Genomic DNA, 112,488 nt, shown 5'->3' on the forward strand with positions numbered 1-112,488 from the left:
GAAAAACGGAGAAAACCAACGCGCCAGTTCCAACTATGAACCAAAATTCTCGAGCACCGCTAGCAAAGTACAAAACGACACTTAGAATCAGGGCGATCCACCCAACAAGCGAAATGATCTTTGATAGCCTGCTGCTCCCCTCTTGGAAACTCATTTTGATCCCTTCTTCTAATAAGGCACGTGAAAGCGTGAGTCAGAAGCGCAGCTATCCTCGCATGCGCTATTACTGATTAGTGTTGACGGCTGCGATTATAGGCCAGTCAGGCCTATACATTATTTATCGTTGGTATTTTGGAATTTAGATTTTGAACCCGCACCAGAATGCTCTGCCAATAATCCTGTCATCAATACCTATGTCTATGTCAATAAGCTCATTCGCTTTGCTATTGTTTCGTGATCTAGCGACCCATTTCCCAGAAACTTGAGCTAGTTCTTTTAGCATCAACTCATTATCAATTGATAAGACGTAAATGCGTTTTGGGGTTGGCTCTGTGAGTTTGGTATTGACAAGAACAACAGAACCATCGGGTATATGAGCATCCACCATGGAATCCCCCTCCACAGGAAACGCCAGCACATCCTCGGGCTTGGCTCCATTCTTGGAAAGCCAGCTCCTTTGGAACATCAACTCTCTATTGTCGTCGGCATAGAAAATCAGCTTTCCTTTTCCGGCGGAGGCTTTTGCGTCTACCAATCTGACTGGCACGTGACCGCCGTTTGTTGCTGCCTTAGTTGCGCTCTCTAGGGTTCCATTCATAAGAAAATCAACGGTTACTCCTAAGGCTGAGGCAACTCGCTCCAGGCGTTTTCGTTGGGGTGCAGTAGCTCCATTTTCCCATTGCTGAATAGATTGCCATGAGCGTAGGCCGACTAGCTCGGCCAGCCCTTCCATTGAAAGGCCTTTGTCCAGTCTTGCTTGTTTGATGCGGTCGTGAATCGTAGTCATAGCAGAAATGTATCCACTAGAAAACCTTGCAGCAATGCTAGAATTTCTTGCATCACTAGATTTTCTAGCATAGAATCGGATGCATGGAAAAGAACCCAAACATCTCTATTGCTGTTTCTCAGGTTGGCGGGCTTACAGAGGCTGCCAGGGTTACGGGCGCCAAAAGTTATCAGACGGTCCAGCAGTGGATTGCCTCTGGTCAGGTTCCTGCGCGATTTTGCGCTGCTCTTGAAGCAGCCAGTGGTGTCTCCCGGTTTCTTTTGAGGCCGGTAGATGCTTCGCAAATTTGGCCAGAGCTTGCCAAGAAAGAGAGGGATACCGCTTCAGTGCAATGAACATGCTTCTTCCAGCGCTTCGAACGCTCGGTTGTCCTGCTCATCACACAGACGCGCAAACAGTTGCATGACGGTTTGCTGCGTAGGTTCTTCAAAGGTACGCCGGGCGATGTCTTCAGCCTGGGTCAAGATTTTCTCGGTTTCGGTCATCACAACTCCTTGTTCAGTTTCACCAGTTTGATCGAAGCCACTTTCAATAGCATTCAACTCTTTTTGAATAGGACTGACTCCCAATGAATGCCACCACAGCAGCACGGGTGGACAACCGCCCACAACGTCCGAGCATGGACCGCGCCTTCCGCCAGGCACTTACTGATCCGCGTATTAAGGCGGCGGTTAAAGATCGTTTGGGCTGGGATGAAAGTCAGGTGAGCCGATTCTTGTCGGGCCAGATGGGTCTGACCATCGACAAGATAGACCAAGCCATTGAGCTTTTGGGCATGGTTGTGACAACTCCGTCCTATATAGATTTTCTGGCTTATGGAGCGCGTATCGGTGCGAATTGCCACTGTGTGCGCCAGGGCCTGGGTGAATGCGGGAGGTAGCCGTGGATAAACAGGTCTTCAACTTGATCAGCCCGTTGGTGCGCCGTAATGCGGCACATGCTATTGCGAGCGCCCCGGAGGGCTACCGCGTAGAGATTCGTCCCCGCACACGCTCACTGGACCAGAACGCAATGATGTGGTCGATCCTGGCCGATCTGTCCAAGCAGGTTGATTGGATGGTCAACGGGGTGGCCACCAAGCTAGAAGCCGAAGAATGGAAGGATGTTCTATCGGCCAGTTTGAACCAAGAGACGCGCATGTCTCAGGGCATCAGGGGCGGGATCGTGATGTTGGGCCAGCGCACAAGCAAGATGACCGTGCGCCAGATGTCCGAGCTGATTGAGCTGGCCCTGTCGTTCGGTACTGAAAAGGGCGTTCGCTGGTCGCTTACGTCCTTGGGAAGCGGGTCATGAAGTACTGGCAAATGTGGCTGATCATTTTTTATGTGTGCATCGCACAACTGGCCAGTGACGATGGCCTGATAGGAATGGCCGTGGGCGCGTTCCTGGCGGTTGTCGGTTTTGGGGTAGCACGACGATGAGAGCCTGGAACAGCACATTCAAAGCCCCGGCAAAGCCCATGGCACGCAGCGCCTGGAAGAGGTCCGCACCCAAGAAGCGGGTGTGGCATGACAAATCCTACCTGGACCTGTGCCGTGGTCAGCCCTGTTATCTGCTTGTTCCAGGCGTTTGTATGGGCGCAAGCGGCATCGACTCGGTAGTTCCTTGCCACTCCAACCAGGCCAAGCATGGCAAGGGTATGGGCATCAAAGCAAACGACAAATTCACTGTGCCGGGCTGTATGGCCTGCCACCGTTTCATTGATCAATCTGGCGCACCCAAAGCAGAGAAGTTCGCGCTTTGGGATTCCGCCTATGCCCGCTGGGCGCCTATTCGAGATGGAGAGACGGCATGAGCACGATCATCATGTCCGAGTGCTGGCCATTGCAGGGGATGACGCCTGCGCAGAAGGCCGTGCTTATATCCCTGGCAGACAACGCGAACGACCAGGGCGTGTGCTGGCCATCTGTTGAGAGTATTGCTGCGCGCACCTGCTTATCTGAGCGCTCTGTACAGAACGCCATCAAGTGGCTGATTGACGCTGGGGCATTGCAAGCCCAACAGCGCCAAGGCCGGTCCACTGTGTACACCGTTACCCCCGCAGCATTTGCGCCCCCGCAGGAAATGCGGGGCGCAAATAAAGACGAAACCCCCGCAAATAACGACAGAACCCCCGCAGCATTTGCACCCACCCCCGCAGCAGCTGCACCCAGAACCGTAAAGGAACCATCAAGGAACCGTAAGGAACCGCAAAAGAAGATAAGCGTGGAGGTGCCCGGTTGGCTGGATGCTGATGCGTGGTCGATGTGGGATGAGTTCCGAAAGCAGAAATCCGGTAAGGCATGGACGGATGCTGCCAAACGCCTTTCTCTGCGGACCCTGGAGAAGCTGCACGCTGATGGCCACGACCCAGCGTCTGCCATCGAGCAGAGCATTGAACGCGGCTGGACTGGAATTTTTCCTGTGAAGGACTCAGTGCAGGCCGGGCATAGCAGCGGCGGATTCGACCCGCTGGCCTACGTGAACCGCAATCGAAAACGCCCAGGAGACGACGATGTTATCGACGTGTGAAGCGCCAAACCAATGGCTGATGGCCCACGCCAAGCTGGAAGGTATCAGCCTGATGGATCACCTGTACAACCGCTTGAACGGCATTTACCCGAACAAGTTCCGCTCTAACTTCAAGGATATTCAGGCCATCCAAGACTGGAAAGATGCCTGGGCTGAAGCGTTTGACGAAGAGGGCATTGTTCCGCAGGACGTAGCCTTGGGCATCAAAAACTGCCGCCGCATGTTCGACTGGCCGCCAAGCCTGCCTGAGTTTTTGCGTGCATGCCGGCCGCATCTGGAGGCTGATGTGGCGTTCTTTGAGGCGGTGCGTGGCATGCAGGCCCGGGCAAAGGGAGAAGTAGGCACCTGGTCACATCCGGCGATCTTTCACGCTGCCATTGCTGTCGGGCAGTACGACATGATGAACCAAGCCTATCAGCAGCTGGAAAACCGCTGGAACAAAGCGCTGGCCAGTCAGCTTGCCTTGGGCGCATGGGCAGACATTCCTGCCCCGGCCCTTGCCTTGCCATCGCCCGTGGATTCCAAAGAAGTGCGTGCAGAGGGGCAGAAGAAAGTACGAGAGCTGGCGCATCAAGCGTTCAATCAGAAGGGGAAGGATCAGAAGGGCTGGGCTCGGAAGATTCTGGACAACCAGAAAGGCCGCTCCCCAGCTGTTCTTGCCATGGCCCGTGCTGCATTGTCGGAGGCCGCATGAAACGCAAGTACGGAAACCGCAAGGTAGTGCTGAACGGCATCAAGTTTGACAGCCTGCGTGAAGCGGAGCGATACGGCCAACTCCAACTGTTGGAGCGGGCAGGGCAGATCACCGACCTGGAACTGCAGCCGCGTTTCGAGCTGATCCCCAAGCAGCGCCGTGCAGATGGGAAAGCTGAACGTGCCTGTGAGTACGTGGCCGACTTCCGGTATACGGACACCGCCACTGGACAGACCGTGATTGAAGATGCAAAAGGCGTTCGCACTGATACCTACATCATCAAGCGGAAATTGCTGCTCCAGGTCCACGGCATTTCGGTGAGGGAGGTCTGATCTGTGGTGATGCGCGGAGTTCTCGTTGACTTCGATTGGTCAGAGATCATCTTTGATCTGCGCCGGGCTGGCGTGGGTCAGGTCGAGATTGCGCGTCAGCTTGGATCGATAGACGAAAAGATGGTCAGAAAGTACATGAGTGGTTCGTCCCCATCGCATTGGAGGGGGGAGCTACTTCTTGGTCTCTGGGAGAAGCATACAGGGCTGGATAGGCAAAGTGCACCAAGATGCCCAGCGGCGTTGCCGCGCTCAACAGCCCCAACAAGGAAGCGTCAGAGGGAGGTGTCACATATGCCTACAGAGCACCTGCCAGCCGTGGCCCAAGCATATGGCATCACCGTCCCTGCTCTGATTCAGATGCTATCGAAAAAGAAACCTCAAGGACAGATTAACCAGTGCAGCGGGACGCTGACATTGCCAGGATTTGAAGAATGAAACTGCCACCGAAACAAGTGCGCTTCGCCGAAGAGTACATAAAGGATCTGAACGGGACGCAGGCAGCGACTCGGGCAGGATACAGCCAGCGCACTGCCAATGAGCAAGCGGCTCGGCTGTTAGCAAACGTTAGTGTTCAGCAATATGTAAGAAAGCTGCTGGAAGAGCGCTCCCAAGAGGTGAAGATTGACGCTGCTTATGTGCTGACCCGCCTAGGTGAGATAGACCAGATGGACGCCTTGGACATCCTTGCTGACGACGGTTCAGTCAAGCCCATTGCTGATTGGCCTAAGATCTGGCGGCAGATGATTAGCGGCTTGGATGTGATGGAGATTGCCCAGGGCGATGAAGAGGCGCGTATCGCTGTTGTGAAGAAGATCAAATGGCCGGACAAGATCAGAAACCTTGAGTTGATAGGTCGCCACGTTGGCGTCCAGGCATTCAAGGATCGCGTTGAGCATTCCGGAAGCATCAAGGGCATGGCCGATCGCATGCGCCGTCGCAGGAAGACTGAGGCATGAGCGAGATCACAGACGACGACCTGGACTACCTGCTGAGTTTTGCTCATAAACCTCGGGAGTATGTTGAGCAGGTGTACCCGTGGGGTGAGGACGGTACAGAACTTGCGCGACATGCTGGACCCAGAGAGTGGCAAGGCCAAGTGCTCGACGCGATTGGCGAGCATCTGAGCAACCCTGAGACCCGGTTTACGCCGCTGCGGATTGCCGTCGCGTCAGGTCACGGTATCGGTAAATCGGCTGGTATCAGCATGATCCTCAAGTGGGCGCTGGATACTTGCGTAGATACGCGTGTGGTTGTGACTGCCAACACCGAAACACAGCTACGGACGAAGACTTGGCCGGAGATTTCCAAGTGGCAGCGCCTGGCAGAAACCAGCGACCTGTTTAAAACCACAGCAACGGCAGTTTCCAGTGCGGACCCCGAAGCAGAGAAGTCTTGGCGGGCCGACGCAATCCCATGGAGCGAGAACAATACCGAGGCATTCGCTGGCTTGCATAACGAAGGCAAACGAATCATCCTAATTTTTGATGAAGCGTCCGCTATTGCTGACAAGGTATGGGAGGTGGCCGAGGGCGCACTGACTGACGACGAGACAGAAATTATATGGATAGCTTTCGGGAACCCTACGCGTAACAGTGGGCGCTTCCGTGAGTGTTTCCGCAAGCACCGTAAGCTGTGGAAGACGTTCCAGATCGACAGCCGCACGGTAGAAGGCACAAATAAATCCTATTTGCAGGAAATGGTGGACACCTACGGAGAAGATAGCGACATCGTGAAAGTCCGTATTCGTGGCATTTTCCCATCAATGTCGCTTAAGCAATTCATCAGCTCCGCGGATGCGGAGGCGGCGCAAGGTCGCCATTTGGACGAAAGCCAATACAAGTTTGCTCCAGTGATCCTGACTTGCGACCCCGCTTGGGAGGGGGATGACGACATTGCGATCGGCAAGCGCCAAGGCTTGAAATTCGATGTTCTGGCGGCTCTACCCAAGAACGACAACGATATTGAAGTTGCGCAGTTGCTCGCGCGACTGGAGGATGAGCACAAGGCTGATGCAGTTTTTGTTGATGCTGGGTACGGAACCGGGATTGTGTCAGCAGGCAAAACGCTTGGCCGTAGTTGGCGGCTGGTTTGGTTCTCTGGTGAATCCAATGACCCTGGCTGCCTCAACAAGCGTGCCGAAATGTGGAAATCGATGCGCGATTGGCTGAAAGAAGGTGGTGCCATTCCAGATGACCAGGTCCTGGTGGATGAAATTACCGGACCAGAAACCGTAGCCAGACTGGATGGAAAAATTCAGATCGAATCGAAGAAAGACATGAAAAAGCGCGGATTGCCCAGTCCAAACCGGGCCGATGCGCTCTGCCTGTCTTTTGCGTTTCCCGTATCTACAGCAAGACGCAGAGCGGGGCGGTCAACGTTTGCTCGGATGGATTAACCATTAAGTTAGGCCAAGACTCTTGGAAATGAGCGCCAAAATATAAGCGGTGCCAAACGCAAAGGTGCCTAACCAAAGACAAGAGAGTTGCTGTTGATAGCTTTTTAATGATTTCTGTGCCTTAGCGTTTGAGTATTGAGTTAAATGCTTGCGCTCGCTCTCGGTGGCAGATTGTGCGTGAAATTCGGAAAAATATAGGTCTGCAGTTTGCTGCAGATAAACACAACCGCTGCGGATACCCCATGCCCAGCATGCGAGGGCTAGGCTGTATAGAACCGCATAGCCCCAATGGTGGAAGCCTAGTGGCTTTGCTATGGCATAGCCAATACAGAGGCCGGTAACAGATAGAAGGTAATAAGTGTGTTTACGCCTGATTTCATGGGCCTGTAGCCACAAGCTTAAGTCGCTCATTTAGCAATCCTAAAAATTCGGACAAAAGTCCGCGTGCGTAGTTTGAAACTAATGGCATCTTCCCTAACGGATGTCGTTATGTCCAGCTTCTTCAGCAAACCCAGCACACCAAAAATTCCAGACCCTCCTGCCCCAGCAGCGCCGCCAAGCACAACTGACGCGGCTGCCGCAGGCTCTGCCGAGGCTGAACGCCTGCGCCGTCGTCGTGGGACTGCAAGTACGGTCCTGGCCGGTGACGCTACCGCCACGCCCGGCTCTGTGGCGACCAAGACTCTGCTGGGTTCGTAATGCAGAACACCGACGTCGATCTGGTGCGCGAGATCCTGGCCGATCACGAAGCCATGAAACAGGCGCGTCGGTCGTTTGAGTCTCAATGGGACGAGGTGATATCCACCGTTCTGCCACGCTATCGCAAGTTCAAGCAGGACAGCAATATCAATCCTGGCGAGAAGCGCACCCAAGAAATCTACGACTCCACGCCCATGCTGGCGTTGCGCCACTTTGCGGCTGCCATGGATTCGATGATCACGCCACGTACGCAGCGCTGGCACAAGCTCACGGTCTCTGATGAGAGCCTGCGCGAGTCCCCTGCCGTGCGCCAGTATCTGGAACAGGTCACCAATATTCTGTTTGCTCAGCGCTACCAGTGGCGGGCGAACTTCGCGTCCCAATCCGGCGAGTCCTACATCAGCCATGGCTCGTTCGGTGCCGGTGGCCTGATGATTGACGACGTACTAGGTCAGGGCATCCGGTACCGCAATCTGCGCCTGAACAGGCTCTGGTTCTCCGAGGATGCCTATGGCGTCGTTGATAAGGCTCATATCGCCTGGACGTTGACGGCTCGGCAGGCCGCTCAGCGCTGGGGGGCAAAAGATCTGCCATTGGCCATCCGGAATGCCATTGACCGCAATGACATGGAGCGCAAGTTCGAGTTCTTGCATGCCATTCGCCCACGGCGCGACCGTGAATCTGGCCTTGTTGGCAGCAGGAACATGCCGATCCAATCCGTCTGGATTGCGTTGGATGCTGGAAGCGAGATCGTGGAGCACAGCGGCTACCGCGTGTTTCCGCTTGCTATTGGCCGCTTCTATGCTGCTGACGACTCAGCATATGGCTATTCTCCTGCGATGGAAGCGTTGCCTGACGTGCTCATGCTTAATCGCATTGAGAAGACCAATATCAAAGGCGCACAGAAGGCCGTTGATCCACCGCTAATCCTTGCTGATGACGGCGCTCTTGAGTCGTTTGATCTACGCTCTGGCGCGTTGAACTTTGGTTACCTGAACGAGCGCGGTGAGCAGCTTATCAAGCCTCTCGATTTGGGCAAGAACGTGCCCATGGGCATCAACTATGCCGACCAGAAGCGAGAGGCCATCAATCTGGCGTTCTATGTGAGCCTGTTCCAGATCCTGGTCGATAACCACCAGATGACCGCCACAGAGGTGCTGCAACGCGCCCAAGAAAAAGGGATCTTGCTCGGCCCTACGATGGGCCGTGTCCAGTCTGAGCAGTTGGGGCCACAGATCACCCGCGAGATCGACATTCTTTCAAATGCCGGTGCTCTGCCTCCTATGCCCCCGGAGCTGGAGGAAATTGGTGGGGAAATCGAGATCGAGTATGACAGCCCGCTTAATCAAGCAATGCGTGCCGAAGAGGGTGCAAACGTATTGCGCTGGGCCGAAGCCGCCTCCCCATTCATTCAAGCCGACCCGAACGCAGCACGCGTCATGAACTCCCCGGAAATTGTCCGTGGGCTTGGACGTGTGTTCAGCGTCCCTGAGAAATACATGGTGGACGAAGAGGATGTGCAGGCAGCCGATGAAGCAGCAGCTCAACAGGAACAAGCCGCCCAGATCCTTGAGGCTGCCCCCGTCGCTGCTGGCGCGGCCAAAGACATTGCACAAGCTCAACAAATTGCAGGGAGCGCACAGATATGAGCCTTAGCGAACGCATTGCGCGCCGAGTTCGCATGTTGTTTGGACTACGGAATGCGTACCGCCGCACGTTTTCTGGCCGAGACGGTGAGACAGTTCTGGCCGATCTGGCCAAGTTTTGCCGGGTTGGGTCTTCATCTGTCGCGACATCTCGGGTTACCGGGACGGTAGACACCCACGCCACGATGTTGGTCGAGGGGCGCCGGGAAGCCTTCTTTCACATTGCCAAGGTCTTACACATGACCGACGAGCAGATCAATCAAATCATGGAGCGTGAGAATGAGCGTACTGAATAAACGTGGGCTTTTCGCCCGTTTGCTGCGTCAACAGGCAGGTGAAGGTGGTGCCGAGGGTGGTTCCGGTGGTGAACAGACGCCGCCCCCAACAGACGTTACACCGCCAGCAGACCAGGAAGGCGCTGCACCGCCCGCATGGCACGACAGCATCCAGGACGAAGGTCTGAAAGCCTTTATCTCCGGCAAAGGCTTCAAGGATGCAGGCGAGGCCGCCAAGGCGCTGCAGGACCTGGAAGGCAAAACGGCTGTTCCCGAATCGCCCGAAGCCTATCAGTTGCCCGTACCCGAAGGCCAGGACGCTGCCTTTGCAACCGAGGCGGCCAAGTGGATGCACGAAGCCGGTGTACCAGCCGAACAGGCCCAGGCCCTGGCCACCAGATGGAACGAGTACGCCGCAGCCCAACAGCAAGCCGCTGACCTGGCTCGTGAGCAACAGGGCGAGGCTGACCTTGCCACGCTGCGTAAAGAGTGGGGCCAACAGTTTGACGCCAATGCCGAGCTGGGCCGCCGCGCTGTTCGCACATTCGGAGTGGAGGCCGACGCCATCGAGAAAATCTCCAGCGCCCTGGGCGATGCCGAAACGCTGCGCTTGTTCTCCCGAATCGGCAAACACTTGGGCGAAGGGACGTTGGCTCCCACTACGGCTGGCTCTGGCCAAGGTGGAGCGGACAAGTCCATCGAAGAAGTTTTCTATCCCAGCATGATCAAGAAATAGGGCCATGGCCCACAACCCGCCGCAAGGCATTTGTTAAACGGCCAACTCTAAGGAGCACATATGGCTACCCTTTCTATCCAAAATCCGACAATGGCCGATGTGGCCAAGCGCCTGGACCCTAACGGCCAGATCGCCAAGATTGTCGAACTGCTGAGCCAGAACAACGGCATCCTCGAAGACATGACCGCCATCGAGGGGAACCTGCCTACTGGTCACCGCACCACTGTGCGTACGGGCTTGCCTCAGCCGACCTGGCGCAAGCTGTACGGTGGCGTCCAGCCTACCCGCAGCACTACCGCCCAAGTGACCGACAACTGCGGCATGCTGGAAGCTTATGCCGAAGTTGATAAAGCTCTGGCAGATCTGAACGGCAATACCGCTTCGTTCCGTCTCTCTGAGGATTCCGCCCACATCGAGGGCATGAATCAGGAAATGGCTCGTACCTTGATTTACGGTAATGAAGGCACGGACCCAGCGAAGTTCACCGGCCTGGCCGCTCGTTACAACGATCTCAGCGCCCCCAGCGGCGAAAACATTATTACTGGTGGCGGTGCAGGCAACGACAACACATCTATCTGGTTGGTTGTCTGGGGACCGAACACCATCCACGGTATCTATCCAAAGGGTTCGAAAGCAGGCCTGTCGATGGAAGACAAAGGCCAAGTTACCGTCGAGAACGTGGATGGCCAAGGCGGTCGCATGGAAGCCTATCGCTCTCACTACAAATGGGATCTGGGCGCTACTGTCCGCGATTGGCGCTATGGCGCTCGTATCGCAAACATTGACGTCTCGGCGCTCAATGATCCATCCACTGCTAAAGACGCGACCATGGCTTTGATCGAATTGATGATTCAGGCCTCCGAGCGTATCCCCAACTTTGGCCAAGGCCGTGCGGCTTGGTACATCAATCGCACCATCCGCGAAAAACTGCGCCTGGGCATCCTTAACAAGATCGCCAACAACCTGACCTGGGAAAGCGTGGCTGGCAAGCGCGTGATGATGTTTGACGACATCCCTGTGCGTCGCACCGACGCGATCTTGAACACGGAAGCTGCCGTTTCTTAATTCTTTAAGGGGCCTTGCGCCCCTCCCTGGAGACCAATATGTATATCGATTCCCGCCTGGAACTGTCCGTCAAACAAGTTGTGGCTGCCGCTGGCCCGTCCACAAACGTCATTGACGTCGGCAGCTCCCCCCGACACATTGGCCCCGGTCAGCCTATGTACGTTGTCGTGCAGACCGATGCGGTTGTTGCGGCTGACGTGACTGTGACCGTTCAAACAGCAGATGCTGCCGGTTTTGCTGGTGCCGTAGCAATTGCATCCGTGCTGATTCCCGCCAACACACCTGCTGGCGCCCGCTTTGTGATCGGCTTCCCGTACTCGAACAAGCGTTACTTGCGCTTGAACTACGATGCCGCTATCACAGCATCAGCATGGCTGACCTCTCAAGAACCTCAATCCTGGGAATCCTACCCAGCCCAGGTTTAAGGGGAATGTCATGAAAGTGCGTGCAATTAAGCCAGGGTTCTATGGCTCTGATTACAAAAATGTCGGCGACACCTTTGAGGTTCCAGACGGCACCAAGTCTAAATGGTTTGTGAAGGATGTCACCGACACGACAGAGCAAGCTAGCGCCAAGGGGGCGGCCACCCAGGGAAACCCTCGTGGCGGTGGCTTTCGCCAGAAGTCCGACACGACAGAGCCAGGCACCAGCACAAGCTCGCAATAATGGAGTAACGCCATGGCTGTTTCCAAAGTAGCCATCGCAAACCGCGCGCTCACCAAACTCGGTGCAGCGCGCATTATTGCGCTGGATGATGACTCTCAGGCCTCCAACACACTGGATAGCATGTTTGACACTGTCCGCGATGCTGAGCTGCGTGCCAGCCTATGGCATTTCTCTAAGGCTCGCGCTGTATTGCCTCGATTATCTGAGGCCCCAGCATTTGGCTACAGTAGCCAATTTCAGCTTCCCGCTGATTGTCTTCGGCTGATACAGGTCGGAAGTCGGCCCGCGCAGCGCAATCCAACTCTCGATGGCTGGTACAGCATTGAGGGTGGCAGGCTGCTGGTTGATGACCCAGGTCCACTCCGTCTGCGCTACGTGAAGCGTATTGAAGACCCAACTCTTTTTGATGCCTTGTTCGTTGAAGTATTGGCATGCCGGTTGGCCGCTGAGTCGTGCGAGACACTGACACAGTCAAACACAAAAAAGCAAGCAGCATGGTCTGAGTATGAGCAGGCTTTGAGCGTTGCGCGTCGTGCCAATGCTATCGAGCGGCCTGCCTTGTCCATGTCTGATGATACGTGGCTGGAGGCGCGGAACTGATGGCAAAAGAAACCCCGATCCTGCAAACTTTCGATGGGGGCGAAATGTCCCCGTTGATGGCCGGCCGCACCGACTTGGCCAAGTACTTCAACAGCTGCAGCGTTTTGCAGAACTTCCTGCCACTCGTACAGGGTCCGCTTGTGCGCCGTGGCGGAACCCAGTTTATTAATCCAGTGAAGGCTGGTCGGGCTTGGCTGCTGCGGTTCCAAGTATCAGAGCGTGTCTCCTACATGCTGGAAATTGGCCCGTATTACATCCGTTTCTATACAGGACGGGGTCTGCTTGCGCCTGGTGGCGTTCCGGTGGAGGTGGCCACGCCGTACTCTGCCGAGGACCTGACAGATGGGAATGGCCTATTTACTCTACGTGCTGTGCAATCTGCTGACACGATGTACCTGTTTCACCCTCGACACCGGCCGCGTAAATTGCTGCGCACTACGTCTGAACAGTTTCAGTTGCAGGACGTGGACTTTCAAGGCGGGCCATACCAAGACTTAAATACTGAGAAAACTTCTACTGTCTTGGCCAGCGGAACGACTGGAACAGTAACGCTGACCTCTTCTTGGGGTATCTTCACGCAGTCCATGGTGGGCAATATCTTCTACCTTGAATCCATGGACTTCTCCGCAGTCAGGCCATGGGCGGTATACCAGCGTGTGAACATTGGTGAGCTACGCCGAGTCGATATGCGTGTGTACCAATGCACCGCTGTTGGCGAAGGAAACGAGCCAGTCACGGGGAATAACACTCCGATTCATACCGAAGGCAAGGCCTGGGACGGGGACGGCATTGATGTGCCTGACGACCAGCGCGGCCCTATTGGTGTGGAGTGGGAGTACCTACACGACAGTTCAGGCGAGGTTCGGATTACCTCTGTGCAAAGCAGCACGCAGGCAACTGCTGAGGTCATTCGGCGGCTACCCAATGACCTTGTGCCTGTCTCCGAGATAATTACCCGTGAGGTACGCATTGCGTCTGGTCAGATCGTTTCGAGCTTACCAATGCGTTACGCCGAGTTCACGACAGACGGTCCTCACTTCCTGTCAAACGGTGACACGGTGCGCTTACTTGGGACCGTCGTTCTGGCAAATCCAGGCCCGCCCCCGGTCATGTCTACGATTGACGGCACGTATGAAGTGCACCAAGCAACACCGACGACATTTCGGGTGGTGCTGACTCTAACCCAGCCTGCGCTCTCCTATGAGCCAGGCTCGATTGCCAAGGTTGAGCATGTCGTAACAGTCCCTGCTGGGGGCGCGACATATAAGTGGGCCAAGAGCCTCTACAACCAAGATGATGGCTGGCCTGAGCACGGAGCCTTCTGGCGGCAGCGCCTGGTGCTGGTACGCGGTCGGAAGGTTGCCATGTCAGTCACAGGTGACTTTGAAAACTTTGCATCCAAAATCGGTGGGGAAGTCGAAACCGATTCGGCAATCGTTCAGACGTTGAATGCTCGCCAAATTAACCGAGCAGTGTGGGTAGCGGAGTCGGACGAGCTCATTATCGGTACCGACGGCGACGAGTGGCTGATTGGGCCGATTCAACCCAACCAAGCCGTGGGCCCGGTGAACGTGCGAGCTGAGCGCCGTACCGCTTACGGCTCGCGTGCCATCGTTCCGGTCGAAGTGGGCGGCCGCGTGCTGTTTGTCCAGGCGTCTGGTCAGAAGCTGCGTGATTATGTCTTTAATTACGACACCAACAACTACGCATCGAACGACACAACAAAACTGGCTGAGCATGTACTGCGTGCTGGTGCAATTGATCTGACCTACCAGCAGGAGCCTGATTCAATTATTTGGGTGGCCCGAGCCGATGGCGTGCTTGTTGGCTGCACATATGACCAAGAGCCTGGCCGCAGTGACGTATATGCCTGGCACCCACATCCAATGATCAATGGCTGGGTGGAGTCGATTGAGACTATGCCCGCCCCCAATGGTGAAGGCAGCGATCTGTGGCTGATTGTACGGCGCGAGATCAACGGCCAGACCGTCAGGTATGTGGAACTCCTGCGCAATCCACTGGGAAGCACTGAGAACCCTAGCGAAGCCTTTTATGTCGATTGTGGGCTGACGTATCGCGGCCCTGAGGTGACAGTCATTTCAGGTCTTGATCACCTTGAAGGGCAAACAGTGCAGGCGCTGGTGGACGGCGCGGCTTCGCCTGATCGTGTCGTTACCAATGGTGCCATAGAGCTTCAGTACGCCGGTGAGGTTGTCCATGTTGGGCTTCCAGCTCCCTGCGCGATGGCGACCATGGGGGTTGAGGCAGGCGCTACAAACGGCACAGCGCAGGGAAAGACCAAACGCTTAACCAATGTCATTGTTCGCATGCACCGCAGCCTGGGCGGCAACCTCGGCCCGTCTCCTGACAATCTTGAGACATTGAACTTTCGTAGACCCAGCCAGCGCATGAACAACCCACCGCCTCTTTACTCCGGTGACAGTGAGCCAATCCCATGGCGTGGTGGCTACGAGCGCTCGGCCAAGATTTGGTACACGAATGAGCAGCCCTTGCCGGTCACGTTGCTGGCTCTGATGCCGGTCGTTTCTACGAGTGATGACCGATGAAGATCGTAGCCCTTACCTCCGATCACCTGCTGGCTGTCCAGTTGCAACAGGCTCAGGCCTATGCCATTCCAACGGTGACACCCGAACACGCCCAAGCCTTGGTATCAGCGAATGGCGTGGGCTGGGCTGCACTGGACGATGACGGCACCGCTATAGCCTGCGCTGGGATTGTTGAAATGCACCCTCAGCGCGGCATGGCCTGGGCGTTGCTCTCTGATGCCGCACTCAGCCAGTTCAAAACCATTCATCGGGTGGTTTCCCGCGTTGTCGAATCTGCGCCTTGGCGTCGGCTGGAAATGACGGTGGATAGCCAGCACACAGCTGGAATCGCTTGGGCTGAACGCCTGGGTTTTAAATGCGAAGGCCTCATGGTCGCTTATACCCCGGATGGACGGGACTGTTTTCTTTTTGCGAAGGTGAAGTGATATGGATCCATTTACCGCCGCCATCATTGGCTCTACAGCGCTGCAGGCTGGTGGGGCCATCATGCAGGGCAACCAGCAGGCTGCAGCCTACGGACAACAAGCGAACGCTGCTGAGCGCAATGCCAAGATGTCTGATATTCAGGCGCGCCAAGCCTACGATGCCGGTTTACAGAATGAATTGGCCCAGCGCCGTAGCGCCTCCCAACAACAAGCCGATGTCCGCGCATCGGTCGCCGAATCTGGCTTTGAGTCGGGCAGCGGTACCGCGCTGGCCATCCAAGGGCAGTCTGCTCGCGACTTGGAAATGGACGCCCTCCAGACCAGATACCAAGCTCTGCTGCAGGGGCAAGGCTTTGAACAACAGGCAGTGATGGATCGGTATGCTGCCAAAACTTTACGCCAGTCAGGCAAGAGCGCCCGCCGAGCCGGATACCTCAGTGCGGCAACGAGCGTACTTTCTGGTGCAGCCGGGTATGGTCTGGCTACCAAGGCTGGCGCAGCAAGTGCAGCTACGCGCGGGGGCGGTCTTTCGCCCGGCGGCGGTGTCGGGCTACGCGTCGGCAACGTGAATCAATACTGGGGGTAAGACAATGGCAACTCGTATTCCAATACCTCTTGGTCAGCAGCGTCAGTCTACGCCGCTGGGCATGCCTGCCGCCCGTGCGCCGATGATGGCTGTTGAAGATCCAACAGGTCGAGTTGTTGCTGGGCTGGGCCAAGCAGTTGGTCAGATCGGTGATGCGGTTAAACGACAGCAGAAAGAAGACGCAATCGCTTGGGTTTCCAAGGCCAGCAGTGACGACCAGATCAAATGGATGCAGCGCATGATCGAGCTGCAAGAAACCGCAGAGGCTGGTGCTCCCGACTTCACGCCGCGCTTTATCAAAGAATTTGATGACTACGCTGCCCAGGCTGTAGAGAACGCCCCCGAGTTTGCGCGTGCCGCTTACCGCGAAAGCCTTACCCGTCAACGCACTCAGTTTGGCGGCAACGCCATCAACTTTGAGGCAACAAAGCGCAGTGAGCACATCGTGTCTCAGTACGGCACAGGCCTGGACTCCGACGCACGCTCCATCGCGCTGGAGCCATCTCTATATGACGAACGCCGGGCATTACGACTGGCTGCCCTGAATGAGTCGACCCTGCCCGCATCAGTCAAAACAAAGTTGATCGGGGATGCCGAAGCCACCATGGCCTATGCCGCTGGCGCAGCGATGATCGACCGGGACCCGCACGGAGCCGTAGCAGCAATGGAAGCCGCTTCCCGTGGCGAGGCCGTTGATGGGTTCCGCTGGATCAACCGCTTGGACTCTGACCGTATCCAGCAGCTTCGCACCCGCGCTCAGACCCAGGCCGACCGCATCGACAATAAGGCCCGGATTGAGCAAGACAAGGCGGATGCTCGGGGCCAGCGTGCTATTGGTGAAATTGACCGCCAGATCTCGACTGGTGTACCTGCTACTGCTGATGACATGCTGCGCTGGGCGAACATGGTTGCTGGTACCGACTACGAGCAATCTCTCCGGGACATGCTCAAAGGTCAGCAGGAAGTGCAGGACGTTCTGCGCATGCCCATTGCAGAGCAACAGGCATACGTATTGCAGCGCCGGATGCAGCAACAAACTGCTGGCGCAAACCCTACGGCTATTGCCAACCTTGACCGAGTAGAGCGTGCAATCGAATCGAACAGCAAACTGCTTCAGGAAAACCCGCTGGCTTGGGTGGAGCAAAGAGCTGCACAGCCTGTGGCACCGCTCGACTTAACTATGTTGGCCAACCAGGACGGCATTGCCGTGGTGGGCCAGCAGCTTCGTGACCGCTCGGATGTCATCCGTGGCATGCAGTCGCAAAACCCTCCTGGCGTTGTAAGCATGCGCCCATTGTTGGATGCGGAAGCCCAAGCCCTGACTAATGCTTTCAAGGAAGGGAGTGCCCGGCAGAAGCGTGAAGTACTTGGGGCGCTGTATTGGGCTGCCGGTGAGCCTGATACCTTTCAAGGAATCGTGGAGCAAGTGGATGGGATAAACCCGTTCATGGCTCGCATGGGGCGGCTGGCCAGCAGTTTTGAGCAATCCAAGCTGACAAACTATTGGTTCAGTGAAGATGTGGTGCAGTCTGCCGGTGATGCTGCTGCTACCGCAATCCATGGAGACGAGATCCTGCTCGCTGGTGGTAAGGCTGGAACAATCAGCTATCCAGTCCCGAAAGACAATGAATTTATGGAGGCTCTTGCGAGCAAGGCCCAGAATCTCTATCGCGGCTCGGCCGATGGAAGTAGTGCGGCGGATGAAATGATGCGGGATGCGTATGCCATTAAAGCGTATTACGTCGGCAAGGCCGCCCAGGACGGTAGTCTGTCTGCCGATATGGATACAGATCGTCTTGACCAAGCGATTTCAGCTGTGCTCGGTGAACCTGTTGATTTCAATGGCCAAGGCAATGTTCTTGCTCCTTGGGGAATGGATCCCGACTCTTTCACCGCTAGGGCCAATTCTGCAATTAGCCGCCAACTCCAAGAGCGCCAGCTAGGTGCTGACGTTATCCAATCTGTGGATAACGTTGGGCTGATTGCTTTTGGACCAGGGGCGTATGTGGCTACCTTAGGGGGGGTGCCGTTGCTGGATCCTGCTACTAACGACTTGATCATCATCGAGATGTCTCCGGACGCAGACTCTGGGCGTGATTCGTTTGGTGTATCCGCCTCGGATCTGATCCCACGCCAACCGAGCAACATTACGGGGGCGACAGAATGATGCGAGCTGATCAGAAGCGACTGCAAGCCCTTCGTGACGCGGCCAAAACTCCATCTGAGATTCTGGGCAGGTCTGAGCCTGGGGTGTTCTCTGGCGCGGCTTCGGCAATTCCACAAGGGGTTGTGACCGGCGTTGCGCAGGTGGAGGGGCTTGTGGCTGGGGTGGCTGAACGTGCGTATCAGCCGGTGCTGAACGCTCTTGGAAGCGCCACGGGCATTGAGCCTTGGAACCCATTCACAAGTTTGCGCGGCCAAGCTGATGTATGGGCACAGCAGTACAAGCCAGATCCAATGACCACGGGCATGGTCGGTCAGATCATGTTTGATGTGTCCCGCGTCTTAACCCAGGTGGGTGTGGGCACTGCTGCCAGCTTGGCCACGGGTGGTACAGCTACCACCGCAATGCTGACGGGGGCGGCGACAACCGGGACTGCCACTGGTCGAGCTACCTTCCAAGACATGACAGGCAAAGGCGTCGACCCTGGTACCGCCGCGAACATCGGGTTCATTGACGCCCTTACTGTTGGCGCTGGTGTTGCTATGCCAGCCTCAATTGGCTTTCGGGCACTAGCCACACCCTTGAGCCAGGCTGGGGTGGGGTTAAGTCGCGGCGCATATTACGGCGCGAACGTAGCCTATGGCGCGGCTGCCAACGTCGCAATGGGGGCTGCGCAGCGTGGCGCTACGCATGAGCTCCTGCAAGCGGGCGGTTATACGGCCATGGCCCAACAGTACTCCCCACTGGATACAGCATCAGTGGCTGCCGAGGCGATTCTGGGTGCTGCATTTGGTGCGGTCGGCGCACGGGCTGGGCTGCCCAACGCCGGAGAGCAGGCCGCCATTGATGCAGCCCTGACTGCTCGTGATGCCAAGCACGCGGCCATCGACACCGCCCCAGGCGTACCGTCTGACCCAGCATCGGCTGCGGCACACAGTCGCTCAATGGGAACCGCCACACAGCAGCTATTGAGCGGCCAGCGTGTCGATGTGGGGCAGACTGGCATTGAGGATGGCTCCTTTGTCACCCGCCCACGATCCCCTGAGATCTCGGATGCGGCACGCACTGAGTATCTGATGGATCTGCCGCCAGCCACCCGATACTCACCCAGCGACCGCCTCACGGCTATGCCTGTGGTCAGCCGTACACGTTTGCGGTTTGATGCCCCTGAGCTCAATGAGTACGCAGCCCAGGTCGAACAGCAATACAACCTACCGCCCGGCCTGATTAATGCGCTGAAAAACGTAGGGGAGCGCAGCAACAGCAATCAGGTAAGCCCGCGCGGTGCCCGTGGCGTAATGCAGTTTATGCCGGAGAACCTGCGCAAGTATGGGGTTGCTGACGCCTCAGATCCTGTTCAGATGATCGACGCCGCCGGGCGTTACCTGCGTGACACCATGCGCCAGTACGGTGGCCACGTTGACGCGGTGATTGCCGACTACAACGGCGGGCCACGGCAAGCCAGAGAAGTCTTGGCAGGACGGCAACCAAAGGCAAAAGAGACACAGGACTATCTGCGACGGGTTCGCCAGTGGCTGGGTCGGGAGGGATCTGGTCGCGGTCAAGATTCGGGCATGCCTCGGCAAGCCGCCGAGTCTGGCGCCATCGTTGAGCCGATGCCTGTTATCCGGCCAGAACAGGCCAGAGCAGCCCGCGCGATCGATGTCGAGTTGGCGACTCTGGACACTGAGCGCGCACAAGTCCTGGCTACTGCCGGAAACGAAGCAGAGCTTGGACAGGTAGTGCAGATCCGCTCAGAGCTGCTGGACCTGCATGCACAGCGCAGCACTTTGGATGAAACCGACGTGCGGCCTCTTGCAAAGGAGATTCAAGCTAGCACTCCACGCACCAGCTACAAGGAAGCTTTGAGCATGGCCCGTCGCCAACGGGCATCTGAGGCAATGGAGCTGGAATCACGCATAAATCGGCTGGAAGGCGTACTACGAGAGAATGCCCAAGCAAACCAAGCAGCACAGCAGTTAGCCCGCATTGATGAGCAGGCCGCCGTATTGCGCGACAACCGGGCCATGATTGAAACGCCGCCATTGGTTGAGCAGCAGTTACCTGGCGCTGTACGGAGCGCTTTGTCTGAAATGGCTTCTGCTGAGTCCGGCGTTGCGCCACCTCCAGCAGGTCAGGCCCCAGGCGCTCCCCGGCCTCCTACTTCTGGTCAACCGGGTGCAGGACAGGCCCAGCTCGGCCAGACCCGTGCTCCCACACTTCCACAAGAGCCTTCCCAAGCGGTCGATGCTACCGGCGCGACAGATGGTGCACCACCTGTACGCCAGCAGACACAGGGCGACAGCCGCATCATCAATACAGCCGATGACGCCGAGACTCAGGCCGGGCTTGCTCTGCTGGACGAGCAAGGCGACATCGTTGTCCCGATGGAACTGGAAAACGGTGAAGTCGTAAATGTGTCTCTGCGCCAAGCCCTGGCCGAAGCGGATGCCGAACTCAAATACAGCACACCCGAAGCATTCAATGCTGCCGTGGTGTGCGCCATGACCAAAGGTGAATAACAATGCGCGCTGAATGTATTGATGCAGTTTCCCGTGCCCTGGGTCGCCAGATTACCCAGGCCGAAGCGACGAATATTGAAGCCCGTATCATGCAGGCAATGCGCAAGCTGGCCAGCCAGGACAGGGCTAACTGGTTGGGCATGACAGAAGGCGACCGCTTTATGGCCGCTGCTGACATGGCCGCCCGCGATGTTGCGGCCGATGCGGCACTGAAACGACGCCGGGTGGCACTAACCGCCTTGCGGCACGATGCCGTCAAGAGCTATTTGCAGAACTCCACTCACAATGAAATGGACTCCCTCAAACGGATGCTGGCGTTTTATAGCGACGGGAAGAGCGGGAATATTTCTGTCGAGAGTGCAGCAAAGGCTATCCGTGACGATGCGCTCGGGTCTGTGCTGGATGCGTTGGAGACAACCAAGGGCGACCTGCTTGGGGTGTTCACCAATAAGCAGGGCGTACTGGATCTGGTGACTGAGCTGCGAGGGGGCGACTCTGGCAACCCATTGGCCAAGGCTGGGGCAAAACAGTATGCCGAGACAGCCGAGCGCCTGCGTCAACGATTCAACCGGGCAGGAGGGAACATTGGTCGGCTGGAGGATTGGGGTATGCCGCAGTCACATAGCCAGCACTTGGTGGCAAAGGCTGGGCAAGATCGCTGGATTGCGGACGTTGTTGGGAAGGTTGATCGGGAGCGCTACACAAATCCGAACGGAACCTTGATGGACGACACCCAGCTTACAGAGTTTCTGAAAGAGGCCTGGAACACCATTGCTACCAACGGTGCGAGCAAGATTGAGCCAGGCAAGCCCACCGGCAACGGTATGCGCGGAAACCGTGGCAGCACTGAGCGACAGATTCACTTCAAGGACGCTGAGTCTTATATCGAGTATCAGCGACAATACAGTGAAACTCCCATGCTTCAGTCCATGCTGAACCACATCGACATGATGGCGCGGGACATTGCCTTGGTCGAAGCACTTGGGCCAAACCCAAACAATATGATGCGGTACTGGATAGACAATGCTCGCAAGTCTATGGCTGATCAAGATCCAGTATCAGCTAACAAGATTGAGAACGAGGCGACCCGGCTGGAAACCTTGTACAACGAGATCTCGGGAGCAAGAAGTCTGGCGGTCTCTGATTCGTTGGCGTCAGCCTTCGATACTTACCGTGCACTGAATGTGGCAAGCCGTCTTGGCTCTGCCGCTTTGACGGCCATATCGGATATTGGTACCCAGACGATGACGGCTATCTATAACGGTATTCCGGTAACCCGCCTTTTCATGAATGAGCTGCGCAGTCTCAATCCTGCCAATAAAACGGATCAACGCACAGCGCTGCGCGCAGGTCTTGGAATTGACCAGTTCATTGGCTCAATTAACCGCTGGGGCGTTGATGGCCTTCAACAGGATGCGTTTGTTTCTGGACGAATGGCTCGGTATGCCCAAGGAGCAGCTGCCGGACTTATGAAATTCTCTGGGCTGAACGCTTTATCACGTGCTGGGCAGCAGGCCTACTCTTCTGTGATGATGGACAGCCTGGGCGAAATGTCTCGCACCTTTAGCCAAATCGGTGATGCAAAGACGGGTAAGTTCCGTGAGTTGGCTGAGCGTGCCAAAGAATACGGGATCACTGATACCGATTTCGCTATTTGGAAACTCGCCCAGCCAGAGGACTGGCGCGGCATGGGGGATACGGTACTGACAGCACAAAGCATTTACCGGGTGCCGGATACGACATTGGACCCGCTGGCCAGTCAGTTGGGTGTCACGACTCAAGCGCTACGCGATCAAGCTGCCACCCGCATGATGGCATTTGTTAATGGCGAGACGAGCATGGCTGTGATCGAAACTCCCACAGCGCGTGAGCGTGTCGCCATCTATGGCCGATTTGGTAAAGAGCGCGGTAGCTTGCCTACAGAGCTGTACCGCTCTGCTATGCAGTTCAAGAGCTTCCCGATTGCCATCATGATGCGGCATGGCCAGCGTGCTATGGGACAGGCGACCGGGGTCGGCAAGGCCTCGTATGTTGCTGGGCTTGTCGCGCTTACGTCGGTCTTTGGTGGCCTGGCTGTGCAGGTTAATGAGGTTGCGTCAGGGCGTGATCCCCTCGATATGACAGATCCACGGTTCGCAGGAAAGGCATTCCTAAAAGGCGGTGCTCTCGGCCTGTACGCTGACTTCCTTTTCTCTGATCAGACACAGTACGGGTCCTCGCTGGCGGGAACGCTTGGTGGCCCGATCCTTAGTGATGCTGATGACTTCCTTAAGTTGACGATGGGTAACATCCAGCGCACAGCAGAAGGCAAGGACACTGATACCGGCGCACGGGCGGTGCGTATGCTGAAAGGCAAAGCCCCCTTCGCCAACCTCTGGTACACAAAGGCTGCAACTGATCGGATGATCTTCAACCAGTTACAGGAGATGGCCTCGCCTGGCTATCTGCGGCGCATGGAGCGTCGCGCCCGAAAGGAGTTTAAGCAGGAGTACTTTGCATCGCCCGATGGCCGCAGGTTGCGTGCGCCGGATCTGAGTAGGGCTGTAGGGCAGTAACTAACCCTATACGATTCGGACAAAAGTCCGCGCCCACAATCAGACCATGACAGGCATTATCCCCCCAGATTGTGCCTGCCATGACAGTTTCCTCAGAACAGTCCCGTGTTCAGTACGCCACCGATGGTGTGGCTACGTCCTTTCCTGTGCCGTTTCGATTTCTGAGCGCACAACATTTGCGCGTGTCTTTCGCCCAAGGTGATGGCGATGCGGTTGAGCTAGTGCTTGGTCGGGACTTCGACGCAGTTGGCGTAGGCAACCCGTCGGGCGGTACCGTCACAACCTATACGGCCTATCCCGCTGGTGGATCAATTGCGATTGAGCGAGTTGTTCCGATCACGCAGGAGACCGCTTATCAACGGAATGACCCTTTCCCAGAGCGTGCGCACGAGCAGGCCCTAGACAAACTGACGATGATCTGTCAGATGCTCGGGGGCTACTTCGGTTTAACCCCTGGATCAATACAACGTGCTTTAACGCTGGGCAAGCACGATCGAGACGGTCGCGGCGCATACCGTGCTCGCAACAATCGGATTACTGATTTAGGCGATCCACAAACAGACACCGATGCTGTAAACCGACGATCAATGTTCTCGTTTGTTGTTGAGTACGTAGACCGTGCGATTGCGGGTGTCAGTGGTGGATTTGGATGGTTTTTACAAAAAGGTCTTGGTGCCATCTATCGCCCCTTCCAAGACAAGATGCGTGATGTCGTGAGCGTCCGTGACTACATAGCGACACCCGTTGACGGGGAAACTAGCAACCAAGAGGGGATTGTCGCTGCCGTGGCGGCAGCGGAACAGCTTGGGGCCGATCTTAATTGGCCGGCTGCAGATGGTGATTACATTAGTACGGGCAATATCCCCGGCTTTCATCGTGTGCGGCATACCGGCTGCGGTGTTATCCGTCGTGGGTTGAACCGCTGGCATATCACGCCTCGTTTAGACGCAGACGTAAACACAGTGTTTATTGCTGATGAGTCAGCGCAGGGCGATGAAAACAATGATGGCCTGTCTGACGACTTCCCTCGCCGGTATGTCGACATTCCGGCAACAGTGCTGTCATTTGCAGGGAAAGAATCCGCGGGAACTTGGCGGTTCCAGTTCGCACCTGGAGTTATTCAAACAACAGGGATTCGTCCGATTAATTGGCCTGTTTTCAAAAATCGGCTCGAGTTTATCGGTGCTCAGGTTCCCTGGAACACGAAGCCGACAAGCATTATTGATGGCACCAACTCCGCAGAGGCCTATGCATTCCGAGCTGAAAACTCTAGCTCACTGCTGAACTTGTTATTCCGTGACTTACTGGTTCGCAAGTTCGATAACGGCACCGCAAACTCGGGTGGCATCATCTTGTGGAATGACTGCCGCGTATTGACAGAAAACCTATGGATTGATGATTGCCCTTTTGGTATCTCCACAAGGTACGGTTACCTGCGCGTGCTGGGCGGGAAAGTCTCAAACTGTCTTACGCTGGGCATTGCTGTCACATACACGGCCACTGGAAATATTGGCAGCTTGTCTACCGAGCGCGATGAAGGCGTGACGATCGAAAACTGCAATCATGGTGTCGATGTTGGGCGTCATGGTATCTGCTATATGCAGAAGAACACCTTCATAGGTAATAACTACAACATTTACGCTTCCCGCTACTCGCGGTTCCGCAATCAAGCGAACCGACATGTCTCATGGAAGCGTGCGGCAATCTACAGCGCCTGGAGCTTGCATACTCCAGCCAACGGGGTTCAGCCAGACACGTACGAGCAAACGCCTACAGCCGATGCGCCTATGTATGAGCACTTCCGAGCCGAACACTTGGATATGCATACAGGCCCTATGCTTGCCCGACACCACATGTCAGACGGTGCACTTATCAATATCGATAACTCCGCAGGGCAGATGATCCCCCTGGCTAGCCGGAATGGAACCTGGGTTCCCTACCGACTCCCAGGCGGCACCTTGTATGCGAACAACTGGCGCTTGAGACTTGAGTTTATGGTGACTTTTTCAAGCGGGGCAGGCGGCGAACTGTCTTTTTCTGGGGCTGGAACAACTGAATCGGCAAGGCTGGCATTAATCAATATCGCACCAGTAGACGGCTCGAAAGTCGCAAAAGTGACATTTGATTTATACCCAACAACAGCGGCCGCAGGGACGTGTCGCTACCGGGTGGAGGTTGTGGGGTCGAGCATAAGTCTTGAGGCGAGAGGCACAAATTCCCTGAATCATTCTACGATCCGCTCCCCAGATGAATTGCTCAGACTGTTTCGTTTGAACTGGACGCCGTCCACAAATGCATTGGCCACGTTCTACAACCTGTTCACCTATATCGAGGCATAGCCATCATGTACACGATCATTGAAACAAAGGAAATTGCGCAGTCATTGAGCGTTACGCTGCTCGACTACATAAAAGAGCGCGGCTACATGTTGTGCAGGGGCAACTTTGATTTAGCAGACGAGGAGTTTTCTCAGGCTCCATCTTATGAGGATGTGGTTCAGGCCTACGAAGAGGTTAGAAGCTTCCTTTATGTCGCGCAGGCAGATCCTATGGGATTTAAGACTTTGCGGGATGAGGCATCCAAAGAAGAATATCTGGAATTGATAGGCAGAATCAAAAATGAATGGGCAACACCCAGTGAGAACGACCTTCGGAGACGCCTGGCGTTGATCTCCACGTTGAAAAAAGATGATTCGCAGAAATAGATCTCGGAGGCCCTTATGCCCCAAAGGAATTTACGAATGAATAACGATGGCCTGAATTTCGCGATCAGCACTGGCGGTGGGCTTTTTGCATGGTGGCTCGCCGCCTTCAGCGCAATATTGCCGATTCTGTGGGTGGCCTATGTTGTGATCCTGATCGCCATAAAGCTGCCCGAGCTGTATCAAAAAAATCCAATCTTCCGCCGTGTATGTGATTGGCTTGTTAACCGTTTCCGTCGGGGGCGTCATGGATAAAGGAAAGATAGCCGCTGGCGTGGTTGCGTCTGCAGTAGCGCTGGTAGCCGCCTGGGAAGGGCGCTCGCTGGTGGCTTATGTGGACCCAGTGGGTATCCCGACCATTTGCGAAGGCTACACACACGGCGTCAAGCTGGGCGATGTGGCTACGCCGGAGCGGTGCGATGCGTTGACTGAGCAGGAGGTGCGTAAGGCTCTTTCGGTGGTAGACCGCTCTGTGCCACAGTCTTTGCCGGATGGTGTGCGCGTTGCGCTGGCCAGCTTTGTCTACAACGTGGGGCCAGGCGCATATGGCAGCTCCACGCTGCTGCGCAAGCTGCGGGCTGGTGATCTAGCCGGAGCCTGTAATCAGTTGCCGCGCTGGGTGTATGCGGGCAGTAAGAAGCTGCGCGGCTTGGAGCGGCGGCGCGAAGCGGAGCGACAGATATGCCTATCAAGTCTGCAATAGTGGGAGCTGCTGTTTTGGCAGCCCTTATCTTTGGGGCCTTTGTGTATGGCAAAGGTCAGTACCGAAATGGCTACGCCGACGCCCAGCAACACGCTCAAGCGCAAGTCAAACGTATTGAACAAGGAATGCAATATGAGAAAGAGAAAGCCGATGTCCGGCTTCGGGCTGCGATCCTGGCCCGTGAGGCGGCAGAACGTGACGTGGCTGCTGCTCGCAGCCGCCTTGACGGGCTGCTCAGCGCCCATGGCCGTGATCCCGCGAATCCCACCGCCAGCGCCCGAACTGATGGAGCCGACCCCGACTGGATCGGAGGTTTTGCAACGTGCTACGCAGAATATTCAGCACTGGCATCAGATTCTGCTGTCTGGGCAGACCGAGTGAATGGGCTGCAGGATTGGGCTAGAGTAGTGCAAAGGAAAGCCAATGAAACTCCGTGACGCTATCTACTTCAGTATGCGCTGTGTGACGGCTTTAGCACTGTTCGGTCTTCTATTGAAGGATCCACTACGTGCGATAGCCGCCTGTGCCGTAATCTTGGTTCTTCCTTTCATCCTGCAGATCCCTGAGTAAACGATTAGAGGGAGAAGATTCGTCCCTGCCGCAGCAATGCTTATGCTTGTTCTCGCTTCCTCAGCAGCATGGTTGGTATAACCAACATTGCCAGCTAATGTGGCGATCTAGTTGTTGCACTGGCTTTGGGATTTTAGCTCTAGATGAACAAGCTATCATTTTGGCGCGTTTGTTATCCAATTAACATGAGGAGGAAGTGATGCCGCTGCATTTTTAGGTAAAAGAAAGGTGACCCCCGTTACAACTCCACCAGTGATAGTTAGGTTTTCAAAAGAAATAGCATTGAAAATTTGAGCGTGGTCGTTCAGTACCACATAGTCACAGTTGATGTACTGGCCATTAGTGAGAGTCAGAGTGTCCAGGCAAACTATATTTGCGGGGCCTATCAAGAAACATTCGTTAAATATTTTATGTTTATGCGGGGTTGGAATTGGCAAGCTAAAATCGCTCAGTTTAATCATTTGCCGGTTGAAACTATTTTCAAGAATATTTATACGATCACTATCTTCGGCTGCTTTTTTTAATAGTGCTGCATATCCAAGCTTTTGTTTTGCGGCCGCCCATATCCAAACTAATATGACACCTAAGATCGCCCCGAGAATTGCAGCTGCAATCCATGAGAAAGGTGCAAATTTCGTAAACGGTTCGGAAAGAGCTACGCTCCAAGCACTAACCGATGAAGACCCGATCACTGTGATCAGCATGGGCCCCCATCGGTATGCGGCTTCTAATAGGGATAAAACGCCTCCGCTTGTGGAGACAGCGTTTTTAAATCTGTGCATGTGTTTCCTCGGTTATTACTAGATTGCTAGCAACGTGGCATCTTAGTAGCCTGCATGTCTGTGGATAAGGCGTGCATTGTAAGCGTTATGTTACCGCCGGACTGCGCAACGCGGTCGGAATGTGCACAGCAAGATATACAGAGCTGGCAGGAGTCGCTGACCGCTACCGGGGCGATCTGATGGCACTGCAGGGGTATGCCCGGTCAGTTGTCAGCGGCCCGTAGCTGCTCAACAGTGCGCTGCTTCTTGCGCCATTCCTTGACTGCCTTGTGCTGACGCACGGTAATCGCAAGGTCCCCATATTTTCGTTCTTTGCGCTCGTTGTGCCAGGGCGTGCCTTCAATCAGAACAAGGAACTCATCGGTCTCGCGCAAGATGCAGCGCATGTATGAAATCTCATGCAGTAGCATGTTGATTTCTGGGTCTCTGCCGCGTCGCGCTAATATGTCTTTGAGCTGTTCCGCGCTCATGCCTGGTTTCTTTTGCCTGAACATAGATTTGCTGTATAAAAAAACAGTAATTTAGCACTTGGTGGCGTGGCAGGTGTTTCAGATTGTGGACGCAAAAAAGCCCGCTCTATGGCAGGCATGTTGAGACATTTATGGTCTTTTTTAGGGTATTGGTATTTCAAGTTATTGATTATTAACTTATTGTGGATTCCACCCTGTCCGCCACCTGGAATTTTGAAAGCCCTTGATTATTCAAGGGCTTTTTTGTTTTCTGTTGCTTTGATCGTCCTGCTCTCTGAGCATGGTTTATTTGCTGTTTTGTCACATAAGAACGTTAAGGTAAAAGTGTCAGTAGCGGCCGATGTTCGGAAAACTCATCCGCAACATTTTGTATGGCCGCCTTTTCCCAGCGCAGGCCGAAGTTTTAGGGGGTAATGCGCTAATACGTGCTCCGATGGTGTTTGGCCTTGTTTTGCAAGCCTTGATGATTCCGGACAAAACGAGCCCATTGCATCTCCCGGCAGTGCGAGGCGACGAGTACACTTGGGGTTTCAGTTCTCTGTTGTCCATACTCACGAGGTATCTATGCTGAAAGGTAAAAAAGCGGTCGTAACAGGATCGACCAGTGGTATCGGTCTGGCCATGGCCACCGAGTTGGCCAAAGCTGGTGCAGATGTGGTGATCAATGGTTTTGGTCAGCCTGAAGACATCGAGCGCGAGCGCAGCACGCTGGAGTCCAAGTTTGGTGTCAAAGCCTATTATCTGAATGCAGACCTGAGCGATGCACAGGCCACGCGTGACTTTATTGCCAAGGCGGCAGAGGCCCTGGGTGGTCTGGATATTCTGGTCAATAATGCCGGTATTCAGCACACCGCGCCTATTGAAGAGTTCCCGGTTGATAAATGGAACGCCATCATTGCCTTGAACCTGTCGGCCGTATTCCACGGCACCGCGGCGGCCTTGCCCATCATGCAAAAGCAGGGCTGGGGACGCATCATCAATATCGCCTCGGCCCACGGTCTGGTGGCCTCGGTGAATAAGTCCGCTTATGTGGCTGCCAAGCATGGTGTGGTGGGTCTGACCAAAGTGACCGCGCTGGAAAATGCCGGCAAGGGGATTACGTGCAACGCAATCTGCCCAGGCTGGGTACGTACTCCCTTGGTGGAAAAACAGATTGAAGCTATCAGCCAGCAAAAAGGGATTGATATTGAAGCCGCCGCTCGCGAGTTGCTGGCTGAAAAACAGCCCTCCCTGCAATTCGTGACTCCCGAGCAATTGGGTGGTGCTGCTGTGTTCCTGTCCTCTGCCGCTGCAGATCAAATGACAGGTACGACGCTAAGCCTGGATGGTGGCTGGACAGCACGCTAATCGCTGTCAGAGCGTATTGTGTAGATAACAGATAAAGAGCTTGGCCCTTTATCTGTTTGGATTGAAAGGATATAGGCGCATGTTGTTATTGCTCTCGCCAGCGAAAAAGCTGGATTACGATTCCCTTGTACGCACGGAGCTGGAGACTCAGCCGCTGTTTGTGGAGCAGGCGCAAGGCTTGATTGATATTTTGCGCACTCAGTCCGAAGAGGATATTGCTGGCTTGATGAAGCTGAGCGACGATCTGGCGCGTTTGAATGTGCAGCGTTACCAGGAGTGGGAGCCCAAGTTTGACCGTTCCAATGCGCGTCAGGCCATTCTGGCGTTCAATGGCGATGTGTATGAAGGCATGGCTGCCACGGATCTGTCGGACAAGGAATTGAAGTGGGCCCAGGATCACATTGTGATTCTTAGTGGCTTGTATGGAGCGTTGCGGCCTTTGGATTTGATGCGTCCCTACCGTCTGGAAATGGGGACTCGCTTGAAGAACCCCGGTGGTGCGAATTTGTATGCGTACTGGGGCAGTCGTATTGCCAATTACCTGAACGAGCGTCAGGAAGGCGAAACCAAGCCCGTTGTCTTGAACCTGGCCTCCGAAGAGTATTTCAAGGCGGTGGATCAGAAAGCCCTGCGCGCCCGTGTGGTGCAGTGTGTATTCCAGGACGAGAAAAACGGTGTGTGGAAGATCATCAGTTTCTACGCCAAGAAAGCCCGTGGCTTGATGGCCCGCTTTGTTATCGACAAGCGGGTTCAAACGGTGGAGGGCTTGAAGGCGTTTGATCGCGAAGGCTATGTGTTTCAGCCCGAGCTGTCCAGCAAGGACAAGCTGGTGTTCCGTCGTTCAGAACAGGATGCCAAGGCTAAATAAGCATTTAGCGGTATTGCTTGCGCCGTAGGGCAGCTTTTTTAGCTGATCTGCGGTCTTGCAGATAGGAAAAGGAAAGGCAAGGCCATGTATTGCGCCTTGCCTTTTTGTTTTTGGTGCTGCGACCAGATGCGGGCTTGGCGCCCTATGTTCTTGTGCCTTGTGCTTTTGTTTATTTGGCCCTGACAGCGAGTTCCCTGTGTAAGCGGGACATGGTCATCAAGCCCCTTGCTGTTTTAGCTCCTGCTTACGCTCCGGTGGCAACTGCGGGCCAGCGCTGTATTCCAGCCCTCTCATATCCTGGCGAATCAACTGGGCTGCCTTGCTCATTTGACGGATTGGATAGGCCAGCATCGCCAGTTCGCCTTCCGTTTCGATGGAGGCGGGCGGGTCTGCATCCTGATCGTTGATCAGTGCGCCAATCGCATCCAGAGAGTTCTGTATGCCTGGTGGAATCTGGCTCAAATTAGCCAGAAGCGGGGCCGCGGCGCTGATCTGCGAGGCCAGCACATGGTTCTGAATCAGCAGATTGTTCAGCAGGGACACATTGGCTTGTCGGCTGACAGGTTCATCCATCATGCGATAAAAGGCCGAGGCAAAGTTGCTGAAGGCAATGTGCACGTTCTTGTTCGCCACCTGCCAGGCGGTATCGGCTTCCATCAAGTCCAGATCCACTTGTTCTTTCTGGGCCTCTGTCATCGTGGACTCGCCATCTTGACCGCTCTTGAGGCTCTGGTTGTGCAGACGACTTAAACGAGCGAACTCCAGACCGGCACGCCAGAACTCTTTGTTGGCGGCCAAGGCGGCACGAGCCAGGCCTGTCATGGCGCTGGACTCCCAGTTGGGCAGCAGGTAACTGGCGGCCATGGCGATGCCGCAACCAATCAGCGTATCTACCAACCGCTCTCCAATAATGAAGGAGCCGCCTGTGGACAGGAACTGGAAGGACAGGATCACAAAGATCGTGTTGAACAGGGCCGATAGCAGGAAGTTCAGCTGAACCAGGCTGTTGCCCAGGAGGTAGGCCAGCAGCATGGCAATCAGATACAGCTCGCGGTTGTCCGTCAGCTTCAGGAGCAGGAAGGCCGCCCCGCAGCCCAGTACCGTGCCAAAAAGACGCCAGCCATTGCGTTGGCGGGTGATGGCAAAGCCCGGTTTCATGATCACCAGAATTGTCAGGATGATCCAGTAACTGTGAGCTGTCAGGGCACTGACCAGACCCAGTTCGCTTTGGAAGTGAGCGCTAAGTGCACCAACTCCCAGGGCCACGATGGAGGCGATGCTGACGCGTGCTGCATAGCGGAAGTGCGAGGACTTCAGCTTGAGATTACTGGTCAGCATGCCCAGACGCAGCTCTTCGCGCGACAGCATGCGGCTGAGTGATTTGTTCAGGTACTGATCGACTGGAAGATTCTGGCTGGCTCGGTGTGACAGGCTGGCCATGCTGTCGACGATCCGGTTCAGGTTGCGCATGCGGCGCAGCACCTGGACTAACAGGGCGTACGTTTCCGGGTCGGATTGAGACATGCCCTGACGTTTGTACTTCTCCAGCTCGTATTCCATGGCGCGGATTTCCGCTTTGACACTGGAGCGACGGGTTGTGCGAGCGCTGCGCGAAACATTCATGGCGATGCGGCCAATATCCAGCGACAGCTTGTGCAAGCCGTCACGCGCAAAAACCATGAAATCGCTGTCGGAAAGCTGGCGGCGCAGTACGGTGTAGTCGGTGTAGGTGGCCACCAGCGAGTCCAGAATGCTGACCATGTTCAGAAAGATGGTCAGCAACGCCTTGCGGTGATGATCTCCCCGCCCATAACCGCGCGGCAGTTCGCGTAGCACCACGTCGCGAGCGGCCTGGTGCTTTTCGGTCATATTGGATTGAAGATTGATCAGCCGTCGATAGCAGGCGTCCAGGTCCGAGGTGGAGTCATAAAACTGTGAGCGCGCCTCCATGTACTCCGCTGTGGCAAACAAAGCCACCGCCAGTGTCTGGCGCTCTTCCCGATACCAGAACAGGCGTCGGAACAGGGTGCTGAACAAGTAGTAGGACAGGCCACCGGCAAAGGAATATAGCGTGTGCGCCAGTACCTCGTGAGGCTCCATGGGAAAGCGCATCGTCAAGGTCATCAGCAGCAGGGCGGCAAAGCCGATCAGCCCGCCACGACGGCCAAAGACGGAGAACATGCTGTACAGAAAGCACAGAAACGGCACGCACAGGACCAGCAGCAGGGGAGAGCTGGAGGCCAGACCTGTCAGACCGACGGTGACGGTGCCAAGGGCAATACCGCCCAGCATTTCATTGTTGCGGTAGCGGCGTGGGCCGCCGGGCTGGTCAATGATGGCAACACAGGTAGCCCCCATGGACGCGATGACGCCAATGTCATAGTGACCGAAGAAGCGGCCCAAAATAATGACCGGCAACAGCACGCCGATGGACTGGCGCAGTCCACCGAAAAAATAGTGGCTATACAGGAATTGTTTTAATTGTGGGATGGGCGATGCCATAAAATACCCGGACAGCTCTTCATAGGTAGACAGTATATCGTTTTACGTATGCAAGCTTTAAGCCTGTTTTTTTGCACTTTACCAACAATCACAGTTGCTCGCTTTGAGCAGTCAAGGTAAAGTAACCAGGTGTTTTTGCTCCTTATCCGAGCAAATTGTAGCGAGGCACTGTTAACCGGGCCATCCGCCCGGTTTTTTGCGCCTATAAACTTTGTTGCTGGCCGCGTCACAAGCGTGGGATGCCAGGACTTCCGTTTCAAGCTAACGCATACGTTTTTGTATGCACGCACTGAGTGTCGAAGAGTGCAGGCCGGACGGTAATGTGTCTGGGTGGTGTGGTCCTGTGGGCCATGAAGCGCCAGATCATGTTGCTGACATCGGTTCAAGCTCGGACCGTCGTGGTCAGTCGATATTGCAGGGCAAGACTGAAAGGAAAACTCATGTCTGAATTAAATGGCGCAGATATTGTCGTGCGCACGCTCGCGGACGAAGGCGTGGAACACGTTTTCGGTTACCCGGGTGGTGCTGTTCTCTATATCTACGACGCAATCTTCAAGCAGGACCGCTTTCAGCACATTCTTGTGCGTCATGAACAGGCCGCTGTTCATGCTGCGGATGCCTACTCCCGTTCGTCCCAGAAAGTTGGCGTGGCACTGGTAACCAGTGGCCCGGGCGTCACCAATGCCGTTACCGGTATTGCGACCGCTTACCTGGACTCCATTCCGATGGTCATCATCAGTGGGCAGGTCAGCACCCAGGCAATTGGCGAAGATGCTTTCCAGGAATGTGATGCCATCGGTATCACCCGTCCCTGCGTCAAGCACAACTTCCTGGTGCGCGATGTTCGTGATTTGGCCGATACCATTCGCAAGGCATTTTTCATTGCCACGACAGGCCGTCCCGGTCCCGTGCTGATTGATATCCCCAAAGATATTACGACTGCAACGTGCAAATACACGCCCAAGCGTGGCGAGGTCAAGATGCGCTCCTACGCGCCTGTGACCAAAGGCCACCAGGGGCAGATCAAGAAAGCCGTCCAGATTCTCAATAGCGCCGAGCGCCCACTGATTTACGTTGGTGGTGGCGTGGTGCTGGGTAATGCAGAAAACGAGCTCAACGAGCTGGTCAAGTTAAGTGGTGCTCCTTGTACTACCACCTTGATGGGCCTGGGTGCGTATCCTGGTACCGCTGATCAATATATCGGCATGCCCGGCATGCACGGTACCTACGAAGCCAATATGACCATGCAAAACTGCGATGTCCTGATCGCAGTTGGCGCACGCTTTGACGATCGTGTGATCGGTAACACCCGTCATTTCAGCCAGAACCCACGCAAGATCATCCATATTGATATTGATCCTTCCGTGATTTCCAAGCGCGTGAAAGTTGATGTGCCCATCGTGGGCTGCGTCAAGGACGTGCTGGTCGAGTTCAATGAGCTGTATGCGCAAAGCCGTCAGGAATCGCAGAACCAGCCTTCCTTGAACGACTGGTGGAAACAGATCAATGTCTGGCGTGGCAAGAACTCCTTGGCCTACGCCAAGTCGGACGAACTGATCAAGCCGCAATTTGTGGTGGAATCCCTGTGGGAAGTGACAGGCGGCAACGCTTTCGTGACGTCCGACGTGGGTCAGCACCAGATGTGGGCGGCTCAGTACTACAAATTCAATAAGCCTCGTCGCTGGATCAATTCCGGTGGCCTGGGCACGATGGGCGTGGGCTTGCCTTACGCAATGGGTGTGCAAATGGCCAACCCTGGCCAGGATGTTGCCGTCATCACTGGCGAAGGCTCCATTCAGATGAACATCCAGGAACTGTCTACGTGTAAACAGTACCGCTTGAGCCCCAAGGTTCTTTGCCTGAACAATCGTTATTTGGGCATGGTGCGCCAGTGGCAGCAAATCGACTACGGCTCGCGTTATTCCGAGTCCTACGTGGATGCACTGCCTGACTTTGTCAAACTGGTGGAAAGCTATGGTCACGTGGGCCTGGAGATCGACAAGCCAGCCGATGTGGTCCCCGCTATTCGCGAAGCCTTCACCACGCACAAAGACCGCCTGGTATTTCTGAACTTCATCACGGACCAAACCGAAAACGTGTTCCCGATGGTGAAAGCAGGCCGCGGCCTGACAGAAATGCTCTTGGGCCCGGACGATCTGTAAGGAGAGAATCATGAAACACGTCATTTCTATCCTTCTGGAAAACGAGCCCGGCGCACTGTCCCGTGTGGTCGGCCTGTTTTCGGCCCGTGGCTATAACATCGAGACCTTGACGGTTGCTCCAACCGAGGACGACACCCTGTCTCGCATGACTATCGTTACCCGAGGGGCGGACGACGTCATCGAGCAGATCACCAAGCACTTGAACCGTCTGGTTGACGTGGTCAAGGTGGTGGATCTGTCCGAAGGCCCTCACATCGAGCGTGAACTCATGCTGATCAAAGTGCGGGCGGTGGGCAAGGAACGTGAAGAGATGAAGCGCATGGCGGATATTTTCCGTGGTCGCATCATTGATGTTACGGACAAGACATACACCATCGAACTGACCGGTGTTCAAGACAAAATTGCTGCTTTCATCAATGCGCTGGATCGTACGGCCATTCTTGAAACAGTGCGCACCGGGGTCTCTGGTGTCAGCCGTGGCGAACGTGTCTTAAAGCTGTAAGCCAAGGCTTTTTCAGGACATAATTACCGCTTTTATTCAAGGAGCTGCTTTTCAAGGCGGCTCCTTATAAAGGGTAAACACGGCCTGACGCTGTGTAGACCGCGGTGGCCCTGTTCTGGAAGTAATGAGTCAAGGTCTTTTTTGTGCCGCTGCTGCATGAGCGGCCATTCTCGAATTGCTGTTTAAGCGAAATTATTAAATTTGGAGCACCTGAAATGAAAGTTTTCTACGACAAGGATTGTGATCTTTCCCTGATCAAAGGCAAGACTGTTGCCATCATCGGTTACGGCTCGCAAGGCCACGCCCACGCCCTGAACCTGCACGAGTCCGGCGTGAACGTGGTTGTTGGTCTGCGCAAAGGCGGCGCCTCCTGGAGCAAAGCCGAGAACGCTGGCCTGAAAGTTCAGGAAGTGGCTGAAGCCGTCAAGAGCGCTGATGTCGTCATGATCTTGTTGCCTGACGAAAACATTGCTGAGGTTTACCGCAACCAGGTTGCTGAAAACATCAAGCCCGGCGCCGCTCTGGCATTTGCCCACGGCTTTAACGTTCACTACGGCCAAGTTGTGCCACGTGACGATATCGACGTCATCATGATTGCTCCTAAGGCTCCTGGTCACACTGTGCGTGGCACCTACAGCCAGGGTGGCGGCGTTCCTCACCTGATCGCTGTTTACCAGGACAAGACCGGCGCTGCTCGCGACGTGGCCCTGTCTTACGCATCCGCTAACGGCGGTGGCCGTGCCGGTATCATCGAAACCAACTTCCGCGAAGAAACCGAAACCGACTTGTTCGGCGAACAGGCTGTTCTGTGCGGTGGTGCCGTTGAGCTGATCAAGGCTGGTTTCGACACGCTGGTTGAAGCTGGTTACGCTCCTGAAATGGCTTACTTCGAGTGCTTGCACGAACTGAAGCTGATCGTGGACCTGATCTACGAAGGCGGTATCGCTAACATGAACTACTCGATCTCCAACAACGCCGAATACGGCGAATACGAGACCGGTCCGAAGATTGTTACCGATGAAACCCGCAAAGCCATGCGTCAGTGCCTGGAAGACATCCAGACTGGTGTGTACGCCAAGAACTTCATCCTGGAAAACGCCGCTGGCGCTCCTACTCTGATCTCGCGTCGTCGTATCAACGCTGAATCGCAGATCGAGCAAGTGGGTAGCAAGCTGCGCTCCATGATGCCTTGGATCGCCGCTAACAAGCTGGTCGACAAGTCCAAGAACTAAGTTTGATATCGGGACGGTTCCATAAGCTGTCCTGGTCTTGAACCTGAACCGGCTGACGTCTTGCGGCGTCAGCCGGTTTTTTATTGCTGCAAGAATTTGGCCTTCAGCGCCGCCTCTGCTTGGGCTAAAGAAAAGCTTGGAAGCGCCTTCTACTCGTCTTATAGCCGTATTGGTGAGGGCGCGATAAAATGCAGTGCTTGATTTGACCATCGTGCCCCTGTCGGGGTGGTGCGCAAGCGAGTTCGATAAAATCCACTATTTATCCGCGAACTCCCTGGCCGCAGGCCCCTTGGCCGTTTCTGTTCGCTCTGGCTTATATTTGCTGGAATTATTCGCACTCTGTAGCCTTGTGGACAATGCTACATTTGAGTGTTCAGTCCTTAGCAACAACTCTTAAAGCATAAATTATGCCCAATTTGCTCAATGATGAAACCCGTCGTCGGCGTAGCATCTATCTTCTGCCCAACGCCTTTACGACCGCCAATCTGTTCGCGGGGTTTTATGCCGTTGTGCAGGCCATGAATGGCCGTTTTGAAGCGGCAGCCATCGCCATTTTCCTGGCACTGGTATTTGACGGTATGGACGGGCGGGTGGCTCGTTTGACCAATACCCAGTCTGCTTTTGGCGAGCAGTATGACTCCATGGCAGACATGATTTCCTTTGGCGCGGCGCCTGCGCTGGTCATGTACGTCTGGGCCATGCAGGGGCTGGGGCGTTGGGGCTGGTTGGCCTCCTTTATCTACGTAGCGGGTGGGGCACTGCGCCTGGCTCGTTTCAATACCAATATTGAAGTGGTCGACAAGCGCTTTTTCCAGGGCTTGCCCAGTCCGGCAGCCGCTGCGCTGGTGGCCGGCTTTGTCTGGCTGGCGGTGGACAACAAGTTGTCCTTGCAAGTGAACGTGATTCCCTGGGTTGCCTTCGGTTTGACCATTTATGCCGGCCTGGCCATGGTCTCCAATGCACCGTTCTATAGCGGCAAGTCCTTTGCGATCAGCCGTAGCGTGCCGTTCTGGGCCATGCTGCTCTTCGTGCTGGTCTTTGTGTTTGTATCTACCGATCCACCTGTTTTCCTGTTTGGGCTGTTCTGCCTGTACGGTTTGTCGGGCTGGTTCGTCATGGCCTGGCGCTGGCGTCGTGCCCGTGCCTTGGCGCGACTTCGGCGTGGAAACAACTAAAATACCCGGCTTGGGCGGGCTTTCAGGCCGAAATGCTTAACGCCTCGCCCGGTTTTTCGTTATAATCGTTTGCTTGCACTTGGCCCAGTGGGCCCAGTGCACTCAATCTCATTTTCAACACGTTAGGGCACCTCGGTCCTAACGCAAGTCTTAGAGGCTAAATAAAATGGCAGTTGCAGATATCAAAAAAGTCGATATCGTTTCCGAGTTTCAGCGTAAACAAGGCGATACAGGCTCCCCAGAAGTGCAAGTGGCTTTGCTGACCGCTCGCATCAACGAATTGACCGGCCACTTCAAGGCTCACAACAAGGATCACCACTCCCGTCGTGGTCTGTTGCGCATGGTTAGCCGTCGTCGCAAATTGCTGGATTACCTGAAAGGTCGTAATCCAGACGCTTACCGTGCTTTGATCGAAAAACTCGGTCTGCGTAAGTGATACCGGGGCTGGCTCCCCGCTAAACAACCGTGCATTCGGCGAACTGGTTTCGCTGTGTGCACGGTTTTTTTATTGTAAGGATTCTCCTAATGTTCAATAAAGTCACCAAGTCTTTCCAGTACGGCGAACATACCGTCGTTCTGGAAACCGGCGAAATCGCACGTCAGGCGTCAGGTGCCGTGCTGGTTTCGATTGAAGACACTGTTGTGTTGGCCACTGTTGTTGGCAAAAGCGAAGCGAAAGCAGGTCAGGACTTCTTCCCTCTGACCGTTGATTACGTCGAAAAAACCTACTCCGCTGGCAAGATCCCTGGTGGTTTCTTCAAGCGTGAAGGCCGCCAGTCCGAGCGCGAGATCCTGATCTCCCGCCTGATCGACCGTCCACTGCGTCCTCTGTTCCCTGAAGGCTTCTACAACGAAGTTCAGGTCATCATTCACACGGTATCGGTCAATCCTGAAATTGATCCTGATATCGCTGCCATGATCGGCGCTTCGGCTGCTCTGGCTATCTCCGGCATTCCTTTCAATGGTCCTGTGGGCGCTGCTCGCGTGGGTTACGTTGATGGCCAGTACGTACTGAACCCATCCGCTACTCAGCTGAAATCTTCGGCTCTGGATCTGGTTGTGGCCGGTACCGAACAAGCAGTGCTGATGGTTGAGTCCGAAGCCAAGCAATTGTCTGAAGAAGTCATGCTGGGTGGTGTGGTGTTTGCTCACGAGCAAATGCAAGCGGCCATCAACTGCATTCACGAACTGGTTGAAGAAGCCGGCAAGCCCGAGTGGAACTGGCAGCCTGCCGCTGTTAACGAAAGCTTGCTGGCTGCGGTAACCGCCGCTGCTGAGGAAGGTCTGACTCAGGCCTACCAGACTCGCGAAAAACAGGCTCGTACCGAACAGGTGCGTGCTGTCTATGCTCAAGTTAAAGAAACGGTCAAGGCTCAAGCAGAGGCCGCCGGTCAGGATCAGCCTGATATGGTTGCCGTTGAAAACATGATGTTCGACCTGGAAAGCAAGATTGTGCGTTCGCGCATCTTGAGCGGCGAATCCCGTATTGACGGTCGCGATACCCGCACCGTGCGTCCTATCAGCATTCGTCTGGGCGTTCTGCCCCGTGCTCACGGTAGCGCCTTGTTCACACGTGGCGAAACTCAGGCTTTGGTGGTGACCACCCTGGGTACCAAGCAAGACGAGCAGATCATTGACTCGATCATGGGCGAGTACCGCGATCGCTTCATGATGCACTACAACATGCCTCCGTTCGCCACAGGCGAAGCCGGCCGTTTCGGCGCTCCCAAGCGTCGTGAAATCGGTCACGGTCGTCTGGCCAAGCGTGCTTTGACTCCTTTGCTGCCTGCCGCTGAAGATTTCCAGTACTCCATCCGTGTGGTGTCCGAGATCACTGAGTCCAACGGTTCCTCCTCCATGGCATCGGTGTGCGGTGGCTCGCTGTCCATGATGGACGCTGGTGTGCCTGTGCAAGATCACGTGGCCGGTGTGGCCATGGGTCTGATCAAGGAAGGCAACAAGTTTGCTGTGCTGACCGACATTCTGGGTGACGAAGATCACCTGGGCGATATGGACTTCAAGGTTGCCGGTACCGAGAAAGGTATCACTGCCTTGCAGATGGATATCAAGATCCAGGGCATCACCAAGGAAATCATGCAGGTTGCATTGGCCCAGGCTCACGAAGGCCGTATGCACATCCTGGGCAAGATGAAAGAATCCATCGACGGTTCCCGTACCGAGATGTCCGAATTTGCGCCTCGCATGCTGACCGTGAAGATCAACCCCGAGAAGATTCGTGACGTGATTGGTAAGGGTGGTGCAACCATCCGCGCCCTGACCGAAGAAACCGGTACACAGATCGATATTTCGGATGATGGCACCATCACGATCGCCAGCGCCGATCTGGACAAGGCTCGCGAAGCCGAGCGTCGTATTAAAGAACTGACCGCTGAAGTGGAAGTGGGTCAGGAATACGAAGGCCCAGTGATGCGTTTGCTGGACTTTGGCGCGATTGTGCAAGTGCTGCCAGGACGTGACGGCTTGCTGCATATCTCCGAGATTGCTAACTACCGTATCGCCAACATCAATGACGTGCTGAAAGTAGGTCAGGTTGTTAAGGTCAAGGTCATTGAAGCTGACGAGAAAGGTCGTCTGCGTCTGTCGATCAAGGCTATTGGTGGTATCGAAGCTCAAGGCGGCCCAGCTGCTCCTGCTGCTTCCTGATAGCGCTTGTAGTCTGCTTGAAGAAAAACCCGCTGCAAGGCGGGTTTTTTGCGTTTGGCATTGCCCGGGGTTGGAGGGGACTGGTTTGAATGCGCCTTGTTTAAACGTTGTACATTCTGACTAAAGCCTTGGTCTTCCGTGCTTTAGAGGAAATCTGTCATGGGCTCTGGTAGCGCTTGTCTTGGGTTTGCAGGGCTTTATTAAGCGCTGTCTGGATGTCGAAATCATAAAATCTATAAACAGAGAGTGATGCGATGTCATGCTGATCCAAGTTTGAGTTGTCGCTTGGGTGGGTACTGGCCGAGGATGATCAAAAGCTGATGCAGGAGACAGTCAATGATGGGGATAAACAGGCTATTCAGGTGCTTGTGTGCTGTGATGCTAGTGGGGTCTACGGGGAGCGTTGGAGCTAATGAAGTCGCGGATATGATCTTTCTGGACGCGAAGATCTATACCGCTAATACCAATTCCCCTGATGCCGAGGCGATGGCCGTGAGCCAGGGCCGAATTCTGGCCGTAGGCAAGAGCGAACAGATCTTGCACTATCAGGGACCGAGCACTCGCATGCTAAGCCTTGAGGGTCGACGCGTTATGCCTGGCCTGATTGATGCGCACTCCCACGCTATTTTTGCGGGCCTGGCTGCCTTGGCGCCAAACCTGGAGGATCAAGAGCTCAGTCCGCTTGAGCTCGCTCAGCAATTGCAAACCTGGCTGGCGGAAAAAGAGTCCGGACCAGATGTGCCTATGGTGGTGTTTGGGGTGAATCCTGCGGTGTGGTCTGCGCCCGAGTCATTGAGCGCTTTGCTGGATGCAGGGGCTTGGCAGCATCAGACTGTGTTGCTGATGGGGGCTGACTATCATACGGCCTGGGCGAATCAGGCAATGCGTGAAAAGGCGGGAATTGACGCTGCTTACGTGCAGTCATTGCCTGCGAAGTCTCGACACACCATCGGTGTGGCCAGTAATGGCCAGCCCGATGGGGTGTTGGTGGATGCTGGACTGGATAAGGTGACGGTGATCTTGCCCAAACCAGCTGAAAAGCAGTTACTGGCAGCTGCAAAAATCGCTGTTGAAACCAATAATCGCTATGGCATTACGGCCTGGATGGACCCGGCGGCCAACGCCGGGCCGGGGGAGGCTTTGTTTTCTCGACCTCTTGGCAGTGTTGGAGAGGGCATATTGCCGGCTTACCGGGTTTTATCAGAAGCGGGTTTATTAACTGCTCATGTTGCTGCCTTGCTGGTGGCCAGTCCGGAGAGTGATGCTGCGGATCTGGAGCGGCTTGATAGTGTCCGAAAGCGCTTTGCGCACATCCCTAACCTGAGTTTGCCAGGTATCAAGGTGTTTGCTGATGGGGTGCTGGAGTATCCGGCTCAAAGCGCAGCCTTGCTGGGCCGTTATGAAAACTCTGGCAAGCAGGGCGAGCTGCTGCTGGAGCAGCGCAAAATGACGCAGCTGGTTGATGCTATTGATCAGCGTGGCTTGCTGGTGCATATCCACGCCTTGGGTGACAGAGCTGTGCGTGTATCTTTGGATGCTATTGAGTCGGCGCGCAAAAAGCGTAGCAGTGGTGTACCGCATTCCATTACGCATCTGCAGTTGGTAAGCCCGGCTGATTATCCCCGCTTTAAACAGCTCGATGTGATGGCTGTCATGCAGTTGCACTGGGCCGAGCTTGATAACTATCTGCTTGATCTGGTCAAGCCTTATATTCCTGATTCGGAGTTTCAGGGTCAGTATCCAGCTCGGTCGCTGCAGCAGCATGGAGCGGTGATTGTGGGTGCCAGTGATTGGCCTATTTCTACGGCGAATCCGTGGGAAGCCATGCATCATGCAATGACACGCTCTGGGCCGGATGGCGGTTTGAATGCAGGCGAGCGTATGGATAAAGACAGTATGTTCAGGGCCTATACCATCAACGCGGCCAGGGCGATCCGAATGGAGAGGGAAATTGGCTCTCTGGAGGTGGGTAAGCAGGCGGACTTTATTGTGCTGGATCGCGATGTGCTGGAGGTAGATGTAGAGGCTTTGAAAGACACTCAGGTTCTGGCGACTTACTTTGCCGGTCGGCAGGTCTACGGCGCAGCTCCGTAGAAGGAGCCTGGCAGTGTTTTTCTGATTGACAGGGTTTGAGCAGGCAGTGTGTATGCCGTATGCAGCTTGTATAGCGGCAGATGGCTACTGCCCCATTCGATGGTTGGGGGAACAAAAAAAGCCCACTACGCATAGTGGGCTTTTTGTCGCCTGATTTTTGCTGCAAAACCAACGCAGGTTTGGGCAAATTCAAGGCTTATGTATCAGTGCAGACCGCTTCAGGTCTATGGTGCATCCAGCCGGAATCGAACCGGCACGATCAAAGATCGAGGGATTTTAAGTCCCTTGCGTCTACCAATTCCGCCATGGATGCAGCGGGAGATGATGGCGGAAGCGGTGAGATTCGAACTCACGGATGGGTTACCCCATCGCCGGTTTTCAAGACCGGTCCATTCAACCGCTCTGGCACGCTTCCTGTCTGTTGGGCTTTTCTTCCTGACAAGTCACATGCGCAAAAAAGCACGGAGGCCAGGAAAGCCTTAAAGTGTAACGTATAAATTTGCCAGCGTCATCGAAATAATCTGTTTTCATGGCTGGAATAGAGCGTTGATGCCAGTGCCTGTGATAGATTGCAGCAGGTAAGGCGGCTGCTTATGGTTTGTGCTTGCAGCCGCGCTGGAAAAATAGTCTAGATATCAGGGAGTAGGTATGCGAGCTGTTGAAATTACCGAGTTTGGAAAGCCGGACGTGTTGCGAGTGGGCGAGCGGCCCATGCCACAAACAGGTCCTGGTGAGGTGCTGGTCAAGGTGCTGGCGGCGGGCGTGAACCGTCCAGACGTCTTGCAACGAGCAGGCGCTTACCCGCCACCGGCTGGTGCCTCTGATATTCCCGGTCTGGAACTGGCCGGTGAAATCGTATCGGGCGATGTGCAGGGCAGTGAGTTCAAGATTGGTGACCAGGTCTGTGCGTTGGTCACTGGGGGGGGCTATGCCGAATATTGTGTGGTGCCAGTACAGCAGTGCTTGCCTATTCCTGCGGGTTTCAGCTTGCTGGAAGCGGCGGGCCTGCCAGAAACCTTCTTCACTGTCTGGAGCAATGTGTTCGACCGTGGTCAGTTGAGCAAGGGTGAAACCCTGCTGGTTCATGGTGGTGCAAGCGGAATTGGAACAACAGCGATTCAGCTGGCGGTGGCTTTAGGGCATACGGTATATGCCACGGCCGGCAGTGATGAGCGCGTGGAGGCCATCAATCGCTTGGGCGGGATTGGCATCAACTACAAAACCGAAGTTTACGAAGACGTCATCAAAAGCAAAACAGACGGTCGTGGGGTTGATGTGATTCTGGATATGGTCTCTGGTGACTATATCAACCGGGATTTGACGTGCCTGGCTGATGACGGTCGTATCGTCATTATTGCTTTGCTGGGTGGGGTGAAGGCCACGATTAATTGTGGTGAGATTCTGCGTCGTCGTCTGACTATTACCGGCTCAACCTTGCGTTCTCGTTCTGTAGAGTTCAAGGCGCAACTGGCGCAGGCGCTGAAAGCGCGAGTCTGGCCTTTGCTGGAAGCAGGGCAGGTGCGTCCCTTGATTCATGCCACTTTCCCTCTGGAAAAAGCCAATGAAGCGCACGCCATGATGGAGGCGGGTGAGCAGGTGGGCAAGATCATTCTTGTTCCTTAAAAACAGCAAGGGGTGGCGTAGCCACCCTTTTTCTTGCGGCACTGAAACGAATTTTCTGCCAAATATGCGCGAAACGGAGTAGCTCGCGCTACAATAGCCGGTTAGCTGCGCCTTGATTGTGGGCGTTGGTGTAATTTTTGACTGGCATCAAGGGAGCAATGAGCGTACATTCTTCGCGTAAACGACTGGTTGCGGGTAATTGGAAATTAAATGGCTCGCTTGATGGCAACAGCCGTCTGCTGCAAGAACTGCTCGTTCAGCCTGAGGCGCAGGCAGATTGTGATGTGCTTGTATGCGTTCCTTATGTGTATTTGCCCCAGGTGGCAGATATCTTGAAAGAGTCGGCCATTGCGGTCGGTGCTCAAGATGTCAGTGTCCACGCCAAGGGTGCATACACTGGGGAAGTCTCGGCTGCAATGCTGGCTGATATCGGCTGTCGCTGGGTGATTGTCGGGCATTCCGAACGCCGTCAGTATCATCAGGAAAGCAGTGCTCAGGTCGCCGCCAAAGTGGTTGCGGCGCTCAATGCAGGCTTGACGCCTATTGTCTGTATTGGCGAGCAGTTGGCCGATCGCGAGGCTGGGCAGGAAGCCTGTGTGGTGCAAGATCAGCTTGAGCCCATCAAGGCTCTTGGGGCGGAAGTGGTATCCAAGCTGGTCCTGGCGTATGAGCCGGTCTGGGCAATTGGTACAGGACTGACGGCAACGCCGGAGCAAGCGCAGCAAATGCATCAGCAGATTCGTGCCTACATGGAATCGGATCAGGTGCGTATTTTGTACGGTGGCAGTGTGAAAGCGGATAATGCCGCAGAGCTGTTTGCCATGCCGGATATTGATGGTGCCTTGGTGGGTGGTGCATCTTTGGATGCGCAAGAATTTTTACGTATTGTGGCCGCTTAAAGGGTCTGGAGTCTTTAAATGCAAGATTGGATGTCTTCCGTTCTGATGGCGGTGCAGGTTATCTCCTCGCTGTTGATTATTGGTCTGGTTCTGCTGCAGCAAGGCAAGGGCGCTGATATGGGCTCGGCCTTTGGTGGCGGCTCGGCAGGGAGTGTGTTTGGTGCGGCAGGTGCGGCAAACTTTTTGTCGCGCATGACCAAGTGGGCGGCAATTGTCTTTTTCGTGTCTACCGGTGGTTTGGCTTGGGTTGCTCACCATCCTGCACAGAAAGTGGATGCGGGCGTGATGCAAGGCTACGAATCTTCCGTGCCTGGCGCAGCTCCATCGGGTGCCGCTTCGGTTCCGGCTCCTGACGCCTCTGTGCCAGCTGCTGTGCCTTCGGCAACTCCAGAGCAAAGCGCTCCAGCGGTTCCTGCTGCTGAGTAAGTTCGATCTGTTTGGGATTTCAATGTTGCTCTATATATAGAAGGCAACAAAGATCACAAGCAGGATTGGAAAGTACGATATCAAAGCCCGCCCCTAATGGCGGGCTTTGTTCATCTTGCGGTGTTTGTGTGGAATATGCCTGAGAACGAGCTTTTTTAGCTGTTTTGGCCTGTTTTGTACTGACAGCCTTACTTTGGTCATGCTAATATCGCTGTCTTGATTGCTTGCCGACGTGGTGGAATTGGTAGACACGCTATCTTGAGGGGGTAGTGGCGAAAGCTGTACGAGTTCGAGTCTCGTCGTCGGCACCAAACAAAAAGCTCTGTGATGGCAGAGCATGGAAACAAAACCTGAACCTGAAAAGGGCAGGTTTTTTTTTCGTCGATTTTTGGCTGTTGTGACTTTTCGCTTTAGGTGCTGGCGCTGCGATCTCCGAGCCTGTTTTTTGCTGGGTTGGGAGACGGATGAATCGGGTCAGTTCATGTTGAATTTGATGTTCGAGTAAATTCTCATAATGTGAGAATCTATTAAGCCATTTGTGTGGTCAATTTAGGCTCTCAATATGAAATGGGCGGCTTTTCTATCGGTTTAAAGCGTAATTTGGCTTTTAGCCTTGTTTGCGGGAAACCAGTATTGGCGACCGATTGCCAGGAATACTTAAAGCAAGTTCTTAAGAAGATTGTGGCTTTAGCCTGCTAATTGTCGTGCTGGCTCAAAGTGGCTTTGAAAGCCGCTGTAAGTGGGTTTTTGTTGTGTATAGCCAACAAGCTGTGCACAAAGATTCACGTTTCCGAAGGGTTTCGTAGTCAAGCGACGGGAATTTTGATGCAATAGCGTTAACTTCCCATCGCGGAGTTAGAAAGAGCAGCAGCACTGTTGTAGTTGGGCTGCTCTGATTTACTCAAATCTACGGAGATTTCTTACATGAAAAAGACTCTGCTCGCTGCTGCTCTGATGGCCGGCTTCGCTGGCGTCGCACACGCAGAAACGTCTGTCACCCTGTACGGTATTCTGGACGGTGGTATCGGTTACCAAAAAGTTAAAGGTTCCGAGGGTTATGTTACCAACGGTACACAAACTGAAATCAACTCCAAGCGCACTGGCCTGATCAGTGGTATCCAATCTGGCAACCGCTGGGGTCTGAAGGGTTCCGAAGATCTGGGTGACGGCCTGCGCGCTGTATTCGTTCTGGAAAGCGGTTTCAACCTGGCTGACGGTAAGTCGGCTCAAGGTGGTCGTTTGTTCGGTCGTCAAGCTACCCTGGGTCTGGCTGGTGACAGCTGGGGTCAACTGGACTTCGGTCGTCAAACAAACATCGCTTCCAAGTACCTGAGCGCTGTTGCTGATCCTTTCGGCGGTGGCTTTGACCAAGCTAACATCGGTGGCGCTTTCACGGCTGCTAACACCGTTCGTTACGACAACATGGTCATGTATCAAACCCCTAACTTCTCCGGCTTCCAGTTCGGCGTCGGTTACTCGTTCAATGCTAACGGTAGCCAATACTGGGACAAGGATCTGCCAGCTGCTAACGGCGGTACAGTTAACGCTAAAGACCTGAACAAGCAAGCTATCACTACTGGTCTGCGTTATGCTAACGGTCCTATCGGCGTTGCTCTGACTTATGACCAAGTCCGTGACCGTGGTGTGCGTGATGCTGGCAACGGCCTCTACGCTCAAGGCGAAGACACCACCATCAAATCCTGGAACATCGGTGGTAGCTACGACTTCGAAGTTGTGAAAGCTTACTTGGCTTTCGGTCAGACTCGTAACGGCCTGTTTGAAGGTCAAACCTTCGGCGAGCTGAACCAGCAAGCTTTGCTGGGTAAAGGTCTGAAAGTTAACTCCTACCTGGTCGGTCTGTCCGCTCCTGTTGGTGCTGGCACCGTGATGGGTTCTTGGACTATGGCTGATCCAACAAGCCCACCAGATTCGTTCTACCGCTCCTACGCGAACGACTCTTGGGAGTTGAAGAAGCAGCACACTTTCAGCCTGGGTTACAGCCACCCACTGAGCAAGCGCACGAACGTGTACGCAATTGGCTCTTACGTCAAGAACGTATACTTCATGCCTGACGCTAAGTCGACTCTGATCGGCGTTGGTCTGCGTCACCAGTTCTAATCGTTTTGCGTAGCATGTCTACGCATCGCGATAAGCGGGTCTTTGGACTTGCTTGAGCTGAAGAGAAAAAGCCATCCTTCGGGATGGCTTTTTTATTACTTGTTGTTTGGGGTGCTCAAGCTCAAGTCAGTCTGTTCGGATTGTGGGTCTTGTGCTGTTTTGTTGCTGTTGTTTATGGAATTGTTGGTATGTGCTCGCTGGTGCTCTAAATGATTGCGCGGGTTTCTTGAGTGTCGTCTGTGGTGCTTGTCCTGCTGCGCTGTAGAACCCGGATCGGTTGTGTGCTGTGCCTGTCTATCTACTGTTCCGACTGCTCGGTCTTGTTTGTCTTGCTTACAAAATAAGCACGAAAAATCGTTTTCCTGGCTTCCCTGGCTGACATTTTCCTTACAAAAGCGGGTAAGATAAGTAATTGATGCCTGAAATCGCAACCCTTAATAAAGTAAATAATCAATAGTTGAAGGGTTTTTGGTCAGGTAGCTGACAGTTTTTGCGGCATGGGTGCAACACCCGTGCATAGATGTAATGGTTTGGGGTTATCCCCCAAAACTGTGCTCTCAAAATGCTACAATCCAAGAGTTTATTTACTGCGATTGGATGCTTTGCATGAACCTGCAAGAGTACTTTCCCGTTTTGCTATTTATCATCGTCGCCACTGGGATTGGCCTGGCTCTACTTTTAGTCGGTCGAGTGCTTGGTCCAAACCGACCCGATGCTGAAAAGCTCTCTCCTTACGAATGCGGTTTTGAGGCATTCGGCGATTCGCGCATGAAGGTGGACATTCGTTACTACCTGATCGCGATTCTGTTCATCATGTTCGATCTGGAAATCGCCTTCCTGTTTCCCTGGGCCATGGCCAATGGAACTGTAGGTCTGGTTGGTTTCTGGACCGTTATGGCGTTCCTGGCCGTTTTGACGGTCGGTTTTATCTACGAATGGAAAAAAGGCGCTCTGGACTGGGAGTAACCCATCCATAGAGAACCCTGCCAGGGGTTTTCGCGTCTGCTGCTGGGCATAAGGGGCACGAGGATGCGTCTTGATGACAGCGGGTTTGGTCAGCAACAGGATAGGCCGGGGCTTCCCAGGGTCTGATCCGGCAAAAGGCAACTACTATGGCTATCGACGGCATTCTCAAAGAAGGTTTTGTGACGACCAGTGCAGACAAGTTTCTGAACTGGGCAAAAACAGGGTCCATGTGGCCCATGACATTTGGTCTGGCCTGTTGTGCAGTGGAAATGATGCACGCTGGTGCGGCTCGTTATGACCTGGACCAATTTGGCATTATTTTCCGTCCCAGCCCACGTCAATCTGACTTGATGATTGTGGCGGGCACCCTGTGCAACAAGATGGCACCTGCCTTGCGCAAGGTATACGACCAGATGGCCGAGCCACGTTGGGTTGTATCCATGGGCTCCTGTGCCAATGGTGGCGGCTACTACCACTACTCCTATTCGGTTGTGCGCGGCTGTGACCGCATCGTGCCGGTAGACGTGTACGTGCCGGGCTGTCCTCCAACCGCTGAAGCTCTGGTTTATGGCTTGCTGCAAATGCAGAACAAGATCCGTTTGACCAATACCATCGCACGCTGAACGGTTAGAACAGGCTAAACAAGACTATGACACGGCTAGAAACTTTAAAAACCAATTTGCTCTCTATCCTTGGCGAGCAGGCTGCGTTGACGCAAGCGCGCAATGAACTCACTTTGGAAGTGCCGGTTGATGCATGGCTCGATACCTGCACACTGCTGCGTGACCACGCTGATCTGCGCTTTGAGACCTGTATCGACTTGTGCGGGATTGATTATTCCGCCTGGAAAGCGCCTACCTATCAGGCTGCATCGGCTCAGTTTCCCCATCGCTTTGCCGTTGTGCTGCACCTGATGTCCTTGAAGCACAACTGGCGCCTGCGTGTGCGCTGCTTTGTGCCCAACGACGATTTCCCCGCTTTGCCAACCCTGTTCGAGGTCTGGCCTTCGGTGAACTGGTTCGAGCGCGAAGCGTTTGACCTGTACGGCATTATTTTCGAGAACCACCCTGATCTGCGTCGCATCCTGACCGACTACGGTTTCATCGGTCATCCGTTCCGCAAAGACTTCCCCATCTCCGGCTACGTCGAAATGCGCTATGACACCGAGCAGAAGCGGGTCATTTACCAGCCCGTCACCATCGAGCCGCGTGAAATCACGCCACGAGTGGTGCGCGAGGACGATTACGGAATTGGGCGATAAGCATCATGGCAGAAATTCAAAACTACACCCTGAACTTTGGTCCTCAGCACCCAGCCGCACACGGTGTGTTGCGTTTGGTGCTTGAGCTGGACGGCGAAGTCATTCAGCGTGCTGACCCCCATATTGGTCTGTTGCACCGCGCCACTGAAAAACTGGCCGAGCACCGCACTTTCCTGCAAACCCTGCCATACATGGATCGTCTGGACTATGTGTCCATGATGGTTAACGAACACGCCTACTGTATGGCTGTGGAACGTCTGGTCGGGGTTGAGGTTCCTTTGCGTGCTCAATACATCCGCGTCATGTTTGACGAGATCACCCGCATCCTGAACCACCTGATGTCCGTGGGTTCGCATGCGCTGGACGTGGGTGCCATGGCCGTGTTCCTGTACGCCTTCCGTGAGCGTGAAGACCTGATGGACTGCTACGAAGCGGTCTCCGGTGCCCGTTTGCACGCGGCCTACTACCGTCCAGGTGGCGTTTACCGCGATCTGCCCGGCACCATGCCACAGTACAAGGCCAACAAGTACCGCTCCGACAAGGAACTGAAAGCCATGAACGAAGCGCGTTCAGGCTCCTTGCTGGATTTCATCGAAGACTTCACCAATCGTTTCCCCGCTTGTGTCGACGAGTATGAAACCTTGCTGACCGATAACCGTATCTGGAAGCAGCGTTTGGTGGGTGTGGGCGTGGTCGATCCCGATCGTGCCAAGGCGCTGGGCTTTACCGGCCCCATGCTGCGTGGTTCGGGCGTGGAGTGGGATCTGCGCAAGATGCAGCCCTACGAAGTCTACGATCGCGTTGAGTTTGATATTCCTGTGGGCCGTAACGGTGACTCTTACGACCGTTACCTGGTTCGTATCGCAGAAATGCGCGAGAGCAACCGCATCATCCGTCAGTGTGTACAGTGGCTGCGCAACAACCCCGGTCCTGTCATTACGGATAACCACAAAGTGGCGCCGCCATCGCGCGAACGCATGAAAACCGGGATGGAGGACTTGATCCACCATTTCAAACTGTTCTCCGAAGGTATGCACGTGCCTACTGGCGAAGTGTATGCCGGTGTGGAGCATCCCAAGGGCGAGTTTGGCATTTATCTGGTATCTGACGGCGGTAACAAGCCTTACCGCATGAAGATCCGTGCTCCGGGCTTCGTCCACTTGCAGGCCCTCGATGAAATGAGCCGCGGTCACATGATTGCCGACGCGGTCACTATCATCGGCACGCAGGACATTGTGTTTGGCGAGATCGACCGCTAAGGTCGCGCCTGGAAAAACGGAACCGAATTATGTTGCTTTCCGAAAAAGCCTACCAACAGATAGATAAGGAACTGAGCAAGTTCCCGGCAGATCAACGTCGCTCTGCCATCATGGCCTCCCTGGCCATTGCCCAGCAGGAAAAAGGCTGGGTATCGCCAGAAATTATCGAGGACGTGGCTCAATACATTGGCGTGGAGCCTATTGCTGTGCAGGAGGTTGCGACCTTCTACAACATGTTCCACACCAAGCCCGTTGGCCGCGTCACCATTTCCGTTTGCACCAACTTGCCCTGTGCGCTGCGTGATGGCGTCAAGGCTGGCGAGTACCTGAAAGAGAAACTGGGTATCGAATACGGTGAAACCACGGCGGACGGCCAGTTCTCCCTGATCATGGGAGAGTGCATGGGTTCATGTGGTGATTCGCCCGTCATGTTGCTGAACAATCAGCACATGTGCGTGCGCATGGAAGCCGAGCGCATTGATGCCATGCTCGAAGAATTGAAGACACACGGAGAATCGGCATGATTGCACCGGACATTCTGCGCAAGTTCGCACAGGGATTGGAACCTAACCCTGGTGGCGACCTGTCGCGCAGCATGATTTTTCATGATCGTCATATCCAGCCACAGATTCTGGCTGGTTTGAACGGCGACAACTGGGGCCTGGAAGAGTACGTCAAGCGTGGTGGCTATGAAGCCCTGCGCAAGGTCTTGACCACTGGCATGAAGCCCGAAGACGTGATTGCTGAAGTCAAGACTTCGGCTTTGCGCGGTCGTGGTGGTGCAGGCTTCCCATCGGGTTTGAAGTGGAGCTTCATGCCCCGCAGCTTGCCCGGTCAAAAGTACCTGGTATGTAACTCTGACGAGGGTGAACCCGGCACTTTTAAAGACCGCGATATTCTGCGTTTCAACCCGCACATCGTGATCGAAGGCATGGCCATTGCCGCCTACGCCATGGGCATTACCGTGGGCTACAACTATATCCACGGTGAAGTGTTCGAAATCTATCAGCGCTTTGAAGAAGCGCTGGAGCAGGCCCGTGCGGCAGGCTTTCTGGGTGACAAGATCCTGGGTTCGGATTTCAGCTTCCAGCTGCATGCGTTCCACGGTTACGGTGCCTACATTTGCGGTGAAGAAACCGCCTTGCTGGAGTCGCTGGAAGGCAAGAAGGGCCAGCCCCGTTTCAAACCGCCATTCCCGGCCAGTTTTGGTTTGTACGGCAAGCCGACGACCATCAACAACACCGAAACCTTCGCGGCTGTCCCCTGGATTTTGCGCAACAGCGGTCAGGAATACCTGGAAGTGGGTATCCCCAACGCCGGTGGTACCAAGATCTTCTCCATTACGGGTGACGTAGAGCGTCCCGGTAACTACGAAGTGCCTCTGGGTACACCCTTTGCCACCTTGCTGGAACTGGCAGGCGGCATGCGTGACGGTCGCAAACTAAAAGCTGTGATCCCTGGTGGTTCCAGCTCGCCCGTTTTGCCCGCCGACATCATCATGGCAACCAACCTGGACTATGACTCCATTGCCAAGGCTGGTTCCATGCTGGGTTCGGGCGCTGTCATCGTGATGGACGAGACTCGTTGCATGGTCAAGTCCCTGCTGCGCCTGTCCTATTTTTACTATCACGAAAGCTGCGGCCAGTGCACGCCGTGCCGCGAAGGCACAGGCTGGTTGTGGCGCATGGTGCATCGTATCGAGAACGGTCAAGGTCGCCCAGAAGATCTGGACATGCTCGACGACATCGCACAGAACATCATGGGTCGCACCATTTGCGCCCTGGGTGATGCTGCTGCCATGCCGGTGCGCAGTTTCGTTAAGCATTTCCGCGACGAGTTCGCACACCACATCGAGCATAAAGGCTGTGTGGTGCCTCAATATTTGTAGGCCAGGACAACGTAATGGTAGAACTCACCATCGATGGCATTAAAGTTGACGCCCCGGAAGGCAGCATGGTCATTCAGGCTGCCCATGACGCCGGGGTCTACGTGCCGCACTTCTGTTATCACAAAAAACTGAGTATTGCCGCCAACTGCCGCATGTGTTTGGTGGACGTGGAAAAAGCGCCCAAGCCTTTGCCTGCTTGCGCCACTCCCGTCACCAACGGCATGGTTGTGCGTACTCGTTCGGAAAAAGCCATTGCCGCTCAAAAGAGCGTCATGGAATTTCTGCTGATCAACCACCCTCTGGATTGCCCCGTGTGTGACCAGGGCGGTGAGTGTCAGCTGCAGGATCTGGCCGTGGGTTACGGTGGCTCCGAGTCGCGCTACAAGGAAGAAAAGCGCGTCGTGGCTGCCAAATCCATGGGCCCACTGATCTCGACCGAAGCCATGCAGCGTTGCATTCACTGCACCCGTTGTGTGCGTACTGGCGAAGAAATCGCCGGTGTCCAAGAGGTTGGTATGCTCAACCGCGGCGAACACGCCGAAATCACTACCTTTGTGGGTCGCGCAGTCGAGTCCGAATTGTCGGGCAACATGATTGACGTTTGCCCCGTAGGTGCCTTGCTCTCCAAACCTTTCCGCTTCAATGCCCGTACCTGGGAGCTGGCCCGTCGTCGCAGCGTTAGCCCGCACGACAGCGTGGGTGCCAACCTGGTGCTGCAGGCCAAGATGGACAAGGTACTGCGTGTTGTTCCTTTCGAGAACGACGAAGTCAACGAGTGCTGGATCAGCGACCGTGACCGTTTCTCCTACGAAGGCCTGTACACCGAAGACCGTCTGACTCGCCCCATGGTGCGTGGTGATGACGGTCAATGGCGTGAAGCCTCCTGGAACGACGCCATGCAAACCATCGTTGCCGGTATGAATGCCGTGCGCGAGAAGTTTGGTGCAGATCAACTGGGCTGTATTGGTTCGGCTACCTCCACTACCGAAGAACTGGCTTTGCTGGCTCGTCTGGGTCGTGCTCTGGGTACCGAAAACGTGGACTTCCGTCTGCGTCAGACCGATGCCCGTCTGGATGGCGCCCTGGCCGGTGTACCTTGGTTGGGTATGCCTCTGACCGCCTTGAACGAGCTGGATCGCGTTCTGGTCGTAGGTTCCTTCCTGCGTAAAGATCACCCCTTGATGGCTCAGCGTCTGCGTCAGGCTGTTAAACGTGGTGCTCAAGTTTCCTTTATTGATTCGGCTGCCGATAATCCATTGTTCAATGCGATTGCTGGCCGTATGACGGTGGCTCCCAGCCAGTTGGCCAACTCCCTGGCTCAAGTGCTGGTTGCCGTTGCCAAAGCCAAGGACAGCGCCGTTCCTGCTGGTCTGGAAGGTGTACAGGTTTCTGCTGAAGCTCAGCAGATTGCTGACAGCCTGGCCTCCGGCGAACGCGTGGCCATCTTGCTGGGCAATATGGCTGTCAACTCGGATCAGGCCAGCGTGATTGCTGCTAACGCCAATGCCATTGCACAGGCTAGCGGTGCCAAGTTGGGCTTCCTGACTGCCGGTGGTAACACCGTCGGTGGTTACCTGGCCAACGCCGTACCAGGCAAGGGCGGTTTGACTGCCGAGCAAATGCTGGCTCAAACCCTGCGTGCTTACCTGGTTCTGAACGTCGAGCCTGCTCTGGACAGCGATCTGGGCGAACGTGCTGTAGAAACACTGAAGTCCGCCACCTTCTCGGTCGCGCTGACTTCCTATCGCTCCGCTGCCGAGCAGTGGGCCGATGTGATGCTGCCCGTCTCTCCTTTCACTGAAACCTCCGGCACCTTTGTGAACGCCGAAGGCCGTGTACAAAGCTTCAAGGGCGCCGCTGCTCCCGTGGGCGATACACGTCCGGCCTGGAAGGTTCTGCGCGTACTGGGCAATCTGTTCCAGCTGGATGGTTTCGACGACGAAACCTCCGAATCGGTGCGTGACTCTGTCATGGCTGCTGGTGTGGAATCGCGTCTGTCCAACCAGATCAATCTGGCTGCCAGCGTTCTGCCTGCAGCAAGCGGTCTGGAGCGTGTGGCTGATGTGCCTATCTACCGTAGCGATGCGTTGGTGCGCCGTTCGGCTCCCTTGCAGGAAGCACCTGCCTCGGCAGCACCTACGGCTCGCATGGCCGCTGCCACGCTGGCCCAACTGGGTCTGGCTGACGGCGATCTGGTAAAGGTTCGTTCTTCGCAAGGCGAAGTCAGCTTGCCGGCTCAGCTGGATGACACCGTGGCATTGAACTCGGTGCGTGTTGCCACCGCTTTTTCTGAAACTGCCGCTTTGGGTAGCGCATTCGGTCAATTGACAGTGGAGCGTGCATAACATGGAATTTCTCTCTGCCATCAATAGCTACGGTTCGGACCTGCTGGGTCCGGACGCATGGTATGTGGTGTGGACGCTGCTGAAGATTGTCGCTATCGCGGTGCCCGTCATTCTGTGTGTTGCGTACCTGACCTACTGGGAACGCAAGATGATCGGCTTCATGCACGTTCGTCTGGGACCAACCCGTGTTGGTTACCGCGGCCTGCTGCAGCCTTTCGCTGACGTTTTCAAACTGCTGACCAAAGAGCTGATCGTTCCTGCGAAGTCCAACAAGGTTCTGTACCTGTTGGCTCCGGTTGTGACGCTGATGCCTGCTTTGGCCGCCTGGGCGGTGATTCCTTTCAGCCCCGATGTGGTTCTGTCCGACGTGAACGCCGGTCTGCTGTACATTCTGGCGATTACTTCGCTGGGTGTGTATGGTGTGATCGTGGCCGGTTGGGCGTCCAACTCCAAGTACGCCTTGCTGGGTGGTCTGCGTGCAGCCGCTCAGGTGCTGTCCTACGAACTGGCCATCGGTTTCGTGCTGATTACCGTGTTGCTGGTTTCCGGCACGCTGAATCTGTCGGGCATCGTGGTTGGTCAGACTCAGGGTTACTTTGCGGACAAGGGCTTGAACTTCCTGTCCTGGAACTGGCTGCCACTGCTGCCACTGTTTGTGATCTACGTGATTTCCGCCGTTGCTGAAACCAACCGTCACCCGTTTGACGTGGTGGAAGGCGAATCGGAAATTGTGGCTGGTCCCATGGTGGAGTACTCCGGTACTGGTTTCGCTCTGTTCTTCCTGGGCGAATACGCCAACATGATTTTCCTGTCGGCTCTGGCGTCCATCATGTTCTTGGGTGGCTGGACTCCCATTGTCGAGTTCGCCCCATTTACCTGGATTCCGGGGTGGCTGTGGCTGGGTCTGAAGACCTTTGTCGTGGTCTCCATGTTCATCTGGTTCCGTGCAACGTTCCCACGTTACCGCTATGACCAGATCATGCGTTTGGGCTGGAAAGTATTTATCCCGCTGACCGGTGTTTGGCTGGTTATTGTGGCGATCTGGATGCAGACGCCCTGGAACATCTGGCATTAAGGCTAAGGGGCAAGATTATGGAAGCAATCAAAGATTTCTTTGGCAGCCTGATGCTGTCCGAGATGCTCAAAGGCATGCGCCTGACGGGGAAGTATTTCTTCAAGCGCAAGGTAACCCTGCGTTATCCCGTTGAAACCACGCCCGCTTCGCCACGTTTTCGCGGTCTGCACGCTTTGCGTCGCTACGAAAACGGCGAAGAGCGTTGCATCGCGTGCAAACTGTGCGAGGCCGTATGTCCCGCCATGGCCATCTCGATCGAATCGGCAGAGCGCGAGGACGGCACCCGCCGCACCACGCGTTATGACATCGATCTGGCCAAGTGTATTTTCTGTGGTTTCTGTGAAGAAAGCTGCCCGGTCGATTCGATCGTGGAAACGCACATTCATGAATACCACGGTGAAAAACGCGGCGATTTGTACTACACCAAGGACATGCTGCTGGCTATCGGTGACCGCTACGAAGACGAGATCGCTCGTCGTCGTGCCGCAGATGCACCTTATCGCTAAGGCCGGAGCTCTACACTCATGTTATTTACTACTGTTCTGTTTTATGTGCTGGCGCTGGTGATGGTGGTGGCCGCGTATCGCGTGATCGCTGCCAAAAACCCGGTTACAGCCGTATTGCATTTGATTCTGGTGTTCTTCACGGCCGCCATGATGTGGATCACGATGGGCGCCGAGTTCCTGGGCCTCTTGCTGGTGGTGGTCTATGTGGGCGCCGTGATGGTGATGTTCCTGTTCGTCATCATGATGCTGGACGTACGTCAGGAATCTGCTGCCAAGAAATTCAGGGCTCATGTGCCGATGGGGCTGTTGATCGGCGCCATCATGGTTCTGGAAATGGGCTTTGTGCTGACCAAGCTGTGGTTCACAACGGCACCTGCTGCTGCGGTGGCTGCGGACTACAACAACACCCGCGTCATCGGCGAGTTGATGTACTCCCAGTACGTGCTGGCTGTGTTGCTCGGTGGCATTGTGCTGCTGGTTGGCATGATCTCGGCCATTGCACTGACTTTGCGTAAACGTGAAGGTGTCAAACGCACCGTCTCCAGCGAACAGGTCAAGGTTCGCGCCAAAGACCGTCTGCGCATGGTTTCCATTCCTTCTCAAACCGAAAAGCCGTCGGTGTCCAGTTCGGCTGACGCTGTCGTGCCAGGAGACAAATGATGATGACGCTGACGCTTGCGCACTATTTGGTCCTGGGCGCTGTGCTGTTCACGATCGGCCTGTTTGGCTTTTTCCTGAACCGTCGCAACCTGATTATCTTGCTCATGTCTGTTGAGCTGATTCTTTTGTCGGCCAACATGAACTTTGTGGCCTTCTCCACCTGGATGGGCAACGAGGCAGGTCAGGTGTTTGTCTTTTTCGTCCTGACGGTCGCTGCGGCCGAGGCGGCCATTGGTCTTGCAATTCTGGTTCTGTTGTTCCGTAACCTTAATTCGATCAATGTCCAGGATCTCGACCAGCTCAAGGGTTGATGGGATAGCACACTAATGAACTCCATAAATCTTTACTTAACGATTGCGCTTGCTCCCCTGGTGGGTTCGGCGCTAGCCGGTTTGTTTGGTACCGGCTTCCTGGGTCGATTTATCGGCAAGACAGGCGCTCACCTGATTACGATCGCGGGCGTGCTGATTTCCTTTATCGGCTCGGTCATGGTCATGTTGCAGGTTCTGGAAGGCCAGACTTTCAACGGTCCGGTCTACACCTGGATCACCATTGGCAGCATTCAGTGGGACATCGGTTTCCTGATCGACAAGCTGACTGCCCTGATGATGGTGGTGGTGACTTCCGTGTCGCTGATGGTGCACATCTACACCATTGGCTACATGAAAGATGACCCGGGCTATCAGCGCTTTTTCTCTTACATTTCGCTGTTTACCTTCTCGATGCTGATGCTGGTCATGTCCAACAACATGCTGCAGCTGTTCTTCGGTTGGGAAGCAGTGGGTCTGGTGTCTTACCTGCTGATCGGTTTCTGGTACGAGCGCAAGACCGCGATTTTCGCCAACATGAAGGCCTTCCTGGTCAACCGTGTGGGGGACTTCGGTTTTGCTCTGGGTATTGGCTTGCTCTACGCCTACACCGGCTCCATGAACTACAGCGACGTGTTCGCAAAGGTTCAGGAACTGAGCACCATGACATTCCCCGGTACCGACTGGCAATTGCTGACCGTTGCTGCTCTGGCCCTGTTTGTGGGTGCCATGGGTAAATCGGCTCAGGTGCCTTTGCACAGCTGGCTGCCTGACTCCATGGAAGGTCCTACTCCTATCTCGGCACTGATTCACGCCGCGACCATGGTGACGGCCGGTATCTTCATGGTGGCTCGTTTTTCGCCTGTGTTTGAACAGTCGACAACGGCGCTGTCCTTCATCATCGTGATCGGTGCAACCGGTGCCTTGTTCCTGGGCTTGCTGGGTATTATCCAGAACGACGTCAAACGCGTTGTGGCTTACTCCACCTTGTCCCAGCTGGGTTACATGACGGTAGCTCTGGGTGCTTCGGCTTACTCGGCCGCTGTGTTCCACCTGATGACGCACGCTTTCTTCAAAGCCTTGCTGTTCCTGGGCGCTGGTTCGGTGATTATCGGTATGCACCATGATCAGGACATCCGCAATATGGGTGGTCTGCGCAAGTACATGCCTATTACCTGGCTGACTTTCCTGATCGGTACGCTGGCTCTGGTGGGTACGCCGTTCTTCTCGGGTTTCTACTCGAAAGAGCACATCATCGAAGCCGCAGGCGAAGCCGGTATCTGGGGTTCGACCTACGCTTACTACGCCACACTGATCGGTGTGTTCGTCACCTCGCTGTACTCCTTCCGTCTGTACTTCCTGGTATTCCACGGCAAAGAGCGTTTCCGTGACGTTAAGCACGACGAGTCGCATGGTCACGACGACCATCACGCTCACGGTGGTGGCGATCCTCACGAATCGCCCTGGGTGGTTACGCTGCCGCTGGTGCTGCTGGCCATTCCATCGATCTTCGCCGGTATCTGGTTTGTGGATCCGCTGCTGTTCGGTGGCTACTTTGAAGGCATTGTGACGGTTCTGCCCGAGCATCCTGCAATGGCTACGCTGGCTGAGCACTGGACTGACTGGATGGCTTATGCCGTACACGGTTTTGGCACGCTGCCATTCTGGCTGGTTGTGGCTGGTGCTGTGGTGGCCTGGTACATGTACCTGGTTAATCCCGCCTTGCCTGCCGCTATCAAAAAGAACTGCTCTTTTATCTACCGTATCCTGGAGAACAAGTACTACGTTGACTGGTTCAACGAGCAAGTGCTGTCTCGTGGCGTTCGCTGCCTGGGTACGGGCCTCTGGAAAGGTGCTGACCGCGGTCTGATTGACGGCCTGGTGGTCAACGGTAGTGCGCGCGTAGTGGGCTGGGTGGCTGCAATCAGCCGTCATATCCAGTCCGGCTATGTCTATCACTACGCCTTTGCCATGATCCTCGGGATCCTGGCGCTCTTATCCTTTTTTGTACTGACGGTTCGGTAATGGCTAGCGATATGGCGTCTTCTACTCTTCCTTGGTTAACGCTGGCGATTTTCGTACCTATCGTCGCTGGCCTGTTGGTGCTGGCTCTGGGACGTGATGATCGTCCCACCTTCACCCGCTGGCTGGCTTTGCTGGGTTCGATCGCCGGTCTTGTTGTCACTATTCCTCTCTACACGGGCTTCAATCCCGGTACAGCCGACATGCAGTTTGTTGAGCTGGCCCCCTGGATTGATGCCTTCAAGGTGAATTACCACCTTGGCGTGGATGGTATTTCCATGTGGTTTGTTCTGCTGACCGCTTTCATCACGGTGATCGTGGTGCTGGCGGGCTGGCAGGTGATTACCAGCCGCGTGGCGCAATACATGGGTGCCTTCCTGATCCTGTCGGGTCTGATGGTTGGCGTGTTTGCCGCTCTGGATGGCTTGCTGTTCTACGTGTTCTTTGAAGCCACGCTGATCCCGATGTATCTGATCATCGGTATCTGGGGTGGTCCAAACCGCGTGTATGCATCGGTCAAGTTCTTCCTCTACACCTTGATGGGCTCCCTGCTGACGCTGATTGCTTTCATCTACCTGTGGAACGTGTCTGGCGGTACCTTCGATATCCTGACCTGGCACAAAGTCCCCTTGGACTACACCACGCAGGTGCTGATCTTTGTGGCGCTGTTCATGGCGTTTGCAGTGAAAGTGCCTATGTGGCCCGTCCACACCTGGTTGCCTGATGCCCACGTGGAAGCACCTACCGGTGGTTCCGTGGTTCTGGCTGCCATCATGTTGAAACTGGGTGCTTACGGTTTCCTGCGCTTTTCCCTGCCCATCGCTCCTGATGCTTCGCAAGGTCTGGCCGGAATCATCATTGCCTTGTCCCTGGTCGCGGTGATCTACATTGGTCTGGTTGCGATCGTTCAGGACGACATGAAAAAGCTGGTGGCGTACTCCTCTGTGGCTCACATGGGTTTTGTCACACTGGGCTTTTTCGTGTTCAACACCACGGGTATGGAAGGCGCGATCATGCAAATGATCTCGCACGGTTTCGTGTCCGGCGCCATGTTCCTGTGTATCGGTGTTCTGTACGACCGTCTGCACAGCCGCCAGATCGCCGATTACGGTGGTGTGGTCAAGGTCATGCCTCGTTTCGTCACCTTCTTTGTGCTGTTCTCGATGGCCAACAGCGGTTTGCCAGGTACCAGCGGCTTTATCGGTGAGTTCACCGTCATCATGGGCGCGGTTGAGTACAACTTCTGGATTGGTCTGTTGACAGCAACAGCGCTGATTACAGGTGCGTCTTACTCGCTGTGGATGCTCAAGCGCGTGGCCTTTGGCCCCGTGGGTAACGACAAGGTTGCCGGCATGAGCGACCTGAGCGGCCGTGAGTTCTTCGTTCTTGGCGTAATGGCGATTGCGGTGCTGGGCATGGGTGTGTATCCCAAGCCATTCACCGAGGTCATGCACGTTTCGGTTGAAGCGTTGCTGCAACACGTCTCCATCTCGAAACTGTAGGCCGAATCACTATGGATACTACCTTTAACTTTTCTCTGGCTTTGCCTGAGATCCTGCTCCTGGTTCTGGCTTCGTGTGTGCTGATTTTTGATGCATTCAGTACACACAAACAGCGCCATTCGACGTTTGTTTTCAGCCTGCTGACGCTTGCCGTGGTTGCGGCCAGCGTGGCCTGGCAGTGGTCCAAAGGTGTGAGCGGTGTCTCGTTCGGTGGCCTGTTCGTCGTGGACGAGATGGCTCACTTCCTGAAGCTGCTCTCGTGTGCGGCCGTGGCCGCCACCCTGATCTACGGTCGTGAATACGCTGAACAGCGTGACATGATGGAACGTGGTGGTGAGCTGTACACTCTGACTCTGATGGCTCTGCTGGGCCAGATGATCATGATTTCGGCCAACAGCATGTTGACCGCTTATCTGGGTGTGGAGCTGATGTCCTTTGCGCTGTATGCATTGGTTGCGCTGCGTCGTGAACATCGCCAGTCCATTGAAGCGGCTTTGAAGTACTTCGTGCTGGGTGCTTTGGCATCGGGTATCTTGCTGTACGGCATGTCCATGATTTTTGGCGCTACCGGCCATCTGGAATTCCCGCGCATCGCTGAAGTCATCTCCAACGGTCAAGCCGAGCGTCTGGCTCTGGTCTTCGGTGTGGTGTTTGTGGTTGCCGGTCTGGCCTTTAAATTGACGGCGGCTCCTTTCCACATGTGGACACCGGACGTCTACCAAGGCGCCCCAACCACCGTCACCCTGATCATCGGTGCCGCTCCCAAACTGGCTGCTTTTGCCGTGACCATGCGCTTCCTGGTTGAAGCCCTGCACGGTATTGCCGTGGACTGGCAGCCCATGCTGCTGATCATGGCCGTGCTGTCGCTGGCTCTGGGTAACCTGACGGCGATCATGCAAAAGAATCTCAAGCGTATGCTTGCGTATTCGACCATCTCGCACATGGGTTTCATTTTCCTGGGCTTGCTGGCTGGCGTGTTCAATGGCGAGACTCACTCTCAAGCCTACGGTGCTTCGCTGTTCTACGTGGTGATCTATGTTCTGACCACACTGAGCACTTTTGGTCTGATTCTGATCCTGAGCCGTCGCGGTTTTGAATGTGAAAACATCAGCGACCTGAAGGGCCTGAACCGTCGCAACCCTGGTTTGGCTCTGGTCTGGCTGCTGTCCATGTTCTCCCTGGCTGGTATTCCTCCGCTGTCCGGCTTTGCCGCCAAGCTGAGTGTTCTGCAAGCCGTGGTGGGCGCGGGCTATGTCTGGCTGGCCGTGTTTGCCGTGATCATGTCCTTGATCGGTGCTTTCTACTATCTGCGTGTCGTGAAGGTTGTTTACTTCGACGAACCCGAAGGTGAAGAGCATCCTGTGGCAACAGGCTTGCTGACCAAGCTGGTCATGCTGGTGAACGGTGTTCTGATTATCGGCCTGGGCTTGTTGCCTGGTGGTTTGATGGATACCTGCATCCGCGTGATTCAGTCGTCCTTGCAGTTTTAAGTAGGTAGCACTATGGACCAAAGCCTTTCCATCTGGGTCTTGATTGTTCTGTCCGTGATTACGGCAAACCTGCCGTTTCTCGTGGAAAAGCCCTTGCTGGTTTTGCCTTGGTCCTTGCCGGGCGAGCGTTCAGGACTCTCGCCCTGGTTGCAGCTGATTGTCGGCCTTGTGTACCTGGCCGTGCTGGCTGCACTGGGTCTGGGAATCTACACGGTGATTGCCTCCAGCTCCGGCCTGAACTCCTTGCCTGTCATGCTGGGCAAGTTGCTTTTGGGCCTGGTGTTGGTGGGGGCCATGTTTTACTTTCCGGCATGGCGCTCTCGGAATCAGAAAGTTTCCAAAGGCTTTTTTCCTCGGCTTCTGGAAGTCTGCGCGTTTTACGGGATTGTGGGTGCGTTCGGCTTTGCGTTTGAAGCCAGCATCGGTAATCCGTTCAAGCAGACCTGGGTTTTTTACACCATTACTTTTGCTCTGTTTCTGGTGATGGCGTACCCGGGCTTTGTATATCGCTATTTGATGCGTCACCCCAAGGGCAAGTTTGAATAGTGCTGACTGCATAAAAAAACCTCGCAAAATTGCGAGGTTTTTTTTGTCCTGATTTTTGTAGGCCTGTAATCAGGTGGTGAGCCTGACTTCAATGAAGGGCTGCAGAGGCAGTATGCAGCCCGCAGAGTCGATCAAGGCTGGTCCAAAGGGGCGTGGGTAGCGCCAGCTACTCCCAGGCGCTTGCAGACGCCTTGAGCCTCTTGGGCCAGCACCAGCGTCAGTTGTTCGGCGGGCAGGGCACGGCCCAAGGCAGCGCTCTGGCCGCTCCAGAGGGAGCTGAATTCAGTGCGGCCCTGTTTTTCGGCTTCGATACGTAGCGGGCTCAGTGCCGAACCTGCATGCGGGAAGACAGGCGCGTTGCTATTTAAAGGTCCAATCTCATCCATCAGGCGAGTGCGAATACTGCGTGCGGGACGGCCGGAAAACAGATTGGTCAGCGCCGTGCCGTCCGAGCGACTATTGGCCAGGGCTTCCCGATGCAGGGGAGTAATTTTGGATTCAGGGCAAAACAGATAAGCGGTACCAATTTGGGCCGCGCTGGCACCCAAGGCCAAAGCTGCAGCGATACCACGTCCATCCGCAATGCCACCGGCAGCAATTACCGGGATTTTGACGGCATCCGCAATTTGTGGAACCAAAGACATGGTGCCAACTTGCGTATGCACTTTATCGTCCAGAAACACGCCACGGTGGCCACCGGCTTCCACGCCTTGGGCGATGATGATGTCCGCACCGTGCTCTTGCAGCCACACGGCTTCAGCCGTGGTGGTGGCGCTGGACATGACCAGTGCGCCGGCTTTTTTCACGCGTTCAAGCAGCTCAGGGGAGGGCAGACCAAAGTGGAAGCTGACGACTTCGGGCTTAATTTCTTCGAGCAATTCAGCATGCTGGCTGGAGAAAGGCGCACGTGCCGCCTTTGGCAATTCCTGATTCGGGTCCAGGCCGTATTCCTGGTAGTAAGGGATCAGGCGCAGACGCCACTCCTGCAGGGCCTCTGGCTCCAGGCGCAGGTCTTCATGGCAAAAGAAGTTCAGATTGATAGGGGCCGACACAGCCTGCCGGAACAAGCCTACTTGCTCCCGAATCTGTTCTGGGCTGAGCATGGCGCAGGCCAGGGAACCCAGGCCGCCGGCACGAGCAACGGCAATAGCCAGTTCGCTGTCTTGGGCGCCGGCCATAGGGGCTTGAACGATGGGTTGCTCGATATGGAGCAGATCCAGCAAAGTATTGTTGGGCCAGATGTACATGTAAGGCGTCCTCGTCATTTCGCGATAGCTTTTATCGTAGCAGGATGAGTTCAGGCTGAAAACTGACATTGTCGCTTGCAGGCAGAGCCGTGCCGGGGCTGCAGCAGGCTACAATAATCGTCTTTTGGCACAGTGGCTGTGCCGTATTTTCTTGCTTTGTGGACGATCTGATGTCTCATCTCATTCTTCAAGGGCCGCGCCTGGATAGCGCCATCATCGAAAAAATTGCGGCAGTGGTGCAGGCCGATGGAGTGCAGGAACTGGGTCCCACCGCTGTACGCCTGCTGGGTGCTGACGACACGCAGCGCGCTGAGGTGCAGGCTCTGTGCAAGACCGGCGCGATGGACTTTGCCTTTCTGGAGCAGATTGATCGCCTGAAAGAAATGCGCGTGCTGGCAATGGACATGGATTCCACGCTGATCAATATCGAGTGTATTGACGAGATTGCCGATATGGCTGGTCGCAAGGAACAAGTTGCCACGATTACCGAAGCGGCCATGCGCGGTGAAATCAAGGATTTCACCGAAAGCCTGAATCGTCGTGTCGCGTTTTTGGAAGGTGTACCCGTCAGTGATCTGACTCGTGTCTATGAAGAGCGCTTGCAGCCCAATCTGGGCGCGGACCGCCTGATTGCGACGGCTCATGCTCATGGGGTGAAAACCTTGCTGGTGTCGGGTGGCTTTACCTTCTTCACCGAACGTATGAAAGACCGGTTCAGCTTGAGCTACGCCCATTCCAATACCTTGGAAGTGGTGGACGGCAAGCTGACAGGCAAAGTGCTGGGCGCGATTGTGGATGGTCAGGCTAAAGCGCGTTTCCTGCAGGAACTGGCGGCTGAGCTGGGTGCAGGTCCAGAGCAATGTATTGCGATTGGCGATGGGGCCAATGACTTGCCCATGATGTCCAAGGCCAAGTACTCGGTGGCTTACCGAGCCAAGCCGGTGGTGCAGGAGCAAGCCAGCTTTGCTTTGAATCACTCTCCGCTGGATGCCGTGTTGAACTGGTTCCGTTTGGACGTTTGATGTCGGTGGATCGTCAGCGTAGTCTGGCGAAAAAATGAAGGTGGGCGCCGCAAACTCAAGGCTTACTAAGAGTTGGTCTGTATATAGGCCTTCCAGCTCACCAGCGTAAACGCACAAGGCAGGAGTTTGGCTGTCAAAAATAAAAGAGCGCTGTCCTTGGGCAGCGCTCTTTTCTATATCCCAGCCTTGTTGTGAAGGCTTACTTCTCTTTGCGCAAGCTGTTCAAGACATTACGCACAGCCTGGATACGGTTCTTGATTTCCTCGCCTTTGGTAATTTCAACCTTGAGCTTGTCCGGCCCAGCCAGGCGTACCTGCTTGTTCTTTTGGACCAGTTCAATAATGCTGACGGCGTCCACATTGGGCTTGGAAGAAAACTGAATCGTCGCCTGGGCTTCGCTGGCATCGATTTTCACAATCCCCAAGGGCTCGGCCTTGATGCGCAGGCGATGCACGGCCAGCAGGTTCTCGCCCGCTTCTGGCAGCAGGCCGTAGCGGTCAATCAGTTCCTCATGGATATGGATCAGATCGTCTTCCGTACGGGCGTGTGACAGAGCCTTGTAGTGTCCCAGACGGGCGTTCACATCCGGACAGTAGTTGGCCGGCAGCAGGGCGGAGGTGTGCAGATTCACTTCGCACTGCAAGGCAAAAGGCGAATCCAGATCAGGCTCTTCACCGGCTTTCAGGGCTTTGACAGCGGTATTGAGCATATCCGCATACATGGAATAGCCCACTTCCTGAATATCGCCGGACTGGGATTCGCCCAACACTTCCCCGGCGCCCCGAATTTCCAGATCATGCATGGCCAGGAAAAAGCCTGCACCCAGCTCTTCCATGGCTTGAATGGCCTCCAGTCGCTTCTTCGCATTGCTGGTGATGGCATCCTCGCCAGGGGTCAGCAGATAGGCATAGGCCTGGTGGTGGGAACGGCCCACTCGTCCGCGCAACTGGTGGAGCTGAGCCAGACCCAGGCGATCCGCACGGTGAATGACGATGGTATTGGCCGTGGGCACGTCAATGCCGGTTTCAATAATCGTGGTACACAGCAGCACGTTGTAGCGCTTCTGGTAGAAGCCCTTCATGACGGCTTCCAGTTCGCGCTCCGGCATTTGGCCGTGGGCCACTGCAATACTGGCTTCCGGCACCAGCTCTTCCAGACGGGCACGCCGGTTGTGAATGGTTTCGACTTCGTTGTGCAGGAAGTAGACCTGGCCACCGCGTTTCAATTCGCGCAGCAGCGCTTCACGTATGGTGCTGCCATCTTCCCGGCGTACAAAGGTTTTGATCGCCAGACGTTTTTGTGGTGCCGTGGCAATCACGGAAAAGTCCCGTATGCCTTCCAGGGACATGCCTAAGGTACGTGGAATAGGGGTGGCGGTCAGGGTCAGGATATCGACTTCGGCACGCAGTTGCTTCAAGGCTTCTTTCTGGCGCACACCAAAGCGGTGTTCTTCGTCGATGATGACCAGGCCCAGTTGTTTGAAACGCACATCCGAAGACAGGATCTTGTGCGTACCAATCACAATATCCACGCTGCCGTCGCGCAGGCCTGCAATCGCAGCCTGGGTTTCCTTGGTCGAGCGGAAGCGGGACAGCTCGGCAACACGGATAGGCCAGTCGGCAAAACGGTCCGAGAAGGTCTGCGCATGTTGCTCAGCCAACAAGGTGGTCGGGCACAACAAGGCAACTTGCTTGCCATTGGCTACGGCCAGGAAGGCGGCACGCAGGGCGACTTCGGTTTTCCCAAAGCCTACATCCCCGCAGACCAGACGATCCATAGGCTGGCCCGACGTCATATCGTTCACGACGGCCTCAATGGCTGCGGCCTGATCCGGAGTCTCCTCAAAGCCGAAACCCTCGGAAAAGGCTTGATAGTCATTCAGAGGCAGCTTGAACTGGAAGCCTTCACGAGCGGCGCGCTGGGCGTAGAGAGCCAGCAGTTCAGCCGCGCTGTCACGTGCTTGCTTGGCTGCACGACGGCGGGCTTTATCCCATTGGCCAGAGCCCAGTTGGTGCAAAGGCGCATGCTCGGGGTCGGCACCGCTGTAACGGGCGATTACGTGCAACTGGGCCACGGGCACATACAAGGTGCTGCCCTTGGCGTATTCCAGGTGCAGGAACTCGACCGGGCCTTCGCCCAGGTCCATTTCTTTCAGACCGCAGTAGCGACCAATCCCGTGCTCGGCGTGAACCACGGGGTCGCCCTCGCGCAGTTCGGACAGGTCCCGCACCATGGCTTCCACATCGCTGCTGCGCTCGTTGCGGCGACGGCTGCTTTGGGTGCGTGTCTGGGTGGGGTAGAGGTCGTTTTCAGTCAGCAGGCTCAGGCTGTCGTGCACCAGCGCAAAACCACGTGACAGCGGGGCGACGACCAGGGCAAAGGCGGCGTCTGACTCCAGAAAGTCGGCCAGATTCTGGCAATCTGCCGCGGGCGACAAATCGTGCTCACGCAGCATTTGCAGCAGAGTTTCCCGACGGCCCGCCGAATCGGCACATAATACCGTCCGGTTTTTCGGGTCCAGTACCTCTTGCCGTAATTGAGCTAAAGGATCCTTGTCGCGTCGGTTGACCGCCACCACAGGTAAAGCCTCAAAGTCTGGGTGGGCGATAGGCTGATCATCAGCTTGCGTGTTCAGACTCAGGCGGCTAAAGGGTTTGATGCCATTGAAGAACTGCTCGTCTGACAGAAACAGGCTTTCCGGCGGCAGAATCGGGCGTTCACGGTCGTTTTTCAGGAAAGAGAAACGGCTATGGGTGTCGCTCTGGAAGCGGCCGATCGCGTTTTGTGCATCCCCGTGAGTAATGACCAGGCTGCCTTGCGGCACGTAGTCCATCAAGGTGGCCGTTTCTTCAAAGAACAGCGGCAGATAGTATTCGATACCGGCAAAGGCAATGCCGCTGCCTACATCTTTATAGGGCAGGGCACGTGACGGATCACCCTCAAAGAACTCGCGGAAACGCGCCCGGAATTGCGTGCGCGCCTCTTCGTCCATGGGGAATTCACGGCCGGGCAACAGCTGGATTTCCTTGACCGGATACAGGCTGCGCTGGGTGTCGATATCGAAGCTGCGTATGCTTTCGATCTCGTTGTCGAACAGGTCCAGACGGTAGGGCAGCACTGAACCCATAGGGAACAGGTCAATCAGGCCACCGCGAATGCTGAACTCGCCCGGGGCACTGACCTGTGTCATATGGGTGTAGTTTGCCAGCATTAACTGGGCGCGCAACTGCGCTTCATCCAGTTCGTCGCCCTGACGGAAGGAGAAGGTGTAGGCGGCCAGAAAAGAAGGCGGCGCCAGACGATACAGGGCCGTGGTGACGGGTACTGTCAGCACATCGACCTCGTGCATGGTCAGCGCATGCAAGGTGCGCAGGCGCTCGGAGATCAGATCCTGGTGGGGAGAGAAGCTGTCATAGGGCAGCGTTTCCCAGTCCGGCAGTTGGCGCACGCGCAGGGCGGGGCCAAACAACAGGATTTCCTCGGCCAGCCTTTGGGCAGTCAAGGGATCGGCGCAGAGCACCAGAATAGGCGCTTTATGCTGGCGGGCCAGGTCGGCAATCAGGCAGGCATCGCCCGAGCCAGGGGGCATGGGTTGCGAGTAGCGTTGACCGGGGCGTAAGGCAGCCAGCACATCTTGGGTGCTGGGCAGGGACAGGGAGTGCTGTTTTTCGGTTTCCATCAGGATTGTCATTATAAAATCACCCACCTATGAAGACTACCTTGATTGCAATTGTTCCAGCCGCCGGTATCGGCTCGCGCGCCCTGGATTCTGCCACGAAGGCGCAAGGCTTGCCCAAGCAATACCGTTTGCTGGGCGGGCAGCCCATGTTGCGCCGCTCGGTACAGGCTTTGCTGGCCGATGAGCGCATCAGCCAGGTGCGGGTGGCGGTAGCCCCCGGTGACACCTGGGCCGCCGACGCACTGGCAGGCTTGCCGCGCACGGTCTGCCTGCCTTGTGGTGGAGAAACGCGGGCTGAAACGGTACTCAATACCTTGCAGAGTCTGGATAAGGACGAACAAGCCTGGGTTCTGGTTCACGATGCCGCTCGCCCCGGTTTGCCCAGGCAAGCCCTGGCGCGGCTGATTGATGCCTGCTTGCAGGCGCAACGCGGTGGCTTGCTGGCTTTGCCCGTGCCTGATACTGTCAAGCGCGCAACGCCCGCCGAGCCGGCGGCGGCGCAGGAAACGGTGGACAGAGACGGCCTGTGGTTGGCGCAGACTCCCCAGCTGTTTCCCGCGCATGCCTTGCGCGAGGCCTTGCAAGCGGCTAAAGAACAGGGTTTTGTGGTGACGGACGAGGCCAGTGCCATGGAATTGGCAGGCAGCCAGGCCTTATTAATATTGGGTTCGGCACGGAATTTTAAAGTCACCTGGCCTGAGGATTTTGAATTGATGGAGAAATGGTTATGAGCATGCCGATTCGCGTAGGGCAAGGTTTTGATGTGCATGTGCTGTGCGAAGGCCGACCTTTGATTCTGGGCGGTGTCACCATTCCGCATACGCATGGTCTGATGGGGCATTCGGATGCTGATGCCTTGCTGCATGCCATTACCGATGCAATTCTGGGGGCGGCGGGCCTGGGCGATATTGGTCGTCACTTTCCGGATACGGACCCCAAATACAAGGGCGCTGATAGTCGTGTCTTGCTGCGTCATGCTTATGAGCAGGTACGCGCAGCCGGCTGGTTGGTAGGCAATGTGGATGCCACGATTCATGCACAAAAACCCAAGATCGCACCACATGCCCCGGCGATGGTGGCCAATATCGAGGCCGATCTGCAATTGGAACCTGGCAGTGTGAACATCAAGGGCAAGACAAACGAGGCGATTGGCTTTGTGGGGCGCCAGGAAGGGATTGCGGTCACTTCCGTGGCCCTGCTGTATCGCGCCTGAGTGGTTTTAGTTTGAGACCAGCCTTGGGCAGGGAAAAATCCCTGCCCAAGTTTTATTCGGCTCAGGAAGCTTTGCTGTCCTTATCGGCCTGAGTTCCAGGCGCATTGCGACTGGCACGGATACGTGGCAACTGGATACGGGCGGTCAAACCTTCGGAGGGAGCACTGACCAGCTCAAAGTGGCCTCCCACTTGTCCCAGCAAGCGCTCCACAATAGCCAGCCCCAAGCCCGCGCCACTGACACCTGTGCGTGCAGAGACGCCACGGGAGAACGGGCGCAGCAGGCGCTGGATATCGCCTTTTGCAATACCGGCTCCCTGATCCTTGACGGCAATCACCAGAATATTGCCGTGCTGATGCGCCGACAGCTCGATGCGCGCCCGATCATCCTCAGGGCTGCGTCCATAGCGACGGGCATTTTCGATCAGGTTGGAGACGATACGCTTCAAATCGTGAGCGCTGATGCGGGCATACAGATTGGGTTCGACGGAAGCCGTCAAAATCCCACCCAGCGATTCGGTATGTGTGCGTTCGCGTTCGTAGACGTCATTGAGCACAGCGGAAACATCGATGCCATGTTCTGGGACAGCCGTAGCGGGACGGGCGTATTCCATCAGTTGACCAATACTGTGGTCAATCTGTGCCAGGTCCTCGTCAATGGCGGCGCGGGTTTCGTCCGATACCTGGCTTAACTCGATTTCCAGACGCATGCGCGCCAGCGGTGTGCGCAAATCGTGCGAAATGCCAGCCAGCATGATTTCCCTATCGGCCTCCGTCTGGCGAATGTCGCGCGCCATGCGGTTAAAGGCGATATTCATGTCGCGGATTTCAACCGGGCCTTTTTCGGGCAGGGTGCTGGGAGTCTCGCCACGGGCCAGTTGCTGAGCCACTTTGGCCAACTGGGCCAAGGGCCGGTTCACAAAGCGCACACTGACCGCAGCACCGATCAGGGCCAGCAGCAAGGCGGTTGCGCCCCAGCCCAGCCACTCCACACCGGCCGTCAGACTTAATTGTTCGCGGTCAAAGACCAGCCAATACTGATCTTCATTGATATCAAAGGAAACCCAGATGCCCGGCACGCTATTGACCGACCACATGATCAGGGTCTGGCTACCCAGTGCGCCACGCACTTCGGTAGAAACGTGCTGCCAGTAGTTGGAGCGCGGCAGGGGCTCAAGCTCGTCGGTGTTCTCGCGTGGCTGCACGCGCAGACTTTCCTTGGTGGCCAGATCCAGCAACAGGGCAGGGCGTACCGCCGGGGGCGCGTACACCAGGGCCGAGCGGGTGATGCTGACAATGGATGCCACGCGTTGCGCCATTTGGGCCGCGCGTGGGCCTTCTTCCATACTGAAGAATACTTGCAGCCAGGCACCCAGGCTGACGAGCATTAACGCTGCGAGCAATAAAAAAGACCGGCTGAATAAACCCAGCCGGATACTTGAGTTTTTGCTTGCTCGGCGTTGGGCGGCCACGGCGGGCCGCCCGTCTTGCTGACCGGAAGACAAGGTCAGTTACCGCCGTCTGGAACAAAAACGTAGCCCAGACCCCAGACCGTTTGAATGAACACGGGCTTGGAGGCATTGGGTTCGATCAGCTTGCGCAGACGCGAAATCTGCACGTCCAGGCTGCGGTCAAAAGCTTCGTACTCACGGCCACGCGCCAGTTCCATCAGTTTGTCGCGCGACAAGGGGATCTTGGGATGACGGGCAAACACTTTCAGCACGGAGAATTCGCCCGTTGTAATGGGGACGACTTCGTTATTGCGTGTCAGTGTTCGAGTGGACAGGTTCAGCACATAGGGGCCGAACTCGATCGATTCATTTTCCTGACTAGGTGCGCCGGGGTGTTCCTCGGTACCACGGCGTCGCAAGATAGCGTTGACACGGGCCAGCAGTTCGCGGGGGTTGAAAGGCTTGATGAGGTAGTCATCGGCACCCATCTCCAGGCCTACGATACGGTCGATTTCTTCGGCCTTGGCGGTAAGCATGATGATGGGGGTATTGTCGTGACCGCCGCGCAGCCGGCGACAGATGGATAGGCCATCCTCGCCTGGCAGCATCAGATCCAGTACCAGCAGATCGAAATGCTCGCGTTGCCAGAGTTTGGCCATTTCTTTACCGTCTTCCGCAACGAAGACGTTGAATCCTTGTTCAGACAAGTAGCGGCGCAATAAATCGCGCAGCCGGGGATCGTCGTCAACGACAAGGATTTTGCGGGTGAGGGGGGGGGTCGGCGTATTCATAGCGAAAATGTAACAGGCATCAGAAAGCGCGTATAGGGGGATGTAGAAAAATATTACACATTAAGTGTTTTGTACTATTTATGCGCCTTGCAGCAGGTTTGTACTGGCTTTGAAGAAGATTGTATGGTGGCAAATAGTCTGGCTGATCGGTTTGAGTCAGGTCAAAAAAATAGCAGCCTGAGGGGAAACCCACTCGAAATTTCACTGTGGGCAGCTTTGTCCCTGTTCGATCCCGGAGAGCTGCCTATTTTGAGTCTGCTTAAACTAAAATAGCGCGATGGATGCACATATTCTTGCCCTGGAGACTTCCTCCAATCTCTGTGAACTGACCTTGTTGTCTCGCACCCAGGCGGGTATTTCGCTTGTGGAGCTGAGCCATGAGGGTAGCGGCGACCACGCCGAACGTCTTCTGCCCATGGCCGAGCAACTGCTGGAGCAGGCCGGTCTGGATAGACAGGCGCTGACTGCCATTGCGTTCGGCCAAGGTCCTGGCGGTTTTACCGGGCTGCGCGTGGCCTGTGGCGTGGCCCAAGGCATGGCCTTTGCGTTGAATTTGCCGGTGCTGCCTGTCTCGTCCCTGTTGGCGGCTGCCGCTTGCGGCACGCCCGTAGAGGGCACCGCCTATGTGGTGGCACAGGATGCGCGTATGCAAGAGGTCTATGCCGCGGTGTACAGCTGGACGGCTGAAAATTCCTGGTCTGTGCTGCAAAGCCCGGTCTTGCTGGATGCTGCACAGGTCACGACCTGGATTGCCCGCTTGCAGGCTGAGGGTTTGATTGCAGAGCAGCAGCCTATTCAAGTTGTGGGTGATGCGCTGGAGCAGTTTCCTGATCTGGCTCCTGCCGTTCTGGCGCAGGGCTGGGAAGTCGGCCAGGCCTGGCGTGCAACGGGGGCCAGCGTGGCGCATTTGGCTCTGCATGATCTGGATGAGGGGCGTGGTGTTTCCCCGGATCTGGCCATGCCGCTGTATGTGCGCGAGAAAGTCGCCTACACCATTCAGGAGCGTGAACAGGGCTTGGGCGGAAACCCGGCGGCTCTGGATCAACCCCTGCAAATTGAAGCCATGCAGGCTGGGCATGTGTCCGCCGTGCTGGATATCGAGCGTCGTGTGGAAAGTCACCCCTGGACGGCGGGCAACTTCACGGATGCCTTGGGTAATAGCGCGTATTGCTCCCGGATCATTCACAAGCAAGGTCAGGTGCAAGGCTATGCCATTTGGCTGCAAGCCCCCGATATGATCGAGCTTTTGCTGATTGGAGTGGCCCCTGAACAGCAGCGGCGCGGTCTGGCTCGGCAATTGCTGGATGATGGCCTGGAATGGGCCCGTCAGCATCAGCTGGAGCGCGTGGTTCTGGAAGTGCGGGCCTCGAATGCACCGGCTATTGGCCTGTATCAGAAGTACGGTTTCAAGGCGGATGGCCTGCGAAAAAACTACTACCCGCTTGGCGATGGACAGCGCGAAGACGCGGTCTTGATGAGTCTGAATCTGGCCATCAAGGCAGAGGCATGATCGATTTTCAGCCTATCTCCCCTCTGCAGCGCACCTGGCTTTTGGAGTTGGGCCTGGAGCGTGCTTTTTTGGCGCGTCTGCCTCAGGCGCAGCCTGTGGTGCAGTCCGCGGCTGTGGCCGCTCCTGCGCAAGAGCCCGCAGCAGCAAGGCAGACGGCTCAGCCGGTAGAGCGGCCTCTTGATGATGCGGGCAGTCTTTCCCCTATTTCAGCCCCCGCTGCGGCTACGGATGCCATGTCGGCCCGTGATCAGGCGCTGGCGGTCTTGCGCAAATCCGGTGCCAGACCGGTAGCAGCTGCTCCTGTAGAAGAAGTGGTGCAGCGGCCTGCCGTGCTGATTCAGCCTGAAAAAGCGCAAGATATGGCCGGCTTGCTGGAGCAGGTACAGGCTTGTCAGGAATGCGGTTTGCATACGGGCCGTGCTCAAGTGGTTTTTGGTTCCGAACCCTTGTCCGAGCCGGACTGGATGATTATTGGTGAAGCACCGGGTACCAGCGATGATCGTAGTGCCAAGCCTTTTGATGGCAAGGCGGGCCTGCTCTTGCAAGCCATGCTCAATAGCGCGATTCCCAATGCCTCGGTTTATAAAACGCATCTGGTGAAGTGTCGCCCCCTGGGTAATCGTCCCCCTACTCAGGAAGAGCTGGTGGCGTGTCGGGCTTTTCTGGATGCGCAGATTCGCTTGGTGCAGCCACGCCGCTTGCTGGCCGTCGGCCATTTGGCGGCAGTGGCACTAAGTGGTCGTGATGAGGATCTGGAGGCTTTGCGGGGTCAGGCGCTGACCTATACCGACGCTCAGGGCCGCAGTCTGCCTTTGGTGGTGACTTATCATCCGGCCTCGCTGTTGCTGCGTCCGCAGCACAAAGCCAATGCCTGGCGAGACTTGTCCTTGCTGCGCGAGTTGCAGAGCCAGTCCTGAGCCTTGATGCCGTGATGGTTTCCTAGCCGACGGTTTGTCTCAAGATAAAAAAAAGCCCCCGAAGGGGCTTTTTTTATTTGGCCGTCAAGGCCTGTCCATGACCTTCCTGACCAATGCAGGCTTCCAGCTCGGGGTGCGCGCGCAGATTGGCGTTTTTCCAGATGATGAATACCGTCATCAAGGACGCTACCATCAGGCCAAAGAACACAATGATGTAGTTGATGGGCAAACGCAGCCACAGCAGCAGGCTGTACAGCGCCAGCATGAACAGAATGTTCAGTTGCTCATTGAAGTTCTGTACGGCAATGGAGTGACCGGCCGACAGCATCACGTGGCCGCGATGTTGCAGCAGGGCATTCATGGGGACGACGAAAAAGCCGGACAAGCCACCAATACCCATCAGCAGGGTGTAGACCGCCCATTTCTCATGCACCAAAGGCATGAGCAGAACGACAAAGCCCATTGCCACGCCCACTGGCAGAACGGCCAGGGATTTCTTCAAGGGAACGCGGGCGGCAAAGACGGCGCCAAAGACCGTGCCCAAAGCGGCAACGCCCATCAGGACGGAGGCCTGGTCCAGGCGATAGCCCAGATGCTGAGCGCCCCACTCGATCACAATGAATTGCAGCGTGGCACCGGCACCCCAGAACAGGGTTGTCACGGCCAGCGAGATCTGGCCCAGCTTGTCACGCCACAGAATGTGCACGTAGGTACGGAATTCCTTGAGCAGCAAAATGGGGTTCTTTTGCTGGGGCGGGTAGTCGATATTGGTGCGTGGGATCAGCAGATTGCACAGGGCCGCCGACAGATAGATAAAGGAAATCAGCAAGATAGCGACTTCGGCACGTGTCTGGGCCAAAGGTGCAATCAATGGGTGTTCGGCCAGCGAGCTGGCGATAGACGGGTTGATCAGGACACCGCCCAGCACCGTGCCGCCGATGATGGACAGAACAGTCAGCCCTTCAATCCAGCTATTGCCCTTGACCAACTGTTCGGGCTTGAGCATCTCGGTGACGATGCCGTACTTGGCCGGGGAGTAGGCGGCAGCACCGATACCAACCAGGGTGTAGGAGACAAAGACCAGAACCAGTTGCTGGGAGTCGTTCATGCCAAAGTACTGGTGGCAGAACATCAACATACAGCCGATCAGCTTGATGGCGTTGGTGGCGAACATCACCCGGCCCTTGGGATACGAGTCGGCAAAGGCACCTACAAAGGCGGCCAATAGCACGTAGGACAGCGCAAACCACCATTTCATCATGGGGACCATCCAGATAGGTCCGTGCAGGTCAGCGATCAGGGCGATGGCGGCGATCAGCAAGGCATTGTCGGCAACTGACGACAATGCCTGCGCGGCCATGACCAGATAAAATCCTTTATTCAAAATACATCCCGAATGCGTGTGTCTTTTCAAAACAGTACGGTGACTGCAAGACACGAATCAAGGTCAGGTATCAGGCAGGACGAGCTGGCTGGGGGCTGCTCACCACAGTTTTCCTGATAAAGCCTGAGCCGGTGCGAAATTTACGAAGAGAGATGGGGAGCAAGAATAACAGGGACTGCGGGGGCAGTGGTATTAGAAATTCATTGCAGGTGTGTGTCTGCTCGGATTTTCGGGCCGGGCGCAGCTTGCTCAAGCCCTATTGTAGATGCCTTGCCTGAGCCTGCTTTCCCGCGTGCCAAGCAGGGTAAACAGGGCTTGACGGCATAGGGGTATGTACTGCCTTATCATTCTTGCAGCCATGGCCTGGTTTTCATTTGTTTTTTAGCCGTCTTTGCTATGGGTGGCAGGTGCTGCGGTATCATACGATTCGCGGTGCCAGGCAGATAGAAATGCGCCTGCGCGCCTGTTCAAATTGGTCTTTTCTGAGCTGACTTCTACCCTGTGCGTCTAACCCAGATCAAACTAGCTGGTTTCAAATCCTTTGTGGACCCGACCTCCATTCCAACTCCCAGTCAGTTGGTTGGCGTTGTCGGGCCCAACGGCTGTGGAAAATCCAACATCATCGATGCGGTGCGCTGGGTGCTGGGCGAGAGCAAAGCCTCCGAGCTGCGTGGCGAGTCCATGCAGGACGTGATTTTCAATGGCTCCTCGCAACGCAAACCGGCGGGGCGGGCATCGGTTGAGCTGGTTTTCGATAATTCTGAGGGGCGGGCCTCGGGCCAGTGGAGCACCTATGCCGAGATCTCGGTACGGCGTGTCTTGAGTCGGGACGGAACCAGCAGCTATTTTCTGAACAATCAGGCCGTTCGTCGGCGTGACATTCACGACATTTTTCTGGGGACGGGTCTGGGGGCGCGTGGTTACGCCATCATCGGGCAGGGCATGATCAACCGCCTGATCGAAGCCAAGCCCGAAGAGTTGCGCGTGTTTCTGGAAGAAGCTGCGGGTGTATCGCGCTACAAGGAGCGTCGCCGCGAAACAGAAAGCCGCTTGCGTGATACCCGCGAAAACCTGCTGCGTGTGGAAGATATCCAAAGGGAACTGGATGCGCAGCTGGAGAAATTGCAGGCGCAGGCCGAAGTGGCGCGCCAGTATCGTGACTTGCAGCAAGATGGCGAGCTCAAGCAAAACCTGCTGTGGTTATTGAAAGAGTCCAATGCGCAGGGCGATCAGAAAGCCCGTTTCCTGGCGATTGAGCAAGCTCAGACCAAACTGGAAGAATCGATTGCCGGCTTGCGGCATACCGAGTCTGCGTTGGAGTCACAGCGACAGGCTCATTTGCAGGCTGGTGACGCCTTGCATCTGGCGCAAAGCCAGCTGTATGAGGCGGGCTCTCAAGTATCCAGCCTGGAAGCGGAAATCCGCCACGTACTGGATTCGCGCAGCCGCATGGCGCAGCGCCGTGAGCAACTGGAACAACAGCAGCATGACTGGATTGAACAACAAGAGCATTGCCAGCAAGAACTGGAAAACAGTGAGCAGCAGCGCGAAGAAGCCGCGGTAAAGCTGGAAGAATTACAGATTCTGCTGGAGGAGGCGCAAGGCGCCTTGCCCGATCTGGAGCTGCGCGTACGCGAACAAGCCCAGCGTCGGGACGAAATGCGCATGGCGTTGGCTCGTCTGGAGCAGAATCTGGCGTTGGCTGCGCAATCGCAGCGTGATGCGGATCGCCAGATTCAAGGCGTGGAGCAGCGTCAGGAGCGCTTGAAGCAGGAGCTGCGCGAACTCAATGCTCCGGACCCGGACAATCTGGAACGCCTGCAAGGCGATCTGAACATGCTGCAAAATCAGTTGCAGCAAGCTCAGGAGCATATGCAGCATCTGGAAGCCCAGCTTCCCCGACTGGAAGAAGAGCGCAAGAAAGCGCAGGAACAAGCTGTGCAAGGCGGGCAGGACATGGCCCGTCTGGAAGCGCGTCATCTGGCCTTGAGCCGTTTGCAGGAAGACGTGGCCCGCAAGGGAACGCTGGAACCCTGGCTGGCCAAGCACGGGCTGGAGAGCATGAAGCGTCTTTGGCAAAGCCTGGACGTGGAAAAAGGGTGGGAAACCGCGCTGGAAGCCGTGCTGCGCGAGCGCATGACGGCTTTGGAGCTGCGTCGCCTGGATATGGCGGCTGCTTTCGCCAGTGATGCGCCACCTGCTCGTTTAAGTTTTTACCAGTTGCCCGAAGCGGGGGCGCCGGCCAAGCCTGCTCTGGATTTGCCTTTGCTGACCTCGGTACTGCGGCAGCAGGAAGGCGGCTTGCGCAGCTTGCTGGATAACTGGTTGCACCAGGTCTATGTCTGTCAGGATTTGAAGCAGGCCCTGAGCGTGCGCGAGCAGTTGACGGATCAAATGGCCATTGTGGTGCGTGACGGTCATTTGGTGGATAAGCACAGCATTCGCTTTTATGCACCAGACTCCGAACAGGCCGGGATGCTGGCTCGTCAGCAGGAAATTGCGCATCTGGAGCGAGAGCTGCGTGGCGCCCAACTGATTGTGGACGAGTTGGGTCATACCAGCACCCAGGCCGAAATGGCCCTGCAGCAAGTGCGTAACGGTCTGGTTCCGGCCCGAGCCCGTGTCGGCGAGCTGACAGCCCGTATGCACGATGTGCAGCTGGAGCACTCCAAGCTGGCACAACAGGCGCAGCAGTCGCAAGAGCGTGGTAGCCGCATCAACGAAGAGCTGGAAGAGCTGGCGGTACAGCGCGAAGAGTTGCAGGCGAACCGCGAGGAGTTCGAGGCCCGTTTTGAAGCGCTGGACGAGGAGCTGGCCGAGCATCAAGGCGTGTTTGCCGAAGCGCAGATGGAAGGCGAGAAGGGCGCGGAACTGGCCGAACAGGCCCGCCGTACCGTACACGAGCGCGAACGCGCTGTGCATGATGCCCAGTTTGCCGAGCGCACGTTGGTACAGCGTATGGCTGAACTGGAGCGCAACCTGGCTCTGGCGCAGGAGCAGGCACAACGCACGGCCGGTCAGCTGGAAGGCTTGCAAGGCGAATTGCTGGATCTGGATGCCTCTGCCGCACAAGCTGGTTTGCAGGACGCGCTGGAGTTGCGCGCGGAACGTGAAGAAGCCGTTCGCCTGGCAAAAATTCAGCTCGATACCTTGGCTGCTCAATTGCGTGAGCATGAGCAGGCCCGTGCCGAGAATGAAAAGAATCTGGGGCCCTTGCGCGAGCAAGTTACCGAATTGCAGTTGCAGGAACAAGCCTCGCGTCTGGCGGTCGAACAGTTTGCTGAACAGCTGGACAGCAGAAAGGTGAACCGTTCCGAACTGTGGAGCTTGTTACAGGAAAAGACACCAGAATGGCAGCGTGTGGGCTGGTTGCAGTCTGAAGTGCAGCGTATCTCGCGCCAGATTGAAGGCCTGGGCCCGGTGAACCTGGCGGCCCTTGAAGAGCTGACTACAGCGCAAGAACGCAAGACCTACCTGGATGCCCAGCATAAGGATTTGAGTGATGCCATCGAGACTCTGGAAGACGCGATTCGCAAGATTGACCGCGAGACGCGCCAGTTGCTCATGGAAACATTCAACATCGTTAATCAGCACTTTGGCGAGCTTTTCCCAAGGCTATTTGGTGGTGGAGAGGCTAAACTGACAATGGTGGGCGATGAAGTGCTGGAGGCTGGGGTGCAGGTCATGGCCCAACCGCCGGGCAAGCGCAATAGCACGATTCATTTGCTCTCGGGTGGTGAAAAGGCATTGACCGCGACTGCACTGGTTTTTGCCTTCTTCAAGCTGAACCCTGCCCCGTTTTGTTTGCTGGACGAGGTGGATGCGCCGCTGGATGATGCGAATACCGAACGCTATGCCAATCTGGTGGCCAGCATGAGCGACCAAACCCAGTTTTTATTTATTTCTCACAATAAAATTGCCATGCAAATGGCCAAACAACTGATCGGGGTCACGATGCAAGAGCAGGGTGTATCCCGAATTGTGGCAGTGGACGTAGACGCTGCCATGCAAATGAGCAGCGTGTAAGCCTGTTTTTTTTAATCCGCTAGTGTTGATTCGACGGAACTGACAATGAGTGATTTGCAAATCGCACTGATTTTATTGGGCATTTTGCTCATCTTGCTCGTGGTGGTCTTTAACTGGTGGCAAGACCGCCGAGTGCGCCAGCAGATGCAAAGCCAATTCCCGGATGGGGACACCGATCCCCTGATGAGCCAGCTTACCGAGCTGGAACGCCGCGAGCCCAGCATGACGCGTGGCGGGGATGTTGCGTCTGCTGATGGTGAGCACGATGCGGCCGAGGCCGACTGCACGACCGAGGCCGTCATCGACATCAGTTTCAGCCAACCCTTAGATGCGCAGGATCTGGCCCAAGCCCTGCAGTCGGTCTCGCGTACGGGTGCCAAGCCTGTGCGTTATTTTGCTGAATGCGAAGGGGGCGGTCACCGTGCTCGTTTGCGTTCGGGCGAGTCCTACGCCAGCATGCAGATTGCCGTTTTGCTGGCCAATCGCAGCGGTCCCTTGTCGGCGATTGAGTGGTCGCAGGTCTGGATGGCTGCGCAAGCGCTGGCCCAGCAGTTTGATGGCGCGGTAGAAGGGCCCGAGCAAGATGACGTGTTGCGTCGTGCCGCTGCCCTGGATAATACCTGCGCTGACCTGGATGCTCTGGTGGGTGTGTCGGTGCGCTTGCCCGGCCCCATGCCTGCTTCGTCCGTGATTCAGATGGTCAAGGATGCGGGCTTTCTGCCCTTTGGCCAGCAGCTGGCCTGGCTGGCGGATTCGGGTCAGCCCCGTTTTACCGCCATGTTCGATGGCGCCCAGCCCAAGGATATTCAGTCGGCCAGCATCGAGCGTATCGACTTGCTGCTGGATTTGCCCAACAGCCCGGCGGACGATCATGCCTTCAGCCGCATGGCTACCGTGGCCCGCGATCTGGCCAGCCGTCTGGATGGCGTGGTGCTGGATGATCAAGGTCGTCCCTTGCCTGAGAGCACCGATCAAAACATTGATGAACAACTAAGTAATCTGTACGAACGCCTGGAGCAGGCTGGCTTTACAGCAGGCCAGGAACGTACAGGCAGGATTTTTTCGTGAGCTTGAAGCGAGTACAGCAGTTACATGAAGAACTGGCCCAGCATAACTGGGCCTATTACGTTCAGGATGCACCCAGCATTTCGGACGCGCAATACGACGCATTGATGAACGAGCTGCTGGCGCTGGAAGCCGAGCACCCGGAATGGATTACTCCGGACTCACCCACGCAGCGCGTGGGTGCAGCGCCGCTGGACGGCTTTGACACGGTTCAGCACGCTGTTCCCATGCTGTCTCTGGGTAATGCCTTTGATGACGAGGAAGTGCAGGCTTTCGACAAACGTGTCGCCGATACCTTGGTCGACGCAGGTGTGGTCGGCTTGGATCGTCGGGTAGATTATCTGGCTGAATACAAGTTTGACGGCCTGGCGATCAGCCTGCGCTATGAACAAGGTCTGTTGGTGCAGGCATCGACTCGCGGTGATGGCACCACGGGCGAGGACGTCACCAGCAATATTCGTACTATCAAATCCATTCCTCTGCGCTTGCTCGGCGATGCGGCACAATTGCCCGCCGTGCTGGAAGTGCGAGGCGAGGTTCTGATGAACCGGGCGGACTTTGAGCGCCTGAACGAGAACCAGACCAAGCGTGGCGAGAAAGTATTTGTGAATCCGCGCAATGCGGCCGCAGGTAGTTTGCGTCAACTGGACCCCAAGATTACAGCCAAGCGGCCTTTGCGTTTTTTTGCCTATGGTTGGGGTGAGGTCAGCCCTATGCCTGCCGCAAATCAGCCGCAAAATGCCTTGTTTGCAGAGCCTGCGGGCGAGGCACTGCCCCGTGATACCCAATCGGGCATGATGGACTGGCTGGAAAGCCTGGGCATGCCGTTGAGCCGCGACCGTAAAGTCGTGCAGGGCGTGCAGGGTCTGCTGGATTTCTATGGTGAAACTCAGCAGCGCCGTCCCGGTTTGCCCTTTGAAATTGACGGTGTGGTCTACAAGGTCAACTCCCTGGCTGCGCAGCGTGTTCTGGGCTATGTGGCCCGTGCGCCGCGCTTTGCCGTTGCTCATAAATTCCCCGCGCAAGAAGAAATGACGCGTGTGGAGAGCATTGAGTTTCAAGTCGGCCGCACGGGTGTGGTCACGCCGGTTGCGCGCTTGAAGCCGGTTTTCGTGGGCGGTGTCACGGTTACCAATGCCACGCTGCATAACGAAGACGAAGTGCGTCGCAAAGATGTGCGTGCTGGAGATACCGTCGTGGTGCGCCGTGCCGGTGATGTGATCCCCGAAGTAGTTGCTGTGGTGCTGGAACAGCGCCCTGAAAGCAGCGTGCCTTTCGAGATGGTCAAGGAGTGCCCCGCTTGTCAGTCGGCTCTGGAGCGTCTGGAAGGAGAGTCCGCCTGGCGGTGTACCGGCGGCCTGATTTGTCCCGCCCAGCGCAAGCAAACCCTGATTCATGCAGCCAGCCGTAAAGCGCTGGACATTGAAGGCTTGGGTGAAAAGCTGGTGGACCAACTGGTGGAAACAGGTCTGGTCCATACCTTGGCTGATATTTTCAAGCTGAAAGTTGAAAAGCTGGTGCTGCTGGAGCGCATGGGCCGCAAGTCGGCCGAGAACCTGATTGAGGCGATCGACAAAGTGCGTGAGCCGGCCTTGAATCGCCTGGTTTACGCCTTGGGTATCCGCCATGTGGGCGAGACCACGGCGCGCGATCTGGCACAGCATTTTGGCTCCTTGCAGGCTTTGGAGCAGGCTGATGAAGAGGCGCTGCTGCAAGTCAACGAAGTTGGCCCGGTCGTCGCGGCTTCCGTGCGGCACTTCTTCCAGGAACCACATAATCGTGAGGCTCTGGATGATTTGCTGGCGGCTGGGGTGATACCTCAACAGACACAAGCCCGCGCCAATAGCGCTAATCTGCCGCTGGCGGGTAAAACGGTGGTCATTACAGGTACGCTCCCCAGCATGAGCCGTGACGAAGCCACGCGCCGCGTATTGGAGGCAGGGGGCAAGGCCAGCGGCTCGGTCTCCAAAAAGACTGCTTATGTGCTGGCGGGGGCAGAGGCCGGTTCCAAGCTGACCAAGGCGCAGGAATTAGGCGTGACCATTTTGGATGAAGCCCAGTTTCTGGCTTTATTGGCGGGTGAGTAAAGCACCCCCATGAACAACATTCAGTGAACGATCTTCACCACAAACAAATATGGCGCCCTTGAGGCGCCATATTTGTTTTTCCTGCAAGCCGCTTTATCGAGAAGACAAAGCGGCCGTCAAGGCCATTACTTGATGTTGGCTTCTTTCAGGATTTTCTGCTGGTACTCGGCCAGCTTGCGCTGACGCATCATTTCTTCCAGCTGAGGCTTGACTTCAGCCATGGCCGGGAAGGTCACAGGGCGAGCATCGTCCACCTGGATGATGTGCCAGCCAAACTGCGACTGCACAGGCGCAGCGCTCAGCTCGCCTTTTTTCATCTTCTCTACAGCCTGAGCGAACTCGGGCACGTAGGTGGAGCTAGGAGCCCAGCCCAGATCGCCGCCTTGCTGGCCGCTACCGGTGTCGATGGAGTCTTTCTTGGCCGCATCAGCAAAGCTGACTTTCTTGGACTTGATCTTTGCCAGCAGGTCTTTGGCAGCTGCCTCGTCCTTGACCAGAATGTGGCGTACCTTGTATTCCTGCTGACCTTCTTCCATCGCCTTGATGGTGTTGTATTCCTTGGTCAGATCGGCGTCGGTGACGGGATTCTTTTTCAGGTAATCGGCCATCAAGGCACGAACCAGAATGCTCTGGCGGGCCAGTTCCAGCTCTTGCTGAACCTGGTTGGTCTTGTCGATACCGGCTTTTTCAGCGGCTTGCACCACGGCCAGACGGTTGACCATTTCCTGTTTGACTTGCTCACGCAACTCGGGCGAGTCCTTGGCGCCTTGCTCGACCAGAACGGCGACGAACTGATCCAGGTCTTTTTGCGTGAGGTTTTTGCCGTTTACGGTGGCAATCGTCTGTGCATAGACGGGAGCAGCCATAGCGCAGGTCAGGGCAAATGCGGCAATACGTTTCATGAGCATCCTTAAGCGGTGGTTTTGGCTTGAATAGCCAATGCGTGAATCGGGAAAGGCATTAGATCGTGGACGCGATCATACACAAGTCTGTGTCGTGCCAGTGTTGAAATTCCATCAAATTGTTTCGAGGCGATGATCACCCGAAAGTGGCTTGCACCACCTTGTGCACCGGCGTGGCCAGCGTGCAGATGGGACTCATTGATGATGTCCAGTTCCGACGGTTCCAGTGCCTGGAGCCGTTCGTGAATCAGGGAAGCAAGTGCGTCTGTCATGGCGAAATCAAGATTTGGGGGGAGTGGAGTTGTCGGAAGAGTCTTGCAGGTAGCGGCCCAGCCACAAGGATTGGGCAACGACAAACACCAGCATCAAACCGAGCAGGCCAAAGGCCTTGAAGTTGACCCATTGGGATTCGGTAAAGTGGCCCGAGAAGGCAACGTACAGATTGACCAGGCCCATGGCGACAAAAAAGCTCGCCCAGACCAGGTTTAATTTGTCCCAGACATGGCCGGGCAACACCAGGTGGGTGCCCATGAATTTTTGCATCAGGTTGCGATGCATCAGGTAACGTCCGCCCAGCAGCACCAGCGCGAAGATCCAGTACAGCACCGTGGGCTTCCAGCGGATGAAGACATCGTTGTGGAAGAACAGGGTGGCACCGCCAAAGACCACAATGACGGCCAGATTGATCCAGTGCGAGGTCTCGATCGCCTTGCTGGTGAGCTTTAGCCAGAGTATCTGCAGGACCGAGGCAGCCATGGCCACGCCGGTTGCCACATAGATGTCGGAGAAGCGAAACGCCAGAAAGAACAGAACCAGCGGGAACAGATCAAATAAAAGCTTCTTCATGCTTCGGGTTCAAAAGTCATGGATAGAGAGTTAATGCAATATCGTAGCCCAGTGGGTGGGGGACCGTCTTCAAAGACGTGGCCCAAATGAGCATCGCAGACATTGCACAGCACTTCGGTGCGCCGCATGCCGTGGCTGGTATCCAGTTCCTCGCGCACATTGTCCGGGTTCAGGGGGGTGAAGTAGCTGGGCCAGCCGCAACCGGCATCAAACTTGGTGTCCGAAGCAAACAGGGGCGTGCCGCAGCCCACGCAGCGGTAAATGCCGGGCGTGGTGGTGTCCCAGTAGCGGCCGGTAAAGGCACGTTCCGTCCCTTTCTGACGGGTGACATAGAATTCTTCGGGGCTGAGCTGGGCGCGCCACTCGGCCTCGGTTTTACGTACTTTTTCCACGTGTGCTGCCTTATGAAAAACAGATCAATGCCTACAGGAGGCGCAGTCCTACATAGTAATCGACAATTAGAGTGCGTTTGGAACAGAGGGTTCCAAAGTGCAGATCTTCCTGACTCCCAAGCGGGTTCCCCGTTAAAGAAAATTGCAGGGCAGGGTACTTAATTCGTGAGCTATCACTTTAGTTAGTGCACTATTTAAACTTTTAATATTTAAGGTAAACACCAATATCTGAAATCCGCGTGACTTGATACGTTTCTGGTATCTGCTGGTGATTATCTGTATTACGATTTTTTGACCGTTAAATCGGTCCACAACAATGAACAAAATTTGGGAGAAAAGGATGAACTGCATTACTACTGGTCGCCTGACGACATTGGCTGCAGCCCTGGCCTTGAGCCTGCCCGTGGCCGTGTCCGCGCAGATCAAGGTAGGTGTGACGGTGGCAGCGACAGGACCGGCGGCCTCGCTGGGCATTCCCGAGCGCAATACAGTCAGCCTGCTGCCTACCGAAGTGGCCGGCCAGAAAATCGAGTACATCGTTCTGGACGATGCTACCGATACCACCGTGGCCGTACGCAATATGCGCAAGCTGATTACCGACGACAAGGTCGACGTGGTGATCGGTACCTCCGTGACGCCCGGCTCCTTGGCCATGGTGGACGTTGCTGGCGAAACCAAGACTCCCATGATCAGTGTGGCCGCCAACGCCAAGATTGTTGATCCTGTGGAAGGCGCCCGTACCTGGGTGTTCAAGACTCCTCAGAATGACCAGCTGATGGCTGGCGCTCTGGCCGATGCCATGGTCAAGCAAAACGTCAAAACCCTGGGCTTTATCGGCTACAACGATGCCTACGGAGATGGCTGGCTGAACGTGATTACCGAAGCCGCTCAAGCCAAAGGCATCAAAGTGCTGGGCGCCGAGCGCTACGGTCGTAACGACACCAGCGTGACCGGCCAGGTTCTGAAGCTGCTGGGCACCAAGCCTGATGCTATTTTGATCGCCGGTTCCGGCACGCCTGTTGCCTTGCCACAGCGTGAACTGAAAGGCCGTGGCTACGCCGGCATCATTTACCAGACACACGGTGCGGCCAACAGCGACGTGCTGCGTGTGTGCGGCAAAGACTGTAACGACATGATTTTGCCAGCCGGTCCTTTGCTGGTTGCCGAACAGCTGCCTGACAGCAGCTCGGTGAAAAAGACCGCCATGGAGTACAAGGAAAAATACGAAGCCAAATACGGCGCTGGCTCCATCAACACGTTTGGTGGCCACATGTGGGATGCCGGTTTGCTGGTGACCGAAGCCATTCCGGAAGCCTTGAAGTCCGGTGCCAAGCCAGGTACCCCGGAGTTCCGCGCAGCCTTGCGTGACGCTCTGGAGCAGACCAAAGAACTGGCCGCGTCCCAAGGTGTGTTCAATATGTCCGCCACGGACCACGCAGGCCTGGACAAACGTGCCCACGTGATCGTGAAAGTGGTCGACGGTAAATGGACATATCAGCCTGATCTGTAATATCTGACAGGCAAAAACCGGCTCTCCAGCCGGTTTTTTCCGAGGCGGGTGCTGGCTGAACCTGGCACCCGTTCCCGCTACAGGCCTGCGTTTGCCGTAAGCCCTTTGCCCTTTTTGTTGTACAGGATGTTGTCCGACATGGATACCACCATCGCTTTAATTTTGTTGCAGGATGGCATATTGAATGGCGCCATCTATGCCTTGCTCGGGCTCGCCCTGGTTCTGGTTTTCCTGGTTACCCGCGTCATCTTTATCCCGCAAGGTGAGTTTGTCACCTTTGGCGCCCTGACCCTGGCCTTTGTAGTCAATGGCCGCATGCCGGGAACCGTTATTTTGTTATTGATCGCCGGTGCGCTGGTGTTCTTGCTGGAGTTGCTCTCTGCCTTGCGCAGTCGCAGCTTGGTGGGCATGCCCCGCAAGTTCCTGGTCAATATCGTGATCCCTGTCGCGGTTTACTTTGCCGCTCCCGCCATTGTCAGCTCGGAGCTGCCTTTGTGGGTGGCCGTGCTGTTTTCGCTGGCAGTCGTGATCCCTCTGGGCCCCATGGTGTATCGACTGGTGTACCAGCCTATTGCCGAAGCCAGTGTGCTGGTGCTGCTGATCACCTCGGTGGCGGTGCACTTTGCGCTGACGGGCCTGGGTCTGGTGTTCTTCGGTCCGGAAGGCTGGCGTACGCCTCCCTTCATGGAAGGGGAAGTGTCCCTGGGCGCAGTAAGCTGGTCCGCACAGACCTTCTTCGTGATGGGCGCTTGCGTGCTGCTGATTCTGGCCTTGTGGGGCTTTTTCGGTAAGACCCTGTATGGTCGCGCCTTGCGTGCAACAGCGGTGAACCGTCGTGGTGCCCGTCTGGTGGGTATCAGCACCAATATGTCCGGTTCTCTGACCTTCACCCTGGCTGCGGCCATTGGTGCCTTGTCCGGCATGCTGATCGCTCCTGTGACGACCATCTACTACGACACAGGCTTTTTGATTGGTCTCAAGGGTTTTGTGGCGGCGATTTTTGGCGGCCTGATCAGCTACCCCGTCACCCTCTTGGGTGCTTTGTTCCTGGGGGTTCTGGAAGCGTTTTCCTCTTTCTGGGCCAGTGCCTACAAAGAAGTTATTGTATTTACCATGGTGATACCGGTGTTGTTGTGGCGCTCCTTCGGTAGCAAGCACGTGGATGATGAGGAGTAAATCACATGAGACACTGGCTGACGCTACTATTTATTGCGGTTCTATTGGTTTTGCCGCAGCTGGGCGCAACGCCCGAATTCTGGATTACCCAGCTTAACTATATTGGCTTGACCAGCTTGGTCGTGCTGGGTCTGGTGCTGTTGACGGGCGTGGGCGGTCTGACTTCTTTTGGTCAGGCTGCGTTTGTGGGCCTGGGTGCGTACACCACGGCTTATCTGACCGCTCGCTTGGGCTGGTCGCCCTGGTTCAATCTGCTCATTGGCATGGCTATTACCATGATGGTGGCCTACATTCTGGGCGCGATCACACTGCGCTTGTCCGGCCACTTCCTGCCCCTGTGTACCCTGGCGTGGGGTCTGGCCTTGTACTACCTGTTCGGCAACCTGGAATTCCTGGGTCAGTACGACGGTATTTCCGGGATTGCTCCTTTGGAGTTCTTCGGTATTTCCCTGTCCTCGGGCCGGGATATTTACTACCTGATCTGGGCTTTTGCCTTGCTGGCCATGTGGGGTACACGCAACCTGCTGAACTCACGTCCTGGGCGTGCCATTCGCGCTCTGAAGCACGGCAGCGGCATGGCCGAGTCCTTTGGCGTGAACATGGCCAACTACAAGGTCATTGTGTTCGTTTACGCCGCCTTGCTGGCTTGCATATCCGGCTGGCTCTACGCGCACTACCAGCGCGCGGTGTCGCCCAGCCCCTTCGGTTTGAACTACGGTATTGAATACCTGTTCATGGCTGTATTGGGTGGTGCAGGCAGTGTTTGGGGCGCGGTTCTGGGCTCGGCCCTGGTACTGAGCCTGAAAGACCAGTTGCAGAACTGGCTGCCCAAGCTGCTCAATACCGACATCAACTTCGAGCTGATCGTTTTCGGTATCTTGATGGTGCTGATTTTGCAGTACGCTCGCGACGGTCTGTGGCCTATCCTGCACAAGGCCTGGGAACAGGTTTTCGGTGCACAGAAGCGCAAACAGGCGCCTCCTCCACAAGCCGAGGCCCTGCCTCAACGTGAGCGTCCCCAGGCGGGTTCGCTGGTTCTGGAAGTGAACAAGATCCGCAAGGAGTTCGGTGGTCTGGTCGCTGTGAACGATATCAGCTTCACCTTGAATGCGGGTCAGATCATGGGCCTGATCGGTCCTAATGGCGCAGGCAAGAGCACGACCTTTAACCTGATTACCGGCGTGCTGTCGGCTACCAGCGGTCAGGTCAGTTTCCTGGGGCAGCGGATTGATGGCAAGCCCGCACGCGAGATTTCTCGCCTGGGCGTAGGCCGTACCTTCCAGCACGTGCAATTGCTGCCTACCATGACAGTTCTGGAAAACGTGGCGTTGGGCGCTCACTTGCGTCGTAATGTCGGTGTGGTCTCCGCCGTCCTGCATACCGAACGTCGTAGCGAAGCCGAGTTGCTGCATGAAGCTGCTGTTCAACTGGAGCGCGTGGGTCTGGGGGACTACCTGTACGAAGAGGCTGGCAATCTGGCTTTGGGTCAGCAACGTATTCTGGAAATTGCCCGTGCCCTGGCTTCTGATCCATTGCTCTTGCTGCTGGACGAGCCGGCGGCTGGCTTGCGCTACAAGGAAAAGCAGGAACTGGCCAAAGTGCTGGATCAGCTGCGTAGCGAAGGCATGAGCATTTTGCTGGTTGAGCATGACATGGACTTTGTCATGAATTTGACGGACAAGCTGGTTGTCATGGATTTTGGCACCAAGCTGGCCGAAGGTTTGCCCAAGGAGATTCAGGAAAATCCAGCGGTGCTGGAAGCCTACCTGGGCGGTATTGATGACGACCTGGATCTGGATCAGGTCAATGAGCCCGCCTCGGCAGGAGCAGCGCTATGAGTTCGGCACAATCGAAAGACATTATCCTGAAGGTAGACAATCTGGCGGCTCAGTACGGCAAAGTCAGTGCTGTGATGGGTGCCAGCCTGGACGTGCGTGCCGGCAGCATTGTGACCGTGATTGGTGCCAACGGTGCTGGTAAATCCACCTTGCTGAACTCCATGATGGGCTCTTTGCCCAGCGTGGGCCGCAGCACAGGCTCGGTGCAGTACGAAGGGCAGGAGATCAGCCATTGGGAAGTGGAACGTCGCGTGGCGGCTGGCATTTCCCTGGTGCCGGAACGCCGCGAGCTGTTTGGCAGCATGACGGTGGAAGACAATCTTCTGCTGGGCGGCTTTCGCCTGTATCGCGCCCGTCATCCCGGCTGGCGCGACACCATGGACAAGGTTTACACCTTGTTCCCACGCTTGAAAGAGCGTCGTACTCAGCTGGCAGGGACTTTGTCAGGTGGGGAGCGGCAGATGCTGGCCGTAGGCCGTGCCTTGATGGCGCAACCCAAAGTGCTGATGCTGGATGAACCCAGCCTGGGCCTGGCGCCGCGTGTGGTGCGGGAGATCTTCATGATCATCGCCCGACTGCGCAGTACCGGCGTGGCCATCTTGCTGGTCGAGCAAAATGCTCGTGCCGCTTTGCAAGTGGCTGACTACGGTTATGTACTGGAGACGGGCGATGTGGTGCTGCAAGGGCCCGCGTCTGACCTGGCTCATAATCCCCGAGTGATAGAAAGCTATCTAGGCTTGGGGCAGGGCAAACGCGAGCAGGAAGAAGCCAGCGCTTAGAAGCGGTAGCCGACCCCGATGGTGGCAACCACGGGGTCCAGCTTGGCTTTGCCAATGGACTGACCGTTCAGTTTCACGTCTGGACGGATGCTGATGTAGCGTACATCAGCGTTCAGGAACCAGTTCTTGTCCAGCTTGTAATCCACACCGACCTGGGCTGCAAAACCCCAGCTGTTTTTCAGTTTCAGGTCGGAGCCTGCCAGAGCACCGCGCGATTCGGTGTCAAAGAACATGGTGTAGTTCACGCCCACGCCGACATAGGGCTGGAAGTCGCTGTCAGGCAGGAAGTGGTATTGCAGGCTCAGGGTCGGGGGCAAGTGCTTGGTCTTGCCGATACGGCCCAGATTGCTGTCGATATTGTGCTGGAAGGGGAAAGCGCCCAGCAGCTCAATACCAATATTGCGGGTGGCCATGTAGGTCAGCGAGAAGCTGGGGCGAGCATTATTGCCTACGTCCAGCTTGACAGTGCCGTCAGCCACAGAGCCGTTATTGGATTTTGGGGATACCCAGGTCACGCCACCTTTGAGCAAGAAATCACCCGCTTCGTGTGTTTGGCCTTGAGGCGCATACAAAACAGCGGCCAGTCCAACAGCAAGCAAGGACAGGTGCAGACCTGGAATCAAGTGGCGGGATTTCATAGGAGCTCCGTAGGTGTGTGTAAAGCCTACAGAGTGCATGAGGGCTGGGCCCGCAGATTTGATTCAAAGCAAGCCTCAGAGGTAGTTGGCCGCCTGACCTTGTTTTAGATCAAGCAAGCAGACTTCATGCCGAGTGAATTTTGGCACTATGTCTGTTTTTCGCATCACTTGGTAACAACCCGGAAATGGAAAGCCTTGGAGCTTGTCCGGTTATTCCGGGGCGGTATGGCTTAATTCGCTACGGCCGAATCGCTCGATAATTTGCCCTTGCTCGAGCACATGAAACTGATCGCTGAATTCTGCCGAGAACTGCGGGCATTGTTCGGCCAGCACAATGGTGTAGCCTTCGTTGCGCAGTGTGCAGATCAACTTGCTCAGTGTCTGGGCCTGCACCGGGGCCAGACCCTCGGATACCTTGTCCAGAAGCAGCAGATTCACACCCGTGCGCAGCAAGCGTGCAATCGCCAGTATTTTCTGCTCGCCAGTGGAAAGCTGCGTGGCCATGTGGTGGCGCCGTTGCTCCAGGCTGGGCAGCAGCTCGTAGATTTGCACCAGCGACATACCGCCACCCAGGGCGGTGCCTATGGCGGGTGGCAGCAGAAGGTTTTCCTCGCAGCTCAGGCCGGTAAAGATGCTTTGTTCGTAGGGGCTGTAGCCCACGCCCAAATCTGCCAGCTGATGCTGGTTCAGATGAATGGCTTCGGTGCCTTGAATACGGATGGAGCCGCGGCGGCTATCCGTCAAACCCACGATGGCGCGTAGCATGGCACTGCGGCCGGCACGGTTGCGGCTCAGTACGGTGCAGATTTCGCCTGCAGCAACCTGCAAATTCAATCCGCGCAAGAGCGGAAACTCTCGGTGCCAGGCGTACAGATTCTCAATATCCAGGGCAGCCCGTGTCATGAGAACGCTCCTTGTCGTGAGTCGTCAATATGGGCCTGTACGTTGGCTGGTTGGCGCAGGAACCCGTTACGCGTCCTTTGCCTCTTACCGCGGTGATTCCATCGCCAGCAAACTATAGGCAGAGTCCTTCATGCGTTTCAGTATGGAAGCGCCGACGAAGCAAAACTATGCGGGTTTGTCATAGGATGGTCCGGTTTAATGCACTGTTTGGTAAACAAATGTTGTTAAACCGGGTATGTGTTACTTAAGTGTTAACAGTTTTCGGTTTGAAGTCGCACAAATCCGAGATGCCACACTGGGGACACTTGGGCTTGCGGGCCACACAAATGTAGCGACCATGCAAAATCAGCCAGTGGTGGGCATCCAGTAAAAAGGGCTTGGGTATCACTTTTTCCAGCTTCTTTTCCACTTCAACCACGTTTTTGCCTGGGGCAATGCCGGTACGGTTTGCAACGCGGAAGATATGGGTATCCACCGCAATGGTGGGCAGACCAAAAGCGGTGTTCAAAACGACATTGGCGGTTTTGCGTCCTACGCCTGGAAGGGCCTCCAGTGCTGCGCGGTCACAGGGGACCTGGCCTTGATGCTGTTCCAGCAAAATCCGACAGGTCTTGATGACGTTGGCCGCTTTGGTCTTGTACAGACCTATGGTCTTGATGGCTTCTCGCAGACCCTCCTCACCCATGGCCAGAATCCCTTCCGGCGTGCCATGTTCCGGGAAGAAACGGGCGGTGGCCAGGTTCACGGAACGGTCTGTGGCCTGGGCCGACAGGATCACGGCAATCAGCAGTTGAAAGGTGTCGGCATATTCCAGTTCGGTGGTGGGCTTTGGGTTGGCGGCCTGAAAACGGCTGAAAATCTCGTGGCGCTTGGCAGCGTTCATGACGTGGTTTCGCTTGCGGTCTTGCTGGCGCGTCGCGCACGGGCGCGGGCCAGGGCAGAGGCAATGGACGCCTCGCGTTTATCGGCCTGATCGGCCGAGTTGGCCAGGACGGGTTTGTTAGCCAGTGTACGGGCAGCCAGGTCCGAGCTTTCCTTGTGGCGGGCCAGCAGGCGGTCGCGGCGTTGTTCCGTGTCCAGGCGCGCCTGCATGGCCTGCTCGCTGCTCCATTCGTCGGTAGGTACCATGCTGATGCAATCCACCGGACAGGGCGGCACACAGAGCTCACAGCCTGTGCAGCGGTCGGCCAGCACGGTATGCATCAGCTTGTTGGCGCCAATAATGGCGTCCACCGGACAGGCCTGAATACAGAGCGTGCAGCCAATACAGTGTTCTTCAATAATCACCGCCCGGCTGGGGCCGGTAAATTCCCCACAGGACGGGTCCAGGGGCAGGGCCTCACGACCCAGCAGTTCGGCCAGGGCCTGTACGCCTTCCTGACCGCCGGGCGGGCAGCGGTTGATCGCCTCGCCTTCAAGCGCAATGGCTTGGGCGTAGGGCAGACAGGCATCGTAACCACAGCGGGTGCACTGGGTTTGAGGGAGCAGGGCGTCAATGCGCCGTATTAAGGTGTCGGACATGAATGCAAAAACGGGGCCATCTGGCCCCGTCAGAAACGGCATAAGCCAAATATCAGTTGTGCTGACGGATGAAGTCCCTGATTTTAGGACAGATCAGCGTGCGCCAGCGGCTTCCGGAGAAAATCCCGTAATGGCCACAGTTGGGCGCAGTGAATTGCTGCTTGAGTTCAGGCGCGATTTTCGAGCATAGCCCTTGCGCCGAATGGGTCTGACCCTGGCCGGAAATATCGTCCAGTTCGCCTTCAATGGTAAACAGGGCCACGCCATCAATATCCTGGGGGCGGACTTGTTCGCCATGCACGTGCCATTGTCCTTTGGGCAAGCGGTGTTCCTGGAACACGATGCGGATGGTGTCCAGATAGAACTCGGCAGGCATGTCCAGCACGGCATTGTATTCGTCGTAAAAACGGCGATGTGCTTGGGCGTCGTCATCATCACCCTTGATCAGGTGCTGATAAAAGTCGTAGTGCGAGCTGACGTGACGATCCGGATTCATGGCTACAAAACCAGCGTGCTGCAAAAAGCCGGGGTACACACGACGGTGGGCACCGGGGTATTTGGTTGGCACGCGATGAATCAGATTGTTCTCAAACCAGGAATAGGACTTGGTGGTGGCCAGACGGTTCACCTCGGTAGGTGACTGACGGGTGTCGATGGGGCCACCCATCATGATCATGCTGCGTGGCATCACGGCCGAGCGACGGCTTGCCATCAGCGATACGGCAGCCAATACCGGCACCGTGGGCTGACAAACCGACATCACGTGCACATTCGGGCCCAGTGTCTGGATGAACTCCTGCACATACAGGACGTAATCGTCCAGATGGAACGGGCCGGCCGAGCGGGGCACCATGCGGGCATCAATCCAGTCAGTGACATAGACCGAGTGATCGGGCAGCAGCGCACGTACGGTTTCACGCAGCAAGGTGGCGTGGTGGCCGGACAGGGGGGCAACCAGCAAAATCGTGGGGTCCTGATCAGCTTTGGGGTGATCGCGCTCGAAGTGGATCAGCCTGCAGAAGGGCTTGCTTAGACGTTCGACCTCGCGCACGGCGACGGTTTGGCCGTCAATCTGGGTTTCATTCAGCCCCCAGGCCGGTTTTTCGTAATCCTTGCCGATGCGGTGTACCAGTTCAGAGGCGGCCGCCAGTTGGCGCGACAGGGGCGTATAGGCCAGTGGACTGTAGGGGTTGGAGAACCATTGGGAGCTGGTGCCGGTAAAGGCAGCGAGCGGGGCCAGAAAGGACCGCTGAAGTTCGTGCAGATCGTAAAGCATAGTGTGCGCCTTGGTGTTGCCTAATTTGATACAGAGGAATGTATATGCTTATTTCCTTGTGGGAAACAATACGACGTTTACCGTTCCTCTGGTCTTGGGATTTTCCCTTGCTGCGGTGCGGCAAGTTTTTTTATCAAAAGGCGAGATTGGGCGCAAGGGTGGCTGGATACAAACGCAGCCACCGGGGCGAGCCTGTATAGAGCGAGCTAAGGGCTTAGCGCTCCAGATACTGTAGTTTGTTCTCCACACCATTCCAGTCGTCCGCATCTTCCAGCGGTTTTTTGGAGCGGTTGATGCTGCCAAAGACAGGGGTCAGTTCAGCATTCAGTTCGATGAAGTGAACTTGATCCTGCGGTACATCCTCTTCAGCAAAAATGGCATTGGCCGGGCATTCGGGAATACAGACAGCGCAGTCAATGCACTCGTCCGGGTCAATCACCAGAAAGTTCGGGCCTTCACGAAAACAGTCGACGGGGCACACATCCACACAATCGGTGAATTTGCACTTGATACAGTTTTCGGTGACGACGTGGGTCATTTCAGTAACACTCCTGCGGTATCGCTAAGGCGGTCAGTCACGGCAAATGGCCGTGGATGGGGTGCGCGACAACGCACAGGGCCTGAACGATAAAAATGGGATTTAAATCGAATCTTTCGATTTTAACGAATATTCAGCTTCTTGCTTATTGAGATGGCGCAATAGCTCACCTGCTAGATAGCTGTACGCAAGAACTGGCGCCCGTGCTATGGTTGCGCAATCAAAATCGGTAGGTTTGTGATGATCATTACCTCTTTACTTGATACGGACCTGTACAAGTTTTCCATGATGCAGGTTGTTTTGCATCATTTCCCGGCTGCGCATGTGGAGTACCGCTATAAATGCCGTACTCCCCATATTAATTTGAGTCAGTACCTGGACGAGATCCGGGCGGAAATTCATGCGCTGTGCCAGTTGCGTTTTTCAGACGCCGAGCTGGATTATCTTCGCAGCCTGCGCTTTATCAAAAGCGACTTTGTCGATTTTCTGGGGCTGTTCCATTTGCCCGAGCGCTGCATTCAGGTGCAGGCCGGGGATGTGCCTGGCGAGATCGAAATTTCGGTTCAGGGCCCCTGGCTGCACACGATTCTGTTCGAGATTCCGGTGCTGGCCATTGTGAACGAGGTTTACTTTCGCAACGAATGTCCACAACCACCATGGGCAGAAGGGCGCGAGCGTCTGCAGTCCAAAATGCGTCTGGTGGTCGATGATCCGGCCCTGAGTGACTTTCGCGTGGCGGATTATGGCACGCGCCGCCGCTTTTCCAAGCAGTGGCACGAAGAAGTGGTCACCACCATGATCGAGCAGATGAAGCCGCACTTTGCGGGCACCAGCAACGTCTGGCTGGCCATGAAGTATGGGGTGACGCCCCTGGGCACCATGGGACACGAATACTTGCAGGCTTGTCAGGCCTTGGGCCCCCGTTTGCGTGATTCGCAGATTTTTGCTCTGGAAGTGTGGGCCAAAGAGTATCGCGGTGATTTGGGCATTGCCTTGTCGGATGTCTATGGCATGGACGCTTTTTTGCGTGACTTTGACATGTACTTCTGCAAGCTGTTTGACGGTGCCCGTCACGACTCGGGCGATCCCTTCATCTGGGGCGAGCGCTTGCTGGCGCACTATCAGGCCAACCGTACCGATCCGCGTACCAAGACCTTGGTGTTCTCTGATGGCTTGACCATTCCCAAAGCCATTGAATTGGCCTTGCGTTTTGCAGGCCGCTGCAAGGTGTCTTTCGGGATTGGCACCAACCTGACCAACGACCTGGGCCATGAGCCCTTGCAGATTGTCATGAAGATGGTGCGTTGCAATGGCCAGCCCGTGGCGAAAGTCTCGGATGCGCCTGAAAAAACCATGTGTGATGATCCGGCGTATCTGGCTTACTTGCGGCAGGTTTTTCAGTTACCCCCAGCGTAAGCCTTGGGCGTCTTGAGGCGTTAATGTTGTTTCAAAGCCCTTTGCACACGCAAAGGGCTTTTTCATAGACACAGCAGTGCCGCCAGATGCCCACCGGCTTCCCGAGCCTGGGCAATTTGTTCTTCATTCAAGGTCTTGGGGGCCAGAATGCTTTCTGGCGTCTGGGCGTGGAAGTTGAAGATACGGGTGGGGGCGGCCAGCTCCAGCCGCCAGCCGGTACAAATCCGCTCCAGTTGCCGTTGTGCACCTTGCCCATCGCTGCCCGCGCTGATCAAGGCGGAATAGGGACGCCCATTCAACTGATCCAGTACTTCGTAGTAGTTCCGGTCCAGGCACTCTTTCATGGCCCCGCTCAGGCTGGCCAGATTCTCGGGTGCGCAGAATAAATAGGCGTGGGAGTCGCGCAAATCCTGTGCATTCACCTGGTCACAATGCAAGCGTTTGATACAGACCTGCTCTGTCTCGCCCAGTTCCTTGAGCACGTGCAGCGCTCCTTCCTCGGCCTGTTCGGCCAGTTGACGGGCCGCGCCGGTACGGGAGTGCCAAATCAACAGAAGCTGGCGGCATGTGTTCAGACTCATAAGCTCTTACTCGCGGTGATAGACTAGCGTCTACAGTATAGAGAGCCACTTCAGCGCTGAGTGGCCACATCAACGTAATTCACATGAATCACACCGCTTCTCCCCCTATGGCCGAGTCGGCCTTCAATCCTCAATGGTTCGCGCAAGCCAGCCATGGACTGGATGAAGCAGGGCGTACGCTATTGCAGGCGGCTGCCGACTGGGCGGGGCCTATTTTGCTGGATCTGGCCGGAAGTACCGGCGAACCCTTGGACAGCCATTGCGCTCAGGTAGCGCTTATCTTGGCTGGTTTGGGCGTGGACGCTCAAACCCGTGCCAGCGCCTTGCTGGCCGTCACTCCCGCTCCTGGGCCGGAGGTCAAGCAGGACCCGGTTCAGAAAGCCTTTGGTGCCGAAGTCATGACGCTGGTGCGTGGCTCGCGGGCCTTGTATCGGCTGGGCTCGCTGACCGGTCAGGCCAAGGAGCAGACGGGCGGGGGCGATCAAAAAGAAATGAAGCGCAAAATGCTGCTGGCGATGGCCGCTGACTTGCGCATTGTGTTGATGCGCCTGGCCTCGCGCTTGCAATCCTTGCGCTGGTATCGGCAGTCCAAGACCGTGTGCCCGGTAGCATTCGCGCGGGAAACGCTGGAGCTGTATACGCCCTTGGCCAACCGTCTGGGGATTTGGCAGATCAAGTGGGAAATGGAAGATCTGGCCTTTCGCTTTCTGAACCCGGACGTTTACAAGAATATTGCCAGTCAGCTGGAAGACAAGCGCGTGGAGCGCGAAACCCTGATCAGCCAGGTGCGTGACCAGTTGCTGGCGGCCTTGAAGCGCGAACATATCGTGGCCGAGGTCTCGGGTCGGCCCAAGCATATCTTCAGTATCTGGAACAAGATGCGTAACAAGCATCTGGACTTCGAGCAGCTGTTTGATCTGCGGGCTTTGCGCGTCATTGTGGATGACGAGCGCAGTTGCTATCACACGCTGGCTGTGGTGCATTCGTTGTGGACACCTGTGCCCGAGGAGTTTGACGACTATATCTCCCGCCCCAAGCCCAATGGCTACCGCTCCCTGCATACTGTCATTGCGGATGCGCAGGGGCGTTGCTTTGAAATCCAGATCCGTACGCGGGATATGCATCAGTTTGCGGAGTACGGGATGGCGGCCCACTGGCGCTACAAGGAAGCCGGTGCTCAAGGTGGACAGCAGACAGCCGATGGTGAGGACGATAGAAAGATTGCCTGGATGCGTCAGTTGCTGGCCTGGGACAGGGAGGCGTCCACCTCGAATGCGACTGACTCCGGCCCGCAAGCAGACAGCAGCAAGGATAGCGCCTCGCAAGCGGTAGCGGAGGCTGTTGTCAGCAAAAAGCCGTCTGTTGCTCGCCCTTTGAAGGCTCAGGAAGACGAGCATATTTATGTGCTGACGCCGCAGGCCCGGGTTATTGAACTGCCTGTGGGGGCGACGCCCGTAGACTTTGCTTACTACCTGCATACCGATCTGGGCCACCGTTGCCGTGGTGCGCGGGTTGATGGGCAGATGGTGCCTTTGTCCACGCGCTTGTCGACCGGCCAGACGGTAGAGATTGTGGCGGCCAAGTCCGGCGGCCCGTCGCGTGACTGGCTGAACGTGCAACTGGGCTTTCTGGCCAGCCCACGCTCGCGCTCCAAGGTACGTGCCTGGTTCAACGCGATTGAATTGCAGCAGCGCATCTCCCAGGGCCAGAGCATGGTCGAAAAAGAGCTGCAACGCTTGGGCCGCACGGCCGTGAACCTGGAGCAGATGGCGCAACAGCTGGGCTTTGCCAAGGCGGATGATTTGTACGTCGCCGTGGCCAAGGATGAGTTCAGCCTGCGCCAGGTCGATGCCCTGTTCCGCGAGGACGTGCAGGAAGAGGAACCCGTACAGCGCGTGTTTGATGCAGCCCGGGAAAGTGTTTCCAAGACCGGGAAAAGCGGCGTGCTGGTGGTGGGTGTGGATTCGCTCATGACACAGCTGGCCCGCTGCTGTCGTCCCGCACCCCCTGATCTGATTGCCGGTTTTGTGACTCGTGGTCGGGGGGTGTCCATACACCGTGCTGACTGCAAGTCCTACCAGGAGCTGGCTGATCGACAACCTGAAAGGGCTATTAGCGTCGATTGGGGCGATACGGGGGATACTCAGTATCCCGTGGATCTGGCCATTGAGGCGCAGGAGCATCCCAGCCTCTTGCGTGATCTTTCGGAAGTGTTTGCCCGCCTGCGTTTGAACGTAACGGGTATCAACACCTTGAGTCGCCGCTCGCTGACGCGCATGATATTTACCATTGAAGTGCGCGATGGCGAGCAAATTCAAAAGGCTTTAGCGGCCTTGAACGAGTTATCGGGCGTTAGCGCCCGCCGCTACTCGTCCTGAACTGCTAAAATCGGTAAACCTAAACCTCGCGGGCGCTGTGCCCGCGATTGTTCTTGTCAATCAAGAGAGCGAGCTTTGAAAACCTATACCTTGCCCGACCCGGATGGACATTTTGGTCAGTTTGGTGGTTCGTTTGTCGCTGAAACGCTGGTCCACGCCCTGGACGAGTTGAAAGCAGCCTACGAACAGTATCGGAACGATCCTGAATTTCTGCGTGAGTTTCACTACGAACTCAAGCATTTTGTCGGTCGTCCCAGCCCCGTGTACCATGCCCGTCGATGGTCGGAGCAACTAGGTGGAGCTCAGATCTGGTTCAAGCGCGAAGATCTCAATCACACTGGCGCACACAAGATCAACAACTGTATCGGTCAGATTTTGCTGGCTCGCCGCATGGGCAAGCCACGCATCATTGCTGAAACCGGCGCAGGCCAGCACGGCGTAGCAACGGCTACGGTCGCCGCCCGCTATGGTCTGGAGTGTGTGGTCTACATGGGTAGCGAAGACGTGCGCCGTCAGGCTTCCAATGTGTACCGCATGAAGTTGCTGGGTGCGACGGTCGTTCCTGTGGAGTCTGGTTCGCGTACCCTGAAAGACGCGCTGAACGAAGCCATGCGTGACTGGGTCACCAATATCAGCAATACCTTCTACATTATTGGTACGGTGGCTGGCCCTCATCCTTACCCGATGATGGTGCGCGATTTCCAATGCGTGATCGGTGATGAGTGCGTGGAGCAAATGCCTCAGGACGCTGGTCGTCAGCCTGATTACGTCTTGGCGTCGGTGGGCGGTGGCTCCAATGCCATGGGTATTTTTTACCCATACATCGAGCACAAGGATGTAGAGCTGATTGGTGTGGAAGCGGCTGGACGCGGTCTGGACACGCTGGAGCACTCGGCTTCCCTGAACAAGGGCATGGTGGGTGTGCTGCACGGTAACCGTACCTATGTGCTGCAGGACGATGACGGCAACGTCATGCCTACGCATTCGGTGTCGGCCGGTCTGGATTACCCGGGCGTTGGACCCGAGCACGCCTGGCTGAAGGATTGTGGCCGCGCTCAATATGCTACCTGCACCGATGAAGACGCCCTGAAAGCGTTTCACGATTGCTGCCGCATTGAAGGCATCATGCCTGCGCTGGAGTCCTCGCACGCGCTGGCCCATGCGGCTCGCATTGCCCCGACGTTGCCCAAGGATAAAATTATCCTGGTCAGCTTGTCCGGTCGTGGCGACAAGGACATGCATACGGTCGCCGAGTACGGCGGCTTGACTCTGTAAGCAATCGGGAACTGATATGTCGAGTAATGTGCGTCTGAAAAAGACGTTTGAAGGTTTGAACGGGCGCTGCGCCCTGGTGCCTTATATTACGGCCGGTGACCCTTCGGTGCCCGCTACCGTGGCCTTGATGCATGCCTTGCGTCAGGCCGGGGCAGATGTCATTGAATTGGGTGTGCCGTTTTCTGATCCTACGGCCGATGGTCCGGTAATTCAGCAAGCGGCTGAACGTGCCATCAGCCGTGGTGTCGGCTTGCGTAAAGTGCTGGAGATTGTGCAGCAGTTTCGCCTGATCGACGAGGAAACGCCGGTTGTCCTGATGGGTTACGCCAATCCTATTGAACGTATCGGTCAGGCCGAATTTGCCGTGATGGCTGGCAAGGCGGGTGTGGACGGCGTGCTGACGGTGGATTACCCACCTGAGGAGTCCGAGGATTTCACCCGTTTGCTGACCGAGCAGGGAGTGGATACCATCTTCCTGCTCTCGCCCACGTCCACGGACGAGCGTATTGCCAAGGTCGCCGCTTTGGCGCAGGGCTATGTGTATTATGTGTCCCTGAAAGGTGTGACCGGTTCGGCCCAGATTGATGTGGCTGATGTGGAACACCACTTGCAGCGTATTCGCCAGCACGTCAAAATTCCGGTCGGTGTGGGTTTCGGGATTCGTGACGCGCAAAGCGCCAAAGCCATTTCCCGTAGTGCGGATGCAGTTGTCATCGGCTCCAAGCTTATCCAGACCATGGAACAGGCTGTGCAGGAGAACGCTGGCAAGGAGCAAAAGGATATCGATGCAGCTGCGGTTGCAGCAGCCAGCCAATGGCTCGCGCAGATACGTCAGGCGCTGGATAATTAGCCTAAATACCTATTCCGCGTATAGAATCATCTGCCTGTTCTTGATGAACAGGCGCTTTTTTTCAGAATAAAGAGCTTGGTGGGCCGGGTGCCGGCCAGGCGAAAACAGGATCTAACAATGAGCTGGATCGAGAAAATACTCCCGCCGCGAATCAACCGTAACCCCGAAAGCAGCCGTCGCGTTCCCGAAGGGCTGTGGGTGAAATGTCCGTCGTGTGAGTCTGTGCTCTACAAGGAAGATCTCCAGGCAACCTTGAATGTCTGCCCCAAGTGCAGCCATCACATGCGTATTGGTGCTCGTGCCCGGATCAAATCCTTGCTGGACCCCGAAGGCCAGACCGAGATTGGTTCCAACACCCGTCCTATGGACCCCTTGAAGTTCCGCGATTCGCGCAAGTACACCGAACGTGTTTCCGAGGCGACCAAGCAAACGGGTGAAACTGAAGCCATGGTGGTCATGAGTGGCACGATTTTGTCTGTGCCTGCTGTGGTTGCCTGCTTTGAATTCGAATACATGGGTGGTTCCATGGGTTCGGTGGTGGGCGAGCGTTTCACACGTGGTGTGCAGGCGGCTATTGCCAACCGCAGTCCTTTTATTTGTGTGGCGGCTTCGGGTGGTGCGCGTATGCAGGAGAGCTTGTTCTCTCTGATGCAGATGGCCAAGACCACGGCTATTTTGGCGGAGTTGTCCGAGGCGGGTTTGCCGTTTATCAGTATTCTGACTGATCCAACCATGGGCGGTGTGTCGGCCAGTTTCGCTTTTATGGGGGATGTGGTGATTGCCGAGCCTAATGCCTTGATTGGTTTTGCCGGTCCTCGTGTGATTGAGCAGACTGTGCGCGAGAAGCTGCCTGAGGGTTTCCAGCGTGCTGAGTTCTTGCTGGAGAAGGGGGCGATCGATATGGTGGTGGATCGTCGCGAGTTGCAGCGTGAACTGGCGGAGTTGCTGGCTTTGTTGACTCGTCAACCCGCTGAGGCTGTGTCGCGTCATCCTTGATTGCCAAGGATTCGCTAAAGAAGAACGCCACCTGGGTTTAGGTGGCGTTTTTTTATTGCCTGCTGTGTTTTTGTTTTTTGCAAAGAGGTTTTTGGTATTGAGGCGTTGGCTTTTGAGTGGAAGCTTCAGGGCGAGATTGGCTTGGTTTTCTTGGTGTGGGGAGTACGGCCCTGGGGCGGGGCCCTGGCCCGTGCTGCGCACGGGTACCCTTGGCTATTGAACAATCCAGGCGCCCAGTGAACTCGCCAGGTACTTGGTACCCCGGACCAAGTACAAGCGCCTGGCTCAAACAGCACTGGGCTTGCACCCTGGATTGTTCAATAGCCCGCGGCCAAGTCCCTGACTCGCCCCAGGGCCGTACTCCCCACACCAAGAAAAAAGGAATATCGCAGAGGGCTCAAGGAGAAGGAGACGGAGAAGGAGCTCAGATGGCTGCTCTTTACGGATACGAGAGGCAAAAAAACGCCGCCCTTTGGGGCGGCGTTTTTAGTCTAGCTGTTTACTGCGTTTCGACCTGTTGCAGCGGTTCGCTGTTTTCGGTTTCTGCAGCACGTTGCTTGCGTGGGCGACCCAGGCGCACTGGTGCAGGCTGGTAGTCGTCCTGTGTTGCCGAGCGAGCGGTTTCTACCAGTTCGATGCCGGCGGCGTTCAGCACAGCTTCCAAAGGAGCGGCAGCTGGCTTCTGTGCTTGTTCGGCAGCAGGAGCTTGTGCAGTAGCGGTTTGAGTCTCTACGCGAGTCTCTACAACTGCGGTTTGTACTGGAGCGGCTTCAACGGCAGGGGCTTCAGCTGCGGGCTGAGTTTCTGCAGGAGTAGCAACTGTTTCTACGGCTTCTGCTTTGACCGGTTCGGCAGCGGCTTCTGCTTGTGCAGGAGCAACGGCTTCTTCGGCTGCTGGAGTTTCTGGAGCAACTTCGGCGGCTGGAGCAGCTTCTTCCTGGGCAGCAGCAGTTTCCACTGGAGCAGCTTTAACGGCTGGGGCTTCTGTCACAGCTTGGGCTTCTGCAGGGGCTGCGGCTGTTTCTACGGCTTCGGCTTGCGCTTCAACGACTTCTGCTTTTGCAGGTTCGGCAGCGGCTTCTGTTTGTACAGGAGCAACGGTTTCTTCTGCGGCAGGAGCTTCTGGAGCAGCTTCGGCCTGAACGGCTGGAGCGGCTACTTCTTCCTGGGCTGGAGCGGTTTCAACGGCAGCTGCTGGGGCCGTAGCGACTTCTTCAGCTTGTTGGGCAGCTTCGGTAGCGGCTGGAGCTTCCTGAGCGACCTCTACGGCGACAGGAGTGGCCTCTTGGGCTACTGGTGCCTCTACGGCTGCTTTGGGCTGTTCAGGCTCGGCTGCTGCGGTTTGGGCAGCGGCTTGTTCCTGGGCATCCAGGGCAGCGGGGTTGAAGCTAGGTGTTTCGTGAGCAACGTAGGCGTTGGTATTGCCTTCTTCGTTGGTCTCTTCGTTCTCGGCTACGGCGTTGGCGTCCGTGTTGCGACGACCACGACGGCTACGACGACGGCGACGTTTGCGTTCGGGATCCAGAGCGCCGTTCTCGCTGTTTTCGTCGGTTTCGGCATCCGAGTTGTCGCTGGTATCAGTGCTGTCGGCCTCAGCCAGCTGTTCGGCGCGGTTTTGCGCTTCTTGCTTGGTGGCGGCTACGGCAGCGGCTGCGGCGACGCCGGCAACAGCGGCAGCAGCCTGTTCTGGCTGAGCTTCTGTGCTATTGACGTCTTTGTTCAGCTCGACATTTTCTGCGCTGCCTTCTTCACGGCGTTGACGGCCACGGCCACGACGGTTGCGTGGATTGCGGCTGTTGCTGCTGCCTTCGTCGGCCGTGGCGGGCGTTGCATTGGCGCTGGAGCTTTGTGCGGTTTCCAGAGCAGATTCGTTACCGGCCGAGGCGCTGCGGCGGCGACCGCGCGTATTACCGCCGGTGCTTTCCGTGCTGGCTTTCTCTTCCTGGGCGGCTTCCGGGCGATTGGACTGGCGACGGCCCCGTCCACCTTGACCACGGCCACCGTTGGATTGGCCTGGGCGGCCCTGGCGGCGACCGGAGGAGGATTTGCTGCTTTCGGTTTTGGTGGTTTCGGCAACGGGCTCGGCCGGTGCGCCGGACAACCAGTTCAGCAAACGCTTGAGCAGGCTGGGCTTGTTGTCGCTGGCAGCGGCGCTGGCGGCTGCGGCGGCAGCGGGCTTGCTCATGGGAGCAGGCTGGGCTGGTGTCGTGCTCTTGACCAGGGCTTCTGGACGAGGCTTGATTTCGTGGCTGCGGTGCGGCACCAGGCTATCTTGCTGCTCAGGCTGCTGAACCAGCTCGTAGCTGCTGCGCAGTTCGTCCAGACGGGGGTCGTCGTGGCGCAGGCGCTCGATGATGTGGTGTGGGGTTTCCAGATTCTTGTTGGGAATCAGGATCAGGGCAATGTTCAGGCGCGATTCGATCTTGGTGATGTCAGCGCGTTTTTCGTTCAGCAAGAAGGTAGCCACATCCACCGGCACCTGAGCGTGCAGGGCGGCTGTGCCTTCTTTCATGGCTTCTTCTTGCAGCAGACGCAGCACGTGCAGGGCGCTGGATTCGGCATCGCGAATGACGCCAGTGCCGGTGCATCGTGGGCAAGTGATGTGGGAGCCTTCGTTCAGGGCAGGGCGCAGGCGCTGACGGGACAGTTCCATCAGACCAAAGCGCGAGATCTTGCCCATCTGGACGCGGGCGCGGTCCAGGTGTAGGGCATCACGCAGGCGTTGTTCGACAGCACGCTGGTTCTTGCTGTCTTCCATATCGATGAAGTCGATAACAATCAGGCCACCCAGGTCACGCAAACGCAACTGGCGCGCCACTTCGTCGGCGGCTTCCTGGTTGGTGCGCAGGGCGGTTTCTTCAATGTCGGCACCACGCGTGGAGCGGGCCGAGTTCACGTCAATGGCAACCAGAGCCTCGGTGTGGTCGATAACGACGGCACCGCCCGACGGCAATTGCACGGTACGCGAATAGGCGGTTTCGATCTGGTGTTCGATCTGAAAGCGCGAGAACAGGGGGATGTCATCGCGGTACATCTTCACGCGATGCAGATTGTCGGGCATGACCACGCTCATGAAAGCGGCGGCCTGCTCGTGAATTTCGTCCGTGTCGATCAGGATCTCGCCAATATCGGGCGAGAAGTAATCGCGGATGGCCCGGATGACCAGGCTGGATTCCAGATAAATCAGGATAGGGGCAGCATTGTCGCGGGCCGCGCCATCAATGGCGGTCCACAGCTGCATCAGGTAGTTCAGGTCCCACTGCAGTTCTTCGACGCTGCGGCCGATACCTGCTGTGCGAGCGATGATGCTCATGCCCTGCGGAATGTCCAACTGGTCCATGGCTTCGCGCAGTTCCTGGCGGTCTTCGCCTTCAACGCGGCGCGAAACGCCACCCCCACGGGGGTTGTTGGGCATCAGGACCAGATAGCGGCCTGCCAGGGAAATGAAGGTGGTCAGGGCGGCGCCCTTGTTGCCACGCTCTTCTTTTTCAACTTGGATAATCAGTTCCTGGCCTTCAACCAGGGCATCCTGGATGCGGGCGCTGCGTACATCAACCCCTTCCTTGAAGTAGCTGCGAGCCACTTCCTTGAAAGGCAGAAAGCCGTGACGCTCTTCACCGTAGCTGACGAAGCAGGCTTCCAGGCCGGGTTCGATGCGGGTGATGACCCCTTTGTAGATATTGCCTTTGCGCTGTTCGCGCCCGGCTGTTTCGATGTCGAGGTCAATCAGTTTTTGACCGTCGACAATGGCGACGCGTAGTTCTTCTTGATGCGTCGCATTGAACAACATGCGTTTCATGAGTGTGGATCTCCGTTGTCATGGAGCACCGAAATATCGGCGCACGACCGCGGGTCACAGGTGTGTAGCGCTATAGCTGCATCAGTTTGGAGCAGGCAGGCAAAATCGGCCTACCGGCTTATAGTCTGGGAGGCACGAATCGCGCCAAAGCGCGAAGTTCAATCAGCAGGGGGGTCAGAGTCACGATGTGTGTTTGACGAATATAAAATTGCTGGGGAACGGCAGTCGCATAAATCATGCGGCTGGTGCAAAAGAGCGGGACAATCTGTGCAGGAATTCAGCGCCGCACGCGGGAGGAAAACATCTCTTGGAAAGCGGGCCTTCTTGCCACACGACTTTCGCTATTTCGGACTCACCCCGGCGACCTTATGACCCGGAAGCTGGAACTCAAGGATACAATTATCAGTCCTTGGTCATCCAACGGAGACGCACCCTTTGCATCTCTACGCTGGACCCAGTCTCAGCTTCCATAGGCTGAAGCGATTATATGCCCCTTTTTGTTATGTGCAAACCTCATGAATCACAAAGATCAGCCCCTCAAGTGCGAATACTGCGCATTGATGAAACGCGGGCGGGTCAGCGTATAGATAATTTTTTGTTACGCGAATGTAAAGGGGTGCCAAAAAGCCACATTTACAAAGCGATCCGCGGCGGTCAGGTGCGCGTGAACAAGGGCCGCATCAGCAGCGACTATCGTTTGCAAGATGGTGATATGGTGCGGATTCCGCCTCTGCGTCTGCCTGAGCCCGAGCAAGCCCGTCCCGTCCCCGCTGCCGTTTTCCCGGTAGTGTTCGAGGACGAACACATGATGGTGATCGACAAGCCCGCAGGTGTTGCTGTGCACGGCGGCAGTGGCGTGTCCTTTGGTGTCATCGAACAGTTGCGCGCCGCGCGGCCTCAGGAATCCTTTCTGGAACTGGCCCACCGTCTGGATCGTGATACCTCCGGTTTGCTGATTATTGCCAAACGTCGTGCGGCTTTGGTCGGCTTGCACGATATGTTCCGTGAAATCCGTGCCCGCAAGTTTTACTGGGCGCTGGTGCAGGGCGATTGGGTAAACGACCGTCAGCACATCCGTTTTCCCTTGCTGCGCTGGCTGACCGAAAGCGGCGAGCGACGTGTCAAGGTTGACCCGGCTGGCAAGCCTGCGCATACCATCATCACCATGCAGCGTCGCTTTGGTCGCTTTACCTTGGTGCAGGCAGAGCTGAAAACCGGCCGCACCCACCAGATTCGGGTTCATTTGGCCCATTCGGGCTTTCCGATTGTGGGCGACGACAAGTATGGCGACGATGCCATTCGTGATCAGTTTGCCCGCCAGGGCTTCAAGCGCATGTTCCTGCATTCGGGGCGCCTGGAGTTCAATCACCCTGTCACTGGACAGCCCCTGGTTCTGGAGGCCGCCTTGCCGGTGGCCTGTCAGACCCTTCTTGAGCGTTTGGAGAAGTAGTTATGACGCGTTATGCCGCCGTTCTGTTTGATTGGGACGGCACAGTGATGGATTCGACGTACTCGATTGCCAGTTCCATTCAGTTGGCTAGTGCGGATCTGGAATTGCCTGTGCCTTCGATTCAGCAAGCCAGCTGGGTGATCGGTTTGTCGCTGGAAAGTGCCTTGTATCGCGCGGTGCCGGATCTGACCGCCGAGCAGATGCCGCTGTTTCTGGAGCGTTATCGTTATCACTTTATGCAGCGTGACCCGCATATCAAGCTGTTTGATGGAATTTTGCCTTTCATGGGTGAACTTCGTGGCCGCCAGATTGCCTTAGGAGTGGCAACGGGAAAAAGTCGTCAAGGTTTGGATAGGGTGCTGCAGCAAGTCAATCTCAGCACTTTTTTTGATGCCACCCGTTGCGCGGATGAAACCCGCAGCAAGCCGGACCCGGAAATGCTGCATCAATTGCTGGCTGAGTTGATGCTGGAGCCCGAGCAGGTCTTGATGGTGGGCGATACCGTGCACGATATTCATATGGCGGCCAACGCGGGCATGGATAGTGTCGCTGTCACGTACGGTGCGCATGATCCTCAAACCCTGGCCAAGGCAGAGCCCACGGTCATGGTTGATAATGTGGCGCAAATGCGCGATTGGGTATTGGCACGTATTTAATAAGCGGCAAGCGGGTGTGACGGCCATCTTGCCAGACAGGTTCAGGAGATGGAGATGTTCAAATCACGCTCGCAGCCCATACGTCCCTCTGAAATTACCGATGAGTCGGTCTGGCGGGCTCGCCGTCGTCTGCTCTTACAGGCTCCGGGGGCTTTGGCTTTGGCGGCCAGCTTGCCTGGCCCGGCGCAAGCGGTCCCGGTGGGGCAGGCCTTGCCATTCACGCCTTCCCAGCGCTGGAAGCTGGACGATACGCCCACCAGCGAGTCCGACATCACTTCCTACAATAATTTCTACGAATTTGGCACGGGCAAGGAAGATCCTGCCCGTCATTCGGGGCAATTCAAGACTGAACCTTGGGCCTTGCAGATCGACGGTCTGGTGCACAAGCCCTTGACCCTGGATATGGACCAGATATTGAAGCTGGCCCCCTTGGAAGAGCGGATTTACCGTCTGCGTTGTGTGGAAGCCTGGTCCATGGTGGTGCCTTGGGTGGGGTATTCCTTGTCTGCCTTGTTGAAACAGGCCGAGCCTCAGGGCTCGGCGCGCTTTGTTCGATTTGAAACGGCGGCAGATCCGGAAACCATGCCGGGCCTGCGCTCTCGTATTTTGAACTGGCCGTATGTCGAGGCGCTGCGACTGGATGAGGCCATGCACCCTTTGACCTTGCTGGCTACCGGCCTGTACGGGAAAAGCCTGCCTGTTCAGAATGGCGCGCCCGTGCGGCTGATCGTGCCGTGGAAGTATGGTTTCAAGTCGGCCAAGTCTTTGGTGCGCATCACCTTGACGGACACCATGCCCGAGTCCAGCTGGATGAAAGTGGCCCCCCATGAATATGGCTTTTACGCGAATGTGAACCCTGAAGTACCTCATCCCCGATGGAGTCAGGCGACTGAGCGTGTCATCGGGTCGGGGTTTTTCGCCACCAAAAAACCGACCTTGCCTTTTAACGGCTATGCGGAAGATGTGGCTGGCTTGTATGCCGATATGGATTTAAGGCGTAATTACTAATGAGTACCTGGAAGGCTGCGCACGTAGACAGGCTCAAGCCCCTGGTGTTTTTGCTGGGCTTGTTTCCTTTGGGGCGCTGGGTGTGGCTGGGTTTCAACAATGGTCTGAGCGCGAATCCAGCCGAGTTCCTGACGCGCTCCAGCGGGGTTTGGGCCTTGGTACTGTTATTGCTGACGCTTGCCTTGAGTCCTGTGCGGCGTCTGCTGGCTCAGCCCGCGTTGGTGCGCTGGCGGCGTATGTTGGGTTTGTTCAGTTTCTTTTATGCCGCCTTGCACACGCTGGCCTGGGCCTGGTGGGATCGCTCGGGTGATTGGCTGTCCATGTGGCAGGACGTGGTGCAGCGCCCCCTGATTACGATCGGGGTAGTGGCCGTGCTGATTTTATTGGTGCTTACCTTGACCTCCACGAATGGCTGGCAGAAACGTTTGGGCCGTGGCTGGAGTCGCTTGCACCAAACCGTCTATCTGGCGGCAGTGCTATCCATCTTGCATTTTTACCTGATTCGTATTGGTAAAAATGATGTGGTGGAGGTCTATGTGTATGGTTTGGTGTTGGCCGGCTTGTTGGTTTTGCGCCGCTGGCCTGCGCTGAACAAGACAGCGCACTAGGAAAATCAGGTAATGAGCATTCGCCCATTACCTGTTTTTTTATCAGTCCAGAGTTTGCAGGATGGCGGCTGTTTCGGCATCCAGAATGCCGTCATAGCGGGCGGGGCGGTAGTGCATCTGGAAGGCGGCGATCACATTTTGTGTCGCCTTGTCGAAAGTCCCGCTGTCCGGAGTCTCGTAGCCTGCTTTTCGCAACAGAGCCTGGGTTTGAGCGGCAGAGGGCAGGGGACGGGTGGCGTATTGCGCTTGCAGCGCGCGAGCCTGTGATTCCTTGTACCAGCGGCCTATGCCCGCTTGAGCCAGTTCCTTCCAGGGGAAATGGGGGCCGGGGTCCAGCTTGCGCTGTGGGGCAACGTCGCTGTGGCCAATAATATTGCGTGGAGACACGCCATGGCGCTGAGCTAGGTCTTTCAGCAGCGCTTTGATTGCTTCAATCTGCCCGGATGTGTACGGGGCCCAGCGGCCATTTGCCAAGCGGCCCATGTTTACGATTTCGATGCCAATGGAGCCGGTGTTCAGGTCTGTGAAACCGTACCAGGAACCCAGGCCGGCGTGCCAGGCGCGGCGCTCTTCTGGAACCAGGCGGTAGACCGTGGGGCGACGCTCGTCGCTGACCAGGTAATGGGCGCTGACATCACGCTGCGTTAGCACCTTCAGAGAGGTGGCATGGTCGCCTGCGGTGTAGTGCATGACCAGATAGCGGACTCGGCT

The 112,488-nt window shown here is 56.1% G+C and carries 103 protein-coding genes and 3 tRNA genes (2 of these 106 only partly in view); 79 read left to right on the plus strand and 27 right to left on the minus strand.

Annotated features, from left to right (window positions below; translation table 11 throughout):
* Nucleotides 1-154: the 5' portion of a DUF2569 family protein gene (locus tag Q9R35_RS00785; protein WP_311219200.1), read on the minus strand. The gene continues 635 nt to the left of window position 1, outside the view; the window shows 154 of its 789 coding nt (coding positions 1-154); the start codon lies at nucleotides 152-154; its stop codon lies off the left edge, out of view.
* A 144-nt stretch (nucleotides 155-298) separates the two neighbouring features.
* Entirely contained in the window at nucleotides 299-946 is a 648-nt protein-coding gene (locus Q9R35_RS00790; protein ID WP_311219201.1) for an XRE family transcriptional regulator, read from the minus strand.
* 83 nt (nucleotides 947-1,029) lie between these two features.
* On the opposite strand from Q9R35_RS00790, the gene Q9R35_RS18670 reads away from it, so the two are divergent.
* Nucleotides 1,030-1,281: a YdaS family helix-turn-helix protein gene (locus Q9R35_RS18670; protein WP_404977932.1), complete on the plus strand. Its 252-nt coding sequence runs from the start codon at nucleotides 1,030-1,032 to the stop codon at nucleotides 1,279-1,281.
* Here Q9R35_RS18670 and Q9R35_RS00795 read toward each other — a convergent pair.
* Nucleotides 1,270-1,431: a hypothetical protein gene (locus tag Q9R35_RS00795; RefSeq protein WP_311219202.1), complete on the minus strand. Its 162-nt coding sequence runs from the start codon at nucleotides 1,429-1,431 to the stop codon at nucleotides 1,270-1,272. The genes Q9R35_RS18670 and Q9R35_RS00795 overlap by 12 nt on opposite strands.
* A gap of 83 nt (nucleotides 1,432-1,514) precedes the next feature.
* On the opposite strand from Q9R35_RS00795, the gene Q9R35_RS00800 reads away from it, so the two are divergent.
* The 9 genes from Q9R35_RS00800 to Q9R35_RS00840 all read left to right on the plus strand — a co-directional run bounded on the left by Q9R35_RS00800 (nucleotide 1,515) and on the right by Q9R35_RS00840 (nucleotide 6,878).
* On the plus strand, nucleotides 1,515-1,826 hold the full coding sequence (locus Q9R35_RS00800; RefSeq protein WP_311219203.1) for a DNA-binding protein: 312 nt from the start codon (nucleotides 1,515-1,517) through the stop codon (nucleotides 1,824-1,826).
* A 2-nt stretch (nucleotides 1,827-1,828) separates the two neighbouring features.
* Nucleotides 1,829-2,239: a recombination protein NinB gene (locus tag Q9R35_RS00805; protein WP_311219204.1), complete on the plus strand. Its 411-nt coding sequence runs from the start codon at nucleotides 1,829-1,831 to the stop codon at nucleotides 2,237-2,239.
* Nucleotides 2,236-2,367: a hypothetical protein gene (locus Q9R35_RS00810; RefSeq protein ID WP_311219205.1), complete on the plus strand. Its 132-nt coding sequence runs from the start codon at nucleotides 2,236-2,238 to the stop codon at nucleotides 2,365-2,367. Before Q9R35_RS00805 ends, Q9R35_RS00810 begins: the two co-directional genes overlap by 4 nt.
* Nucleotides 2,368-2,405: 38 nt before the next feature.
* Nucleotides 2,406-2,741, plus strand: coding sequence for a nuclease domain-containing protein (locus tag Q9R35_RS00815; RefSeq protein ID WP_311219206.1), 336 nt, complete (start codon nucleotides 2,406-2,408; stop codon nucleotides 2,739-2,741).
* Nucleotides 2,738-3,457, plus strand: coding sequence for a helix-turn-helix domain-containing protein (locus Q9R35_RS00820; protein ID WP_311219207.1), 720 nt, complete (start codon nucleotides 2,738-2,740; stop codon nucleotides 3,455-3,457). The genes Q9R35_RS00815 and Q9R35_RS00820 overlap by 4 nt, the downstream gene beginning before the upstream one ends.
* Complete coding sequence (locus Q9R35_RS00825; protein WP_311219208.1) at nucleotides 3,441-4,151, plus strand: replication protein P; 711 nt, start codon at nucleotides 3,441-3,443, stop codon at nucleotides 4,149-4,151. Before Q9R35_RS00820 ends, Q9R35_RS00825 begins: the two co-directional genes overlap by 17 nt.
* On the plus strand, nucleotides 4,148-4,483 hold the full coding sequence (locus tag Q9R35_RS00830) for a DUF1064 domain-containing protein (protein WP_311219209.1): 336 nt from the start codon (nucleotides 4,148-4,150) through the stop codon (nucleotides 4,481-4,483). Before Q9R35_RS00825 ends, Q9R35_RS00830 begins: the two co-directional genes overlap by 4 nt.
* A gap of 431 nt (nucleotides 4,484-4,914) precedes the next feature.
* A complete protein-coding gene (locus tag Q9R35_RS00835; protein ID WP_311219210.1) occupies nucleotides 4,915-5,439 on the plus strand; it encodes a terminase small subunit in 525 nt (174 codons plus the stop codon).
* Complete coding sequence (locus tag Q9R35_RS00840) at nucleotides 5,436-6,878, plus strand: terminase (protein ID WP_311219211.1); 1,443 nt, start codon at nucleotides 5,436-5,438, stop codon at nucleotides 6,876-6,878. Before Q9R35_RS00835 ends, Q9R35_RS00840 begins: the two co-directional genes overlap by 4 nt.
* Before the next feature lie 3 nt (nucleotides 6,879-6,881).
* Here the strand turns inward: Q9R35_RS00840 and Q9R35_RS00845 are convergent, their stop codons facing one another.
* Nucleotides 6,882-7,289, minus strand: coding sequence for a hypothetical protein (locus Q9R35_RS00845; RefSeq protein WP_311219212.1), 408 nt, complete (start codon nucleotides 7,287-7,289; stop codon nucleotides 6,882-6,884).
* Nucleotides 7,290-7,367: 78 nt separating this feature from the next.
* Here Q9R35_RS00845 and Q9R35_RS00850 point away from each other — a divergent pair, with 78 nt between their 5' ends.
* The 19 genes from Q9R35_RS00850 to Q9R35_RS00940 all read left to right on the plus strand — a co-directional run bounded on the left by Q9R35_RS00850 (nucleotide 7,368) and on the right by Q9R35_RS00940 (nucleotide 27,225).
* Nucleotides 7,368-7,577: a hypothetical protein gene (locus Q9R35_RS00850; protein WP_311219213.1), complete on the plus strand. Its 210-nt coding sequence runs from the start codon at nucleotides 7,368-7,370 to the stop codon at nucleotides 7,575-7,577.
* Nucleotides 7,577-9,226 (plus strand): portal protein, encoded by a 1,650-nt coding sequence (locus Q9R35_RS00855; RefSeq protein WP_311219214.1) that lies wholly within the window; start codon nucleotides 7,577-7,579, stop codon nucleotides 9,224-9,226. Before Q9R35_RS00850 ends, Q9R35_RS00855 begins: the two co-directional genes overlap by 1 nt.
* On the plus strand, nucleotides 9,223-9,519 hold the full coding sequence (locus Q9R35_RS00860; RefSeq protein WP_311219215.1) for a hypothetical protein: 297 nt from the start codon (nucleotides 9,223-9,225) through the stop codon (nucleotides 9,517-9,519). The genes Q9R35_RS00855 and Q9R35_RS00860 overlap by 4 nt, the downstream gene beginning before the upstream one ends.
* Complete coding sequence (locus Q9R35_RS00865) at nucleotides 9,503-10,234, plus strand: hypothetical protein (RefSeq protein ID WP_311219216.1); 732 nt, start codon at nucleotides 9,503-9,505, stop codon at nucleotides 10,232-10,234. The genes Q9R35_RS00860 and Q9R35_RS00865 overlap by 17 nt, the downstream gene beginning before the upstream one ends.
* Before the next feature lie 60 nt (nucleotides 10,235-10,294).
* Nucleotides 10,295-11,299: a major capsid protein gene (locus Q9R35_RS00870; RefSeq protein WP_247965713.1), complete on the plus strand. Its 1,005-nt coding sequence runs from the start codon at nucleotides 10,295-10,297 to the stop codon at nucleotides 11,297-11,299.
* A 38-nt stretch (nucleotides 11,300-11,337) separates the two neighbouring features.
* On the plus strand, nucleotides 11,338-11,724 hold the full coding sequence (locus Q9R35_RS00875) for a Bbp16 family capsid cement protein (RefSeq protein WP_311219217.1): 387 nt from the start codon (nucleotides 11,338-11,340) through the stop codon (nucleotides 11,722-11,724).
* Nucleotides 11,725-11,734: 10 nt separating this feature from the next.
* Complete coding sequence (locus Q9R35_RS00880) at nucleotides 11,735-11,965, plus strand: hypothetical protein (RefSeq protein WP_311219218.1); 231 nt, start codon at nucleotides 11,735-11,737, stop codon at nucleotides 11,963-11,965.
* A gap of 12 nt (nucleotides 11,966-11,977) precedes the next feature.
* A complete protein-coding gene (locus Q9R35_RS00885) occupies nucleotides 11,978-12,565 on the plus strand; it encodes a hypothetical protein (RefSeq protein ID WP_311219219.1) in 588 nt (195 codons plus the stop codon).
* On the plus strand, nucleotides 12,565-15,132 hold the full coding sequence (locus tag Q9R35_RS00890) for a hypothetical protein (RefSeq protein WP_311219220.1): 2,568 nt from the start codon (nucleotides 12,565-12,567) through the stop codon (nucleotides 15,130-15,132). Before Q9R35_RS00885 ends, Q9R35_RS00890 begins: the two co-directional genes overlap by 1 nt.
* Nucleotides 15,129-15,557, plus strand: a complete 429-nt coding sequence (locus Q9R35_RS00895) for a GNAT family acetyltransferase (RefSeq protein WP_311219221.1) — start codon at nucleotides 15,129-15,131, stop codon at nucleotides 15,555-15,557. Before Q9R35_RS00890 ends, Q9R35_RS00895 begins: the two co-directional genes overlap by 4 nt.
* A 1-nt stretch (nucleotide 15,558) precedes the next feature.
* Nucleotides 15,559-16,143, plus strand: coding sequence for a hypothetical protein (locus Q9R35_RS00900; RefSeq protein ID WP_311219222.1), 585 nt, complete (start codon nucleotides 15,559-15,561; stop codon nucleotides 16,141-16,143).
* Nucleotides 16,144-16,147: 4 nt separating this feature from the next.
* Nucleotides 16,148-18,310, plus strand: coding sequence for a hypothetical protein (locus tag Q9R35_RS00905; protein ID WP_311219223.1), 2,163 nt, complete (start codon nucleotides 16,148-16,150; stop codon nucleotides 18,308-18,310).
* Complete coding sequence (locus tag Q9R35_RS00910; RefSeq protein WP_311219224.1) at nucleotides 18,307-20,829, plus strand: lytic transglycosylase domain-containing protein; 2,523 nt, start codon at nucleotides 18,307-18,309, stop codon at nucleotides 20,827-20,829. Before Q9R35_RS00905 ends, Q9R35_RS00910 begins: the two co-directional genes overlap by 4 nt.
* 2 nt (nucleotides 20,830-20,831) lie before the next feature.
* A complete protein-coding gene (locus Q9R35_RS00915; RefSeq protein WP_311219225.1) occupies nucleotides 20,832-23,384 on the plus strand; it encodes a hypothetical protein in 2,553 nt (850 codons plus the stop codon).
* An 80-nt stretch (nucleotides 23,385-23,464) separates the two neighbouring features.
* Nucleotides 23,465-25,723 (plus strand): hypothetical protein, encoded by a 2,259-nt coding sequence (locus tag Q9R35_RS00920; RefSeq protein WP_311219226.1) that lies wholly within the window; start codon nucleotides 23,465-23,467, stop codon nucleotides 25,721-25,723.
* 5 nt (nucleotides 25,724-25,728) lie between these two features.
* Complete coding sequence (locus tag Q9R35_RS00925) at nucleotides 25,729-26,088, plus strand: hypothetical protein (RefSeq protein WP_311219227.1); 360 nt, start codon at nucleotides 25,729-25,731, stop codon at nucleotides 26,086-26,088.
* A gap of 36 nt (nucleotides 26,089-26,124) precedes the next feature.
* The gene (locus tag Q9R35_RS00930) at nucleotides 26,125-26,340 is read left to right on the plus strand and encodes a hypothetical protein (protein WP_311219228.1); all 216 of its coding nucleotides are present in this window, start codon (nucleotides 26,125-26,127) and stop codon (nucleotides 26,338-26,340) included.
* Nucleotides 26,333-26,788 carry a lysozyme gene (locus tag Q9R35_RS00935; protein ID WP_311219229.1) on the plus strand — a complete coding sequence of 152 codons (456 nt, stop codon included), beginning with the start codon at nucleotides 26,333-26,335 and terminating at the stop codon, nucleotides 26,786-26,788. The genes Q9R35_RS00930 and Q9R35_RS00935 overlap by 8 nt, the downstream gene beginning before the upstream one ends.
* A gap of 14 nt (nucleotides 26,789-26,802) precedes the next feature.
* Nucleotides 26,803-27,225, plus strand: a complete 423-nt coding sequence (locus Q9R35_RS00940) for a hypothetical protein (protein WP_311219230.1) — start codon at nucleotides 26,803-26,805, stop codon at nucleotides 27,223-27,225.
* A 288-nt stretch (nucleotides 27,226-27,513) separates the two neighbouring features.
* On the opposite strand, the gene Q9R35_RS00945 is transcribed toward Q9R35_RS00940, so the two are convergent.
* Nucleotides 27,514-28,140 (minus strand): hypothetical protein, encoded by a 627-nt coding sequence (locus Q9R35_RS00945; protein ID WP_311219231.1) that lies wholly within the window; start codon nucleotides 28,138-28,140, stop codon nucleotides 27,514-27,516.
* Between the two features lie 203 nt (nucleotides 28,141-28,343).
* The gene (locus tag Q9R35_RS00950; protein ID WP_311219232.1) at nucleotides 28,344-28,610 is read right to left on the minus strand and encodes a hypothetical protein; all 267 of its coding nucleotides are present in this window, start codon (nucleotides 28,608-28,610) and stop codon (nucleotides 28,344-28,346) included.
* A 564-nt stretch (nucleotides 28,611-29,174) separates the two neighbouring features.
* Between Q9R35_RS00950 and Q9R35_RS00955 the strand changes: the two genes are divergently transcribed.
* Both Q9R35_RS00955 and yaaA read left to right on the plus strand, forming a co-directional pair.
* Entirely contained in the window at nucleotides 29,175-29,957 is a 783-nt protein-coding gene (locus Q9R35_RS00955; protein ID WP_042488285.1) for a 3-hydroxybutyrate dehydrogenase, read from the plus strand.
* A 79-nt stretch (nucleotides 29,958-30,036) separates the two neighbouring features.
* Nucleotides 30,037-30,825 (plus strand): peroxide stress protein YaaA, encoded by a 789-nt coding sequence (gene yaaA, locus Q9R35_RS00960; RefSeq protein ID WP_311219233.1) that lies wholly within the window; start codon nucleotides 30,037-30,039, stop codon nucleotides 30,823-30,825.
* A 216-nt stretch (nucleotides 30,826-31,041) separates the two neighbouring features.
* On the opposite strand, the gene Q9R35_RS00965 is transcribed toward yaaA, so the two are convergent.
* A complete protein-coding gene (locus Q9R35_RS00965) occupies nucleotides 31,042-33,327 on the minus strand; it encodes an FUSC family membrane protein (protein WP_045930256.1) in 2,286 nt (761 codons plus the stop codon).
* Between the two features lie 440 nt (nucleotides 33,328-33,767).
* Between Q9R35_RS00965 and ilvB the strand changes: the two genes are divergently transcribed.
* The 7 genes from ilvB (at nucleotide 33,768) to Q9R35_RS01000 (ending at nucleotide 43,156) form a co-directional block, all read left to right on the plus strand.
* On the plus strand, nucleotides 33,768-35,489 hold the full coding sequence (gene ilvB / locus Q9R35_RS00970; RefSeq protein ID WP_042488265.1) for a biosynthetic-type acetolactate synthase large subunit: 1,722 nt from the start codon (nucleotides 33,768-33,770) through the stop codon (nucleotides 35,487-35,489).
* Between the two features lie 10 nt (nucleotides 35,490-35,499).
* Entirely contained in the window at nucleotides 35,500-35,991 is a 492-nt protein-coding gene (ilvN, locus tag Q9R35_RS00975; protein ID WP_003801075.1) for an acetolactate synthase small subunit, read from the plus strand.
* Between the two features lie 215 nt (nucleotides 35,992-36,206).
* The gene (ilvC, locus tag Q9R35_RS00980) at nucleotides 36,207-37,223 is read left to right on the plus strand and encodes a ketol-acid reductoisomerase (RefSeq protein WP_009456705.1); all 1,017 of its coding nucleotides are present in this window, start codon (nucleotides 36,207-36,209) and stop codon (nucleotides 37,221-37,223) included.
* A gap of 407 nt (nucleotides 37,224-37,630) precedes the next feature.
* Complete coding sequence (gene pssA, locus Q9R35_RS00985; RefSeq protein WP_026483198.1) at nucleotides 37,631-38,398, plus strand: CDP-diacylglycerol--serine O-phosphatidyltransferase; 768 nt, start codon at nucleotides 37,631-37,633, stop codon at nucleotides 38,396-38,398.
* Between the two features lie 166 nt (nucleotides 38,399-38,564).
* Nucleotides 38,565-38,834: a 30S ribosomal protein S15 gene (gene rpsO / locus Q9R35_RS00990; RefSeq protein WP_003801068.1), complete on the plus strand. Its 270-nt coding sequence runs from the start codon at nucleotides 38,565-38,567 to the stop codon at nucleotides 38,832-38,834.
* An 89-nt stretch (nucleotides 38,835-38,923) separates the two neighbouring features.
* On the plus strand, nucleotides 38,924-41,062 hold the full coding sequence (gene pnp / locus Q9R35_RS00995) for a polyribonucleotide nucleotidyltransferase (RefSeq protein ID WP_042488262.1): 2,139 nt from the start codon (nucleotides 38,924-38,926) through the stop codon (nucleotides 41,060-41,062).
* A 426-nt stretch (nucleotides 41,063-41,488) separates the two neighbouring features.
* A complete protein-coding gene (locus Q9R35_RS01000; protein ID WP_311219234.1) occupies nucleotides 41,489-43,156 on the plus strand; it encodes an amidohydrolase in 1,668 nt (555 codons plus the stop codon).
* Between the two features lie 227 nt (nucleotides 43,157-43,383).
* Here Q9R35_RS01000 and Q9R35_RS01005 read toward each other — a convergent pair.
* A tRNA-Leu gene (locus tag Q9R35_RS01005) sits at nucleotides 43,384-43,469 on the minus strand.
* Nucleotides 43,470-43,481: 12 nt separating this feature from the next.
* Nucleotides 43,482-43,571: transfer RNA gene (locus Q9R35_RS01010), tRNA-Ser, on the minus strand.
* Between the two features lie 233 nt (nucleotides 43,572-43,804).
* Between Q9R35_RS01010 and Q9R35_RS01015 the strand changes: the two genes are divergently transcribed.
* The 20 genes from Q9R35_RS01015 to Q9R35_RS01110 all read left to right on the plus strand — a co-directional run bounded on the left by Q9R35_RS01015 (nucleotide 43,805) and on the right by Q9R35_RS01110 (nucleotide 64,050).
* Nucleotides 43,805-44,779, plus strand: coding sequence for an NAD(P)H-quinone oxidoreductase (locus Q9R35_RS01015; RefSeq protein ID WP_311219235.1), 975 nt, complete (start codon nucleotides 43,805-43,807; stop codon nucleotides 44,777-44,779).
* A 158-nt stretch (nucleotides 44,780-44,937) separates the two neighbouring features.
* A complete protein-coding gene (tpiA, locus tag Q9R35_RS01020; RefSeq protein WP_311219236.1) occupies nucleotides 44,938-45,678 on the plus strand; it encodes a triose-phosphate isomerase in 741 nt (246 codons plus the stop codon).
* Nucleotides 45,679-45,696: 18 nt separating this feature from the next.
* Entirely contained in the window at nucleotides 45,697-46,104 is a 408-nt protein-coding gene (gene secG, locus Q9R35_RS01025) for a preprotein translocase subunit SecG (protein ID WP_009456694.1), read from the plus strand.
* 226 nt (nucleotides 46,105-46,330) lie between these two features.
* Nucleotides 46,331-46,415, plus strand: a tRNA-Leu gene (locus Q9R35_RS01030).
* A 613-nt stretch (nucleotides 46,416-47,028) separates the two neighbouring features.
* Nucleotides 47,029-48,222 (plus strand): porin, encoded by a 1,194-nt coding sequence (locus tag Q9R35_RS01035; protein ID WP_063693011.1) that lies wholly within the window; start codon nucleotides 47,029-47,031, stop codon nucleotides 48,220-48,222.
* A 606-nt stretch (nucleotides 48,223-48,828) separates the two neighbouring features.
* Nucleotides 48,829-49,188, plus strand: a complete 360-nt coding sequence (locus Q9R35_RS01040) for an NADH-quinone oxidoreductase subunit A (RefSeq protein ID WP_003801061.1) — start codon at nucleotides 48,829-48,831, stop codon at nucleotides 49,186-49,188.
* A gap of 146 nt (nucleotides 49,189-49,334) precedes the next feature.
* The gene (locus Q9R35_RS01045; protein ID WP_003801059.1) at nucleotides 49,335-49,811 is read left to right on the plus strand and encodes an NADH-quinone oxidoreductase subunit B family protein; all 477 of its coding nucleotides are present in this window, start codon (nucleotides 49,335-49,337) and stop codon (nucleotides 49,809-49,811) included.
* Between the two features lie 26 nt (nucleotides 49,812-49,837).
* Nucleotides 49,838-50,449 carry an NADH-quinone oxidoreductase subunit C gene (locus tag Q9R35_RS01050; protein ID WP_042482529.1) on the plus strand — a complete coding sequence of 204 codons (612 nt, stop codon included), beginning with the start codon at nucleotides 49,838-49,840 and terminating at the stop codon, nucleotides 50,447-50,449.
* Nucleotides 50,450-50,454: 5 nt separating this feature from the next.
* On the plus strand, nucleotides 50,455-51,708 hold the full coding sequence (locus Q9R35_RS01055) for an NADH-quinone oxidoreductase subunit D (protein ID WP_003801056.1): 1,254 nt from the start codon (nucleotides 50,455-50,457) through the stop codon (nucleotides 51,706-51,708).
* 29 nt (nucleotides 51,709-51,737) lie between these two features.
* Nucleotides 51,738-52,232: an NADH-quinone oxidoreductase subunit NuoE gene (gene nuoE / locus Q9R35_RS01060; protein WP_026483139.1), complete on the plus strand. Its 495-nt coding sequence runs from the start codon at nucleotides 51,738-51,740 to the stop codon at nucleotides 52,230-52,232.
* A complete protein-coding gene (gene nuoF / locus Q9R35_RS01065; protein ID WP_009456684.1) occupies nucleotides 52,229-53,596 on the plus strand; it encodes an NADH-quinone oxidoreductase subunit NuoF in 1,368 nt (455 codons plus the stop codon). Before nuoE ends, nuoF begins: the two co-directional genes overlap by 4 nt.
* A 14-nt stretch (nucleotides 53,597-53,610) precedes the next feature.
* Entirely contained in the window at nucleotides 53,611-55,941 is a 2,331-nt protein-coding gene (nuoG, locus tag Q9R35_RS01070; protein WP_311219237.1) for an NADH-quinone oxidoreductase subunit NuoG, read from the plus strand.
* A gap of 1 nt (nucleotide 55,942) precedes the next feature.
* Entirely contained in the window at nucleotides 55,943-57,016 is a 1,074-nt protein-coding gene (gene nuoH, locus Q9R35_RS01075) for an NADH-quinone oxidoreductase subunit NuoH (RefSeq protein ID WP_042482520.1), read from the plus strand.
* A gap of 17 nt (nucleotides 57,017-57,033) precedes the next feature.
* Nucleotides 57,034-57,522, plus strand: a complete 489-nt coding sequence (gene nuoI, locus Q9R35_RS01080) for an NADH-quinone oxidoreductase subunit NuoI (protein WP_003801051.1) — start codon at nucleotides 57,034-57,036, stop codon at nucleotides 57,520-57,522.
* A gap of 18 nt (nucleotides 57,523-57,540) precedes the next feature.
* Complete coding sequence (locus Q9R35_RS01085) at nucleotides 57,541-58,182, plus strand: NADH-quinone oxidoreductase subunit J (RefSeq protein WP_063693017.1); 642 nt, start codon at nucleotides 57,541-57,543, stop codon at nucleotides 58,180-58,182.
* 2 nt (nucleotides 58,183-58,184) lie between these two features.
* Complete coding sequence (gene nuoK, locus Q9R35_RS01090; protein WP_026483136.1) at nucleotides 58,185-58,493, plus strand: NADH-quinone oxidoreductase subunit NuoK; 309 nt, start codon at nucleotides 58,185-58,187, stop codon at nucleotides 58,491-58,493.
* Nucleotides 58,494-58,508: 15 nt separating this feature from the next.
* Nucleotides 58,509-60,515, plus strand: a complete 2,007-nt coding sequence (gene nuoL / locus Q9R35_RS01095; protein ID WP_042482514.1) for an NADH-quinone oxidoreductase subunit L — start codon at nucleotides 58,509-58,511, stop codon at nucleotides 60,513-60,515.
* Between the two features lie 11 nt (nucleotides 60,516-60,526).
* Nucleotides 60,527-62,014: an NADH-quinone oxidoreductase subunit M gene (locus tag Q9R35_RS01100; RefSeq protein WP_042482583.1), complete on the plus strand. Its 1,488-nt coding sequence runs from the start codon at nucleotides 60,527-60,529 to the stop codon at nucleotides 62,012-62,014.
* A gap of 11 nt (nucleotides 62,015-62,025) precedes the next feature.
* Nucleotides 62,026-63,504 (plus strand): NADH-quinone oxidoreductase subunit NuoN, encoded by a 1,479-nt coding sequence (gene nuoN, locus Q9R35_RS01105; RefSeq protein ID WP_162090624.1) that lies wholly within the window; start codon nucleotides 62,026-62,028, stop codon nucleotides 63,502-63,504.
* Between the two features lie 12 nt (nucleotides 63,505-63,516).
* The gene (locus Q9R35_RS01110; protein WP_042482507.1) at nucleotides 63,517-64,050 is read left to right on the plus strand and encodes a DUF2818 family protein; all 534 of its coding nucleotides are present in this window, start codon (nucleotides 63,517-63,519) and stop codon (nucleotides 64,048-64,050) included.
* Nucleotides 64,051-64,181: 131 nt separating this feature from the next.
* Here the strand turns inward: Q9R35_RS01110 and Q9R35_RS01115 are convergent, their stop codons facing one another.
* Nucleotides 64,182-65,297 carry a nitronate monooxygenase gene (locus Q9R35_RS01115; RefSeq protein WP_311219238.1) on the minus strand — a complete coding sequence of 372 codons (1,116 nt, stop codon included), beginning with the start codon at nucleotides 65,295-65,297 and terminating at the stop codon, nucleotides 64,182-64,184.
* A gap of 170 nt (nucleotides 65,298-65,467) precedes the next feature.
* Here Q9R35_RS01115 and serB point away from each other — a divergent pair, with 170 nt between their 5' ends.
* Nucleotides 65,468-66,319, plus strand: coding sequence for a phosphoserine phosphatase SerB (serB, locus tag Q9R35_RS01120; RefSeq protein WP_042482577.1), 852 nt, complete (start codon nucleotides 65,468-65,470; stop codon nucleotides 66,317-66,319).
* A gap of 199 nt (nucleotides 66,320-66,518) precedes the next feature.
* On the opposite strand, the gene mfd is transcribed toward serB, so the two are convergent.
* Nucleotides 66,519-69,998: a transcription-repair coupling factor gene (gene mfd, locus Q9R35_RS01125; RefSeq protein ID WP_086046117.1), complete on the minus strand. Its 3,480-nt coding sequence runs from the start codon at nucleotides 69,996-69,998 to the stop codon at nucleotides 66,519-66,521.
* A gap of 29 nt (nucleotides 69,999-70,027) precedes the next feature.
* Here mfd and ispD point away from each other — a divergent pair, with 29 nt between their 5' ends.
* Nucleotides 70,028-70,729 (plus strand): 2-C-methyl-D-erythritol 4-phosphate cytidylyltransferase, encoded by a 702-nt coding sequence (gene ispD / locus Q9R35_RS01130; protein WP_042482505.1) that lies wholly within the window; start codon nucleotides 70,028-70,030, stop codon nucleotides 70,727-70,729.
* The gene (ispF, locus tag Q9R35_RS01135; RefSeq protein WP_021446886.1) at nucleotides 70,726-71,211 is read left to right on the plus strand and encodes a 2-C-methyl-D-erythritol 2,4-cyclodiphosphate synthase; all 486 of its coding nucleotides are present in this window, start codon (nucleotides 70,726-70,728) and stop codon (nucleotides 71,209-71,211) included. The genes ispD and ispF overlap by 4 nt, the downstream gene beginning before the upstream one ends.
* Nucleotides 71,212-71,272: 61 nt before the next feature.
* Here the strand turns inward: ispF and Q9R35_RS01140 are convergent, their stop codons facing one another.
* Complete coding sequence (locus tag Q9R35_RS01140; protein WP_042482571.1) at nucleotides 71,273-72,682, minus strand: ATP-binding protein; 1,410 nt, start codon at nucleotides 72,680-72,682, stop codon at nucleotides 71,273-71,275.
* Between the two features lie 35 nt (nucleotides 72,683-72,717).
* The gene (ompR, locus tag Q9R35_RS01145; protein ID WP_003801024.1) at nucleotides 72,718-73,452 is read right to left on the minus strand and encodes a two-component system response regulator OmpR; all 735 of its coding nucleotides are present in this window, start codon (nucleotides 73,450-73,452) and stop codon (nucleotides 72,718-72,720) included.
* 277 nt (nucleotides 73,453-73,729) lie between these two features.
* On the opposite strand from ompR, the gene Q9R35_RS01150 reads away from it, so the two are divergent.
* Both Q9R35_RS01150 and Q9R35_RS01155 read left to right on the plus strand, forming a co-directional pair.
* Complete coding sequence (locus tag Q9R35_RS01150; protein WP_045930245.1) at nucleotides 73,730-74,962, plus strand: bifunctional tRNA (adenosine(37)-N6)-threonylcarbamoyltransferase complex dimerization subunit type 1 TsaB/ribosomal protein alanine acetyltransferase RimI; 1,233 nt, start codon at nucleotides 73,730-73,732, stop codon at nucleotides 74,960-74,962.
* A complete protein-coding gene (locus Q9R35_RS01155) occupies nucleotides 74,959-75,879 on the plus strand; it encodes a uracil-DNA glycosylase (RefSeq protein ID WP_311219239.1) in 921 nt (306 codons plus the stop codon). Before Q9R35_RS01150 ends, Q9R35_RS01155 begins: the two co-directional genes overlap by 4 nt.
* Before the next feature lie 73 nt (nucleotides 75,880-75,952).
* On the opposite strand, the gene lplT is transcribed toward Q9R35_RS01155, so the two are convergent.
* On the minus strand, nucleotides 75,953-77,263 hold the full coding sequence (gene lplT / locus Q9R35_RS01160) for a lysophospholipid transporter LplT (RefSeq protein ID WP_042482497.1): 1,311 nt from the start codon (nucleotides 77,261-77,263) through the stop codon (nucleotides 75,953-75,955).
* A 501-nt stretch (nucleotides 77,264-77,764) separates the two neighbouring features.
* On the opposite strand from lplT, the gene smc reads away from it, so the two are divergent.
* Genes smc through ligA form a run of 3 tightly spaced genes read left to right on the plus strand, consistent with a single transcriptional unit; the run spans nucleotide 77,765 to nucleotide 84,441 of the window.
* On the plus strand, nucleotides 77,765-81,289 hold the full coding sequence (smc, locus tag Q9R35_RS01165; protein ID WP_063693028.1) for a chromosome segregation protein SMC: 3,525 nt from the start codon (nucleotides 77,765-77,767) through the stop codon (nucleotides 81,287-81,289).
* A gap of 45 nt (nucleotides 81,290-81,334) precedes the next feature.
* The gene (locus Q9R35_RS01170) at nucleotides 81,335-82,357 is read left to right on the plus strand and encodes a cell division protein ZipA C-terminal FtsZ-binding domain-containing protein (protein WP_311219240.1); all 1,023 of its coding nucleotides are present in this window, start codon (nucleotides 81,335-81,337) and stop codon (nucleotides 82,355-82,357) included.
* Nucleotides 82,354-84,441 carry an NAD-dependent DNA ligase LigA gene (gene ligA, locus Q9R35_RS01175; RefSeq protein ID WP_311219241.1) on the plus strand — a complete coding sequence of 696 codons (2,088 nt, stop codon included), beginning with the start codon at nucleotides 82,354-82,356 and terminating at the stop codon, nucleotides 84,439-84,441. The genes Q9R35_RS01170 and ligA overlap by 4 nt, the downstream gene beginning before the upstream one ends.
* A gap of 125 nt (nucleotides 84,442-84,566) precedes the next feature.
* On the opposite strand, the gene Q9R35_RS01180 is transcribed toward ligA, so the two are convergent.
* The 4 genes from Q9R35_RS01180 to msrB are packed head-to-tail and all read right to left on the minus strand — an operon-like array spanning nucleotide 84,567 to nucleotide 86,581.
* A complete protein-coding gene (locus Q9R35_RS01180) occupies nucleotides 84,567-85,343 on the minus strand; it encodes a peptidylprolyl isomerase (RefSeq protein WP_045930241.1) in 777 nt (258 codons plus the stop codon).
* A gap of 8 nt (nucleotides 85,344-85,351) precedes the next feature.
* Nucleotides 85,352-85,615, minus strand: coding sequence for a BolA family transcriptional regulator (locus Q9R35_RS01185; RefSeq protein WP_009456641.1), 264 nt, complete (start codon nucleotides 85,613-85,615; stop codon nucleotides 85,352-85,354).
* Nucleotides 85,616-85,622: 7 nt separating this feature from the next.
* Nucleotides 85,623-86,189 (minus strand): septation protein A, encoded by a 567-nt coding sequence (locus tag Q9R35_RS01190; RefSeq protein ID WP_009456639.1) that lies wholly within the window; start codon nucleotides 86,187-86,189, stop codon nucleotides 85,623-85,625.
* Nucleotides 86,186-86,581, minus strand: a complete 396-nt coding sequence (gene msrB / locus Q9R35_RS01195; RefSeq protein ID WP_045930240.1) for a peptide-methionine (R)-S-oxide reductase MsrB — start codon at nucleotides 86,579-86,581, stop codon at nucleotides 86,186-86,188. Before msrB ends, Q9R35_RS01190 begins: the two co-directional genes overlap by 4 nt.
* A 340-nt stretch (nucleotides 86,582-86,921) precedes the next feature.
* On the opposite strand from msrB, the gene Q9R35_RS01200 reads away from it, so the two are divergent.
* The 4 genes from Q9R35_RS01200 to Q9R35_RS01215 all read left to right on the plus strand — a co-directional run bounded on the left by Q9R35_RS01200 (nucleotide 86,922) and on the right by Q9R35_RS01215 (nucleotide 91,884).
* Complete coding sequence (locus Q9R35_RS01200; RefSeq protein ID WP_042482479.1) at nucleotides 86,922-88,091, plus strand: ABC transporter substrate-binding protein; 1,170 nt, start codon at nucleotides 86,922-86,924, stop codon at nucleotides 88,089-88,091.
* A 138-nt stretch (nucleotides 88,092-88,229) separates the two neighbouring features.
* Complete coding sequence (locus Q9R35_RS01205; RefSeq protein ID WP_042482474.1) at nucleotides 88,230-89,267, plus strand: branched-chain amino acid ABC transporter permease; 1,038 nt, start codon at nucleotides 88,230-88,232, stop codon at nucleotides 89,265-89,267.
* Nucleotides 89,268-89,272: 5 nt separating this feature from the next.
* The gene (locus tag Q9R35_RS01210; RefSeq protein WP_052362908.1) at nucleotides 89,273-91,105 is read left to right on the plus strand and encodes an ABC transporter permease subunit; all 1,833 of its coding nucleotides are present in this window, start codon (nucleotides 89,273-89,275) and stop codon (nucleotides 91,103-91,105) included.
* Nucleotides 91,102-91,884, plus strand: coding sequence for an ABC transporter ATP-binding protein (locus Q9R35_RS01215; RefSeq protein WP_042482471.1), 783 nt, complete (start codon nucleotides 91,102-91,104; stop codon nucleotides 91,882-91,884). The genes Q9R35_RS01210 and Q9R35_RS01215 overlap by 4 nt, the downstream gene beginning before the upstream one ends.
* Here the strand turns inward: Q9R35_RS01215 and Q9R35_RS01220 are convergent.
* From Q9R35_RS01220 to fdxA, 6 genes are all read right to left on the minus strand, one after another.
* Nucleotides 91,881-92,522 carry an OmpW family protein gene (locus tag Q9R35_RS01220; protein WP_009456629.1) on the minus strand — a complete coding sequence of 214 codons (642 nt, stop codon included), beginning with the start codon at nucleotides 92,520-92,522 and terminating at the stop codon, nucleotides 91,881-91,883. The two genes, Q9R35_RS01215 and Q9R35_RS01220, sit on opposite strands and share 4 nt — an antisense overlap.
* A 210-nt stretch (nucleotides 92,523-92,732) precedes the next feature.
* Nucleotides 92,733-93,425, minus strand: coding sequence for an ATP-binding cassette domain-containing protein (locus Q9R35_RS01225; RefSeq protein WP_042482468.1), 693 nt, complete (start codon nucleotides 93,423-93,425; stop codon nucleotides 92,733-92,735).
* 244 nt (nucleotides 93,426-93,669) lie between these two features.
* Nucleotides 93,670-94,308 (minus strand): endonuclease III, encoded by a 639-nt coding sequence (nth, locus tag Q9R35_RS01230; protein ID WP_063693033.1) that lies wholly within the window; start codon nucleotides 94,306-94,308, stop codon nucleotides 93,670-93,672.
* Nucleotides 94,305-94,946, minus strand: a complete 642-nt coding sequence (locus tag Q9R35_RS01235; RefSeq protein WP_063693068.1) for an RnfABCDGE type electron transport complex subunit B — start codon at nucleotides 94,944-94,946, stop codon at nucleotides 94,305-94,307. The genes nth and Q9R35_RS01235 overlap by 4 nt, the downstream gene beginning before the upstream one ends.
* 52 nt (nucleotides 94,947-94,998) lie before the next feature.
* Entirely contained in the window at nucleotides 94,999-96,222 is a 1,224-nt protein-coding gene (locus tag Q9R35_RS01240) for a polyhydroxyalkanoate depolymerase (RefSeq protein WP_063693035.1), read from the minus strand.
* Nucleotides 96,223-96,436: 214 nt separating this feature from the next.
* Nucleotides 96,437-96,760, minus strand: coding sequence for a ferredoxin FdxA (gene fdxA / locus Q9R35_RS01245; protein ID WP_026483116.1), 324 nt, complete (start codon nucleotides 96,758-96,760; stop codon nucleotides 96,437-96,439).
* Nucleotides 96,761-97,000: 240 nt separating this feature from the next.
* Here fdxA and pncB point away from each other — a divergent pair, with 240 nt between their 5' ends.
* Nucleotides 97,001-98,176: a nicotinate phosphoribosyltransferase gene (pncB, locus tag Q9R35_RS01250; protein WP_063693037.1), complete on the plus strand. Its 1,176-nt coding sequence runs from the start codon at nucleotides 97,001-97,003 to the stop codon at nucleotides 98,174-98,176.
* Between the two features lie 62 nt (nucleotides 98,177-98,238).
* Here the strand turns inward: pncB and Q9R35_RS01255 are convergent, their stop codons facing one another.
* Nucleotides 98,239-98,757 carry a flavodoxin family protein gene (locus tag Q9R35_RS01255; RefSeq protein WP_063693038.1) on the minus strand — a complete coding sequence of 173 codons (519 nt, stop codon included), beginning with the start codon at nucleotides 98,755-98,757 and terminating at the stop codon, nucleotides 98,239-98,241.
* An 83-nt stretch (nucleotides 98,758-98,840) separates the two neighbouring features.
* Here Q9R35_RS01255 and Q9R35_RS01260 point away from each other — a divergent pair, with 83 nt between their 5' ends.
* The 4 genes from Q9R35_RS01260 to accD all read left to right on the plus strand — a co-directional run bounded on the left by Q9R35_RS01260 (nucleotide 98,841) and on the right by accD (nucleotide 104,256).
* Entirely contained in the window at nucleotides 98,841-101,135 is a 2,295-nt protein-coding gene (locus Q9R35_RS01260) for a bifunctional (p)ppGpp synthetase/guanosine-3',5'-bis(diphosphate) 3'-pyrophosphohydrolase (protein ID WP_311219242.1), read from the plus strand.
* Between the two features lie 75 nt (nucleotides 101,136-101,210).
* The gene (gene trpB / locus Q9R35_RS01265; RefSeq protein WP_009456612.1) at nucleotides 101,211-102,410 is read left to right on the plus strand and encodes a tryptophan synthase subunit beta; all 1,200 of its coding nucleotides are present in this window, start codon (nucleotides 101,211-101,213) and stop codon (nucleotides 102,408-102,410) included.
* 16 nt (nucleotides 102,411-102,426) lie between these two features.
* Nucleotides 102,427-103,260, plus strand: coding sequence for a tryptophan synthase subunit alpha (gene trpA, locus Q9R35_RS01270; protein ID WP_045930236.1), 834 nt, complete (start codon nucleotides 102,427-102,429; stop codon nucleotides 103,258-103,260).
* A gap of 117 nt (nucleotides 103,261-103,377) precedes the next feature.
* A complete protein-coding gene (gene accD, locus Q9R35_RS01275; protein WP_039943198.1) occupies nucleotides 103,378-104,256 on the plus strand; it encodes an acetyl-CoA carboxylase, carboxyltransferase subunit beta in 879 nt (292 codons plus the stop codon).
* A gap of 499 nt (nucleotides 104,257-104,755) precedes the next feature.
* Here accD and Q9R35_RS01280 read toward each other — a convergent pair whose 3' ends face one another.
* Nucleotides 104,756-108,055: an Rne/Rng family ribonuclease gene (locus Q9R35_RS01280; protein ID WP_311219243.1), complete on the minus strand. Its 3,300-nt coding sequence runs from the start codon at nucleotides 108,053-108,055 to the stop codon at nucleotides 104,756-104,758.
* Between the two features lie 487 nt (nucleotides 108,056-108,542).
* Between Q9R35_RS01280 and Q9R35_RS01285 the strand changes: the two genes are divergently transcribed.
* The 4 genes from Q9R35_RS01285 to Q9R35_RS01300 are packed head-to-tail and all read left to right on the plus strand — an operon-like array spanning nucleotide 108,543 to nucleotide 111,777.
* Nucleotides 108,543-109,505, plus strand: coding sequence for an RluA family pseudouridine synthase (locus Q9R35_RS01285; RefSeq protein ID WP_404977933.1), 963 nt, complete (start codon nucleotides 108,543-108,545; stop codon nucleotides 109,503-109,505).
* 2 nt (nucleotides 109,506-109,507) lie between these two features.
* Nucleotides 109,508-110,161, plus strand: coding sequence for an HAD family hydrolase (locus tag Q9R35_RS01290; RefSeq protein WP_042482439.1), 654 nt, complete (start codon nucleotides 109,508-109,510; stop codon nucleotides 110,159-110,161).
* 54 nt (nucleotides 110,162-110,215) lie between these two features.
* On the plus strand, nucleotides 110,216-111,169 hold the full coding sequence (msrP, locus tag Q9R35_RS01295; RefSeq protein WP_311219244.1) for a protein-methionine-sulfoxide reductase catalytic subunit MsrP: 954 nt from the start codon (nucleotides 110,216-110,218) through the stop codon (nucleotides 111,167-111,169).
* A complete protein-coding gene (locus Q9R35_RS01300; protein ID WP_311219245.1) occupies nucleotides 111,169-111,777 on the plus strand; it encodes a protein-methionine-sulfoxide reductase heme-binding subunit MsrQ in 609 nt (202 codons plus the stop codon). The genes msrP and Q9R35_RS01300 overlap by 1 nt, the downstream gene beginning before the upstream one ends.
* A 42-nt stretch (nucleotides 111,778-111,819) precedes the next feature.
* On the opposite strand, the gene Q9R35_RS01305 is transcribed toward Q9R35_RS01300, so the two are convergent.
* Nucleotides 111,820-112,488: the 3' portion of an N-acetylmuramoyl-L-alanine amidase gene (locus tag Q9R35_RS01305; protein ID WP_311219246.1), read on the minus strand. It continues 141 nt past the right edge of the window; 669 of the gene's 810 nt are visible here — the last part of the coding sequence; its start codon lies off the right edge, out of view; the stop codon is at nucleotides 111,820-111,822.

The sequence above is a fragment of the Alcaligenes sp. AB3 genome (assembly GCF_031844565.1).
GTDB classification, from domain to species: Bacteria; Pseudomonadota; Gammaproteobacteria; order Burkholderiales; family Burkholderiaceae_B; genus Alcaligenes; species Alcaligenes faecalis.

Excerpts from the sequence above, each read along its gene's own strand:
- Q9R35_RS00790 (WP_311219201.1), bottom strand. The coding sequence starts at position 946 with ATGACTACGATTCACGACCGCATCAAACAAGCAAGACTGGACAAAGGC.
- Q9R35_RS18670 (WP_404977932.1), top strand. The coding sequence starts at position 1,030 with ATGGAAAAGAACCCAAACATCTCTATTGCTGTTTCTCAGGTTGGCGGG.
- Q9R35_RS00795 (WP_311219202.1), bottom strand. The coding sequence starts at position 1,431 with ATGACCGAAACCGAGAAAATCTTGACCCAGGCTGAAGACATCGCCCGG.
- Q9R35_RS00800 (WP_311219203.1), top strand. The coding sequence starts at position 1,515 with ATGAATGCCACCACAGCAGCACGGGTGGACAACCGCCCACAACGTCCG.
- Q9R35_RS00810 (WP_311219205.1), top strand. The coding sequence starts at position 2,236 with ATGAAGTACTGGCAAATGTGGCTGATCATTTTTTATGTGTGCATCGCA.
- Q9R35_RS00815 (WP_311219206.1), top strand. The coding sequence starts at position 2,406 with ATGGCACGCAGCGCCTGGAAGAGGTCCGCACCCAAGAAGCGGGTGTGG.
- Q9R35_RS00820 (WP_311219207.1), top strand. The coding sequence starts at position 2,738 with ATGAGCACGATCATCATGTCCGAGTGCTGGCCATTGCAGGGGATGACG.
- Q9R35_RS00825 (WP_311219208.1), top strand. The coding sequence starts at position 3,441 with ATGTTATCGACGTGTGAAGCGCCAAACCAATGGCTGATGGCCCACGCC.
- Q9R35_RS00830 (WP_311219209.1), top strand. The coding sequence starts at position 4,148 with ATGAAACGCAAGTACGGAAACCGCAAGGTAGTGCTGAACGGCATCAAG.
- Q9R35_RS00835 (WP_311219210.1), top strand. The coding sequence starts at position 4,915 with ATGAAACTGCCACCGAAACAAGTGCGCTTCGCCGAAGAGTACATAAAG.
- Q9R35_RS00840 (WP_311219211.1), top strand. The coding sequence starts at position 5,436 with ATGAGCGAGATCACAGACGACGACCTGGACTACCTGCTGAGTTTTGCT.
- Q9R35_RS00845 (WP_311219212.1), bottom strand. The coding sequence starts at position 7,289 with ATGAGCGACTTAAGCTTGTGGCTACAGGCCCATGAAATCAGGCGTAAA.
- Q9R35_RS00850 (WP_311219213.1), top strand. The coding sequence starts at position 7,368 with ATGTCCAGCTTCTTCAGCAAACCCAGCACACCAAAAATTCCAGACCCT.
- Q9R35_RS00855 (WP_311219214.1), top strand. The coding sequence starts at position 7,577 with ATGCAGAACACCGACGTCGATCTGGTGCGCGAGATCCTGGCCGATCAC.
- Q9R35_RS00860 (WP_311219215.1), top strand. The coding sequence starts at position 9,223 with ATGAGCCTTAGCGAACGCATTGCGCGCCGAGTTCGCATGTTGTTTGGA.
- Q9R35_RS00865 (WP_311219216.1), top strand. The coding sequence starts at position 9,503 with ATGAGCGTACTGAATAAACGTGGGCTTTTCGCCCGTTTGCTGCGTCAA.
- Q9R35_RS00870 (WP_247965713.1), top strand. The coding sequence starts at position 10,295 with ATGGCTACCCTTTCTATCCAAAATCCGACAATGGCCGATGTGGCCAAG.
- Q9R35_RS00875 (WP_311219217.1), top strand. The coding sequence starts at position 11,338 with ATGTATATCGATTCCCGCCTGGAACTGTCCGTCAAACAAGTTGTGGCT.
- Q9R35_RS00880 (WP_311219218.1), top strand. The coding sequence starts at position 11,735 with ATGAAAGTGCGTGCAATTAAGCCAGGGTTCTATGGCTCTGATTACAAA.
- Q9R35_RS00885 (WP_311219219.1), top strand. The coding sequence starts at position 11,978 with ATGGCTGTTTCCAAAGTAGCCATCGCAAACCGCGCGCTCACCAAACTC.
- Q9R35_RS00890 (WP_311219220.1), top strand. The coding sequence starts at position 12,565 with ATGGCAAAAGAAACCCCGATCCTGCAAACTTTCGATGGGGGCGAAATG.
- Q9R35_RS00895 (WP_311219221.1), top strand. The coding sequence starts at position 15,129 with ATGAAGATCGTAGCCCTTACCTCCGATCACCTGCTGGCTGTCCAGTTG.
- Q9R35_RS00900 (WP_311219222.1), top strand. The coding sequence starts at position 15,559 with ATGGATCCATTTACCGCCGCCATCATTGGCTCTACAGCGCTGCAGGCT.
- Q9R35_RS00905 (WP_311219223.1), top strand. The coding sequence starts at position 16,148 with ATGGCAACTCGTATTCCAATACCTCTTGGTCAGCAGCGTCAGTCTACG.
- Q9R35_RS00910 (WP_311219224.1), top strand. The coding sequence starts at position 18,307 with ATGATGCGAGCTGATCAGAAGCGACTGCAAGCCCTTCGTGACGCGGCC.
- Q9R35_RS00915 (WP_311219225.1), top strand. The coding sequence starts at position 20,832 with ATGCGCGCTGAATGTATTGATGCAGTTTCCCGTGCCCTGGGTCGCCAG.
- Q9R35_RS00920 (WP_311219226.1), top strand. The coding sequence starts at position 23,465 with ATGACAGTTTCCTCAGAACAGTCCCGTGTTCAGTACGCCACCGATGGT.
- Q9R35_RS00925 (WP_311219227.1), top strand. The coding sequence starts at position 25,729 with ATGTACACGATCATTGAAACAAAGGAAATTGCGCAGTCATTGAGCGTT.
- Q9R35_RS00930 (WP_311219228.1), top strand. The coding sequence starts at position 26,125 with ATGAATAACGATGGCCTGAATTTCGCGATCAGCACTGGCGGTGGGCTT.
- Q9R35_RS00935 (WP_311219229.1), top strand. The coding sequence starts at position 26,333 with ATGGATAAAGGAAAGATAGCCGCTGGCGTGGTTGCGTCTGCAGTAGCG.
- Q9R35_RS00945 (WP_311219231.1), bottom strand. The coding sequence starts at position 28,140 with ATGCACAGATTTAAAAACGCTGTCTCCACAAGCGGAGGCGTTTTATCC.
- Q9R35_RS00950 (WP_311219232.1), bottom strand. The coding sequence starts at position 28,610 with ATGAGCGCGGAACAGCTCAAAGACATATTAGCGCGACGCGGCAGAGAC.
- Q9R35_RS00955 (WP_042488285.1), top strand. The coding sequence starts at position 29,175 with ATGCTGAAAGGTAAAAAAGCGGTCGTAACAGGATCGACCAGTGGTATC.
- yaaA (WP_311219233.1), top strand. The coding sequence starts at position 30,037 with ATGTTGTTATTGCTCTCGCCAGCGAAAAAGCTGGATTACGATTCCCTT.
- Q9R35_RS00965 (WP_045930256.1), bottom strand. The coding sequence starts at position 33,327 with ATGGCATCGCCCATCCCACAATTAAAACAATTCCTGTATAGCCACTAT.
- ilvB (WP_042488265.1), top strand. The coding sequence starts at position 33,768 with ATGTCTGAATTAAATGGCGCAGATATTGTCGTGCGCACGCTCGCGGAC.
- ilvN (WP_003801075.1), top strand. The coding sequence starts at position 35,500 with ATGAAACACGTCATTTCTATCCTTCTGGAAAACGAGCCCGGCGCACTG.
- ilvC (WP_009456705.1), top strand. The coding sequence starts at position 36,207 with ATGAAAGTTTTCTACGACAAGGATTGTGATCTTTCCCTGATCAAAGGC.
- pssA (WP_026483198.1), top strand. The coding sequence starts at position 37,631 with ATGCCCAATTTGCTCAATGATGAAACCCGTCGTCGGCGTAGCATCTAT.
- rpsO (WP_003801068.1), top strand. The coding sequence starts at position 38,565 with ATGGCAGTTGCAGATATCAAAAAAGTCGATATCGTTTCCGAGTTTCAG.
- pnp (WP_042488262.1), top strand. The coding sequence starts at position 38,924 with ATGTTCAATAAAGTCACCAAGTCTTTCCAGTACGGCGAACATACCGTC.
- Q9R35_RS01000 (WP_311219234.1), top strand. The coding sequence starts at position 41,489 with ATGATCTTTCTGGACGCGAAGATCTATACCGCTAATACCAATTCCCCT.
- Q9R35_RS01015 (WP_311219235.1), top strand. The coding sequence starts at position 43,805 with ATGCGAGCTGTTGAAATTACCGAGTTTGGAAAGCCGGACGTGTTGCGA.
- tpiA (WP_311219236.1), top strand. The coding sequence starts at position 44,938 with ATGAGCGTACATTCTTCGCGTAAACGACTGGTTGCGGGTAATTGGAAA.
- secG (WP_009456694.1), top strand. The coding sequence starts at position 45,697 with ATGCAAGATTGGATGTCTTCCGTTCTGATGGCGGTGCAGGTTATCTCC.
- Q9R35_RS01035 (WP_063693011.1), top strand. The coding sequence starts at position 47,029 with ATGAAAAAGACTCTGCTCGCTGCTGCTCTGATGGCCGGCTTCGCTGGC.
- Q9R35_RS01040 (WP_003801061.1), top strand. The coding sequence starts at position 48,829 with ATGAACCTGCAAGAGTACTTTCCCGTTTTGCTATTTATCATCGTCGCC.
- Q9R35_RS01045 (WP_003801059.1), top strand. The coding sequence starts at position 49,335 with ATGGCTATCGACGGCATTCTCAAAGAAGGTTTTGTGACGACCAGTGCA.
- Q9R35_RS01050 (WP_042482529.1), top strand. The coding sequence starts at position 49,838 with ATGACACGGCTAGAAACTTTAAAAACCAATTTGCTCTCTATCCTTGGC.
- Q9R35_RS01055 (WP_003801056.1), top strand. The coding sequence starts at position 50,455 with ATGGCAGAAATTCAAAACTACACCCTGAACTTTGGTCCTCAGCACCCA.
- nuoE (WP_026483139.1), top strand. The coding sequence starts at position 51,738 with ATGTTGCTTTCCGAAAAAGCCTACCAACAGATAGATAAGGAACTGAGC.
- nuoF (WP_009456684.1), top strand. The coding sequence starts at position 52,229 with ATGATTGCACCGGACATTCTGCGCAAGTTCGCACAGGGATTGGAACCT.
- nuoG (WP_311219237.1), top strand. The coding sequence starts at position 53,611 with ATGGTAGAACTCACCATCGATGGCATTAAAGTTGACGCCCCGGAAGGC.
- nuoH (WP_042482520.1), top strand. The coding sequence starts at position 55,943 with ATGGAATTTCTCTCTGCCATCAATAGCTACGGTTCGGACCTGCTGGGT.
- nuoI (WP_003801051.1), top strand. The coding sequence starts at position 57,034 with ATGGAAGCAATCAAAGATTTCTTTGGCAGCCTGATGCTGTCCGAGATG.
- Q9R35_RS01085 (WP_063693017.1), top strand. The coding sequence starts at position 57,541 with ATGTTATTTACTACTGTTCTGTTTTATGTGCTGGCGCTGGTGATGGTG.
- nuoK (WP_026483136.1), top strand. The coding sequence starts at position 58,185 with ATGACGCTGACGCTTGCGCACTATTTGGTCCTGGGCGCTGTGCTGTTC.
- nuoL (WP_042482514.1), top strand. The coding sequence starts at position 58,509 with ATGAACTCCATAAATCTTTACTTAACGATTGCGCTTGCTCCCCTGGTG.
- Q9R35_RS01100 (WP_042482583.1), top strand. The coding sequence starts at position 60,527 with ATGGCGTCTTCTACTCTTCCTTGGTTAACGCTGGCGATTTTCGTACCT.
- nuoN (WP_162090624.1), top strand. The coding sequence starts at position 62,026 with ATGGATACTACCTTTAACTTTTCTCTGGCTTTGCCTGAGATCCTGCTC.
- Q9R35_RS01110 (WP_042482507.1), top strand. The coding sequence starts at position 63,517 with ATGGACCAAAGCCTTTCCATCTGGGTCTTGATTGTTCTGTCCGTGATT.
- Q9R35_RS01115 (WP_311219238.1), bottom strand. The coding sequence starts at position 65,297 with ATGTACATCTGGCCCAACAATACTTTGCTGGATCTGCTCCATATCGAG.
- serB (WP_042482577.1), top strand. The coding sequence starts at position 65,468 with ATGTCTCATCTCATTCTTCAAGGGCCGCGCCTGGATAGCGCCATCATC.
- mfd (WP_086046117.1), bottom strand. The coding sequence starts at position 69,998 with ATGGAAACCGAAAAACAGCACTCCCTGTCCCTGCCCAGCACCCAAGAT.
- ispD (WP_042482505.1), top strand. The coding sequence starts at position 70,028 with ATGAAGACTACCTTGATTGCAATTGTTCCAGCCGCCGGTATCGGCTCG.
- ispF (WP_021446886.1), top strand. The coding sequence starts at position 70,726 with ATGAGCATGCCGATTCGCGTAGGGCAAGGTTTTGATGTGCATGTGCTG.
- ompR (WP_003801024.1), bottom strand. The coding sequence starts at position 73,452 with ATGAATACGCCGACCCCCCCCCTCACCCGCAAAATCCTTGTCGTTGAC.
- Q9R35_RS01150 (WP_045930245.1), top strand. The coding sequence starts at position 73,730 with ATGGATGCACATATTCTTGCCCTGGAGACTTCCTCCAATCTCTGTGAA.
- Q9R35_RS01155 (WP_311219239.1), top strand. The coding sequence starts at position 74,959 with ATGATCGATTTTCAGCCTATCTCCCCTCTGCAGCGCACCTGGCTTTTG.
- Q9R35_RS01170 (WP_311219240.1), top strand. The coding sequence starts at position 81,335 with ATGAGTGATTTGCAAATCGCACTGATTTTATTGGGCATTTTGCTCATC.
- Q9R35_RS01180 (WP_045930241.1), bottom strand. The coding sequence starts at position 85,343 with ATGAAACGTATTGCCGCATTTGCCCTGACCTGCGCTATGGCTGCTCCC.
- Q9R35_RS01185 (WP_009456641.1), bottom strand. The coding sequence starts at position 85,615 with ATGACAGACGCACTTGCTTCCCTGATTCACGAACGGCTCCAGGCACTG.
- Q9R35_RS01190 (WP_009456639.1), bottom strand. The coding sequence starts at position 86,189 with ATGAAGAAGCTTTTATTTGATCTGTTCCCGCTGGTTCTGTTCTTTCTG.
- Q9R35_RS01200 (WP_042482479.1), top strand. The coding sequence starts at position 86,922 with ATGAACTGCATTACTACTGGTCGCCTGACGACATTGGCTGCAGCCCTG.
- Q9R35_RS01205 (WP_042482474.1), top strand. The coding sequence starts at position 88,230 with ATGGATACCACCATCGCTTTAATTTTGTTGCAGGATGGCATATTGAAT.
- Q9R35_RS01210 (WP_052362908.1), top strand. The coding sequence starts at position 89,273 with ATGAGACACTGGCTGACGCTACTATTTATTGCGGTTCTATTGGTTTTG.
- Q9R35_RS01215 (WP_042482471.1), top strand. The coding sequence starts at position 91,102 with ATGAGTTCGGCACAATCGAAAGACATTATCCTGAAGGTAGACAATCTG.
- Q9R35_RS01220 (WP_009456629.1), bottom strand. The coding sequence starts at position 92,522 with ATGAAATCCCGCCACTTGATTCCAGGTCTGCACCTGTCCTTGCTTGCT.
- Q9R35_RS01225 (WP_042482468.1), bottom strand. The coding sequence starts at position 93,425 with ATGACACGGGCTGCCCTGGATATTGAGAATCTGTACGCCTGGCACCGA.
- nth (WP_063693033.1), bottom strand. The coding sequence starts at position 94,308 with ATGAACGCTGCCAAGCGCCACGAGATTTTCAGCCGTTTTCAGGCCGCC.
- Q9R35_RS01235 (WP_063693068.1), bottom strand. The coding sequence starts at position 94,946 with ATGTCCGACACCTTAATACGGCGCATTGACGCCCTGCTCCCTCAAACC.
- Q9R35_RS01240 (WP_063693035.1), bottom strand. The coding sequence starts at position 96,222 with ATGCTTTACGATCTGCACGAACTTCAGCGGTCCTTTCTGGCCCCGCTC.
- fdxA (WP_026483116.1), bottom strand. The coding sequence starts at position 96,760 with ATGACCCACGTCGTCACCGAAAACTGTATCAAGTGCAAATTCACCGAT.
- pncB (WP_063693037.1), top strand. The coding sequence starts at position 97,001 with ATGATCATTACCTCTTTACTTGATACGGACCTGTACAAGTTTTCCATG.
- Q9R35_RS01255 (WP_063693038.1), bottom strand. The coding sequence starts at position 98,757 with ATGAGTCTGAACACATGCCGCCAGCTTCTGTTGATTTGGCACTCCCGT.
- Q9R35_RS01260 (WP_311219242.1), top strand. The coding sequence starts at position 98,841 with ATGAATCACACCGCTTCTCCCCCTATGGCCGAGTCGGCCTTCAATCCT.
- trpA (WP_045930236.1), top strand. The coding sequence starts at position 102,427 with ATGTCGAGTAATGTGCGTCTGAAAAAGACGTTTGAAGGTTTGAACGGG.
- accD (WP_039943198.1), top strand. The coding sequence starts at position 103,378 with ATGAGCTGGATCGAGAAAATACTCCCGCCGCGAATCAACCGTAACCCC.
- Q9R35_RS01280 (WP_311219243.1), bottom strand. The coding sequence starts at position 108,055 with ATGAAACGCATGTTGTTCAATGCGACGCATCAAGAAGAACTACGCGTC.
- Q9R35_RS01285 (WP_404977933.1), top strand. The coding sequence starts at position 108,543 with ATGCCCCTTTTTGTTATGTGCAAACCTCATGAATCACAAAGATCAGCC.
- Q9R35_RS01290 (WP_042482439.1), top strand. The coding sequence starts at position 109,508 with ATGACGCGTTATGCCGCCGTTCTGTTTGATTGGGACGGCACAGTGATG.
- msrP (WP_311219244.1), top strand. The coding sequence starts at position 110,216 with ATGTTCAAATCACGCTCGCAGCCCATACGTCCCTCTGAAATTACCGAT.
- Q9R35_RS01300 (WP_311219245.1), top strand. The coding sequence starts at position 111,169 with ATGAGTACCTGGAAGGCTGCGCACGTAGACAGGCTCAAGCCCCTGGTG.